The organism is Mycolicibacterium palauense (assembly GCF_002592005.1).
GTDB lineage: Bacteria > Actinomycetota > Actinomycetes > Mycobacteriales > Mycobacteriaceae > Mycobacterium > Mycobacterium palauense.
On sequence record NZ_NVQF01000003.1, the window covers coordinates 1 to 115343 of the forward strand.

Annotated in this window: 96 protein-coding genes, 1 pseudogene and 1 riboswitch (1 of these 98 running past the window's edge); of the genes and pseudogenes, 46 read left to right on the forward strand and 51 right to left on the reverse strand. The window is 70.9% G+C overall.

The window, feature by feature from the left end; translation table 11 throughout:
* Positions 1 to 105 precede the first annotated feature (105 nt).
* A complete protein-coding gene (locus tag CSR00_RS01745) occupies positions 106 to 591 on the forward strand; it encodes a class I SAM-dependent methyltransferase (protein ID WP_099020685.1) in 486 nt (161 codons plus the stop codon).
* A gap of 27 nt (positions 592 to 618) precedes the next feature.
* On the opposite strand, the gene CSR00_RS01750 is transcribed toward CSR00_RS01745, so the two are convergent.
* Positions 619 to 1038: a hypothetical protein gene (locus tag CSR00_RS01750; protein ID WP_141564215.1), complete on the reverse strand. Its 420-nt coding sequence runs from the start codon at positions 1036 to 1038 to the stop codon at positions 619 to 621.
* Positions 1039 to 1179: 141 nt separating this feature from the next.
* Here CSR00_RS01750 and CSR00_RS01755 point away from each other — a divergent pair, with 141 nt between their 5' ends.
* The gene (locus CSR00_RS01755; protein WP_099020799.1) at positions 1180 to 2508 is read left to right on the forward strand and encodes a cytochrome P450; all 1329 of its coding nucleotides are present in this window, start codon (positions 1180 to 1182) and stop codon (positions 2506 to 2508) included.
* A 22-nt stretch (positions 2509 to 2530) separates the two neighbouring features.
* On the opposite strand, the gene CSR00_RS01760 is transcribed toward CSR00_RS01755, so the two are convergent.
* From CSR00_RS01760 to CSR00_RS01770, 3 genes are all read right to left on the reverse strand, one after another.
* Positions 2531 to 3646, reverse strand: a complete 1116-nt coding sequence (locus CSR00_RS01760; protein WP_099020800.1) for a glycosyltransferase — start codon at positions 3644 to 3646, stop codon at positions 2531 to 2533.
* A 91-nt stretch (positions 3647 to 3737) separates the two neighbouring features.
* The gene (locus tag CSR00_RS01765; RefSeq protein ID WP_099020801.1) at positions 3738 to 4559 is read right to left on the reverse strand and encodes an acyl-CoA thioesterase; all 822 of its coding nucleotides are present in this window, start codon (positions 4557 to 4559) and stop codon (positions 3738 to 3740) included.
* A gap of 50 nt (positions 4560 to 4609) precedes the next feature.
* The gene (locus CSR00_RS01770; RefSeq protein ID WP_099020687.1) at positions 4610 to 5545 is read right to left on the reverse strand and encodes a dienelactone hydrolase family protein; all 936 of its coding nucleotides are present in this window, start codon (positions 5543 to 5545) and stop codon (positions 4610 to 4612) included.
* A gap of 164 nt (positions 5546 to 5709) precedes the next feature.
* On the opposite strand from CSR00_RS01770, the gene CSR00_RS01775 reads away from it, so the two are divergent.
* From CSR00_RS01775 to CSR00_RS01785, 3 genes are all read left to right on the forward strand, one after another.
* Complete coding sequence (locus CSR00_RS01775; protein WP_099020688.1) at positions 5710 to 7497, forward strand: N-acyl-D-amino-acid deacylase family protein; 1788 nt, start codon at positions 5710 to 5712, stop codon at positions 7495 to 7497.
* Positions 7498 to 7582: 85 nt separating this feature from the next.
* A complete protein-coding gene (locus CSR00_RS01780) occupies positions 7583 to 7999 on the forward strand; it encodes a nuclear transport factor 2 family protein (RefSeq protein WP_099020802.1) in 417 nt (138 codons plus the stop codon).
* 18 nt (positions 8000 to 8017) lie between these two features.
* Positions 8018 to 9781 (forward strand): N-acyl-D-amino-acid deacylase family protein, encoded by a 1764-nt coding sequence (locus CSR00_RS01785; protein ID WP_099020689.1) that lies wholly within the window; start codon positions 8018 to 8020, stop codon positions 9779 to 9781.
* Between the two features lie 25 nt (positions 9782 to 9806).
* Here CSR00_RS01785 and CSR00_RS01790 read toward each other — a convergent pair whose 3' ends face one another.
* The 6 genes from CSR00_RS01790 to bfr form a co-directional block, all read right to left on the reverse strand.
* Positions 9807 to 10913: an amidohydrolase family protein gene (locus tag CSR00_RS01790; protein ID WP_407662390.1), complete on the reverse strand. Its 1107-nt coding sequence runs from the start codon at positions 10911 to 10913 to the stop codon at positions 9807 to 9809.
* A 5-nt stretch (positions 10914 to 10918) separates the two neighbouring features.
* Positions 10919 to 12271 (reverse strand): type I glutamate--ammonia ligase, encoded by a 1353-nt coding sequence (locus tag CSR00_RS01795; RefSeq protein WP_099020691.1) that lies wholly within the window; start codon positions 12269 to 12271, stop codon positions 10919 to 10921.
* 56 nt (positions 12272 to 12327) lie between these two features.
* Complete coding sequence (locus tag CSR00_RS01800; RefSeq protein WP_099020692.1) at positions 12328 to 12822, reverse strand: carboxymuconolactone decarboxylase family protein; 495 nt, start codon at positions 12820 to 12822, stop codon at positions 12328 to 12330.
* A 62-nt stretch (positions 12823 to 12884) separates the two neighbouring features.
* Positions 12885 to 14969 carry an MDR family MFS transporter gene (locus tag CSR00_RS01805; RefSeq protein WP_099020693.1) on the reverse strand — a complete coding sequence of 695 codons (2085 nt, stop codon included), beginning with the start codon at positions 14967 to 14969 and terminating at the stop codon, positions 12885 to 12887.
* Positions 14970 to 15070: 101 nt separating this feature from the next.
* Positions 15071 to 16513 (reverse strand): xylulokinase, encoded by a 1443-nt coding sequence (gene xylB / locus CSR00_RS01810; RefSeq protein ID WP_099020694.1) that lies wholly within the window; start codon positions 16511 to 16513, stop codon positions 15071 to 15073.
* Positions 16514 to 16536: 23 nt separating this feature from the next.
* Positions 16537 to 17016, reverse strand: coding sequence for a bacterioferritin (gene bfr / locus CSR00_RS01815; RefSeq protein WP_099020695.1), 480 nt, complete (start codon positions 17014 to 17016; stop codon positions 16537 to 16539).
* A gap of 233 nt (positions 17017 to 17249) precedes the next feature.
* Here bfr and CSR00_RS01820 point away from each other — a divergent pair, with 233 nt between their 5' ends.
* Positions 17250 to 17423, forward strand: coding sequence for a (2Fe-2S)-binding protein (locus CSR00_RS01820; protein WP_099020696.1), 174 nt, complete (start codon positions 17250 to 17252; stop codon positions 17421 to 17423).
* A 34-nt stretch (positions 17424 to 17457) separates the two neighbouring features.
* Here the strand turns inward: CSR00_RS01820 and CSR00_RS01825 are convergent, their stop codons facing one another.
* Entirely contained in the window at positions 17458 to 18210 is a 753-nt protein-coding gene (locus CSR00_RS01825) for an enoyl-CoA hydratase/isomerase family protein (RefSeq protein WP_099020697.1), read from the reverse strand.
* A gap of 27 nt (positions 18211 to 18237) precedes the next feature.
* On the reverse strand, positions 18238 to 18942 hold the full coding sequence (locus CSR00_RS01830) for an EthD domain-containing protein (RefSeq protein WP_099020698.1): 705 nt from the start codon (positions 18940 to 18942) through the stop codon (positions 18238 to 18240).
* Between the two features lie 26 nt (positions 18943 to 18968).
* On the opposite strand from CSR00_RS01830, the gene CSR00_RS01835 reads away from it, so the two are divergent.
* From CSR00_RS01835 to CSR00_RS01855, 5 genes are all read left to right on the forward strand, one after another.
* On the forward strand, positions 18969 to 20924 hold the full coding sequence (locus tag CSR00_RS01835) for an FUSC family protein (RefSeq protein ID WP_141564216.1): 1956 nt from the start codon (positions 18969 to 18971) through the stop codon (positions 20922 to 20924).
* A gap of 30 nt (positions 20925 to 20954) precedes the next feature.
* Complete coding sequence (locus CSR00_RS01840; protein ID WP_099020700.1) at positions 20955 to 21602, forward strand: GntR family transcriptional regulator; 648 nt, start codon at positions 20955 to 20957, stop codon at positions 21600 to 21602.
* Positions 21603 to 21712: 110 nt separating this feature from the next.
* A complete protein-coding gene (locus CSR00_RS01845) occupies positions 21713 to 23140 on the forward strand; it encodes an allophanate hydrolase (protein WP_099020701.1) in 1428 nt (475 codons plus the stop codon).
* On the forward strand, positions 23137 to 23838 hold the full coding sequence (locus tag CSR00_RS01850; protein WP_099020702.1) for a cysteine hydrolase family protein: 702 nt from the start codon (positions 23137 to 23139) through the stop codon (positions 23836 to 23838). The genes CSR00_RS01845 and CSR00_RS01850 overlap by 4 nt, the downstream gene beginning before the upstream one ends.
* Before the next feature lie 11 nt (positions 23839 to 23849).
* Positions 23850 to 25445: a SulP family inorganic anion transporter gene (locus tag CSR00_RS01855; protein ID WP_099020703.1), complete on the forward strand. Its 1596-nt coding sequence runs from the start codon at positions 23850 to 23852 to the stop codon at positions 25443 to 25445.
* Between the two features lie 50 nt (positions 25446 to 25495).
* Here CSR00_RS01855 and CSR00_RS01860 read toward each other — a convergent pair whose 3' ends face one another.
* From CSR00_RS01860 to CSR00_RS01870, 3 genes are all read right to left on the reverse strand, one after another.
* Entirely contained in the window at positions 25496 to 26368 is an 873-nt protein-coding gene (locus CSR00_RS01860) for an endonuclease domain-containing protein (protein ID WP_099020704.1), read from the reverse strand.
* A 111-nt stretch (positions 26369 to 26479) separates the two neighbouring features.
* Positions 26480 to 28309 carry an ABC transporter ATP-binding protein gene (locus CSR00_RS01865; protein WP_141564217.1) on the reverse strand — a complete coding sequence of 610 codons (1830 nt, stop codon included), beginning with the start codon at positions 28307 to 28309 and terminating at the stop codon, positions 26480 to 26482.
* Positions 28306 to 30090 carry an ABC transporter ATP-binding protein gene (locus CSR00_RS01870; protein ID WP_099020706.1) on the reverse strand — a complete coding sequence of 595 codons (1785 nt, stop codon included), beginning with the start codon at positions 30088 to 30090 and terminating at the stop codon, positions 28306 to 28308. The genes CSR00_RS01865 and CSR00_RS01870 overlap by 4 nt, the downstream gene beginning before the upstream one ends.
* A 272-nt stretch (positions 30091 to 30362) precedes the next feature.
* Here CSR00_RS01870 and CSR00_RS01875 point away from each other — a divergent pair, with 272 nt between their 5' ends.
* Genes CSR00_RS01875 through CSR00_RS01890 form a run of 4 tightly spaced genes read left to right on the forward strand, consistent with a single transcriptional unit; the run spans position 30363 to position 34519 of the window.
* Positions 30363 to 32045 carry a tetratricopeptide repeat protein gene (locus CSR00_RS01875; protein ID WP_099020707.1) on the forward strand — a complete coding sequence of 561 codons (1683 nt, stop codon included), beginning with the start codon at positions 30363 to 30365 and terminating at the stop codon, positions 32043 to 32045.
* Positions 32033 to 32767 carry a rhomboid-like protein gene (locus tag CSR00_RS01880; protein ID WP_245905780.1) on the forward strand — a complete coding sequence of 245 codons (735 nt, stop codon included), beginning with the start codon at positions 32033 to 32035 and terminating at the stop codon, positions 32765 to 32767. Before CSR00_RS01875 ends, CSR00_RS01880 begins: the two co-directional genes overlap by 13 nt.
* On the forward strand, positions 32691 to 33170 hold the full coding sequence (locus tag CSR00_RS01885; RefSeq protein WP_099020708.1) for a nucleoside deaminase: 480 nt from the start codon (positions 32691 to 32693) through the stop codon (positions 33168 to 33170). The genes CSR00_RS01880 and CSR00_RS01885 overlap by 77 nt, the downstream gene beginning before the upstream one ends.
* Complete coding sequence (locus CSR00_RS01890; RefSeq protein WP_099020709.1) at positions 33167 to 34519, forward strand: alpha-amylase family protein; 1353 nt, start codon at positions 33167 to 33169, stop codon at positions 34517 to 34519. The genes CSR00_RS01885 and CSR00_RS01890 overlap by 4 nt, the downstream gene beginning before the upstream one ends.
* Positions 34520 to 34597: 78 nt before the next feature.
* On the opposite strand, the gene CSR00_RS01895 is transcribed toward CSR00_RS01890, so the two are convergent.
* On the reverse strand, positions 34598 to 35089 hold the full coding sequence (locus CSR00_RS01895) for a DUF1810 domain-containing protein (protein ID WP_099020710.1): 492 nt from the start codon (positions 35087 to 35089) through the stop codon (positions 34598 to 34600).
* A 288-nt stretch (positions 35090 to 35377) separates the two neighbouring features.
* On the opposite strand from CSR00_RS01895, the gene CSR00_RS01900 reads away from it, so the two are divergent.
* From CSR00_RS01900 to CSR00_RS01950, 11 genes are all read left to right on the forward strand, one after another.
* On the forward strand, positions 35378 to 37492 hold the full coding sequence (locus CSR00_RS01900; RefSeq protein WP_099020711.1) for an adenylate/guanylate cyclase domain-containing protein: 2115 nt from the start codon (positions 35378 to 35380) through the stop codon (positions 37490 to 37492).
* Positions 37492 to 38895 carry a mechanosensitive ion channel family protein gene (locus CSR00_RS01905; RefSeq protein ID WP_099020712.1) on the forward strand — a complete coding sequence of 468 codons (1404 nt, stop codon included), beginning with the start codon at positions 37492 to 37494 and terminating at the stop codon, positions 38893 to 38895. Before CSR00_RS01900 ends, CSR00_RS01905 begins: the two co-directional genes overlap by 1 nt.
* A 57-nt stretch (positions 38896 to 38952) precedes the next feature.
* A complete protein-coding gene (gene lon, locus CSR00_RS01910) occupies positions 38953 to 41391 on the forward strand; it encodes an endopeptidase La (RefSeq protein ID WP_099020713.1) in 2439 nt (812 codons plus the stop codon).
* A 129-nt stretch (positions 41392 to 41520) separates the two neighbouring features.
* Entirely contained in the window at positions 41521 to 43761 is a 2241-nt protein-coding gene (locus CSR00_RS01915; protein ID WP_099020714.1) for an adenylate/guanylate cyclase domain-containing protein, read from the forward strand.
* A complete protein-coding gene (locus tag CSR00_RS01920) occupies positions 43758 to 45251 on the forward strand; it encodes a mechanosensitive ion channel domain-containing protein (protein ID WP_099020715.1) in 1494 nt (497 codons plus the stop codon). Before CSR00_RS01915 ends, CSR00_RS01920 begins: the two co-directional genes overlap by 4 nt.
* 86 nt (positions 45252 to 45337) lie before the next feature.
* Positions 45338 to 45727: a nitroreductase/quinone reductase family protein gene (locus CSR00_RS01925; RefSeq protein ID WP_099020716.1), complete on the forward strand. Its 390-nt coding sequence runs from the start codon at positions 45338 to 45340 to the stop codon at positions 45725 to 45727.
* A gap of 6 nt (positions 45728 to 45733) precedes the next feature.
* Positions 45734 to 46084, forward strand: a complete 351-nt coding sequence (locus CSR00_RS01930; protein WP_099020717.1) for a TfoX/Sxy family protein — start codon at positions 45734 to 45736, stop codon at positions 46082 to 46084.
* A 43-nt stretch (positions 46085 to 46127) separates the two neighbouring features.
* A complete protein-coding gene (locus tag CSR00_RS01935; RefSeq protein WP_099020718.1) occupies positions 46128 to 46775 on the forward strand; it encodes an HhH-GDP family DNA glycosylase in 648 nt (215 codons plus the stop codon).
* 273 nt (positions 46776 to 47048) lie between these two features.
* Positions 47049 to 48125 (forward strand): endonuclease domain-containing protein, encoded by a 1077-nt coding sequence (locus CSR00_RS01940; RefSeq protein WP_099020719.1) that lies wholly within the window; start codon positions 47049 to 47051, stop codon positions 48123 to 48125.
* Positions 48122 to 48796: a hypothetical protein gene (locus tag CSR00_RS01945; protein ID WP_099020720.1), complete on the forward strand. Its 675-nt coding sequence runs from the start codon at positions 48122 to 48124 to the stop codon at positions 48794 to 48796. Before CSR00_RS01940 ends, CSR00_RS01945 begins: the two co-directional genes overlap by 4 nt.
* A gap of 11 nt (positions 48797 to 48807) precedes the next feature.
* On the forward strand, positions 48808 to 52023 hold the full coding sequence (locus tag CSR00_RS01950) for a helicase HerA domain-containing protein (RefSeq protein ID WP_099020804.1): 3216 nt from the start codon (positions 48808 to 48810) through the stop codon (positions 52021 to 52023).
* Positions 52024 to 52066: 43 nt separating this feature from the next.
* On the opposite strand, the gene CSR00_RS31510 is transcribed toward CSR00_RS01950, so the two are convergent.
* The 3 genes from CSR00_RS31510 to CSR00_RS01965 form a co-directional block, all read right to left on the reverse strand.
* Positions 52067 to 53893, reverse strand: a complete 1827-nt coding sequence (locus CSR00_RS31510; RefSeq protein ID WP_099020721.1) for an NAD-dependent epimerase/dehydratase family protein — start codon at positions 53891 to 53893, stop codon at positions 52067 to 52069.
* A gap of 122 nt (positions 53894 to 54015) precedes the next feature.
* Entirely contained in the window at positions 54016 to 55503 is a 1488-nt protein-coding gene (locus CSR00_RS01960) for an acetyl-CoA acetyltransferase (RefSeq protein ID WP_099020722.1), read from the reverse strand.
* A gap of 41 nt (positions 55504 to 55544) precedes the next feature.
* Positions 55545 to 58022, reverse strand: a complete 2478-nt coding sequence (locus CSR00_RS01965) for a CaiB/BaiF CoA-transferase family protein (protein WP_099020805.1) — start codon at positions 58020 to 58022, stop codon at positions 55545 to 55547.
* Between the two features lie 139 nt (positions 58023 to 58161).
* On the opposite strand from CSR00_RS01965, the gene CSR00_RS01970 reads away from it, so the two are divergent.
* Both CSR00_RS01970 and CSR00_RS01975 read left to right on the forward strand, forming a co-directional pair.
* Positions 58162 to 60642, forward strand: coding sequence for a phosphoketolase family protein (locus tag CSR00_RS01970; RefSeq protein WP_099020723.1), 2481 nt, complete (start codon positions 58162 to 58164; stop codon positions 60640 to 60642).
* Positions 60643 to 60725: 83 nt separating this feature from the next.
* Complete coding sequence (locus tag CSR00_RS01975) at positions 60726 to 61502, forward strand: CPBP family intramembrane glutamic endopeptidase (RefSeq protein ID WP_099020724.1); 777 nt, start codon at positions 60726 to 60728, stop codon at positions 61500 to 61502.
* A 42-nt stretch (positions 61503 to 61544) separates the two neighbouring features.
* Here CSR00_RS01975 and CSR00_RS01980 read toward each other — a convergent pair whose 3' ends face one another.
* On the reverse strand, positions 61545 to 62138 hold the full coding sequence (locus tag CSR00_RS01980) for a CGNR zinc finger domain-containing protein (RefSeq protein ID WP_245905781.1): 594 nt from the start codon (positions 62136 to 62138) through the stop codon (positions 61545 to 61547).
* A gap of 168 nt (positions 62139 to 62306) precedes the next feature.
* Between CSR00_RS01980 and CSR00_RS01985 the strand changes: the two genes are divergently transcribed.
* The gene (locus tag CSR00_RS01985; protein ID WP_099020725.1) at positions 62307 to 62726 is read left to right on the forward strand and encodes a hypothetical protein; all 420 of its coding nucleotides are present in this window, start codon (positions 62307 to 62309) and stop codon (positions 62724 to 62726) included.
* A gap of 35 nt (positions 62727 to 62761) precedes the next feature.
* Here the strand turns inward: CSR00_RS01985 and CSR00_RS01990 are convergent, their stop codons facing one another.
* Entirely contained in the window at positions 62762 to 63763 is a 1002-nt protein-coding gene (locus CSR00_RS01990) for a zinc-binding alcohol dehydrogenase family protein (RefSeq protein WP_099020807.1), read from the reverse strand.
* Positions 63764 to 63882: 119 nt separating this feature from the next.
* Between CSR00_RS01990 and CSR00_RS01995 the strand changes: the two genes are divergently transcribed.
* Positions 63883 to 64881: an Acg family FMN-binding oxidoreductase gene (locus CSR00_RS01995; protein ID WP_099020726.1), complete on the forward strand. Its 999-nt coding sequence runs from the start codon at positions 63883 to 63885 to the stop codon at positions 64879 to 64881.
* A gap of 57 nt (positions 64882 to 64938) precedes the next feature.
* Here the strand turns inward: CSR00_RS01995 and CSR00_RS02000 are convergent, their stop codons facing one another.
* Together CSR00_RS02000 and CSR00_RS02005 are read right to left on the reverse strand one after the other, a co-directional pair.
* Positions 64939 to 65253 (reverse strand): GlsB/YeaQ/YmgE family stress response membrane protein, encoded by a 315-nt coding sequence (locus tag CSR00_RS02000; RefSeq protein WP_099020727.1) that lies wholly within the window; start codon positions 65251 to 65253, stop codon positions 64939 to 64941.
* Between the two features lie 177 nt (positions 65254 to 65430).
* Complete coding sequence (locus tag CSR00_RS02005; protein WP_099020728.1) at positions 65431 to 66528, reverse strand: APA family fibronectin-binding glycoprotein; 1098 nt, start codon at positions 66526 to 66528, stop codon at positions 65431 to 65433.
* A gap of 324 nt (positions 66529 to 66852) precedes the next feature.
* Here CSR00_RS02005 and CSR00_RS02010 point away from each other — a divergent pair, with 324 nt between their 5' ends.
* From CSR00_RS02010 to CSR00_RS02020, 3 genes are all read left to right on the forward strand, one after another.
* Positions 66853 to 67524: an SDR family oxidoreductase gene (locus tag CSR00_RS02010; RefSeq protein ID WP_099020729.1), complete on the forward strand. Its 672-nt coding sequence runs from the start codon at positions 66853 to 66855 to the stop codon at positions 67522 to 67524.
* A gap of 132 nt (positions 67525 to 67656) precedes the next feature.
* Positions 67657 to 68571 carry an LLM class F420-dependent oxidoreductase gene (locus tag CSR00_RS02015; RefSeq protein WP_099020730.1) on the forward strand — a complete coding sequence of 305 codons (915 nt, stop codon included), beginning with the start codon at positions 67657 to 67659 and terminating at the stop codon, positions 68569 to 68571.
* 238 nt (positions 68572 to 68809) lie between these two features.
* Positions 68810 to 70180 carry a type II NADH:quinone oxidoreductase Ndh gene (locus CSR00_RS02020; RefSeq protein ID WP_099020731.1) on the forward strand — a complete coding sequence of 457 codons (1371 nt, stop codon included), beginning with the start codon at positions 68810 to 68812 and terminating at the stop codon, positions 70178 to 70180.
* Positions 70181 to 70194: 14 nt separating this feature from the next.
* On the opposite strand, the gene CSR00_RS02025 is transcribed toward CSR00_RS02020, so the two are convergent.
* The 8 genes from CSR00_RS02025 to CSR00_RS02060 form a co-directional block, all read right to left on the reverse strand.
* Entirely contained in the window at positions 70195 to 70848 is a 654-nt protein-coding gene (locus tag CSR00_RS02025) for an urease accessory protein UreD (protein WP_099020732.1), read from the reverse strand.
* 10 nt (positions 70849 to 70858) lie between these two features.
* Positions 70859 to 71551 carry an urease accessory protein UreG gene (gene ureG, locus CSR00_RS02030; protein ID WP_099020733.1) on the reverse strand — a complete coding sequence of 231 codons (693 nt, stop codon included), beginning with the start codon at positions 71549 to 71551 and terminating at the stop codon, positions 70859 to 70861.
* A 12-nt stretch (positions 71552 to 71563) separates the two neighbouring features.
* Positions 71564 to 72232: an urease accessory protein UreF gene (locus CSR00_RS02035; RefSeq protein WP_099020734.1), complete on the reverse strand. Its 669-nt coding sequence runs from the start codon at positions 72230 to 72232 to the stop codon at positions 71564 to 71566.
* Between the two features lie 15 nt (positions 72233 to 72247).
* Positions 72248 to 73981 carry an urease subunit alpha gene (locus tag CSR00_RS02040; protein ID WP_099020735.1) on the reverse strand — a complete coding sequence of 578 codons (1734 nt, stop codon included), beginning with the start codon at positions 73979 to 73981 and terminating at the stop codon, positions 72248 to 72250.
* 43 nt (positions 73982 to 74024) lie between these two features.
* Entirely contained in the window at positions 74025 to 74366 is a 342-nt protein-coding gene (locus CSR00_RS02045; protein ID WP_099020736.1) for an urease subunit beta, read from the reverse strand.
* Between the two features lie 10 nt (positions 74367 to 74376).
* The gene (locus CSR00_RS02050; RefSeq protein ID WP_099020737.1) at positions 74377 to 74679 is read right to left on the reverse strand and encodes an urease subunit gamma; all 303 of its coding nucleotides are present in this window, start codon (positions 74677 to 74679) and stop codon (positions 74377 to 74379) included.
* Positions 74680 to 74725: 46 nt separating this feature from the next.
* Complete coding sequence (locus CSR00_RS02055; protein ID WP_099020738.1) at positions 74726 to 75145, reverse strand: PaaI family thioesterase; 420 nt, start codon at positions 75143 to 75145, stop codon at positions 74726 to 74728.
* 157 nt (positions 75146 to 75302) lie between these two features.
* Positions 75303 to 76109 (reverse strand): iron reductase, encoded by an 807-nt coding sequence (locus CSR00_RS02060; RefSeq protein ID WP_245905782.1) that lies wholly within the window; start codon positions 76107 to 76109, stop codon positions 75303 to 75305.
* Positions 76110 to 76457: 348 nt separating this feature from the next.
* On the opposite strand from CSR00_RS02060, the gene CSR00_RS02065 reads away from it, so the two are divergent.
* The 4 genes from CSR00_RS02065 to CSR00_RS02080 all read left to right on the forward strand — a co-directional run bounded on the left by CSR00_RS02065 (position 76458) and on the right by CSR00_RS02080 (position 80857).
* Positions 76458 to 76886 (forward strand): BlaI/MecI/CopY family transcriptional regulator, encoded by a 429-nt coding sequence (locus tag CSR00_RS02065; RefSeq protein ID WP_099020739.1) that lies wholly within the window; start codon positions 76458 to 76460, stop codon positions 76884 to 76886.
* A gap of 14 nt (positions 76887 to 76900) precedes the next feature.
* Positions 76901 to 77848 (forward strand): M56 family metallopeptidase, encoded by a 948-nt coding sequence (locus CSR00_RS02070; RefSeq protein ID WP_099020740.1) that lies wholly within the window; start codon positions 76901 to 76903, stop codon positions 77846 to 77848.
* Positions 77849 to 77924: 76 nt separating this feature from the next.
* Positions 77925 to 79394, forward strand: coding sequence for an NADP-dependent phosphogluconate dehydrogenase (gene gndA / locus CSR00_RS02075; RefSeq protein ID WP_099020741.1), 1470 nt, complete (start codon positions 77925 to 77927; stop codon positions 79392 to 79394).
* Between the two features lie 26 nt (positions 79395 to 79420).
* On the forward strand, positions 79421 to 80857 hold the full coding sequence (locus CSR00_RS02080; protein ID WP_099020742.1) for a GuaB1 family IMP dehydrogenase-related protein: 1437 nt from the start codon (positions 79421 to 79423) through the stop codon (positions 80855 to 80857).
* Here the strand turns inward: CSR00_RS02080 and CSR00_RS02085 are convergent.
* The 3 genes from CSR00_RS02085 to CSR00_RS02095 all read right to left on the reverse strand — a co-directional run bounded on the left by CSR00_RS02085 (position 80840) and on the right by CSR00_RS02095 (position 84553).
* Positions 80840 to 81943, reverse strand: a complete 1104-nt coding sequence (locus CSR00_RS02085) for an ABC transporter ATP-binding protein (protein ID WP_099020743.1) — start codon at positions 81941 to 81943, stop codon at positions 80840 to 80842. The genes CSR00_RS02080 and CSR00_RS02085 overlap by 18 nt on opposite strands.
* Positions 81936 to 83417: an ABC transporter permease gene (locus CSR00_RS02090; protein ID WP_245905783.1), complete on the reverse strand. Its 1482-nt coding sequence runs from the start codon at positions 83415 to 83417 to the stop codon at positions 81936 to 81938. Before CSR00_RS02090 ends, CSR00_RS02085 begins: the two co-directional genes overlap by 8 nt.
* A gap of 74 nt (positions 83418 to 83491) precedes the next feature.
* Positions 83492 to 84553, reverse strand: coding sequence for an iron ABC transporter substrate-binding protein (locus CSR00_RS02095; RefSeq protein ID WP_099020745.1), 1062 nt, complete (start codon positions 84551 to 84553; stop codon positions 83492 to 83494).
* A gap of 318 nt (positions 84554 to 84871) precedes the next feature.
* On the opposite strand from CSR00_RS02095, the gene CSR00_RS02100 reads away from it, so the two are divergent.
* The 5 genes from CSR00_RS02100 to CSR00_RS02120 all read left to right on the forward strand — a co-directional run bounded on the left by CSR00_RS02100 (position 84872) and on the right by CSR00_RS02120 (position 92658).
* Positions 84872 to 86353 carry a hemolysin family protein gene (locus CSR00_RS02100; RefSeq protein ID WP_099020746.1) on the forward strand — a complete coding sequence of 494 codons (1482 nt, stop codon included), beginning with the start codon at positions 84872 to 84874 and terminating at the stop codon, positions 86351 to 86353.
* Complete coding sequence (locus CSR00_RS02105; protein ID WP_099020747.1) at positions 86353 to 87411, forward strand: hemolysin family protein; 1059 nt, start codon at positions 86353 to 86355, stop codon at positions 87409 to 87411. Before CSR00_RS02100 ends, CSR00_RS02105 begins: the two co-directional genes overlap by 1 nt.
* Positions 87404 to 88288 carry a 3-methyladenine DNA glycosylase gene (locus CSR00_RS02110; RefSeq protein ID WP_099020748.1) on the forward strand — a complete coding sequence of 295 codons (885 nt, stop codon included), beginning with the start codon at positions 87404 to 87406 and terminating at the stop codon, positions 88286 to 88288. The genes CSR00_RS02105 and CSR00_RS02110 overlap by 8 nt, the downstream gene beginning before the upstream one ends.
* A gap of 55 nt (positions 88289 to 88343) precedes the next feature.
* Positions 88344 to 90545: a malate synthase G gene (locus CSR00_RS02115; RefSeq protein ID WP_099020749.1), complete on the forward strand. Its 2202-nt coding sequence runs from the start codon at positions 88344 to 88346 to the stop codon at positions 90543 to 90545.
* 64 nt (positions 90546 to 90609) lie between these two features.
* Complete coding sequence (locus CSR00_RS02120) at positions 90610 to 92658, forward strand: substrate-binding domain-containing protein (protein ID WP_099020750.1); 2049 nt, start codon at positions 90610 to 90612, stop codon at positions 92656 to 92658.
* Between the two features lie 121 nt (positions 92659 to 92779).
* Here CSR00_RS02120 and gcvP read toward each other — a convergent pair whose 3' ends face one another.
* The 12 genes and pseudogenes from gcvP to secA2 all read right to left on the reverse strand — a co-directional run bounded on the left by gcvP (position 92780) and on the right by secA2 (position 104609).
* Complete coding sequence (gene gcvP / locus CSR00_RS02125) at positions 92780 to 95644, reverse strand: aminomethyl-transferring glycine dehydrogenase (RefSeq protein WP_099020751.1); 2865 nt, start codon at positions 95642 to 95644, stop codon at positions 92780 to 92782.
* Between the two features lie 177 nt (positions 95645 to 95821).
* Positions 95822 to 95920, reverse strand: a riboswitch (glycine riboswitch).
* A gap of 43 nt (positions 95921 to 95963) precedes the next feature.
* Positions 95964 to 96500 (reverse strand): annotated as a pseudogene (locus CSR00_RS02130) (MerR family transcriptional regulator); the annotation flags it as partial.
* Positions 96501 to 96879: 379 nt separating this feature from the next.
* On the reverse strand, positions 96880 to 97374 hold the full coding sequence (locus tag CSR00_RS02135) for a bifunctional nuclease family protein (protein ID WP_099020753.1): 495 nt from the start codon (positions 97372 to 97374) through the stop codon (positions 96880 to 96882).
* A 106-nt stretch (positions 97375 to 97480) separates the two neighbouring features.
* Positions 97481 to 98272 carry a transcriptional regulator FtsR gene (ftsR, locus tag CSR00_RS02140; protein WP_099020754.1) on the reverse strand — a complete coding sequence of 264 codons (792 nt, stop codon included), beginning with the start codon at positions 98270 to 98272 and terminating at the stop codon, positions 97481 to 97483.
* On the reverse strand, positions 98272 to 98751 hold the full coding sequence (gene garA, locus CSR00_RS02145) for a glycogen accumulation regulator GarA (RefSeq protein WP_099020755.1): 480 nt from the start codon (positions 98749 to 98751) through the stop codon (positions 98272 to 98274). Before garA ends, ftsR begins: the two co-directional genes overlap by 1 nt.
* A 143-nt stretch (positions 98752 to 98894) precedes the next feature.
* Positions 98895 to 99290 carry a glycine cleavage system protein GcvH gene (gcvH, locus tag CSR00_RS02150; RefSeq protein WP_099020756.1) on the reverse strand — a complete coding sequence of 132 codons (396 nt, stop codon included), beginning with the start codon at positions 99288 to 99290 and terminating at the stop codon, positions 98895 to 98897.
* Between the two features lie 38 nt (positions 99291 to 99328).
* Positions 99329 to 100054, reverse strand: a complete 726-nt coding sequence (locus CSR00_RS02155) for a DUF881 domain-containing protein (RefSeq protein WP_099020808.1) — start codon at positions 100052 to 100054, stop codon at positions 99329 to 99331.
* A 60-nt stretch (positions 100055 to 100114) separates the two neighbouring features.
* Entirely contained in the window at positions 100115 to 100447 is a 333-nt protein-coding gene (locus CSR00_RS02160; RefSeq protein ID WP_099020757.1) for a small basic family protein, read from the reverse strand.
* Entirely contained in the window at positions 100444 to 100662 is a 219-nt protein-coding gene (locus tag CSR00_RS02165; protein ID WP_141564218.1) for a hypothetical protein, read from the reverse strand. Before CSR00_RS02165 ends, CSR00_RS02160 begins: the two co-directional genes overlap by 4 nt.
* On the reverse strand, positions 100659 to 101579 hold the full coding sequence (locus CSR00_RS02170; protein ID WP_099020759.1) for a DUF881 domain-containing protein: 921 nt from the start codon (positions 101577 to 101579) through the stop codon (positions 100659 to 100661). The genes CSR00_RS02165 and CSR00_RS02170 overlap by 4 nt, the downstream gene beginning before the upstream one ends.
* Entirely contained in the window at positions 101576 to 102199 is a 624-nt protein-coding gene (locus CSR00_RS02175; RefSeq protein WP_099020760.1) for a CDP-alcohol phosphatidyltransferase family protein, read from the reverse strand. Before CSR00_RS02175 ends, CSR00_RS02170 begins: the two co-directional genes overlap by 4 nt.
* A gap of 52 nt (positions 102200 to 102251) precedes the next feature.
* A complete protein-coding gene (secA2, locus tag CSR00_RS02180; RefSeq protein ID WP_099020761.1) occupies positions 102252 to 104609 on the reverse strand; it encodes an accessory Sec system translocase SecA2 in 2358 nt (785 codons plus the stop codon).
* Between the two features lie 172 nt (positions 104610 to 104781).
* Between secA2 and CSR00_RS02185 the strand changes: the two genes are divergently transcribed.
* Both CSR00_RS02185 and CSR00_RS02190 read left to right on the forward strand, forming a co-directional pair.
* Positions 104782 to 106692: an ABC transporter ATP-binding protein/permease gene (locus CSR00_RS02185; protein ID WP_099020762.1), complete on the forward strand. Its 1911-nt coding sequence runs from the start codon at positions 104782 to 104784 to the stop codon at positions 106690 to 106692.
* 121 nt (positions 106693 to 106813) lie between these two features.
* Positions 106814 to 108694, forward strand: coding sequence for an ABC transporter ATP-binding protein/permease (locus CSR00_RS02190; RefSeq protein WP_176561865.1), 1881 nt, complete (start codon positions 106814 to 106816; stop codon positions 108692 to 108694).
* Positions 108695 to 108722: 28 nt separating this feature from the next.
* On the opposite strand, the gene CSR00_RS02195 is transcribed toward CSR00_RS02190, so the two are convergent.
* Positions 108723 to 110237: an FAD-binding protein gene (locus tag CSR00_RS02195; RefSeq protein WP_099020764.1), complete on the reverse strand. Its 1515-nt coding sequence runs from the start codon at positions 110235 to 110237 to the stop codon at positions 108723 to 108725.
* A 213-nt stretch (positions 110238 to 110450) separates the two neighbouring features.
* Positions 110451 to 111128 carry a TetR/AcrR family transcriptional regulator gene (locus tag CSR00_RS02200; RefSeq protein ID WP_099020765.1) on the reverse strand — a complete coding sequence of 226 codons (678 nt, stop codon included), beginning with the start codon at positions 111126 to 111128 and terminating at the stop codon, positions 110451 to 110453.
* 123 nt (positions 111129 to 111251) lie between these two features.
* On the opposite strand from CSR00_RS02200, the gene CSR00_RS02205 reads away from it, so the two are divergent.
* Complete coding sequence (locus tag CSR00_RS02205) at positions 111252 to 111695, forward strand: nitroreductase family deazaflavin-dependent oxidoreductase (protein WP_099020766.1); 444 nt, start codon at positions 111252 to 111254, stop codon at positions 111693 to 111695.
* Between the two features lie 14 nt (positions 111696 to 111709).
* Here the strand turns inward: CSR00_RS02205 and CSR00_RS02210 are convergent, their stop codons facing one another.
* Positions 111710 to 112435 (reverse strand): Rv1815 family serine proteinase, encoded by a 726-nt coding sequence (locus CSR00_RS02210; protein WP_099020809.1) that lies wholly within the window; start codon positions 112433 to 112435, stop codon positions 111710 to 111712.
* A gap of 218 nt (positions 112436 to 112653) precedes the next feature.
* On the opposite strand from CSR00_RS02210, the gene CSR00_RS02215 reads away from it, so the two are divergent.
* Entirely contained in the window at positions 112654 to 113841 is a 1188-nt protein-coding gene (locus tag CSR00_RS02215; protein ID WP_245905784.1) for an RtcB family protein, read from the forward strand.
* 45 nt (positions 113842 to 113886) lie between these two features.
* Here the strand turns inward: CSR00_RS02215 and CSR00_RS02220 are convergent, their stop codons facing one another.
* Positions 113887 to 115302 carry an NAD(P)/FAD-dependent oxidoreductase gene (locus CSR00_RS02220; protein ID WP_099020767.1) on the reverse strand — a complete coding sequence of 472 codons (1416 nt, stop codon included), beginning with the start codon at positions 115300 to 115302 and terminating at the stop codon, positions 113887 to 113889.
* Positions 115286 to 115343, reverse strand: the 3' end of a protein-coding gene (locus CSR00_RS02225) for a cation:proton antiporter (RefSeq protein ID WP_099020768.1). The gene runs 1142 nt beyond the window's last position; the window shows 58 of its 1200 coding nt (coding positions 1143-1200); its start codon lies beyond the right edge, outside the window — the gene reads right to left on this strand; it ends in the stop codon at positions 115286 to 115288. The genes CSR00_RS02220 and CSR00_RS02225 overlap by 17 nt, the downstream gene beginning before the upstream one ends.

Below are 115343 nucleotides of genomic sequence, written 5' to 3' on the forward strand. Positions count from 1 at the left end.
TTGGTGTTATGGATACAGCGACTACGGGGTTGTAGGGTAGGAGGGCCGTGGGGGGGGTAAAAGGGGTATAAGGGGCAGGGCGCGGGGGGCGCGGGGGGCTACGACATGGTGGTGTCCCGGTTCGGCGTGATGTTCTTCGACGACCCGGTCGCGGCGTTCGCGAACCTGCGTGCTGCGACGCGCTCGGGGGGCAGGCTGGCCTTCGTGTGCTGGCGCGACCCGGCGAGCAACCCCTTCATGGGCGTCGCCGAACGCGCGGCAGGGCCGTTGCTGCCCGACCTCGAGCCGGCACAGCCGGCGGCGTCCGGACCGTTCGCCTTCGCCGACCCCGACCGCCTGCGCGCCATCCTGGACGCCGGTGGCTGGGGCTCCGTCACCATCACACCGGTGGACGTCCCCTGCGCCCTGGCACGCGACGCCCTGAAGCCCTATCTGACCCGGATGGGGCCGATCGCCCGGGTGTTGCCAACCCTCGACGACCAGACCCGCACGCGGGTCGTCGCGGCGATCCTGGAGGCCGCCGAGGAATACGTCGTCGACGACGAGGCCCGCTACACCGCCGCCTGCTGGATGGTGAACGCACGGGCATGACCCTCGCGCCGAGCCCCGCCGGCAGGCTCAGAGCACCGCGCTGACGGGCCCCAACGAGGTGCACACTGGGGCCGAGGGGGCCTTGGGCGCGGCGCACCCGCGACCCTTGACCACGTAGTTCGTGCCCGGCACATACGGGGAGTAGAAGACCTGCGCGTAGCTGTAGCCGGGTTCGTGCTGGCAGCGTCCGACGTCGGAGGCGGTGGCGACACAGGCGGTCGAATCCATCGCCAGGGCCTGGCCCGTGCACTCCCCGGGGGTGACCATGGCCGTCACCATCGTGGTGCCGGAGACGTCGACCAGAGACGGGCCGGTCAGTTTCCAGTCGCACGCCGCAGCCTCGGCGCCGGGCTCGGCCGTGGCGATGCCGGCGCCGGCCGCCATCGTCAGGGCGGCCGCCACCGCGGCTCCGATGGCCCCGTGGACCGATATCGCTCGCCGAACCATGGGCGAAGCCTATGCGATCGCGCGTTGGGCCAGGCTCGACTCGGCGGAAAACTGGCACTGGCGCGTCGGCCGCAGGCCTCGTAGCCTTGGCCTTATAAGACACAAGTGCAATAACCGACGCGGATGGCGGAGGAGGCGGCGGTGAGGGAACGTCTGCATTGGCTGGTGATGCACGGCACGGTACGGGGATTCGCGGCCCGCGCCGCCCGACGGGGGGATCCCCAGGCCAGGATGATCGCCGATCCCGCGGTGCGCGCCGATCCCCTGGCCTTCTTCGAGGAACTGCGGGCCCGTGGCGAACCGGTGATCCGCTGCGGCCTGAGCTATCTGACCGTGGACCATGCCGTGGCTCACGAGGTGCTGCGCTCCGACGACTTCCGGGTGATCTCGCTGGGATCCAATCTGCCCGCCCCGCTGGTGCGGCTGGCGCACTGGAGCCGCGACAAGGAGGTGCTGCATCCGCTGCAGCCGCCGTCGTTGCTGGCCGTCGAGCCGCCCGAGCACACCCGCTACCGCAAGACGGTGTCCTCGGTGTTCACCGGCCGTGCGGTCAACAGCCTGCGTGAAGGCGTCGAACGCACCGCCGCCGAATTGCTGGGCGACCTGGCCGCGGGCCGTCCCGACGGCTCCCCCGACGGGGTGGTGGATGTGGTCGACACGTACTGCTCGCAGTTGCCGGTGTCGGTGATCAGCGACATCCTCGGCGTTCCCCCCTCCGAACGCGCCCGGGTGCTCCAGTTCGGCGAGCTGGCCGCCCCCAGCCTCGACGTCGGTCTGAGCTGGTCGCAGTACCGCCGGGTGAATCGCGGGCTGGTCGGGTTCAACGCCTGGCTGGCCGAACACCTGTCCGGGCTGCGCGCCGCCACCGGCGACGACCTGATGAGCCAGCTGATCCGGGCCTCCGACGGCGGCACCCATCTGAGTGACCTCGAACTACGGGCGATCGCCGGGCTGGTGCTGGCCGCCGGTTTCGAGACCACCGTCAACCTGCTCGGTAACGGCATCCGGATGCTGATCGACCACCCCGATCAGCTGGAACGGCTCCAGGGCGACCCCGGGCTGTGGCCCAACGCCGTCGAGGAGATGCTGCGGCTGGACTCGCCGGTGCAACTCAGCGCGCGCACGGCGCGCACCGACACCGAGTTGGCCGGCCGCACCATCAGGGCGGGCGAGACGGTGGTGGTCTACCTGGCTGCGGCCAACCGCGACCCGGCGGTGTTCGCCGATCCCGACGTCTTCGACGTCGGCAGGGACAACGCCGCACGGCATCTTGCCTTCTCCGGTGGCCGGCACTTCTGTCTGGGTGCGGCGCTGGCCCGCGCCGAGGGCGAGGCCGGACTGCGGATGTTCTTCGAGCGTTTCCCCGACGTGCGAAGCGCCGGCGTCGGGACCCGCCGCGACACCCGGGTGCTGCGGGGATGGTCGAGGCTGCCGGTGCAGCTCGGGCCGGCGCGGTCTCTGGTTTCCTGAGCCACGCCAGAAGCCGCGCCGCTCAGGCGGTTCGCTGACTTCCCAGTGCGGTGAGCATCTGCTGCGCCGCGGACGGCCAGGTGAAACCCTCGGCACGACGGCGCGCGTCGTGACGGCGCTGGCGCTCGGGCCGGTCCAGCACCGATGTCACCGCCGCGGCCAGGGCCTGCGGGTCGTTGTCCGCGCAGGCGCCCGATTCGGCGGTGAGAATCTCGGTCAGCGCCGACGTGCGGGACACGACCGCCGGTGTGCCGCAGGCCAGCGCCTCCAACGCGGCCAGGCCGAAGGTCTCGTGCGGCCCCGGAGCCAGGGCCACGTCGGCGGAGGCCAGCAGCGCGGCCACCACCTCGCGGCGCGACACGAATCCGGTGAAATGCACGGGCAGGCCGACGGCCTGGCGTTGCAGGCGATTTCGCAGCGGCCCCTCCCCCACGACGAGCAGCCGTGCGTCGACACCCGAATCGCGCAGCGCGGCGATCGTGTCGATGCTGCGGTCGGGGCGTTTCTCCACCGACAGTCGCCCGCAGTGCACCAGCAGGAGTTGCCCGGGCTGCACCCACCGCTGCCGCAGCCGGGGCGAGTACCGCCGGGGGTGGAACACCTCCAGATCCACACCCAGCGGCACCGTGATCACGTTGGCGGCCCCGATTCGGTCGAACTCCTCGCGGGCGAAGCGCGTCGTGCACATCACCGTGTCGTACTGGGTGGCGGTGCGCTGGTTGGCGTAGTCGGCCACCGCAGCGGCCATCCGCTGCGGAAGCACCTGCCCCGTCAGGCGGTCCAGGCGCTCGTGGGAGATCATCACGGTGGTGACACCACGGCGGTTTCCCCACCGGCCCAGTGCCCGCAATGTGAACCTGTCGGACACCTCCAGGGCGTCGGGTTCGAGCCGCTCGAGCAGCCGGGTGACCCGCCCCTTGGTGACGGCGCGGTAGCCGCCGGTGAACGGGATCTGGGCGGCGGGCACCGAGATCCGGACCACCCCCGATGCCATCACGGTGCGCTCCGGACGCGGCCCGGGAACGATGAGGAATACCTCGTGACCTGCAGCGCAGTACTCGGCGCCCAGCCGGTCCACGGCGGTGCGCAGTCCGCCGGACCGGGGACCGTAGAAGTTGGCCACCTGTACCACCCGCATCATGAGAGCATCAGAACCGGCAGGTGTGTGCGGTCAACCACGGGACCCCCAGCTGGGTGTGAACGGTCGGTGAACTTGACCTCTGCCGCACTCAGCGCGTGCCGCGGCGCAGGAAATACAGCTCCTGTTTGACCGTGCAGACCAGGTCACCGTCGCGGTTGAACATCGTCCCGCCGGCCAGGGCGCGGCCGGCCACACTGCTGGGTGCCGACTGGTCGAACAGCAGCCAGTCCGCCGGCCGGGCCGGGCGGTGGAACCACAGCGCGTGATCGCGCAGCAGCGACGGGGCGAAGTGTGGTCGCGCGGCGTGTGCCGGTTCGGTCAGGGTCACCGCCGAGAGGTAGGTGACCAGGCATGCCGTGGTCAGGGCGTCGTCGGGGGTCTGGCCGTCGGGGCGCCACCAGATCCGTGAGCGGGCCGGCGGGAGGTCGGCGGCATCGACGATGCGGCGCTCGTACCAGCGCAGGCTCGCCCACTGCCCCGCACCGGTTCGGTCGGCCTCGGCGAAGTGCGGGGCGACCCGCGCCAGGGTCTCGGGTTCGGGCACGGCGGGCATCGGTGGCTGGTACTCGACGTCGTCGGCCGACAGCGAGAAGGAGGCCATCGCCTCCATCAACGTGCGCCCGTCCTGGCGGGCCGTCACGCGGCGGGCCGAGAAGGTGCGGCCCTCCTGCAGCTCGGTGACCTCGAAGTCGACGGGACGGCCGGCGTCACCCGGACGCAGGAAGTACGTGTGCATGCTGTGCGGAGGCCGTCCCGGGGCCGTCAGTCCGGCCGCCATCAGCGCCTGCGCCGCGATGTGGCCGCCCAGGATGTGGTTGTCGGGGGCCGGCAGCTGCTCACCGACGAAGAACGCCGCGTTGACGCGCTCCAGGCGCAGGCTGGCCAGAACGAGGCCGAGTGAGGATGCCATCACCGGGAATCATGCCCGAACCCGCGGCGGTGAGGGAATCGGGCAGCGAATCAGGACAGATACCGGCCGAACCAGTCCCGCAGTCGATTCCACGCGTCCTCGGCGGCCGCGGCGTTGTAGCGCGCGCCGGTGTCGTTGAAGAAGGCATGCTCGGCGTTGGGCTCGATCACGAGGTCGTTGACCATCCCGGCCGCCTCCAGCGCCTCCTTGGCCGCCCCCTCCGATGCCGTCACCCGGGTGTCGAGTGCCCCGTAGAAGCCGAGCACGGCGGCCTGTCTGGACCCGGAGAAGTCGGGATCGTCGGGCAGCGGCCCGTAGAAGGGCACCGCGGCCGACAGCCGGGGCTCGCCGCTGGCCAGCAGCCGCCAGGTCATGCCGCCGCCGAAGCAGAAGCCGACCACCGCGAGCCTCTGCCCGGGTTCGCGCCGCTGCAGTTCGTCCAGGCCGGACTTGAGGTCGGCGACGAAGCGGGCGGGGTCGATCCGGCCCAGCGCGGCGGTGGCTTCGGCGGGATCGGCGAAGGTGGCGGTGCCGCCCTCCTCGGAGAGCAGGTCGATGGCCAGCGCCGAGTAGCCGGTGCCGGCCAGCCGGCCGGCCACCGAGCGCACCCAGTCGTTGAGGCCCTTGTTCTCGTGAATCACCAGTACCGCTCCGCGCGGCGAGGCGGCTTCGGCCCAAGCCCCCTGCAGGTCCCCGTTCGGTCCGGTCCAGGTGACCGCGGTGGTGGGCAGGGCGTCGGCCATCCCGGGCGGTGCGGGGGTCGTGGACCTCGACCCGGTGGGACCGCCGGTGCCCGACACCGTCGGCGTGGCGCCGCCCGGCGGCTCCGGTTGCCGGTTGTCGCCGCAGGCCGCGATGAGCGCCGAGGCGCCCGCCGCGGAGAGCCCGAGCAGGCCCAGCCGGCGCATGGCCTCCCGACGGGACAACAGCCCGTCGACGTGGTCGGTGGCGATCTCCTCGGCGATGTAGCGCTGCAGCGGCGTCACCTGCCCAGTATGCGCCGCCCAGCATGTGCAGCCCAGGGTTTCGCCGAGGCGCAGCCGACGGCCCAGACGGCGTCAACGCGCAGCTCAACCGGCCAGTGAACAGATAGCAGAAAGTGTGCACTTTGGCGTTGACTCCGCAGACTGGAACAGGTTCTATTGACGCTGTGACCTACGACACGATCATCCGCAACGGACGCTGGTTCGACGGGACCGGGGCCGCCTCGGCCATCCGCCACATCGGCATCCGGACCGGTCGCATCGCGGCCGTCAGCCCCGAGGAACTCGACACCGACGGATGCCCCGAGGTCATCGATGCGACGGGCCGCTGGGTGCTGCCCGGCATGCTCGACATCCACACCCACTACGACGTGGAGGTGCTCGGCGGCCCGGCACTCGCGGAGTCACTGCGCCACGGTGTCACCACCGTCATGCTCGGTTCGTGTTCGCTGTCGACCATCCACGTCGGCGCCGTCGACGCCGGGGACCTGTTCGGCCGGGTGGAGGCCATCCCCCGCGAGCACGTGATCGACGCGGTGGCCGCGAACAAGACCTGGTCGTGCCCCGAGGAGTACATTGCCGCTCTGGAGGCACGTCCCCTGGGGCCCAACGTGGCCGCGTTCATCGGCCACTCCGACATGCGCGCGGCCACCATGGGACTCGACCGTGCCACCCGCGGATCGGAGCGCCCCACACCGGCCGAGCAGACCGCGATGGAGCGGATGCTGGCGGCGGCCATCGAGGCCGGCTTCGTCGGAATGTCCTCCCAGCAACTGCTTTTCGACAAGATCGACGGCGAGACCTGCCGGTCGCGCACCCTGCCCTCCACCTACGCCAAGCCGCGCGAACTGCGGCGACTGAAGAACCTGTTGCGCCGCAGCGGTCGGATCCTGCAGTCCGGCCCCGATATCCAGAACCCGTTGAACCTGGTCTCCCAGTTGGCGCAGTCGGTGGGACTGTTCCGGAGACGACTCAAGACCAGCCTGCTCTCGGCGGCCGACGTCAAGGCCAACCCGTACGCGATCCGCATCATGGGCCCCTCGGCACGGCTGGTCCGCCGGTTCGGCGGCGACTTTCGCTGGCAGCACCTGCCGGTGCCGTTCGAGGTCTACGCCGACGGCATCGACCTGGTCATCTTCGAGGAGTTCGGCGCCGGTGCGGCGGCGCTTCACCTGCGCGACGAGGTTGAACGCAACGAGCTGATGCGCGACGAGTCCTACCGGCGGCGCTTCCGCAAGGACTACGACAGCCGGTTCGGGGTGCGGGTCTGGCACCGCGACTTCTTCGACGCCGAGATCGTGGACTGTCCCGACGCGGGGGTGATCGGCAAGTCCTTCGGCCAGGTGGGACGCGAGCGCGGCGGGCTGCATCCGGTCGACGCCTTCCTGGATCTCGTCCTCGAGCACGGGCGTGCGCTGCGCTGGCGGACCACCATCTCCAACCACCGTCGCGAGGTGCTGCGCCTGATGGCCGCCGAACCGGGCATCCAGATGGGCTTCTCCGACGCCGGGGCCCATCTGCGCAACATGGCCTTCTACAACATGGGACTGCGGCTGCTGCGCCACGTCCGCGACGCCGACCGGGCCGGCCGCCCCTTCATGACCGTCGAGCAGGCGGTGCACCGGCTCACCGGGGAACTGGCCGACTGGTACGACCTCGACGCCGGTCACCTGCGCGTCGGTGACCGCGCCGACGTCGTGGTCATCGACCCGGACAAACTCGACGACGACCTGGACGCCTACGCCGAGGCTCCCGTCGAGCAGTACGGCGGCATGTCGCGGATGGTCAACCGCAACGACGCCACGGTGGCCGCGGTGCTCGTGGGCGGCCGCACGGTCTTCCGCGGCGGCACACCCACCGCCGTGCTCGGCGCCCGGAGAACCGGCAGCTTCCTGCGGGCGGGCCGGCCCACCCCGGCCCCGAACACCGACGCGGAGCTGACCGATGTCCATTGAGAATGACGTTGAGAATGACGTTGCGAATGACACCGAGAGCGGCACCGCGAATGACACCGAGCACATCGTGGGTGTGGTGCACGGGATGTGGGAGGCGCTCTCGGCGCGGGACTGGGATGCGCTGAAGACCTTTCTGGCCGAGGACTGCATCTACCTGGACATGCCGGTGGGGCCGACCGCGGCCGCCCGCGGTCCCGACGACATCGTCAAGCGCCTCAAGATCGGCCTGCAACCGCTGGCCTCCTACCAGAACTTCCCCGGCCTCATGGTCGACAACGGTACCGACGTGATGTACGAGCATCACGAGGAATGGCACTGGGAGACAGGCGAATCCGCAGTCCTGCAGTTCGTTTCCGTGCATCGCGTCCGGGGCGGGAAGATCACCCTGTGGAAGGACTACTGGGACATGGGCGCGCTGGCCAACCACGCCCCACCGACCTGGCTGGCCGATTTCGCCGACGCCGACACGTCCTGGGTCTTCGACGCCACCGGCCTGGTCTGAGGCAAGCGAGGAGCTGACATGTACGACCTGACGATCACCGGAGGCACCGTCGTCGACGGGACCGGGGCGCAGCGTTACCACGCCGACATCGCCGTCAAGGACGGGCGGATCGCCGAGATCCGCCGGCGCGGCGGGCAGGATCCCGCGCTGCAGACCGAAGCGGCCCACACCATCGATGCCACGAGCCGTTTCGTCACGCCCGGCTTCGTCGACGTACACACCCACTACGACGGGCAGGTCAGCTGGGACGAACTGCTGGAGCCGTCCGGCCTGCACGGGGTGACCACCGTGGTCAGCGGCAACTGCGGGGTGGGGTTCGCCCCGGTGCGCCCGGGGCGCGAGCAGTGGCTGATCGAGCTGATGGAGGGTGTCGAGGACATCCCCGGCACGGCTCTGGCCGAGGGCATCACCTGGCAGTGGCAGAGCTTTCCCGAGTACCTCGACGCGATCGAGAAACGCAGCCTCGCGGTCGACTTCGGTACCCAGATCGCCCACGGTGCCGTGCGCGGCTACGCCATGGGCGAGCGCGGCGCCCGCAACGAGGAGGCCACCGCCGAGGACATCGAGGCGATGGCGCGGATCGTGCGCGAGGCGGTCGAGGCCGGCGCGCTGGGGTTCTCGACGTCACGCACCGAGGCTCATCGGGCCATCGACGGTCAGGCGGTACCGGGCACCTATGCCGCCGAGGCCGAACTGTTCGGTCTGGGCCGGGCGATGGCCGCCGGCGGGCGGGCGGTCTTCGAGGTGGCCCCGCAGGGCACCGTCGGGGAGAGCCCGGCCGAGGCCTGCATGCGGGAAATGGACTGGATGACCACGCTTTCCGCCGAGATCGAACGCCCGGTGTCGTTCACCATGGTCCAGACCTCGCACGCCCCCGACCTGTGGCGACAGCAATTGGAGCGGGCCGGCAAGGCACTGGAGAACGGCACCGAGGTCTACGCGCAGTTCGCCGCGCGGCCCTTCGGCATGCTGTTCGGCTTCCCCGGCTACCACGCGTTCACCCACCGCCCCACCTACCGCCGGCTCAGTGCCGAGCTGGGACGTGAGGAACTGGCGGCGCGCCTGGCCGATCCGGCGGTCCGGGCGGCGATCCTGTCCGAGGACGACCTGCCGCCGCAGCCGACCCCGCTGTTCGACGGCCTGTTCGCGTTGATCCAGCACAGCGCCGACAAGATCTTTCCGATCGGTGATCCCCCGGACTACGAACCAACCGCGGAGCAGACCGTCGCGGCCATCGCGGCACGCCGGGGCGCCGACCCACTGGCGACGATGTACGACCTGATGCTGGAATCCGGCGCCTCGGCGATGCTGATGCTGCCCTTCTTCAACTACGCCGAGGGCAATCACGACGCGATCCACGACATGATGACCCATCCGGCCGCGGTGTCGGGTCTGTCCGACGGCGGTGCGCACTGCGGTCTGATCTGCGACGCCTCCTACCCCACCTACCTGTTGACCCACTGGGCGCGAGATCGCCACCGCGGCCCGCGGTTCCCGCTGGAGTACGTGGTGCGCAAGCAGACCCGCGACACCGCGGCACTGTTCGGACTGTCCGATCGCGGGGTCATCGAGGTGGGCAAGAAGGCCGACCTCAACGTGATCGACATGGACGCACTGTCCCTCGAGGTCCCCCGGATGGTCTACGACCTGCCCGCCGGTGGCCGCCGGCTCGTGCAGGGTGCCCGCGGCTACGACGCCACCATCGTCGGCGGTGTGGTCACCCGCCGGCACGGCGCCGACACCGGGGCACGTCCGGGCCGGCTGGTGCGAGGGGTGCGCTGAGCTCCTCGTCGGCCCTGCGGGTGCCTCAGTCCAGCGTGTAGATGCGCCGGGCGTTGCCGAAGGAGATCAGGTCGACCACGCGCGCGGCGTCGGCCCGGCTCCACTCCCCGGCCGTGATGAACCCGTCGAGGGCGCGCCGCATGCCGGTACGCCACAGACGGGCACCAAGGTAGTGCAATTCGGCCGGCCCGAACGCGTCCGAGGAATACAGGATCTTGCGGAACGGCGCGAGCTCGAGCAGTCGGGCGATGAACGCCGCCGAACGGGCTCCCAGGTAGTTGATCGACAGGCCGCCGTCGAGATAGACGTTGTTGAACGCCTGGGCGAGGTATCCGGCCTCCCGCTCGTAGGGGTAGCAGTGCAACAGGGTGATCGGTGTCGCTCCGGATCCGCGCAGAAAGTCCAGCAGCAGCAGCGGATTGGTGCGGTGCAGGTCGGCGTCGCGGTCGCCGAGGCCGACGTGGATCTGCATCGGCTTGCCCACCCGCAGCCCCTCGTGCAGGCCGAACCTCAGGAGCACCCGGTCGGTGAGGCGGCGGCCCCCGCCGTCGCGCCAGCGCGCGGCCGCCTCGGCGACGTCGGCCGGCGAGGGCTCGGAGAGATCGCCGTCGAACCCGCCCCGGTAGGCCAGGATCGTCTTGGTGCCCACCGCGGTCGCCGCGCGGGTGTGCAGGATCTCACGGAAGGCCGCCGCGTAGTCGCCGGAACGCTCGGCGGCCTGCTCGGCGACCTGCTCCAGCCGGACCACCTCGTGGGCACGGCCGCCGGCGGAGGCGGCCAGTTCCGTGACGCCGGTGACTCCGGCGGCGAAGCCGGTGTCGACGATCCAGTCGCTGACCCCCGCGGCGGGCAGAAACGTGCGCGCCAGGTCCGATTCGTCCAGCGTGGCGCGCCGCGACCAGTACTCGTCGGGCCCGGCGTGGGCGGGCAGTCCCAGAAGCGGCGCACAGTGGGCCCGCACCGCGAAGCCGAGCTGAGTGTCGAAACCCGAGTCGAAGTCGGACAGCGGCTCGGTGTTGGCCTCGTTGATGCCGTTCTCGAAGCGTGCCCGGTCACCGGCGCCGGTCCAGCAGCCGTGCACATGGTGGTCGACCAGGCGCACCGACTCCAGATGCTCGGCCAGCTCGCACACCGGTGTCACAGGCTCCAGGCCAGCCGGAACCTGGCGGCCAGCTCCGCGGGCGTGAGTGCATGGTGCTGTTCCTGCTCGAGGCGGCGCACGGCCAGCGACACCGCCACGGCCGGATCGCCCAGGATCTCGCGCATGAGTGAGGAACCATCAAGGGCGGCAAGGATGTCTGGTTGGGCATCGGGAAGCCGGACGGTGCCCGCCGCGGCGCGGTCCGCCTCGCTGAGGGTGTCCGGGTCGACCGTGGTCTCCGGCGGCAGCGGTGCGTCGCGCCGGATGCCGTCGAGGGCCAGTCCCAGGATCGCCGCCGAGGCGTAATAGGGGTTGGCCGACGGGTCGACGATCTTGACCTCGACATTGGCCCCGTGCGGGTTGGCGGCCCCACCGGTCAGGAAGCGCACGGCGGCCTCCCGGTTCTCCGCGCCCCAACACACGTAGGCGCCGGACCAGTGGCCCGGCTGCATGCGCAGCCCCGAGAGGATGGAGCCGGACAGGATGGCCTGCGCCTGCGGCAGCCCGGCCAGCAGTCCACCGATCGCCGCGGCGCCCTCGGCGGTCATCCCGTGCGGGCCGGTGCCCCCGGAGAACAGCGGAACTTCGGCGCGGGTGAGTGAAAAATGCTGGTGGGCACCGGATCCGACGGCGCCGGCGAACGGCACCGGTGACAGGCTGACCCGCATCCCGTGCCGGCGCGCCACGCGCCCGAGGATCACGCGGGTCAGCACCAGATGGTCGGCGGCGGCCACCGGGGTGCGTGGGCGCAGCGAGAGCTCGAACTGGTTCTTGCCGTACTCGGGGTGGAACTGCTCGATGCTCACACCGGCCGAGGCGGCCGCGGCGGTGACGTCGCGGATGAATTCCTCGTGTTCGAGCACACCGGCCAGGCCGTACTGCGCCCACAGGTCGGCCGGCAGGGCGGCGCCGTCGGGGCCGACCAGGACGAACTCGATCTCGTGGCCGATCATCGCGGCCAGCCCCGCCTCGGCCAGCCGGGCCTCGACCCTGGCCAGGGTGCCACGGCTGCACGCGGCCACCGGCTCACCGTTCTGATCATAGAAATTACCGGGGGCCCAGGCGATTCCGTCATTGAGGACGCGCAGCGCCGACAGGTCGATGCGGATCCGCTCATCGCCGACCACGCCGATGTCCTTGGTGAAGGCGATGCCGGTCTGGTCGATGGCGAAGCCGTGCCAGACCGGACTGGCGCCCAGGCCCGGTTCGGCGAAGGCGTTGACCCGGTGGATCGGCACGGTCTTGGCGTGGGTGAGCCCGGCGGGGTTGACGACGGTGCCGACGACCGTGACGACCTCGTTGGCCTCGAGCTGGGCGATGGACGCGGCCGGGGCTCCTGTGGCAGTCATGCCAGCCATCATGCCCTGCCCGCAGGCCCGGCGCGACGGTCTCCCGGGACGGTCTCTCAGCTCCTGCTGGGCAGGGTCAGGGCGCAGGATTGACCGATGTCGAGGGTGCGCAGCACCCGGCCCATTCCCACCCACATCGCACACGACAATGCCAGGTCGGCGAGCAGTTCGTCGGAGAAATGCCGGCCCGCCCGCGCCCAGAAGTCCTCGTCGTCACGCAGTTTGGTGTGCTCGGTGGCGAAGCGGTGGGCGAACTCGGCGGCGATGCGCTCCTGGTCGGTGTAGCCGGGCCAGCTGCGCCAGTCCGGTGCGTGTTCGTAGAGTTCCTCGTCCACGCCGGCGGCCGGGCCGCCGGCGTCGCGGGTGTTGACGCACACCGTGCACTCGTTGTCGTGGGCGATGACCACGCGGGCGATCTCGCGGACCCGCATCGGCAGCCGGTTGGCGTTGTAGACGGCGTGGGAGAAGCCGGCCAGCGCGCCGCCGATGTCGGGCGACGTCGCCATCCAGCCCGCGATGTCGTCGTCGGGGAAATCTCCGATTCGGCTCATGGGCGTGATGCTACGCCCGCAACCCCGAAAAATGGAACACGTTCTAGTTCGTCACCCGTGTCTCAGGTGCCGGCCAGGGCCCGTTCGCCGCTCCAATCCCGCTGCACCAGCATCCGATGGGCGATGCGCTCCAGGGCGGCCTCCACCGCCAGCCGGTCCGGGCGGCCCTCGTAGGTCGGGGACTGCTCGAGCTTGTGCACCATGCGCCCGACGATCGCCGCCGACACGGCGTCGACCTGCCCGACGCCGGCCTGGGTGAGCCAGAGCTGGTCGCCGGTGCGCAGCGCGTACCCACCCTCGACCAGGGCGGCGAAGGTGGGATCGAGGACCTCCTCGGGAACCCGTAGCCGCCGGGCGATCTCGGTGAGCCGGGCCGCGCCGAACACCTGGCTCTGCCGGTAGATCTGCAACAGCGCCCACAACCGGGCGACGTCGAGTTCGCACCCCGGGCGGCCGGCGAAACTCCGCAGCCGGATGTCGGGGGAATCGCGGAACATCCGCCCGACGGCGACCTCGAGGATCTTGTCCGGGGAGTCGCTGCCGGGCATGCCGAACCCCTCGCCGAGGTCACCAGCCGAGACGGCGTCGACATCGCGCAGCGGCACCTCCTTGAGGAACAGCGAGACCACGAATCCGACGAAGGCCACCGGGGCGGCGAACAGGAACACCTTGCCCAACGAGTCGGCGTAGGCCGTCACGATCGGCGCCGCCATCCCGGCCGGCAGTTGATGCAACACCTGCGGTGACTCGGCGGCCGCGGCCGGCGCGCCGCTGGCCTGCAGCGCCGGGCCGATGCGGTCGGCGAGGAAGTTGGCGAACAGTGAGCCGAAGATGGCCGCACCGAAGGAGCTGCCGATGGTGCGGAAGAAAGTCACCCCGGAGGTCGCCACCCCCAGATCGTCGAAGCTCGCGGTGTTCTGGACGGTCAGCACCAGCGTCTGCATGCACAGGCCGATCCCGGTGCCCAGGACGAACAGGTACACCGACTGCAGCCAGACCGAGGTCGCGGCGTTCATCTGCGACAGCAGCAGGAACCCGACCGTCATCACCGCGGTACCCACCACCGGGAAGATCTTGTAGCGTCCGGTCCGCCCGACGAGCGCGCCGCTGCTGACCGAGGTGAGCAGCAGGCCGACCACCATCGGCAGGGTTCGCAGCCCGGAGGCGGTCGCCGACACCCCGTCGACGAACTGCATGAAGGTGGGCAGGAACGTCAGGGCGCCCAGCATCGCGAAGCCGACGATGAACGCGAGCACGCAGCACACTGAGAACACCGGGCTGGCGAACAGCCGGATCGGCAGGATCGGTTCGGCGGCCCTGGTCTGGACCCAGACGAAGATCGCCAGGGCGGTCGCGGACCCGGCGAACAGGCCCACGATCACCGGTGAGCCCCACGGGTATTCGCCGCCGCCCCAGCTGGTGGCCAGGGTCAACCCGGAGGCGCCCAGGCCCACGAACAGGATGCCCAGGTAGTCGATGGTGGGCCGGGTGCTGCGGGCCAGCGCGGGGATGGCCGCCGCGCCCACCGCGATCACCACCACGGCGACCGGAATGTTGATCCAGAACGCCCAGCGCCAGCTCAGGTGGTCGGTGAAGAAGCCGCCGAGCAGGGGCCCGACCACGGTGGTGACGCCGAAGACCGCCCCGAGCGCGCCCTGGTAGCGGCCGCGTTCGCGCAGCGGGATCACCTCGCCGATGACCGCCATGGCGGTCACCATGATCGCGCCGCCGCCGATGCCCTGCAGTGCGCGGGAGGCCACCAGCATGCCCATCGAGCCGGCCAGCCCGCACAGCACGGAGCCGACCAGGAAGAACACCACCGCCGTCTGGAAGACCGCCTTGCGGCCGAACAGGTCGCCGAGCTTGCCCACGACGGCGGTGACGATGGTCGAGGCCAGCAGGTAGCTGGTGACGACCCACGCCTGGTGCCCGGCGCCGCCGAGGTCGGCGACCACGGTCGGCAGGGCGGTGGCCACGATCGTCTGGTCCAGGGCCGCCAGCAGCATGCCCAGCAGCACCGCCAGGAAGATCAGGTTGCGCCGGCCGCCGCCGAGCAGCGCGGCGCCGGACTCCGGGTCGGGTCGGCTCACTTCGGTAGCGGGCCCGGTCGGGGGTCCGGCAGCGGGTCCGGAAAGGGGTTCGGTCATGCCTGCCTCTCGCTCGACTGACCGTGTATCGCCGCCGCCGCCAGGTTTGTTAGCTCAGCTATTCAGTTGCGTCGGCCACACCGGTGTCCGGTGCGGTCGCGTCAGACCAGAACGACCTTCGAGGACTGCCCCAGCGTGAGTCGCGCCGCCTCGCGGTACTGCTGGTAGACCTGCGGGGTCGGGTCGGCGGTGAAGGTCTCGGTGTCACCCAGCGGCCACGCCGGTGGCGCTGGGGACCGGGCGAGCACCCAGGCGGCCTGCCGGGCCGCACCGCGGGCCACGTACTCCCCCGGTGTGGGAACGTCCACCGGCCGGCCCAACACCGCCGGTGCCAGCCGACGCACCGCCGCCGACCGCGCCCCACCGCCGATCAACAGCACCCGGTCGACCTCCACGCCCTGTTCGGCGATCTTGTCCAGGCAGTAGAGCATCGAGCAGAGCAGGCCCTCCACGGCGGCGCGGGCGACGTTGGCCGGGGTGAGATTGCTCGAGGTGGCCCCCTGCAGGGCGCCGCGGGCATCCGGCAGCAGCGGGGACCGTTCCCCGTCGAAGTAGGGCACCCACACCAGGCCGCCGGATCCCGCCGGCGCGGACATCGCCAGATCGGCGAACCGGTCGAAGTCGACGCCGAGCATCCCGGCGACCGCGGAGAGCACCGGGGCTCCGTTGAGGGTGCACACCAGGGGCAGCTGGCGGCCCGTCGCGTCGGCGAAGCCGGCCACGATGCCGTCGGGGTCGTGCGCGGCGGTCTCACCGACGGCGCTGATCACACCGGATGTGCCCAGTGACATGACCGCGTCCCCGGCGCCGGCGCCCAGGCCCAGCGCGGCGGCGGCATTGTCACCGGCACCCGGACCCAGCACGGCGCCACCGGCCGCCGAGCCTGCCGCCGAACCCCTCACCGAGCCTGCACTGTCGTGCGGGCCCAGCACCGCGGGCAGGGCCGGGCTGCGTCCCCGCAGCGCCATCGTCAGCAGATCGTGGTGGTAGGTGTCGGTGGCCGCGGAGAAGTAGCCGGTACCGCTGGCGTCGCTGCGGTCGGTGCGCAGGTCGTCGAGGCTCCGCGCGCCGCCCAGGCGCCAGGTCAGCCAGTCGTGGGGCAGGCAGACCGCCGCGGTCCGATCGGCGTTGCCGGGCTCGTTGTCGGCCAGCCAGCGCAGTTTGGTCACCGTGAACGACGCGACCGGCACGATCCCGACCCGGTCGGCCCAGCGGACCGGGCCGCCGAGCTCGTCGATGAGTTCCCGCGCGGTCCCCGCGGAACGGTTGTCGTTCCACAGCAGGGCGTCGCGCACCACCTCGCCGGCGGAATCCAGGCACACCATCCCGTGCTGCTGGGCACCCACCGACACCGCGGCCACGTCGTCCAGGCCGCCGGCGCCGTCGAGCGCGGAGGACAACGCCTGCCACCAGTGTTCCGGGTGCACCTCGGTGCCGCCGGGATGCGGGGCCGAGGCCGACCGCACGACGGTGCCGTCGTCCGCATCGCAGACGACGACCTTGCAGGACTGGGTGGAGGAATCGATACCGGCGACGAGTGTCACCGTGCCGATCCTAGTTCGGCCCCCTACTTCGGCGGTCTGGACACGCACTGGGCGGAGTAGAGCTCCTCGCCCAGCTTGTCCATCAGCTCCAGCTGCGTCTCCAGGTAGTCGATGTGCGACTCCTCGTCGGCGATGATGCCTTCGAGCAGGAACGCGCTGGTGCTGTCCTGCTTCTCGCGGCACATGATGACGCCCGGCTTGAGCCGCTGCACGACCTCGTATTCGATGGCCAGGTCGGCCTCGAACTGCTCGCGCAGCGTCTGGCCGACGCGCAGCGAGAACAACCGTTGGTAGTTGGGCAGGCCGTCGAGAAGCAGGATGCGGTCGGTGATCGCCTCGGCGTGGCGCATCTCGTCGAACGACTCCTCGCGGGTATGGGCGGCCAGCTCGGTGAACCCCCAGTTGTCCTGCATCTTCGAGTGCAGGAAGTACTGGTTGATGGCGGTCAGTTCGCTGGTGAGCTGCTCGTTGAGCAGTTTGAGGACATCGGGATCGCCTTGCACGTTCGCTCCTCGGGCTGACTGGTTGACCTGTCCGGTTCGGCACACCGGACGCGCAGAAAATACGGCGCCGACGGCGTGTTGGTTCGAACTTAGTGCACGAACCGGGCGTTGACGCGGCGAATTGCCGGTTGCCGCAAGGCTATTCCGGTGCAATTCCGGACAGGTCACCCTAAGCTAAGTGGCGGTGTCTTAGGTTAGACTCGGCTTATGATCGCGGGAAGTGGGCGGCGCTGATGTTCGTCTGCCTGTGCACCGGAGCCACCAGCCACGTCGTGGCCGACGTGGTGGCCCGCGGCGCCTGCACCTCCCGCGAGGTCGCGGCGGCCTGCGGGGCCGGCACCGACTGCGGGCGCTGCCGCGCCACCGTGCGCCGCATCATCGCCGAATCGGCCGCGGTCCCCAGCTAGCGGTACTCGGCGGGGAGGCGGGCCGGCCGCTCCCTCAGCTCTTCCGGTTGAAGTCGGCCAGTGCGGCCGCGTTGGCCGCGGCGCCCATCAGTTCGGCGAAGAACGCGTTCTCCCGGGAGCGGGCGGCCTCGATCTCGGCCCGCAGCGGCGCCGTCATCGTGGCCTTGACCGCCATCAGGCTGGAGATCGGCCGCGAGGCCAGCACCTCGGCGTGCCGATACACCTCGGGCATCAGCTCCTCGGGCTCGCACACCCGGAACACCAGTCCCATGCGAGCGGCCTCGGTGGCGCCCACCCACTCCGAGGACATCAGCAGCCATGCCGCGTTCTGACGTCCCATCAGCTGCGGGAGCAGGTAGCTCGACGCCGCCTCCGGGGCCACCCCGAGGCTGGTGAACGGGCACTTCAGCTTGGCGGTGGTGGACATGAACGCCAGGTCGGCGAACCCCAGGATGGTCGCGCCGATGCCCAGCCCCACGCCGTTGACGGCGCAGATCAGTGGTTTCGGGAACGCGGTCAGTGCGTCGACGAGCCCCAGGAATCCGTGTTCGCCCGGGGTGAAGTCCGGGTCGGTGATCCGGGCCTGCATCTCGGCCAGATCGGTGCCCGCGCTGAACGCCCGCCCGGCCCCGGTCACCACCACCACGGCCACCTGTGGGTCCTCCGCGGCGCTGCGCAACGCGACGGTGGTCGCGTCGTAGAGCGCCTCGTTGAACGCGTTGAGTGCCTGGGGGCGGTCCAGGGTCAGTGTGCGCACCCCGTTGTGGTCGGCGATGGAAAGCGTCACGTCGGCAGCCTAAATCACCGGTCGCGATCACCGGTTGCCGGCGAACGGCGAGCGCAGGACGTAGCGACTGGTCGGCACGGTGTCGATGTTCTCGTTGGCGCCGAAGGCCGCCGTGCTGGCCACCATCGCGGCCATCCGCTCCCCCAGGTCCTCGTCGTCGACGGCCCCGAAGAACGCCCGCAGACTGCCCACCGCCTCGATCGGGAACAGCTCCTCGACGATCGCGTCCAGCGCCGGGGCGTCGGCGGTCAGGGGGCGCACCACCGCGTTCTGGACGTAGCCGAAGGTCGCCTGGGTGGCGATCGCCACCGGGGTGTGGTCGCGGTGCCAGCGGGTGCGCCAGGTCTCGGCGTCCAGCCCGGGCGGGCGGCGCAGCAGGGCGACATTGGCCAGCCCGCGCGTGCGTTGCCCGGGCTCGGTCCACGGCGGTGCCAGCGGAACCGACTCGGTCACCAGATAGCCCGACACGTCACGGCAGACGCCGCGCAGGCGGTCGATCGCCGCCGCCACGGCGGGCCCGTAGCACTGCTCGGTCCAGATGGTGACCAAGCCGGTCACCGGTGGGGCCAGGGTCGTCAGGGTCATCAGCGAGGCGCGCACCGCGTCGTCCTTGACGTTGACGGTCAGCCCGGGCAGATCCAGGTCGAGCAGCTCGGCGGCCACCGGGCCGCGCACCCGCGCACACCAGTCGTCGTCCTCGTCGCCACGCAGGGCCAGGATCACCTTCTCCATCCGCTGCAACCTACATAATGGCTGCCATGATGAGGGGTATCGCCCTGCGACCCTCGTGGCCCTATGTCTCCGAGGTGGCGCGCAGTCTGCTGGGGATTCTGCTCGCGGTGGCCGTCGCGCTGGAGTTCGGTTCCGGTGGCATGGCCGCGGCCGCCGGCGGAAGCGCGGCCATCTGCGGGGCCGTCGCGCTGCAGGACAGTCCGCGCCGCCGCCTGGCGGCCGTCAGCGGCGCCGCGGTGGTGCTGGCCGGGGCGGTGCTGCTCGGTGTCGTCGCGGGGGCCTATGCGCCGGCGCTGATCGTCGTGGTGGTGCTCTGGTGCGTGGCCGCCGGAATGGTCTGGGCGGTCAGCTCCAATGCCGGGCTGGTCGCCGCGGCCGGCGGGGCGCTGCTGGTGACCTGCGCGGCGGGACCGATCCCGGTGACCGAAGGGGCCTGGGCGGCGCTGCTGGCCCTGGGGGGCGGTCTGACCCAGCTGGTGTTCGTGGCGGCCTGGCCCCGTCAGGTCTGGCGTTCCCAGCGCGAGTCGTTGTCGCAGGGTTTCGCGCTGGTGGCCGCCGACGCGCGTGACCTGGCCGGCGATCCGGCTGCCTCCCCGAACCTGGGTCCGCTGATGGCGCTGCGGGACAAGCTGGCGCCCACCGAGCGGCAGGCCCGGCGCAGGCCGCCGGCACATCGTGGGCTCTACGCCCTGCCCGAACGAATCGCCATGACGCTGGATGCCCTGGGACCCGGCGCCGGCGACCCCCGCGTCCGCGAGTTGCTGGAGTCGGTCACGGTGGCCCTGGACGCGGTGGCCAGCGGCGATCGGGCCACCCGCGGGGCGGCCGACGCCGAACTGGACCGGGCCGGCGAGCTGCTGCCGGAGGTGCCCCCGGCGGCCGTCGAGCCCGCCGCCCGGCTGGTGGCTCAGGTCCGCGAGGCGGCCGCGCTGCGGTTCGCCGAGACCGTGCCGCCGGTGGGCTCGCTGCGTGCCGGGGCGGCCGCGGTGGCCGCGCAGCTGGCGTGGAGTTCGCCGATCATGCGCCACGCTTTGCGCCTGGGGCTGGCCGCCGGCACCGGCGTGGCGATCTCCGCGGTGGCGGGCCTGCAGCAGGGCTACTGGATCGTGCTCACCGTCATGATGGTGCTGCGGCCGGAGACCGCGCACACCTACACCCGGTGCGTCATCCGCGTTCTCGGCGGTGCCGCCGGGGTGACCGCGGCCACCGCGATCACCGTCCTGCTGCACCCCAGCGGCCTGGTCTCGGGACTGCTGGCCGCCCTGGCGGTCGCCGGAGCCTATGCGGTCTCCGGGCTCGGCTACGTGCCGTTGGCCGGTGCGCTGGCCGCGGCGATCGTCTTCCTGGTCGACATCGAGGGGGCGGCCCCCGCGGCCGCGCTACGGGAACGGCTGATCGCCGTCCTGCTCGGGGGCGCGCTGGCGGTGGCCGGACACGTGGTGTTGCCCGACCGCTCGCTGGTGCGGCTGCGGCAACGCGCCGGGGAGCTACTCAAAGCGGAAATCGACTATGCCGCAACGGTTGTCAAGGGTTTCGTACACCGGATCGACGATCCCGACGCCACCCTGACAGCGGCCTGGCAGCGCGCGATCCGCGCCCGGTCGGCGTTCGAGGCCGCCAGCGGCGGGCTGCGGACCGAGACCCCGCAGGTGCGCCACTGGCTCACCTCCTACCGGGCCGGGCTCAACGCCGTCACGGGGGCGTGTGCGTCGTTGGAGGCGCAGCTGCCAGAGGTCCGCCAGGAACACCTCGACCAGCGGTTCGTGGTGGCCGTCGACGACTACATCGACGCGCTGCGCGGTGCCCCGCCCTGCCCCGGGCAGGCCTGGAGCCTGGACACCGCCCATCTGACCGAGGCCGAGCAGCAGTTGCGCGACTCGGCGTCGCTGCTGGGCAAGCAGGACACCCCGCAGCGGGTGCTGGTCTCCGAGGTCGAGACCATCACCCGCCACCTGCTCTCGGTAGCTGCACAGACGCCCTGACACCGTGCGCTGGGCATAAGATGTGCCGCAATGTCAGCGCCCAGGGAACACGACCTTCCGGCGACGCTCGTCGAGCTCGCCGCGACCCGGTTGCGCGATGCGATCCTCAGTGGCGCACTGAAACCCGGCGAGAAGATCGTCGAGGAACAGTTGTGCGCGGATTTCGGCATCAGCCGGGCGCCCCTGCGTGAGGCGCTGCGCCTGCTGGCCCAGCAGGGCCTCGTCGAGCACCTGCCCCGCCGCGGTTCGCGCGTCGCGGAGTGGTCACCGCGCGACATTCTGCAGCTGTTCGAGCTGCGTTCGGTGCTCGAGCGTCACGCCATCGAGACGGCCCTGCCCCTGCACGACCCGCAGACCGCGCTGGCTCCGGTGCGCCGGGCGCTGGAGCGGATGCGCTCCGCCCGGGGCGACCTGGCGCGCGACGACGCCCACCGGGCCTTCCACGCGACCGTGGTGGCGCTGGCCGACAACCGGCAACTCGACATCGCCCTGGAGCCGATCCTGTTGAAACTGCAGCTGCCGATGGCGGTCAACCTGCGCCGGGAGGCGCGCGAACACCACGGCAGCGACGGCATCGACCGGCACCGGGCGATTCTGGCGGCGCTGGAGTCCAACGACGCCGAGGCCGTGATCGCGGCCATGCACCACCACGGTCAGTTCACCTATCTGCCCCTGTAACTAGGGGCCCGGCGATGTCGCCCGGGTGACCGGTGCCGACGGGGCACTGCTAACACAAACGACACACAACCGACCCGCGGGCGCCATTATTCTGTCGACAATCGACAGACATGGCATTGTTCGAGCAGTCCGGTTCCGGGCCCACCCCGGGCCCCTCGGTGGCCGAGATCCTGGCATCCCACGCCGCCGGTACCGGGTCCCCGACCAAGACCGCCGCCCGGGTGGCCGACGCGGTCGCCGCACGCGGTGACGACGGTACGTGGTTGTCGACGGTGCCGCGGGCCGATCTGCTGGCCGCGGCCCGCGAGATCGAGAACCGGCCCGGCGCACGCGCACTGCCGCTGTACGGGGTGCCGTTCGGGGTCAAGGACAGCATCGATGTCGCGGGCGTGCCGACCACCCTGTCGTGTCCCGACTACACCTACGTCGCCGAGCGGACCGCGACGGTGGTGCAGCGCCTGCTCGACGCCGGTGCGTTGTACGTCGGCAAGACGAACCTCGACCAGTTCGCGACCGGCCTGAACGGAACCAGGACGCCCTACACCGTGCCGCGCAGTGTATTCGGCGGCGGCCTCATCTCGGGCGGGTCGAGCTCCGGATCGGCGCTGGCGGTCGCCCTGGGGCAGGTGCCCTTCGCGGTGGCCACCGACACCGCGGGGTCGGGCCGGGTGCCGGCGGCGCTCAACGGGGTCGTCGGGTTCAAACCGTCGAGGGGGCTGGCCAGCACCGCCGGACTGGTACCGGCGTGCAAATCGCTGGACTGCATCTCGCTGATGGCCAGTTGTGTCGACGACGTCGACCGCGTCTTCGAGATCATCGCCGGACGCGACGACGCCGACCCCTGGTCACGCGACCGCGGACCGCGCCACGACGGCGCCGGCATTCGCGTCGGTCTGCCGCCGGCCGGCGACCTGGAGTTCTTCGGCGATGAGCCGATGCGGGCCGCGCACATGGGATTCCGGCGCCGACTGGAGTCCGCGCGGACGACCACCGAGGTCTCGCTGGCGCCCTTCCTGGCCGCCGGTGAGCTGCTCTACCAGGGCCCCTGGGTGGCCGAACGGCTCGTCGTCTTCGGTGACTTCCTGGCCGAGCACCCGGAATCCATCCACCCGGTGGTCCGCGACATTCTGCGCGGCGGCCTGAGGTACACCGCGGTCGACACCTTCGCCGCCCTGCAGCGCCTGCAGGAACTGCGCGCCGAGGTGAGCCGGCTGTGGGCCGAGGTCGACGTGCTGGTGGTGCCGACGATCGGCACCACGTTCACCGTCGAGGAGGTGCTGGAACGGCCCATCGAGTGCAACACGATGCTGGGCCACTACACCCACTTCGGCAACCTGCTCGACCTGCTCGGGGTGGCGGTGCCGCTGGGCACCACCACCGACGGCCGGCCCTTCGGCGCCACGGTGCTGGCCCCGGCCCTGTCCGACGACACCGCGCTGCAGCTGGCGGCCGCCATCCTCGACGAGCCGCGCGGGAGTGCGGCCGGGGCGAATGCCCAGACCCCCCCGGTGTCGGCAACCACGAAGGAGAACGCGTGACATCCACCGAGATCCCCGCCCGCCCGTCGCCGTTCACCCTCACCGCCGGGCGGACGGCCCTGATCGTCATCGACATGCAGCGAGATTTCCTGCTGCCCGGTGGATTCGGGGAGAGCCTGGGCAACGACGTCGGCCAGTTGCAGAAGGTGGTGGCCCCGCTGGCGTCGCTCATCGCGGCCGCACGCGAGGCCGGGCTGATGGTGATCCACACCCGGGAGGGCCACCAGGCCGACCTGTCGGACTGCCCGCCGGCCAAACTCAACCGGGGCGCACCCTCCCACCGCATCGGGGACCCCGGTGCCTTCGGGCGGATCCTGATCCGTGGCGAATACGGCCACGACATCGTCGACGAGCTCGCCCCGGTCGACGGCGAGGTGGTCATCGACAAACCGGGCAAGGGCGCCTTCTACGCCACCGGGTTGCAGGACATCCTCGACGGAGCCGGCATCACCCAGCTGCTGGTCACCGGCGTCACCACCGAGGTCTGCGTCCACACCACCACCCGGGAGGCCAACGACCGCGGTTACGAGTGCCTGGTCGTCTCCGATTGCGTCGGTTCCTACTTCCCCGAGTTCCAGCGCGTCGGCCTGGAGATGATCGCCGCCCAGGGCGGGATCTTCGGGTGGGTCGCCGACACCGCCGCCGTCATTCCCGCACTCGCCGAACTCGGCGCCGACACCCCCCTGCCCCGGGCCTGAGAGGAATACCCATGAGCACAGACGTCTCCGATCCCCCCGCCGGCCCTGAGGCCCGCGGCTCCGCGGCGGGGATCCCGTGGTGGACCCGCGGTGACCTGAACGCGTTCTTCGGCCTCGGGTTCAACATCCTGGTCAACGTGCTGACCCTGACGGCGCTGATGATCGGCGTCGTGGCGGTGCCGGCCGGCGACGTGCTCGGCACCGTGCTGCCCGCCCTGGGGGTCGCGCTGATCCTGGGCAACCTCTACTACACCTGGCTGGCACGGCGGCTGGCCAGACGCGAGAACCGCACCGACGTCACCGCGCTGCCCTACGGCCCGAGCGTGCCGCACATGTTCATCGTGGTGTTCGTCGTGATGCTGCCGGTGTATCTGACCACCCGGGATCCCCTGCAGGCGTGGTCCTCCGGTCTGGCGTGGGCCTTCATGATCGGCGTGATCGTGATGATCGGCGCGTTCGTCGGGCCTTACATCCGCAGGCTCACCCCCCGCGCGGCGATGCTGGGCACCCTGGCCGGGATCTCGATCACGTTCATCTCCATGCGCCCGGCCGCCCAGATGTGGGAGGCCGCCTGGATCGGCCTGCCCGTGCTCGCGATCATCCTGATCGGCTTCTTCACCGACGTGAAGCTGCCGTTCGGGATCCCGGTGGGCCTGGCCGCGCTGCTGGTGGGCACCGCGATCGGCTGGATCGGCGGTTTCATGTCGGCCCCGGACGTCGGCCAGGCCGTCTCCGACATCGCCATCGGGATTCCCGATCTGCGGCTGGATCTGCTGATCTCCGGGCTTTCGAACCTGGCCCCGCTGCTGGGCACCGCGATCCCGCTGGGCGTCTACAACTTCACCGAGGCGATGAGCAACGTGGAGAGCGCCGCGGCCGCCGGCGACAACTACAACCTGCGCAGCGTCCTGCTGGCCGACGGTGCCGGTGCGGTGATCGGCTCGGCGTTCGGATCCCCGTTCCCGCCCGCGGTCTACATCGGCCACCCCGGCTGGAAGGACGCCGGGGGTCGCGCCGGGTACTCGCTGGCCAGCGGCGCGGTCATCGGATTGTTCTGCTTCCTCGGGCTTTTCGGCGTGCTCGACGCGCTGCTGCCGGTTCCCGCGATCGTGCCGATTCTGCTCTACATCGGTCTGCTGATCGGCGCCCAGGCGTTCCAGGCGGTCCCCCGCCTGCACGCCGTCGCCGTGGTGGCCGCCCTGCTGCCCAACCTGGCCCAATGGGCCTCGGGGATGATCGACAACGCGCTCAACGCCGCGGGAACCTCGGCCGCCGACGTCGGGCTGGACGCGCTGAACGGGGCCGGGGTGGTCTACGAGGGCCTGCAGACCCTCGGCGAGGGAGCCGTGCTCGTCGGCCTGATCCTGGGCACCATGGTGACCTTCATCCTGGAGAAGAAGTTCCTCTACGCCGCACTCGCGTCGGCGGTTGGTGCGGTGCTGTCGTTCATCGGGCTGATCCACGCCCCGGAGGTGACCTGGGCGGCCAACCCGACGGTGGCGCTGGGTTACCTGCTGTTCGGCGCGGTCTGCGCGCTGTACTGGTTCCTGCCCGGGGCCAAGGACCCCGTCGTCGTCAACGAGGCCGACATCGTCGCCGGCCACTAGGAGCCCAGCCTGTAGTTGGCGCGCAGAACTGCGAGTACCCGCCTCGGCACCTACAGCCTCGGCGACGGGACACCGACACCGCCCCAGCCACGGGCGGTCAGGGCGCGAACCACCTGCTCCACGGTGTGCTCGTCGCGGTCCTCCTTGACCACGCGGATCACGGTCCAGCCCAGACTCGCCAGGACGGGCAGTACCCGCCGGTCCTTGAGGTACTGCGCACGGTTGGTCTGATGCTGTTCTCCGTCGTACTCGGCCGCGACCCGGTATTCCTCCCAACCCATGTCGAGGGTGCGCACCACTCGGCCCCGCCCGTCAAGGGCCGGGACCTGGGTCCTGGGCCGCGGGAGGCCGGCGTCGATGAACAGCAGCCGCAGCCGCGTCTCCTGCGGCGACTCGGCGCCACGGTCGACCAGCGGCAACACCTCTCGGAGCCGACGCAGCCCCCGGGCTCCGCGGTAGCGCTCCATCAGCATGGTGACCTCGTCGGGCCGAAATGCCGTGGCGCGTACCAACGCGTCCAACCGCGCCAGCGCCTCCCCGCGGGGAAGGTGGCGCCCGAGGTCGAAGGCGGTGCGCGCGGCCGTGGTCACCGAGATGCACGATCTCCTGGTGATCTCGTCGGCGCCGATGCGCTCGTCGCGGGCGATGATTCCCGCCGGCGGGCGGGTGTTGTTCCAGATCAGCTCGACATCGATACGGTCGTCGATCCAGTGCGAACCGTGCAGCGCCGCCGCAGCGAGGCCCGCGACGACGCCCCTGCGCCCGGAACGCATCCACGCCCCGTCGATATGGTCGACGCGCGTGACGGCCGTTCCCTTGGGTACGTAGACGTCGCGGTGCAGGCGGCGGTAGCCGACCCGGAGTTGGTGTTCGGTCAACGCCCCGGTGGCGAGGGCCTGACTGCCCACGATCAGGTTCCGCATCCGCGCATGCTGACAGGGCCCACCGACACGTCATCGAACCTGTCGTTGGCGCGGAGAAGTGCGAGTACCCGCCTCGACAACGACAGGTTCGGCGACGGTCCCGCGTGCGGATCAGGTGCTGACGAACCGCTGGGCCAGCTCGGCGGGATCGTCGCCGGGGCCCTTGCCCTTGAACTGGCTCATGTACAGCGCGTAGTAGAAGCCCTTGGCAGCCATCAGTTCCTCATGGCTGGCCATCTCGACGATCTCACCGCCGTTGAGCACCATGATGCGGCTGGAGTTGCGGATGGTGGCCAGCCGGTGCGCGATGGAGAAGCTGGTCTTGTTCTCCATGAGCCGGCGCATGCCGTCCTGGATCAGCTTCTCGGTGCGGGTGTCGACGTTGGAGGTGGCCTCGTCGAGGATCATCATCTTCGGGTTGGCCACCATCGCCCGGGCGATGGTGATCATCTGCCGCTGGCCCTGGCTGAGATTGGCGCCGCGTTCGGTCAGCATGGTGTCGTAGCCGTTGGGCAGGCCGAGGATGAAATCGTGGGCGTTGGCCTTCTTGGCCGCCTCGATCGCATCCTCTTCGGTGGCGTCCTCGCTGGCGTAGCGCAGGTTGTTCATCACGGTGTCGGTGAACAGGAACGCCTCCTGCAGCACGACGCCGATCTGCTTGCGCAGGCTGGCCTGGGTCAGCTTGGCCAGGTCCTGCCCGTCGATGAGGATCCGGCCCGAGTTGATCTCGTAGTACCGGGTCAGGATGTTGATCAGCGTGCTCTTGCCCGCGCCGGTCGGCCCGCAGATACCGATGTTCTCACCGGGGGCGACGTCGAAGGTGTTGTCGCGCAGCACCAGACTGTGCGGTACGTAGCCGAAGTCGACGTGCTCGAACTCGACTCGCCCGCCCTTGAACTCGTAGTCCTGAGCGTCCGGGGCATCGGCGATCTCGGGACGCTCGTCGATGAGCCGGAAGACCCGGTCGCCGCCGGCGGAGGCGTTCAGCGAGGTGGTGATCAGGTTGGCCATCTCGGCCAGCGGCGCCGAGAGCAGGGCGGCGTATCCGGCGAACGCGAGCACCGTGCCCAGGGTGGTGGTGCCCTCGATCACCAGGAAGGTACCGGCGACGAGCACCAGCACGGTCTGGATGAAGCTGACCGCCTGCGTGACGGGGAACTGCATCAGCGAGGCCATGAAGGCGCGCCGGCCGACGGTGTACACCCCGCCGACCTGCTGCTCGTTGCGCTGCCCCGCCCACGCGCCGCGGTTGTTGCTGATGATGACCTTGTAGCCGGACAGCGTCTCCTCCTGGAACGCGCTGACCTCCCCCAGGGTCTCCTGCAGCTTGTTGAACGCGGGCCCGGAGATCTGCGCGATCACGTAGGCGACGCCGAGCAGCAGCGGAATCGCCAGGATCGCGACGACGGCGAGCTGCCAGTTGAGCGCGAACATCACCACGACGATCATCAGGACCTGGATGTTGGCCCGCAGGATCTGGCTGAGCGCGGTGGTGTAGAAGAGCGAGATGACCTCGGCGTCGTTGGTGACGTTGCTGGACAGCTCGCCCGGGGTGTTCTTGAAGAAGAACCCCATCGACAGGGTCTGCACGTTGTCGAACAGGTCGGTCTGCACGCCGTAGAGCGCCCTGGCGGCCAGCCGGGAGAACATCCGGTCGGCGATGAAGCTGAACAGCAGATACACCGCGCCGCCGACCAGGCCGACGACCACCCAGTAGCCCAGCTCGTCGCGGCTGCCGCCGGAGGCGATGACGTTCATGCCCCGGCCGGTGGCGTAGGGAATGACGATCAGCCCGACCATCCCGATCACCATGCACCCGGCGGCCAGGGCGGTCTGCCACCGGTGCTGGCCGCCGACCATGCGGGCGATCAGCCGCACCAGGGCGGCGGGCTTGGGGACCGGCATCGGGGCAGCTGCGGGGTCTCTCGCCTCGGTGCTCACGATGTCCCCTCCAGGTCGAGGCCGGCGGTGACGCCGCCGCCGAGTTGGGATTCGTAGATCTCCCGGTACAGCTCGCTGGAGGCCAGCAGCTCGTCGTGGGTACCCTCGGCGACGATCTGGCCGTGCTCGAGCAGATAGATGTGGTCGAGGTCGATCAGGGCGCTGATCCGCTGGGCGACGTAGATGACCGTGGCACCCTGCATGAACTCGGGGATGGCCGCCTGGACCCGCCCCTCGGTGGAGACGTCCAGGGCGCTGGTGCTGTCGTCGAGGATCAACACCTGCGGCCGTGGTGTCAGCGCCCGTGCGATGCCGAGGCGCTGGCGTTGGCCGCCGGAGAAGTTGTAGCCGCGCCGGGCCACCTCGGCGTCCCACGTGTCGGGCAGGTTCGAGACGAAACCGTATGCGTCGGCCGCCTTGGCGGCGGCGAACATGAGGTCGTCCTCGGCGTCGGGGGCGCCGAACTTGAGATTGGCCCGCAGTTCGTCCTTGAACAGCACCGTCTCCTGCAACGCGATCCCGACGATCCGGCGCAGGTCGTCGAGGGGAATGTCGCGGACGTCGCGGCCGTCGATGGTGATCGCCCCCTCGGTGACGTCGTAGAACCGCGGGATCAGATTCACCAGGGCCGTCTTGCCGGCCCCGGTCGCGCCGAGGAAACCGATCTGCTGACCGGGCTCGATCGTGAGGTTGATGTTCTTCAGCGCCGGTGGGTCGAGGGTGCCGTCGGGCCGGCGGAAGGCGAAGGTGACGTCGTCGAACACCACCCTGCCGCGGGCCTGCTCGCGATCGGCCGGTTCCGCGGCATCGCGGTCGGTGATGGTGGGTTCGGTCAGGTAGGCCTCGATGATCCGGCCCGCGGAGACGTCGCCGCGCATCACCAGCGGCATCACCTGGGCCAGTAGCGCCAGCGGCGTGATGATCAGGCCCATGTACTGGGTGAAGGTGCTCACCTCGCCGACCGAGAGCCCCGCGTTGGCGAGCACGTTCTCCCCGCCGAACCACATCGCCAGCACGATCGCGAACTGGCCCAGGCCCGTCAGCAGCGGCGCCATGAACGCCACCCGCCACGCCGCCTGGTACTCGGGGCCGCGCAGGGCCTGCGCGCGCTGTTCGAACTTGGCCATCTCGTGGCGCTCCCGCACGAACGCCTTGACCACGCTCATCCCCGTGAGGTTCTCCTGGAACGTGTTGTTCAGCGCGTCGAGGGCGTGCTGGCGTTTCTGGTAGGCGCGGTCGATCGCCGGCACCAGGACCGCCATCACCGCGATCACCGCGACGATCACCACCACCACGATCCACACCAGATTGGGGGTGTTGATCACCGCCATCGCGATGGTGAGCAGCAGCAGGAACGGCGCCAGCGAGCCGAGCAGGATCGTGTAGAGCACGGCGTTCTGCACGTTGACCACGTCGGCGTTGAGACGCACCATCAGGGCGCTGGTCGGGCGGTGATCGAAATTCTCGAACGAGTACCTCTGAATCTTGGTGAACAGTTCCCGCCGCAGGTAGTAGGCCACGCCCTGGGAGAAGAACACCGCCTGTGACCCGGCGACGGCCATCGCCACGCCCATGGCCACGGTGAGCACGAGCATCCAGATCCCGACGTTGAGCGCGGCCTCGGCGTTACGGGCCACCATGCCCTGGTCGACGAGTTGCTTGATCAACGAGGCGTAGGCGACGATGCAGATCGCGGCCACCAGCATGGCGAGCTGCGAGATCGCGAATCGCAACTTGTAGTCGCGGACCAGGCCGAAAATCTTGAAGATCGATGTCGGCATGGATTCGCCTCACCCCTGTCTGCTCTGCACCCCGGACGAAAAGACAGGCTAACCGGAAAACGCGCAATTGACGCGCCGGTTAGCTGATTCGGCTCCGCACGTTCGCACACGCGCGGCGCGACCGCCGATGGCCGGCAACGGACCGGTCGCGAAATCGCCACGCAGACTTCACCGCGCCGTTGCCGGGGCTGCGCGCTCCGGGACCGCTCGGGTGCCGCCGATGCCTCCCGCGGGATCTGCCGGTCGGGGTCCGGGTGGATTATTGTGCCTACATGGCGGTCGTACTCGATTCCACCGAACCGTATTTCGACCTCGGCAGCTACCGCCGGCCGGTGGAAACCCCGTCACCACAGGCACAGTCGTGGTTCGACCGCGGGCTCGTCTGGGCCTACGCCTTCAACCATGGGGAGGCGATCCGCTGTTTCGAGCGGGCACTGGAACTCGACCCCGAACTCGGCATCGCGCGCTGGGGCATCGCCTACGCGGTCGGCCCCAACTACAACAAGGCGTGGGACGCCTTCGATCCGGTGGACCTGGCCGCCTCGCTGGCGCGTGCCCGAATGGAACTCGGCCTGGCCGCGCAGTCCCGCGCCACCCCGGTGGAGCAGGGGCTGATCGCCGCGCTGACCGCCCGCTTCCCCACCGACGATCCCGACGACGCCGACGCGCTGGCCGCCGGGCACGACGCCTACGCCGATGCCATGGTCGAATTGGCGCGCGCGCACCCCGACGACGTCGACGTGCAGACGTTGGCCGCCGATGCGCTGGTCAACGTCACCGCCTGGGCGCTGTGGGACACCCGTACCGGTGAACCCGCACCCGGGTCGCGGGTGCTGGAGGCCAAGGAGATCCTGGATTCGGCGCTGGCCACCCCCGCGGGCCGAGCGCATCCGGGCCTGCTGCACATCTACATCCACACCATGGAGATGTCGGCGCATCCCGAGCGGGCGCTGCCCGCCGCGGACCTGCTGCGCGGGCTGGTCCCCGACGCCGGGCACCTGCAGCACATGCCGACCCACATCGATGTGCTCTGCGGCGACTACCGCAGCTCGGTGCAATCCAATCGTGCTGCCGTGCAAGCCGACCGGAAGTTCGTCGACGCCGAGGGGCCGCTGAATTTCTATTCGCTCTACCGCGCCCACGATCTGCACTTCGTCGTCTACTCCGCGATGTTCTCCGGTCAGTCCGCGGTCGCGCTGCACGCCGCCGACGAGCTCGCCGCCCAGCTCAGCGCCGAGCTGTTGTCGATCGAGTCGCCGCCGATGGCCGATTGGCTGGAGGCGTTCGTGCCGTTGCGGATCCACGTGCTGATCCGATTCGGCCGGTGGGACGAGCTGATCGCGGAACCCGTGCCGGCCGACCCGGTGCTCTACTGCACCACCGCCGCCACCGTGCACTACGGCCGCGGGGTGGCGCACGCGGCGAAAGGCAATATCGCCCAAGCCAACACGGAGCGCGAAGCGTTCCGCGCGGCCTACCGGGCGATCCCGGAGTCGCGATACCTGTTCAACAACACCAGCCGGGACATCCTGGCGGTCGGTGAAGCGATGCTCGACGGCGAGATCGCCTACCGGGAGGGCCGCATCGAGGAGGCGTTCGCCTCCCTGCGGGAGGCCATCGCCCGCGACGACGCGCTGCCCTACGACGAGCCGTGGGGCTGGATGCAGCCCACCCGCCACGCCTACGGCGCGCTGCTGCTGGAGCAGGGCCGCGTCGAGGAGGCCGCCCGGGTGTACGAGGCCGACCTCGGTCTGGACCCGACGCTGAGCCGGCCCTGCCAGCACCCGAACAACCTGTGGAGCCTGCACGGATACCGGGAGTGCCTGCAGCGCCTCGGGCGCGCCCCGGAGGCCACCATCATCGGCCGGCAGCTCGAGCTCGCCGCGGCGCGCGCCGACGTGCCCGTGGCCGCGTCGTGCGCCTGCCGGCTCGACGCGGCGCCGTGCTGCGACTGAGCGCTCTGCGCGGGGTCGCCGACCGGGCGGGTCGGTTCGTCACCGGAGCGCCCCTGACCTTCGGCTGGCTGGGGTTGTTGCTGGTGACCACGTTGATCCAGCACACGCTGACCGGACGGCAGCGCAGCGAGGTGCTCTGGCGTCAGTCGACGAACCTGCACCATCTGGCCGGCGACCCGCTGCGCGTTCTGCTCGACAGTCTGCTCTGGATCGACGGCTACTACTGGTGGCCCTACGCGCTGTTGTTCTGTGTGTTCCTGGCGCCGGCCGAGCACTGGCTGGGTGCCTGGCGCTGGCTGACGGTGGGGCTGTCGGCACACGTGATCGCCACCTATGTCGGGGAAGGCTTCCTGTACTGGCGGATCCAGCAGGCGTCGGCCTCGCCGGAGCTGTTCAACGCCCGCGACATCGGGGTCAGTTATTTCCTCGCGGGTATCGCCGGGGTGTTGACCTACGGGATCGTCGCGCCGTGGCGGTGGGTGTACCTGGGCCTGGCGTCGACGGCGGTGGTGGTCCCACTGCTCACGGACCCGGGCTTCACCCCGGTCGGTCACTGCTGTGCGTTACTGGTGGGGCTGGCGTGGTATCCGCTGACCCGGCGTCGACCCGCTCCGGGGTGGGACCCGGTGCGTAGACTCACCAGGCGTGGCGCTGACCGAGGAGGATCGCGATCGCCTGGCGCGGTGCGTCGCGCTGGCGAGGGAGGCCCTCGACGCCGGTGACGAGCCGTTCGGCTCGGTGCTCGTCGACGCCGACGGGCGGGTGCTCTTCGAAGACCGCAACCGGGTCGCCGGCGGCGATCACACCCGACACCCCGAGTTCGCGATCGCGCGGTGGGCGGCCGCCAACATGGCTCCGGTGCGCCGGGTCCGGGCCACCGTGTACACCTCCGGGGAACACTGTCCGATGTGTGCGGCGGCCCACGCCTGGGTGGGCCTGGGCCGGATCGCGTACGCCACCTCGGCGCAACAACTCTCCCGCTGGCTCGACGAATGGGGTGCACCGCCGGCCCCGGTGGCGGCCCTGCCCGTCACCACGGTCGCGCCCCGCGTCGTGACCGACGGTCCCGCACCGGAATTCGAGGCCGAGATGAAGTCGCTCTACGAGGCAAGGTTTCGCCCATGACCGAACCTGCCTGGGTGCGGCACGCCATCTGGTGGCACGTGTATCCGCTCGGATTCGTCGGCGCCTTCCCCGAGGCGGTGTCCTCGGTGCCGTCCGTGCCGCCGGGTCCCGGCGAGCACCGGTTGCGGCGCGTCACCGAGTGGCTGGATCACGCGCAGACGCTGGGTGCCTCGGGCCTGGCGCTGGGCCCGGTGTTCGCCTCCCGGACCCACGGATACGACACCACCGACCACTACCGGCTCGACCCGCGGCTGGGTGAGGACGGCGATTTCGACGATCTCGTCGCCGAGGCGCACCGGCGGGGGCTCAGAGTGCTCCTCGACGGCGTGTTCAACCATGTGGGCACCGACTTCCCCCGCTACCGGGCGGCCCTGGACGGGGACGCCGAGGCCGCGCACTGGTTCGTGCGTTCCGGCCGGACGCCGGGCGGGTTCCGCACCTTCGAGGGGCACGGCGAGCTGATCACGCTCAACCACCGCAATCCCGAGGTGGTCGACTACGTGGCCGCCGTGATGAGCCACTGGCTCGACCGGGGTGCCGACGGGTGGCGGCTGGACGCGGCTTACGCGGTGCCGGACCGGTTCTGGGCCGAGGTCCTGCCGAGCGTGCGCCGCGACCACCCCGACGCCTGGTTCGTCGGCGAGGTCATCCACGGCGACTACCCGGCCATGGTGGCCGCTTCCGGATACGACGCGGTCACCCAGTACGAGCTGTGGAAGGCGATCTGGAGCAGCATCAACGACGGCAACTTCCACGAACTGGACTGGGCGCTGCAACGCCACAACGGCTTCCTGGACAGCTTCGTTCCTCAGACGTTCATCGGTAACCACGACGTCACCCGCATCGCCAGCCGCCTCGATGATCACCGCCACGTCGCCCACGCGCTGGTGATCCTGCTGACCACCGGAGGGGTCCCCACGGTCTACGCCGGCGACGAGTTCGGCTTCACCGGTGTCAAGGAGGATCGCGCCGGCGGTGACGACGCGGTGCGCCCCGAATTCGGTGCTCCCCCGCTGCCCGTCGACGAGACGGGCGCGCAGATGTTCGCACTGCACCAGCACCTGATCGGGCTGCGTCGCCGCCACCCGTGGCTGCACACCGCGCGCACCGCGGCCCGCCGGCTGGAGAACCGGGGCTACGTGTACGAGGTCACCGAGCATCCCGCGGGGCCCGGGGCCGGCGCGCTGCTGGTGGCCCTCAACCTCGAGGACGACCCCATGCAGCTGGGGCCCGCGGACCTCGGGCACCGGCGTGCCCGGGTGCTGGCCGGGGCCGGCGCCCCGCCCGAGGACGTCGTCACCGGCACGGCGGTGCCCGCCCACGGGTGGCTGGTCCTGCAGCCGGAGTGAGCTCACCGGGCCGCCCGGTTTCGTTCGGTTTCGAGCCGTTCGGTGTCGAGCCGTTCGGTATCGGCGGTTCGGCATCTACTACGCGTCGAGCAGCCCGAGCGTGCGGGGGTCCTGCGGGCCGTCGGGCAGGTCGCCGTAGAACTTCTCCAGCACCGCGACGAACACGCGATCGTCACCGTCGCTCGCCCGGGCGGCGCGGGCGAACAAGGTCATCGAACTGCGAACCTTGAGCACGTCGGGCCACCCGAAGATGTCCTCGGCCGAGCGGCCCTCGATGGCGGCCACCGCCTGGGCGCATTCCCGCAGCCGGGGGCCCAGCACCGGGTGCCGCAGATACGCGCGGGCCTCCGCGAGGCCCGAGATCGCGTAGTACCGGGCGGTGGGGCTGCTGCCCAGGCCGGCCAGTTGCGGGAACACGTACCAGATCCAGTGGCTGCGTTTGCGGCCCGCCCGCAGCTCACCCAGGGCCGTGTCGTAGGTCCCGCTCTGGGCCTCGACGAAGCGACGCAGCCCATCCTCATGTTCACCGTGATGTCCACCGTGGTCCGGGGTGTCAGCCAAACCCGCCATCCCAGCACCATGACACACGCCGGTAGGCTGGCGCGGGCGCGTGCGGGTTGCCGGGCTGCACCCCCTCCGCGGGCGCGGGCCAGGCCGCCGACGGAAGGGATACCCCGTGCCGGACATCCGGGAGTGGGTCAGCACAGGGCTTCGGGTGCCGGTTCCGGTGTGGGTCGCGGGGCCGGCGCCGTGGTGAACGCCGGGGGCTCTGCCGGCGACGGGACCGGCGCACCGGGTTCTGCCCCTGTTCGGCGACGTCGGTTCCGGCGGATCAGTATCCAATCCAAGCTGCTGCTGATGTTGCTGTTGACCAGCGTGTTGTCGGTGGCGGTGGTCGGCGCGATCGGGTTCCAGTCCGGTCGCGAGTCCCTGCGGGAATCGGTGTTCGACCGGCTCACCCTGATCCGCGGGGCCCAGTCGCGGATGCTGGAGAAGTCGCTGCGCGACCTGACCAATTCGATGGTCGTCTACACCCGCGGTGCCACCGCCGAGCAGGCCATTCACGAATTCACCGCCGGCTTCAACGATCTGCGTGACGCCGAGGTCACCCCGGAACAGCAGCAGGCCATCGTCAACTACTACGAGCAGAATTACAGCAACACCGACGACGGTGGCGCGGGCGCCGACACCGACTCCGACGCCGTGCAGGCCAAGGTGGAAGCGATTCTTCCCCGGTCGACCCCCCAACGCTATCTGCAGGCCAACTACACGGTGCGCACCGACTCGGGCGAGGAGGGAATCAACCTCGACGACGCCGGGGACGGCAGCGCGTGGACGGCGGCCAACGCCCGGTACAACGAGTTCTTCCGGCAGCTGGTCAAACGCCTGCACTCGTCCGATGTGATGCTCATCGACGGCCGCGGCGACGTCGTCTACAGCGTCGGCAAGGGCGTCGACCTGGGCACCAACGTGCTCTCCGGGCCCTACCGCGGCAGCAATCTGGCCGAGGCGTTCAAGGACGCCATGAACTCCAATTCCCTCGACTACGTCGCGATCAGTGATTTCGCCGAATACCAGCCGTCCGGGCGACCCACCGCCTGGATGGTCTCGCCGGTCGGGCCACCGGGCGGCGTACAGGGCGTGATGGCCCTCAAGCTGCCCGTGGACAACCTCAATCTCGGGATGACCTTCGGTGGGGACTGGGAGGGTGCCGGTCTGGGCAAGACCGGTGAGACGATCCTGGTGGGGTCCGATCTGTTGATGCGCTCGGATTCCCGGCTGTTCCTGCAGGACCCGGAGGCCTACAAGCGCGCCGTCGTGGCCGCGGGCACCCCCGTCGAGGTGGCCGACGAGGCGCTGCGGCAGGGCAGCACGATCCTGGTGCAGCCGATCGACACCGACGCGGTCAAGCGGGCGCTGCAGGGCGAGACCGGCACCGTGATCGCCACCGACTACGAGGGACGCCGGACGCTGCAGGCCTACGCGCCGGTCCGGGCCGCGGGACTGAACTGGGTCCTGATCGCCAAGATCGACGTCTCCGAGGCGTTCGCCCCGGTGGCGTCGTTCACCCGCACCCTGGTGATCTCCACGGTGGTGATCATTCTGGTGGTCTGCATCGCCGCGCTGCTGCTGGCGCGGGTGTTCGTCCGCCCGATCCGGCGGCTGGAGGCCGGCGCGGAGCGGATCGGCGCCGGCGACTACGACGTGGCGCTGAAGGTGACCTCGCGCGACGAGTTCGGCGACCTGACCCGGGCGTTCAACGAGATGAGCAGCAGCCTGCGCACCAAGGAGGACCAGCTCAACGAGCAGCGTCAGGAGAACGACCGGCTGCTGTTGTCGCTGATGCCCGAGCCGGTCGTCGAGCGCTACCGGGAGGGCGAGGAGAACATCGTCCAGGAGCACCGCGACGTGACGGTGCTGTTCGCCAACGTCGACGGCCTGGACCAGCTGGCCGAGTCGCTGTCGGCGCAGGAGTCGCTGTCGGTGGTCAATCAGCTGGTCCGGCAGTTCGACGCGGCCGCGGAGAACCTCGGGGTCGAGCGCGTCCGGACCCTGCACGACGGCTACCTGGCCAGTTGTGGGCTCACCGTGCCCCGGCTGGACAACGCGCGCCGCACCGTCGACTTCGCCATCGAGATGAACAACATCATCGAGCGCTTCAACGGTGAGACCGGCCACCGGCTGCGGCTGCGGGCGGGCATCAACACCGGCGTCGTGACCAGCGGCCTGCTCGGCCGGTCCAACCTCGTCTACGACATCTGGGGATCGGCGGTCAACATCGCCTACCGCCTGCACCGGGAGCCGTCCGAGGCCGGCATCTACGTCACCGAGCCCGTCTACGAGGCGATGCGCGACCTTCGCGACTTCACCGCCGAGAGCGAGATCGTGGTCAACGAGCGGGTCGAACAGACCTGGCGCCTGAGCGGGGGCGCCACGGGCACCCCGAACAGGACCCCGAACAGGAACCGGTGATGAGCGACATCTTCTCGGCCCCGTGGTTCTGGTGGGCGCTGGCGATCGCGGTGGCGCTGCCGGTGTCCCTGGTGGTGCTGACCGAGGTGCACAACGCGCTCCTGCGCCGGCGCAGCTACCTGGCACGGCCGGTCAGCCTGGTCCGCAACTACGTCCTGCCGCTCGCGGCGCTGCTGCTTCTGCTGCTCAAGGCCACCGAGGTGCGCCCGGAGGCCACGTCGGTGCGGGTGGTGGCCACCGTGCTCGGGTTCGTGGTGCTGGTGCTGCTGCTGTCCGGACTCAACGCCACGGTGTTCCAGAGCGCCCCGGAGGGCAGCTGGCGCAAGCGGGTGCCGTCGATCTTCCTCGACGTCGCCCGGTTCGTGCTGATCACCGTCGGGGTCGCCCTGATCTTCGCCTTCGTGTGGGGCGCCAACATCGGTGGCCTGTTCACCGCCCTGGGCATCGGCTCGATCGTGCTGGGCCTGACCCTGCAGAACTCCGTCGGGCAGGTCATCTCGGGGCTGTTGGTGCTCTTCGAGCAACCGTTCAAGATCGGCGACTGGGTCGCGACCCGCTGGATCGACGGCGGCCGGGTGGTCGAGGTCAACTGGCGGGCCACCCACCTGGACTCCGGGAACGGTGTCTATGTGCTGCCCAACTCCCTGCTGGCCACCGAGTGGTTCATCAATCTGAGTCTGCCCCGCGACGACCACTCGATCGACGTCGTCACCGCCTTCTCCCCCGGCGACGCCCCCGACGCGGTGTGCCGGATGCTGACGGGGGTGGCCCGGCAGCTGCCTCAGCTGCGACCGGACACCGAACCGGTGGCCCGCACCGGTGCCACCGGCGAGTACACCACCACGATCCCGGTGGGCTCCCCGGCCGATGACGTCGACGCCCGGGCCACCTTCCTGCGGTGGGTCTGGTACGCCGCGCGCCGCGAGGAACTCAAACTCGACGACATCGTCGACGACTTCCCGCTCCCGCTGCTCTTCGACGAGGCGATGGGCGTGGTCGGCCGCAGCCTGCACCTGGGGCGCACCGACCAGGAGCTGCTGCGCGAGCACCTGCGCGTCGTGCGGTACGGCGACGGGGAGACCGTGCAGCAGCGCGGACAGATCCCGGCCCGGATGATGTTCATCGTGCGGGGACGGATCCGGCTGGAACTGGACTCCGAGGCGGGCACGCTGATCGGCCTGCGCACGCTGGAACGCGGCGAGTTCCTCGGGCAGACGACGTTGACCCGGGAGCCGGTGCGGGCGCTGGCGCACGCGCTCGGCGAGGTCACGGTGGCGCAGATCGACCGTGAGCAGATCGAGAAGCTGGTGCTGCGCCGCCCGCTGCTGATGCAGGAGATCGGCCGGGTCATCGAGGAACGGCGCGACAGCGTGCGGCGGGTGCTGGCCAGCAGCAGCGATTAGGGGAACAAACAAACCGGAACCAAGGTTGAGCCTCTCAGAGTCAACTTTGGAGGTTTGATGCCAGAAAACACTGCTGCCCCGCAGGTGCTGCCGGTGCTGTTCGTGGCCGAGCCGATCGTGCTGCCCGGAATGGTGGTGCCGATCGAACTCGACGACGCCGCCCAGGCCGCCGTGCAGGCCGCGCAGTCCGCCGCAACCGACGGCGAATCCGGAACGCTGCTCATCGCACCGCGACTGGAGGACCGCTACCCGTCCCACGGTGTGATCGCGACCGTCCTGCAGGTCGGCCGGATCCCCGGCGGCGAGGGAACCGCCGCGGTGGTGCGCGGACAGAAGCGCGCCCACATCGGTGCCGGCGCCTCGGGTCCGGGTCCCGCCCTGTGGGTCACCGTGACCGAGGTCGACGAGACCCCGAGCCCGGAGTCCGGCGAGGACGTCAAGGCGCTGGCCGCCGAGTACAAGAAGCTGCTGCTGGCCATGCTGCAGCGGCGCGAGGCGTGGCAGATCATCGACTACGTCAACCGGATCACCGATCCGTCGGCCCTGGCCGACACGTCGGGGTACGCGTCCTACCTGACCGCCGAACAGAAGCGCCGGCTGCTGGAGACCGCCGACGTCGGCGAACGGCTGCGGGTCCTGATCGCCTGGATCAACGAGCACCTGGCCGAGGTCGAGGTCAACGACAAGATCGCCGAGGACGTGCGCGCCGGGATGGACAAGCAGCAGAAGGAGTTCCTGCTGCGCCAGCAACTGGCGGCCATCCGCAAGGAGCTCGGCGAGGGGCCGGACGGCGAGGGCGGCACCGACGACTACCGTGCCCGCATCGAGGCCGCCGATCTGCCCGAGAAGGTGCGCGAGGCCGCGCTGCGCGAGGTCGGCAAGCTGGAACGCTCCAACGAACAGAGCCCCGAGGGCGGCTGGATCCGCACCTGGCTGGACACCGTGCTGGAGCTGCCGTGGAACGTCACCACCGAGGACTCGGCCGACCTGAAGGCGGCCCGGGAGATCCTCGACGCCGACCACCACGGTCTGGATGACGTCAAGGAACGCATCGTGGAGTACCTGGCGGTGCGCGCCCGCCGCGCCCGGCGCGGCCTGGCCGTCGTCGGCGGCCGCGGGTCGGGTGCGGTGATGGTGCTGGCCGGTCCCCCGGGGGTGGGCAAGACCTCCCTGGGCGAATCGGTCGCGCGCGCCCTGGGCCGCAAGTTCGTTCGGGTGGCGCTCGGCGGCGTGCGCGACGAGGCCGAGATCCGCGGACACCGGCGCACCTATGTCGGCGCGCTGCCGGGCCGGATCGTGCGGGCCATCGGCGAGGCCGGGTCGATGAACCCGGTGGTGCTGCTCGACGAGATCGACAAGGTGGGCTCGGACTACCGCGGTGATCCCGCGGCCGCCCTGCTGGAGGTTCTCGACCCCGCGCAGAACCACACGTTCCGCGACCACTACCTGGACCTGGACCTCGACCTGAGCGACGTGGTGTTCCTGGCCACGGCCAATGTCGTCGAGAACATCCCGTCGGCACTGCTGGACCGCATGGAGCTGGTCACCATCGACGGATACACCGAGGACGACAAGGTGGCCATCGCCCGGGACTTCCTGTTGCCGCGGCAGGCCGAACGCGCGGCGCTGACCGACGACGAGGTCGGCGTCACCGACGCGGCGCTGCGCAGGATCGCGGCCGACTACACCCGCGAGCCGGGGGTGCGGCAGTTCGAGCGGCTGCTGGCCAAGGCGCTGCGCAAGGCGGCCACCAGGCTGGCCGAATCGAGCGAACCGATCACCATCGACGAGCCCGATCTCGTGGACTACCTGGGCCGCCCGCGGTTCATGCCGGAGTCGGCCGAACGCACGGCGGTGCCGGGCGTGGCCACGGGCCTGGCCGTCACCGGCCTGGGCGGCGATGTGCTCTACATCGAGGCCGGCTCGACCGGGTCGACCTCCCCTGGTGACGGGTCGCTGCAGCTGACGGGTCAGCTCGGCGACGTGATGAAGGAGTCCGCGCAGATCGCGCTGTCGTATGTGCGCGCCCATGCCGAGCAACTCGGCGTGGATCCCGCGGTGCTGGACCGCAAGATCCACGTGCACGTGCCCGCGGGCGCGGTGCCCAAGGACGGGCCCTCGGCGGGGGTGACCATGGTGACCGCACTGGTGTCCATGGCGACCGGGCGGCAGGTCCGCTCCGATGTCGGGATGACCGGCGAGGTCACCCTGAACGGCCGGGTGCTGCCGATCGGCGGCGTCAAGCAGAAGCTGCTGGCCGCCCAGCGTGCCGGGCTGACGACGGTGTTCATTCCGCAACGCAACGAGGCGGATCTGGACGACGTGCCGGCCGAGGTGCTGGAGGCCCTCGACGTCCGGCCGATGACCGACGTCGCCGAGATCGTCGCGCAGGCGCTGTACAGCGACGACAACACCGGTCATGACACCGGCGACGACACCGGCGACGACACCGGCGACAATGTCATCGACGTCGGGCCGGTCCGCCGCGCATCGTGAATGCCCGGGGCCGCGGGGGCGGCTGCGGCACGCGTCGGCCCCGCCCCCCGGCCACCTGCGACGACACCTGAGGGCGGAAATCACGGGCTGGGACGCCACCGGCGATTAGTCTCAGCCCGTGATGACTCGATGACTGCCGGCGCGGGGCCGGCAGCCGACGCCCACGCCGACGTCGACGAGTCCCCGGATACGGGTGGGACGGGGTCGAGCGCCCTGCCGGGCAAGCGGCGTCGCGGCCGCCGGCGTCCCCGGGCGCTCATGGGCCGGGTGAGCATCCAGTCCAAGATCCTGATCATGCTGCTGTTCACCAGCGTGCTCTCGGCCGCGATCGTCGGTGCGATCGGATTTCAGTCCGGCCGAAACGGGCTGCGGTCGGCGGTTTTCGATCAGTTGACGGAGCTGCGCGAGGCCCAGACCCGCCGACTGGAGGCGCTCTACGTCGAGATGACGAACTCGCTGGTGGTCTACTCGGGCGTCGAGACGACCACCAGCGCCATGACCGCGTTCCGCGCGGGGTTCGCCGAACTGTCCGACGCCACGATCACTCCCGAGCAGCAGCAGCGCCTCACCGACTTCTACGCCACCCAGTTCGCCCCCGAGGTGGAGAAGGAGTCCGGCCAGCGGCTCGATCTGGCCGCGGTGTTGCCCGCCTCGAACGCGCAGAGGTATCTGCAGGCGATCTACACCGCCCCGTACACCACCGACACCTCGGCTCTGAACGTCGACGATCCCGGTGACGGCAGCGCATGGAGTGCGGCCAATGCGCGCTACACCAAGTTCTTCCGGGAGATCGTCCGGCGCTTCGGGTTCCGGGACGCCCTGCTCATCGACCCGCAGGGCACCGTGGTCTACAGCGCCTACAAACAGGAGGAACTCGGCACCAATCTGCTGACCGGGCCCTACGCCACAGCGACGTTCACCGACGCGTTCAACAAGACGGTGAACGGCCGGGCACTGGAGAAGGTCGAGGTCACCGACTTCACCAACTATCTGCCGAACTACAACGAGCCCACCGCGTGGCTGATGTCGCCGGTCGGGACGGCCAGCCAGACCGACGGCGTGCTGGCCCTGGAGTTCCCGATCGAGAAGATCAACAACCTGATGACCTACAGCCAGGACTGGCGGGCCGTGGGCATGGGCAGTACCGGCGAGACCTACCTGGCCGGCCCCGACAACCTGATGCGCTCGGATTCGCGGCTGTTCCTGGAGGATCCGCAGAAATACAAGCAGGAGGTCGTCGCCGCGGGCACACCGCCCGACGTCGCCGAGAGCGCGATCCGGCTGCACGGTACGACGCTGGTCCAGCCCGTCGGCAACGACGCGCTGTCCCGCGCGCAGCGGGGCCAGTTCGGAACGCTGATCACCGAGGACTATCTCGGGAACCGCACGTTGCAGGCCTACGGCCCGGTGAACCTTCCGGGACTCAACTGGTCGCTGATCGCCAAGATCAACACCGACGAGGCCTTCACCCCGGTGCTGAACTTCACCCGCAAACTCGTCTGGTCGACCGTGCTGATCATCTTCCTGGTGTGCATCGCCTCGATGTTCCTGGCGCGGTTGTTCGTCCGCCCGATCAAGCGTCTGGAGGCGGGCGCCGAACGCATCGGCGCCGGTAACTTCGACACCACGCTGCCGGTGCTGTCCCGCGACGAATTCGGTGATCTGACCATGGTGTTCAACGAGATGAGTCGCGGCCTCAAGACCCATCAGGACCTGCTCGCCGAGCAGCAGCGGGAGAACCGCCGTCTGCTGCTGTCCTTGATGCCGGAGGCGGTGGCGGACCGCCACCGCGGCGGTGAGGACACCGTCGCCGAGGATCACCGGGACGTGTCGGTGATCTTCGCCGACATCGTCGGACTCGACGAACTGGCCACCCAGTTGCCCGCCGAGGAGCTGCTCAGGGTGGTCAACCACATCGTGCGGCAATTCGACGCCGCCGCAGAGGAACTCGGTGTCGAGCGGGTCCGCACGATGCGCAGCGGCTACCTGGCCAGTTGCGGTCTGAACACGCCGTGGCTGGACAACGTGCGGCGCACCGTCGACTTCGCGGTCGAGATCGACAGCATCATCGAGCGGTTCAACAACGAGACCGGACACCACCTGGCGCTGCGGATCGGTATCGACACCGGCACCGTCACCACGGGTCTGGTCGGGCGCACCACCGTCGTCTACGACATGTGGGGTGCGGCGGTCAATCTCGCGCACCGGGCCCAGAGTGGTCCCGCCGAGCCGGGTATCTATGTCTCCACGGCGGTCTACGACGCGATGCGCGATGTGCGGCAGTTCGCCCCGGCCGGGGAGGTCGCCGTCGCCGGCGCACCGGGCGCGGCCACCGAGCAGATCTGGAAGCTCGTGGAGCCGCCGGCATGACCCCGCTGTGGGAGTCCTCCTGGTTCTCCTGGTCGGTCGCGGTCGCGATCGGCCTGCCGGTGGGCCTGGTGGCCTTGACGGAGCTGCATCAGACGCTGGTGCGCAGGGGCTCGGTGCTGGCCCGGCCGGTGGCGGTGACGCGCACCTATCTGCTGCCCCTGGTCGCGCTGCTGATCCTGATGCTCAAGGCACGCGACATGCCCTGGCACGACACCTGGGTTCGCGTGGTGGCCACCGCGGTGGGCTTCGTGGTGCTGGTCCTGGCGCTCTCGGGGCTGAAGGCGACGCTGTTCCACGGCGCGCCGGAAGGCAGCTGGCGCAAGCGAATGCCCTCGATCTTCCTCGACGTGGCCCGGTTCGTGCTCATCGCGGTCGGGGTGGCGCTGATCCTGGCCTACGTGTGGGGCGCCAAGGTCGGCGGTGTGTTCACCGCGCTGGGCATCTCCTCGATCGTCCTGGGCCTGATCCTGCAGAACTCGGTCGGCCAGATCATCTCCGGTCTGTTGATGCTGTTCGAGCAGCCGTTCCGGCTCGGCGACTGGTTGAAGACGCCGACCGCCGACGGCCGGGTGGTCGAAGTCAACTGGCGCTCGGTGCACATCGACACCGGAATGGGCCTGCAGATCACACCCAATTCGGTGCTCGCCGCGGCCTCGTTCACCAACCTCAGCAGGCCCGCCGGCGCCCACCGGATCGTCGTGGCGACGTCGTTCGACACCGCCGACCCGCCGGAGCAGGTGTGCGCGCTGCTGACCCGGGTCGCCGAGGACCTGCCCCATCTGAGCCCCGGCGCCGGGCCGTCGGCCGAACCGCTCGGCGGCACCGGCTTCCAGGTGTCGATCCCCCTGCGCAGCCCCGCCGACGAGGAGCCCGCTCGAGCGGTCTACCTGCGCAGGTTGTGGTACGCCTCGCGGCGCGCCGGGCTGCATCTCGAGGGCGCCACCGACGACTACTCCAGCAGCACCCGCCGGGTTCAGGCGCTGGCCGCCGTGGCCCGCACCCTGCGCCTGACCCCGGCCGACCAGCGTGCTCTGGTGGACGATGTCCGGCTGGTCCGCTACGCCGACGACGAGACGATCCAGTACCTCGGTTCGGTGGCGGACTCCATGAAATTCGTGCTGGGCGGGGCGGTCCGGCTGCTCGTCCCCGGCCAGGACGGGGGCATGGTCGAGGTGCGCGTGCTCAAGGTCGGCGACTTTATCGGGGCCACCACCCTGACGCGGGAGCCCCTGCTCTCGGCGGCCACGGCCATCGGCGAGGTGACGTTGCTGGAGGTTCCCCGCTCCGAGATCGCCGACCTCGTCGCCCGGAAACCGACGCTGCTGCGCGACATCGGCCGCGCGATCGAGGACCGCCGCCGGGAGATCCGGGAGGGCCGGCAGGGCACGGGTACTCACGACACGGCCACTCACGACACGGGCTCCGGCGCCGCGTCGCCGAACGAGGCCACCGGCACCGACCCCGGTCGGCAGGCCCTCGGCAGGCGCTGAGCATTCCCGGGTCCTCCCCCGCCCCGGGCCGGTGATGGCGGACAAACCCTTGCGGTCCCGCGGCACCCGGGACAGATAATGGGGTCATGCCGGACCCGAACACACTCAAACGCGATGTCGTGCACGCCGTGCAGCGCTATCTGATCAATCCGGTCGGCCGGCGGCTGCCCACCACGATGATCGAGACGGTCGGGCGCACGTCGAAGAAGCCGCGGCGCACCAACGTCGGCGGCACCCTTGACGGCGACACGTTCTGGATCGTCGCCGAGCACGGCGAACACGCCGACTACGTCAAGAACATCAAGGCCGACCCGGCGGTGCGGCTGCGTCTGCGCGGGCGCTGGCGGACCGGTACGGCGCACCTGCTGCCCGATGACGACCCGATGCAGCGGCTACGTGACCAGCCGACCTCCAACAGCGCGGTCGTGCGGGCATTGGGCACCGAGCTGCTCACCGTCCGCGTCGATCTGGACTGAGCTGCGATGGCCTACGACGAGGTGCTGGCCAACCGGCTGCGCGACGTGCTCAGCTCGCGGCGCGGGATCGACGAGAAGGCCATGTTCGGCGGGCTGGGGTTCCTCGTCGGCGGCCATCTGGTGGTCGCGGCCAGCCGCGACGGTGGGCTTCTGGTGCGCGTGCCGCCGTCGGAGACCGAGACGCTGCTGGACGCGGCGGGCGGGCGCGGTCACGTCACCCCCATGGTGATGGCCGGCCGGCCCAGACGCGGGTGGCTCCACGTCGCCGCGGAGGGCCTGAACACCCGGCGCCAGCTCACGAGCTGGGTCGGCCGGGCACTGGACTACGTCGACACCCTGCCGGCCAAACCCGGCTGACCGACCGGGTTCACCCCGCCGTGGCACGGGTATTCCCGCACTGATGTCCGCACCCGATTCCCGCACGGAGCTGACCCGGCGCCTGCTCGACGAGGCCGGAACCACCTACGCGCAGCAGGCCGGTATCCACCTGACGAACACGCCGATGCCGTTGTTCCAGCTGCTTGTGCTGGCGATGTTGGCGGCCAAGCCGATTCACGCCGACACCGCCACCGCCGCGGCCCGGGAGCTCTGGGGAGCCGGGCTGCGCACGCCCGGCGCGGTGCTCGGCGGTGACCGCGCGAGGATGATCGAGGCGTTCGGGCGTGCCGGCTACGCCCGCTACGACGAGAGCTCGGCGACCCGGTTGACCGACATGGCCACCATGGTGCGCGACGACTACCACGGCGACCTGCGCGGGCTCGCCGAGCGGGCCGGCGGCGACACCGGCGAGGCGGCCCGCCTGCTCACGCGCTTCAAGGGGATCGGGGCCACCGGCGCCGCGATCTTCCTGCGCGAGGTCCAGGACGCGTGGCCCTGGGTGCGGCCCTACTTCGACGAGCGGGCTCGGCAGGCCGCCGGGCAGCTCGGCCTGCCCACCGATCCCGACCGGTTGGGCGCCCTGGCCTGCGGGGACAACGCGCGCCTGGCCGCGGCCCTGGAACGGGTCTCGCGCGACGAGAGGCTCATGGGCGAACTGACCGGTTCGTGACCGGTCCCGGAGCGGTCCCGGAGCGGTCCAGGACGCCGTGACGACAGGCGCGACGACAGGAAGGCGCCGATCCGCTCCCGGGAGGCCGTGGACCCCGACGCACCGGCCGATCCGAACCGCCAGCTCAGCACGCTCGCCCCAACGGGCCCCGCGGGTGACTGACCCTCCCGCCGTCCGGTAGGCGACAATGACAGGACGGACAGCACGGCGGACAGGGCACGAGGGACAGGGCACGACGGACAGGGCCGGAGGGGGCGTTTGGTAGGGGCGCAGATGCCATCGGAGCCCGCGGCCGCCGGTCTGGACGTGTCCGCCCTGCCGGCCGATCGGGTGGTCGGTGTGCTCGGGCCGGATCCCGAGCAGTTCAGCGTCGGTCTGGACCCGTTGCCGGCGGATGCGCCGGTGGTCATCGGTTACCAGGTGACCGCCGAAGGTGAACCGACCCCGGCCGGTTCACGTTCGGTGGTCAGCGAGGTGCTCGCGGTGCTGGAGTCGGCGGTACGCGACCTCTTCCCCGCCTGGCTACCGGGTGCGCCGGCCGGGTCCGGCAGCGACTTCGATCGGCGCACCGCACGCCGGCTGGGGCGGATCGCGGGTTCGCGGAGCCCCCACTTCGGCCCGCTGCTGGCCGACCTGGCCGACGCGGCGTTGGCCGGCAGGCCCCTGCGCGGGGGTTACGACCCTGCGCATCTGGGTCGTGGGCTGGCGGCACTGCTCGCCGAGACCTATGGCCGCGACGGCGTGGTCATCGCGCTGCATCGCCAGCACGTCGGCGCCGGTGCCGACCGGGAAGCCGACCGGGACGTCGTCGCCACGGCCGCGGAATGGTTGGCCAACCACGTGGGCGTGGGTGTCTGGCTGCTGGGCGATCTGGCCCGGGATTCCGATCGGATCCCGCTGGTGAGCGTTCTCGTGCCCGACTACCTGCGCACCCTGCAGCGGCCGCGGGCCGGCGCGGGCGCAGGCCTCGCCACGGTGCCCGCGCTGGTCGGGCGCCCCCACCCGGGCAGCGCGGTGGAGCAGGCCGTGGAGGCGGCGCTGGGCCGCTGCGCCTGGGCGCACGGGCGCACCTGGAATCAGACCCACTGGGGAGGGCGACGCTTCTTGCCGCCGCTGCGGGTGGATCTGATGTGGCCGCGCGAGCGGGTCGTCGTCGAACTCGACGGCCCCGACCACCGTGGCGCACTGAAATACGCCGACGACCGCCGCCGCGACAACACGCTGGTTCTGGCGGGTTTCGCCGTGCTGCGGTTCACCAACGACGAAGTCAGCGCGGACCTGTCACGCACACTTGCCATGATCGAAGAGTTGCTGGCGGCCCGACGGAGCGACGAAGGGATGCATACGTGAACGTGAGGCCCGAGGACCTGACGGGAGCCGAGCAGGCGGTGCTTCTGGTACTGATGGCTGAGGTGCGGCCCGTTCCCAACCCCGAGCTGGCACAGTTGGGGCCCGAACTGACCAAGCCGAGCCGGGAGAAGCTCAACCGGCTCGGTCTGATCGAATCGACCCAGGAGGGCAGACGCTTCGTGCACGAGCTCACCGACCGCGGTTGGGCGACCTGCCGCAGCCTTCTCGGCGCTGCGGTCCCGCCGGGCGCCAAGGGCCAGGCCAAGGCGTTCTACACCGTCCTGCGCGGGCTCGGGACCTATCTGGAGCGCGAGGACGTGCCGCTGGCGGAGGTGTTCCGCACCTCCCGCCCGGTCGCACGTTCCGGGGCAACCGTTGCTGTCGGGGCGGCCGGGGCGGCGCCGACCGGCGAATCGGCAGAGACGCTGATCCGCTCCTCCTACGGCCGTCTTGCCGGCGCCCCGGGCGGCTGGGTCGGGCTGGCCCGGCTGCGCGCCGCCGTCGGCGGGGTCGCCCGGACCGACCTCGACGCCGAACTGAGACGGATGTACCGGATTCCGGGCGTGCACTTGATCCCCGAGGAGAACCAGAAGGTGTTGACCGCCGAGGACCGCGCCGCCGCCGTCGAGATCGGCGGCCAGGCCAAACACGTCATCGCGATCGAGGCCTGATGGGTGACCCGATGAACTCCGAAGAGCGCGAGGCACTGTCGGCCCTGCGGCTGACGTGGGCCCCCACCTCCGACGACCTGTGGCGCCCACAGACCGAGCTGCACGTCGCCGGCCTCAACGACAACGTGCTCGCCGAGGTGATGGCCGCCGTCGACGACGCCGCCGTCGACCCCGACGGCAGCCCGCTGGGCGTGGTGCTTCGGGGCCAGGCCGGCTCCGGCAAGACCCACATGCTCGGCCAGGTCCGGGAACGCGTCCAGGCCGCCGGCGGGTTCTTCTTCGTCGTGGAACTGCTCGACGCCACCAGCTTCTGGCAGTCGGCCCGGGCGGGCATCCTGGAGAGCCTCGGGCGGCCCGGCGCCCGGCGCGAGACGCAGCTCAAGGACCTGTTGTGGGAGCTGGCCTCGATCGCGCACGTCTCCCGGGCCGCCCGCCGCGCCATCGCCGGCGACGACGAGCTGAGCCCGGACATCCTCGACGAGTTCGTCACCGCCCTGCACAAGGTCCACCGTGAGACCGTCCGGCAGTGCCGGCACGTGTTGCGGGCGCTGGTTCTGGTGGGCTCGTCGGACTTCGGACTGCAGGACATCGGCGAGGCGTACCTGAGCTCGCACGAGGACGCCGGCGGCGATCGCGGCGGCTGGGGGCTGCCGGCGTCGACGGCCACGCCGCAGGAGACCGTGCGCGACATCGCGCGGATCGTGGCGCTGGCCGGCCCCGCCGTGCTCGCCGTCGACCAGATCGACACCCTGCTGGCCCAGTCCACCGAACGCATCGACACCGCCGCCGCACCGACCGACAACCGCGACCTCGAACACGTCGCGCACGGCCTGATGTCGATCCGCCAGACGATGCGCCGCACCGTCGGCGTGGTCGCCTGCCTGCCCGCCGCGTGGGAGAGCATCCAGCACCGGGCCACCGCCACCGTCGCCGACCGGTTCCGGGTGACCTCCCCGCTGCAGGGGCTGCCCACCCCGGAACTGGGCCGCGCCATCCTGGAACGCCGGTTCGCCGCCGGGTACGCCGCCGTCGGCTTCACTCCGCCCTACCCGAGCTGGCCGATCCGGGCCGACGCCTTCGCCGACGCCCCGAACTACACGCCACGCCAGCTGCTCAAACGCGCCGACGCCCACATCCGCGGCTGTCTGAGCAGCGACGAGGTCGTCGAGCTGGCCTCGCTGGCCGACGGCCGCGGCGCCGAGGCTCCCGGCGCCGGAAGCGCCGGCACGGACTCCGGACGGTCGCCCGCGTCCGAGGCGCATGCCGGCGACCAGTACGGCGGACTCGATGCCCGCTTCGCCGAGTTCCGCCGCCGGGCGGTCACCGTGGCCGCACTGGACCCCGAGGGCGAGGACACCACCATGCCCGAACTGCTGCACGCCGCCCTGCGGGCCTGGATCGAGGAGGACGGCGACGGCGGGGACCTCGGGGACTTCCGCGTGGATCCACCGCCCGGGGCGCGGGTACCGCTGCACGCACGCCTGCGCCGCAGCCTGGACCCCGCCACCGACGACGAACGGCACTGGGCATTTCGCGCGATCGCCGCCGGCCATCCGGTGGCCGTCCAGAATCGGATCCGAAGTGCCTGCCAGGCAACGGGTTTCGGCAACAACCTGGATCGGCGCAAGTTGTTCCTGCTGCGCAACAGCCCCTGGCCCAGCGGCAAGAAGACGACCGCGATGATCGAGGACTTCACCGCGGCGGGCGGACGTACCCTGCACGTCTCCGACGCCGACCTGCGCACCATGACCGCACTGCGCGACCTGGTCGAGGAGGACGCCCGCGAGTTGCCGCAGTGGTTGCGTGCCCGGATGCCCGCCCACACGATCACGCTGCTGCGCGAGGCCCTCGGCGAGGAGGCCGGTCCGCTGCCCCCGCCCGGGCCGCAGCCCGGGGACACCGACGAGCCGGCGGCCGCGGAGGCCGAGCAGGAGGCGGGAGGCGAGGCCGAGCGGCGGCCGGAAACACCCGCCGAGGAGACGCCGCGCTCTCCGACCGCGATCCCGCTGGGCTTCGACGAGGTCGACGGTGCCCGCCGCGACGTCGACCTGGCCGCGCTGCGCAAGCACACCGTGATCTTCGCCGGGTCGGGCTCGGGCAAGACCGTGCTGATCCGCCGGATGGTCGAGGAGTGCGCGCTGCGGGGCGTGTCCTCGATCGTGCTGGACCCCAACAACGACCTGTCCCGGCTGGGCTCGGCGTGGCCACAGCAACCACCGGGCTGGAACCCGGACGACACCGCGCGCGCGGCACAGTTCCTGGCCGAGACCGACGTGGTGGTGTGGACACCGAACCGCAAGGCCGGCCGGCCGCTGTCGTTTCAGCCGTTGCCGGACTTCTCCGCGGTGGCCGAGGACCCCGACGAGTTCGCCGCGGCGGTGGACTCCGCGGTGGCCGCCCTGGAGCCGCGGGCGCTGATCACCGGCCGCACCGCCAAGGCCAACCTGCGCCGGGCGGTGCTCCGTCAGGTCCTGGGCTGGTACGGCCAGCGCGGCGGCAGCTCGCTGGCCGAGTTCGTCGACCTGCTCGGGGAGCTGCCCGACGGGGTCAGCAGCCTGGGCAACGCCGCCGCCCTGGCCGCCGAGCTCGGGCAGAACCTGCAGGCCGCCATGATCAACGACGCGATGTTCGGCGGCGCCGGCACCCCGGCCGACCCGGGCACGCTGCTCACGCCGGCGCCGGGGTACCGGGCGCGGGTCTCGGTGATCAGCATGGTGGGCCTGGCCGGTGAGGCCCAGCGCGAGGGTTTCGTCAACCAGCTGCAGATGGCGCTGTTCGCCTGGCTGCGGCGCCACCCCGCCGGGGAGCGTCCGCTCGGTGGGCTGCTGGTGATGGACGAGGCGCAGAACTTCGCCCCGGCCCGCGGGACGACCGCCTGCCTGCGCAGCACGCTGGCCCTGTCCTCGCAGGCGCGCAAGTACGGTCTGGGCCTGGTGTATGCCACACAGTCGCCGAAGGGCCTGCACAACACGATTCCGGGAAACGCGGCAACGCAGTTCTACGGACTGCTGAACTCACCCACCCAGATCGACACCGCCCAGGAGATCGCCCGGGCCAAGGGCGGGCTGGTGCCCGAGATCAGCCGGCTGCGCGCGGGCAACTTCTACCTGGCTCTCGAGGGTGAGCCGTTCCACCGGATCCGGGCCCCGTGGTGCCTGTCGCACCACCCGCCGAGCCCGCCGACCGTCGAGGACGTGTTGCGGCTGGCCCGCGACGGCGAGGACTGACACCCGGCGCCGGTCCCGCCGGGACCCCGGGGCGGGGAACCGATCAGGCGGGCACCCAGTCGATCTCGAACGTCTCCGGCATCTGCAGGGTCTGCAACCGTTCGTTCTCGGCGCGTCGGCACTTGGCCCGCAGCCGCAGATCGATCGGCGCGGTGAGGACCTCGTCGCAGGTCAGGTAGAAGATGTCGGAGGGCTCCCCCAGCATGCGCTGTCCGGCCAGCCGGGTTCCCCGCTCGAGCAGCGCCGTCCGCAACTGCCACAGGTACTGCGCGGTCACCTCCCAGCAGCGGCGGCGGGCGGTGCCGGCGGCGTCGGCGAGCCGGACGGCCCACCGCGGCTTGACGTCGGCGGTCGCGGCGGGATCGGTGTCGGCCGCATGCTCGGGGTCGGGGGTGCGCTCCTCGACGGGGTCGTCGCTCAGGACGGCGGCCGCCGCGGCGAGCTCGCCGGAGGTGGCGGCAAGCTGGAACACCTCACTGGGCCGTCGCTGCCCGCCGGCCAGGCCGCGCAGGGCGTCCTCGAGTACCCGGCCGAGCGCCGCCAGCCGGAATCCCTGCTGAATTCTGCTGCGCAACAAACCGATCCGCGCCTCCAGCGCGGCGTCGCTGAGCCCGGCGCAGGCCGTCTCGTCGGACCGTTCGGCGTCGAGGGCCGCGGCGAACTCGGCGGCGCGCTCACCGAACCGGCGCGCCGGTGAAAGCATACGGCGCGCGTTCCGGTACCGGTGGGTGCGGGACTGCCCCTCCCCGGCGGCGTCGGCCACCGAGAGCCCCGAATACAGGTGGTGGCCGAACACCGCGACCGCGCGGGCCTGCCACTCCGCGGCCACCGAACCGCGCAGGCCCAGCGCACGCGAGGTGGTGTCCTGCGCCACCCGCAGCGCACCCAGCACCACGTCCAGCGACACCGGCGTCAGCGGCCCCGCCCCGTAGCCGTCCCGGCTGAACACCGGGAACCGGCGATCGATCAGGCTGTCGAACTCACCGGAGACACCGTTGGGTGCCGGGTCGTGCAGCACGATCGCCGCGCTGCGCGCCGGTGTCACGGTGCCCGAACCGCGGGGCGATTCCATCGGCAGCGCCGACCACCACTCGGTGTCGCGGGCGCCGGCCGCGGTGACCCGGCGCCCGGCCAGCCCCCGGGCGGTGTCGGCGACGGCATCGGCGGCACTCCATCCGCACTCGAAATCCCATTGCCGGTGCAGCGGAACGAGCTTGTAGCCCGGATCGTGGTCGGTCCAGGCCACCCCGCCGCGCCCGCCGGCACCCGCGCGCAGCAGCAGCCGGCGGGCCGTCACCAGGGTGACCGCGTCGGTGGTGGCCAGGTCGACCACCCCGGTGCGGTGCGATCCGACCGCACGGATCAGGAACCGGCGCAGGTCGTCGTGGTGCAGCACCCGCATCGTCGCCGGGCCGTGCGAGTTCACGATCGTCCGTACCGTGCGGGCCACCATCCAGTCGATCTGGCGTCCGACCGCCGGGGCGACGCGGATCACCAGGCTGGGCCCCCACGCCGAGGACACCAGGGTCTCGGCCTCGCGGTAGAGCGCCGGGTCGCCGCAGGCCTGGGAGACGAAGACCAGCCGGGCGCCGGCCTGGGCGGCGGCGTCGGCGACGTGGACGACGCCGCCCAGGCCGGCGCTCTCGGGGGCCGCGGCCTCGACCGGGGCCAGGTGGATCACCGTGTCGGCGCCGTCGGCCAGATAGCGCGGCAGCCCGGCCTGCAACCGGCCCAGCGTCAGCTCCACCCGGGGATCGAGATCGGGGTGAGCGCGCAGCGCGACACCGCTCACCTCGTGTCCGGCGGCCAGCAGGTCGGCCGCCACCGCGCGACCCAGCCTGCTGGTGACGCCGGTCAACAAGATCCGCATGCGATCCCCGTCCCCCGATCGGTACCGCACAGCGTAGTCGGCTGCTCTGCCGCGTGGGGCGGGTTTTGCCGGGGCATCGCCGACAGTCGGGGCAGGTCGGGGCGGCCGGTAGGGGCGGGCGGTCAGGGAAGCGTGGCCGTCCCGTCGGCTCGCACGCTCACCTTCGAGCCGGTGAGTTCGTCCAGGTCACCGGCCAGCGCCGCGCCCGCCGCATCCTGGTCGGGCACCACCGCCAGGGTGCGGGCGTCATCGGGAGTGCGCACCGCCAGGAACACCCGGGCGGGGCCGCCGTCGCGGTCGAACGGTGCCGTCCAGGACTCGACGGTGCCGACCCCTTCCCACTCGGTGTGGGCCCGCCGGACGGGTTCGCGGTCGACCTCGTCCTGCACATCGGCCCAGCGGAAGGCGGCCGGCGGCGGGGTGGCGCTGTACACGCCGAACGCGTGCTTGGTCAGGTAACCGCCGTTGGCGGTGATCAGTCCGCGCCGGCCCGGCTCGGCGGCCAGGCGCTGGGCCATGGTCGCGATCGCGTGCATGACGTAGTTGTTCCACGGCCCGCCGGCGAAGGTCAGGCCGCCCGTGACCGTCAGGGGGCGCGCATCGTCGGTGGTCGACAGCCCCAGCTCGTCGGCGGCGACCTGGACCGCCGACGGGAAGCACGAGTACACGTCCACCAGGTCCACCTCGTCGATCCCCAGGCCGGCCAGCTCCAGGGCGCGCCGCCCGGCGAACCGGATCGCCGGGGACCGGTGGTAGTCGGCGCGGGTACTGATCGCGTAGGTGTCGTGCGAATCCGTGCCCGCCCACGGGAAGACCCACCGCTCCCGCGGAACCCGCAGGTAGGTCGCCTGCTCGACGGAGGTCAGGATGAGCGCCGCGCCCTGGTCCACCATGTTGTTGGAGTTCAGCAGCTTGGTGTAGGGCCAGCTGATCATCCGGTTGTCCGGGCCGGGGGTCACGATCTGCTCGGCGGTGTAGGACGTCGAGGACCAGGCGTGCGGGTTGGTGGTGGCCACGGCGTTGAACCGCTGCCACAACGCGCCCAGGCGCTCCCGGTGGCGGTGCTGGGACTCGCCGCGGTGGGCCCGCAGCGCCTCCTCGAACAGCGGATAGACGTGCGACGGCGCGGCCAGGCCGATGCGCTGCTGCTCGGGCATCACCATGTCGAACTCGTCCTCGGCGCCCGGCGGCACCGGCACCGATTCGTCCTGGGTGGTCCACTGCGGCCGGATGCCCTGGGCCTTCTGTCGCTTGCGCGAACGCCACGTCTCCGCGCCGGCCAGCAGCACCACCCGGTCGCGGCCGGCGAGGATGTCCAGGCAGGCCTGGTTGACCAGGGACTGCGGCACGTTGCCACCGATCGCGGAGTACCGGGTGGCCGGGTTGTCGGCCCCGATGCGCTGTCCCAGCTCCAGGCCCGGGTCGCGGTAGCGCCACGACAGCAGGTTCACGACCCGGATGGCGTCGACCGCCTGCAGCACCCGGGGGTCGGCGGCCTCCCGGGCCGCGGCGGCCATCAGGGCGACCGGCTCCTGTGCGTCCTCGGCCGGAACATGCTGATTGACCTGGCCGTAGCCGATGAGCACGGGAGTCCTGGGGTCGAGGGCCATGGCTGCACGCTATCAGCGCGCGACACGGACGTTGACAGGTGTCAAACATCCTCCGCTGTGCCCGGACCGGTGAACAGCACGCCCTCGGCGAGCAGCCGGTCGATCTGCGCGTCGCCCAGTCCCAGCACCCGGCGGCACACCTGCCGGGTGTGCTGGCCCGGCAGCGGGGCCGGGCGCAGCGGCGCCGGCGGAAGGTAGCGGAACCGGGCCGGCCGCGTCTCGGTCGGCAGCGGATGGTCGATGAGGGGATGCCGCATCTCGGTCAGCAGCGGCGCGGGGCCCCGCTGGACCTCCTCGAAGACGTCGTCGGCGCGGTTCATGGCCGCCGCCGGCACCCCGGCGCGCTGCAACAGCGCGGCGACCTCGTGCGGTGCGCGGGTCCGGGTGTATGCCGCCAGTTCGGCGACGAGCACCGCCCGGTTGTCCGCGCGGGCGGCCGCGGTGCGCCAGCGGGGATCCGCGGCCAGGGCCGGCGCACCGAGGGCGGCGGCCAGCGCCTGCCAGTCGCCGTCGTGGCGGATCGAGATCACACACCACTGGTCGTCCCCGGCGCACTCGCACACCGCGTCCACGGCCGGATCCGCCACGAACTGCCCGGGCCTTTCCCGCCGCGCCGCCTCGCCGACGTAGACGGTGTCGAGCTGGTTGAGCACCACCTCGGCCTGCGAGACGTGGATCCGGGCGCCCCGGGCGTTGCGGCCGTCCCGGGCCGCCCGGATCAGGGCCGCCAGCGCGCCGATGGCGCCGACCCGGGCGGCCACGTGGTCGGGAAAGATGGAGGTGGCGTCGAAGAACCCCTCGTGCAACGGGAGCCGGCCGCTGTCGGCCGGCGCCTGCGGCGAGGTCCACAGCCCGGTCAGCCCGGTCGCCGCGCGCACCAGCGGGCCGTAGCCCATCCGGGTGCTCCACGGGCCGTGTTCGCCGTAGGCGCTGCTCTCGGCGACCACCAGGCGCGGGTTGAGCTCGCGCAGCCTGTCGTGGGTGAAGCCCAGCGAGGCCAACGTGCCGGGTTTGAAGTTCGCGAACAACGCGTCGGCGCCGCGCACCAGTTCGCCCAGCAGCTCGGCGCCGGCGCGGCTGCGCAGCTCCAGGCCCAGACTCTCGCTGTTGCGGTGCGCCCACGCGAACGAGTCGCTGAGCGCCTGACCGGGCCGGGTCTGGCGCAGGCCGTCGGGAAAGGCGGCGCTTTCCACCTTGATCACCTCGGCGCCCAGATCGGCGAACAGCCGGCTGAGCTCCCCGCCGGCGACGATCACCCCGAGATCGACGATGCGGACCCCGGTCAGCGGTGGTGCCCCGGCAGGCAGGGCGGCGTCCCCTGGAGCGCCGTGCCCTGGAGCGCTGTGCCCTGGAGCGCCGTCCCCCGCCGCGCCCCAGCGGGCGGCGTCGTCACCCACCGCGGGGGCCGGTCGCCGGTATCCGCGCCGGTCGCCGTCGACGACGTAGTAGCCCGACGGTGCCACCACCTCCACCCCGGCGGTCACCCCGATGTCGGTGACCGCACCGACGGCGCTGAAATGCTTGCAGCGCAGGGCGTCCGACGCCGGCAGGACCTCGGCGAGGGGGACTCCGTGCGCCTGGCCGGCGGCCACCAGGTCGGCCATCGTCTGGTCGGCGAACAGCTCGGCCACCACCCGTCCGATGTCGGTCCAGGCGGCATACCGCGCGGCGATGGTGTCGAACCGCGCGTCCTGGAACTCCGCGGGCTCGCCCAGCCAGGCCCGCAGGCCCCGCCACTGGCGCGGCGAGAGCAGGCACATGCGGACATGGCCGTCGCGGCAGGCGAAGATCGGGTACGGGTTCTGGTTGCGTGGACGCCCCCGCCAGCGGCCGGGATCCCGGCGGGCCACCGCCGCCTGGCCCTGGGTGCCGAACGCCGGGTCCAGGGTCGTCACCACCGCCTCGAAGCGCGAGAAGTCGATGAAATCGCCTTGCCCGCAACGTAACCGGTTGTAGTACGCGACCAGCGCGGCCCAGGCCGCCTGCACCGCAGCGGTGGCCGACGCGATCCCGGTGGGAGGCAGCACCGGTGTGCCCACCGTCGGCCCCGACCGCGACAGCGCGCCGGACAGGGCGTACAGCACGGCGTCGGTGGCCTGCCAGTGCGCCCGCGGGCCACCGCGGCCGAAGTCGGTGACCGACAGGGCCACCAGGTGGTCGAAGCGGTCGGCCAGTTCGGTGATCGGCGCCCCGTAGGCCGCGGCGCGACCGGGTAGCCCGCTGTCGACGACGATGTCGGCGGCGCCGGCCAGTTCCACCAGGCGCTCGCGGTCGCCCGCGACGGTGGGATCCAGAACCGTGGCGCGTTTGTTGGCGTTGTGCAGCGCGAACGCGATGCCGGTTCCGGCGAGTGTCGGCGGCGTCGACCGGGCCGCCGAACCGCCCGGCGGTTCGACCTTGAGCACGTCGGCACCCAGGTCGGCCAGGATCCGCGACACCGGATCGGCGACGGCCCCGCCCAGATCGAGCACCCGCAGCCCGGCCAGGAGGTCGCCGGCCGGGGATTCGCTGCCGGGCATGCCGTCACCCACTCCCGTCGCCGGCGTCAAGGACAGCCCACGATAGCCGCGCTACCGAAGTCGCCGGTCAGGCGGCCGGTACGTGAACATTCAGCGATCAGTCAGCACCTCATCCGGTGAAGAAGCGTTACATGGAGACATGACGCCGATTTCTGCGACATCCCGGCCATGGCAGCCGAGCAAGCGCACACCGCTGACCGAGGACATGCTGGCCAGACTCAACGGCTGGTGGCGGGCGGCCAACTACCTGTCGGTGGGCCAGATCTATCTGCTGGACAATCCGCTTCTGAGAACCCCGCTGGCCGCGGAGAACGTCAAACCCCGGCTGCTCGGGCACTGGGGCACCACCCCGGGGCTGAACTTCCTCTACGCGCACCTCAACCGGGCGATCGGCGAGCGGCAACAGTCGACGATCTTCCTCACCGGCCCCGGCCACGGCGGCCCCGGGTTGGTGGCCAGCGCCTACCTGGACGGCACCTACACCGAGATCTACCCCGACATCACCCGGGACACCGAGGGCCTGCGTCGGCTGTGCCGCCAGTTCTCGTTCCCCGGCGGGATCCCCTCGCACGTGGCCCCGGAGACCCCCGGCTCGATCCACGAGGGCGGTGAGCTGGGCTATGTCCTGTCGCACGCCTACGGGGCCGCCTTCGACAACCCCGATCTGCTGGTGGCCGCGGTGGTCGGCGACGGTGAGTCCGAGACGGGGCCGCTGGCCACCGGCTGGCACTCCAACAAGTTCCTGAACCCGGTCACCGACGGGGTGGTGCTGCCGATCCTGCACCTCAACGGCTACAAGATCGCCAACCCCACGGTGCTGGCCCGCATCCCCGAGGAGGAGCTGCTGAGCCTGATGGCCGGCTACGGCTACCGGCCGTTCGTGTTCGAGGCCACCGAGACCGACGACCACCTCGATGCGCACCGGCGTTTCGCCGCGCTGCTCGACGAGGTTCTCAACGAGATCGCCCGGATCAGGGAAAACGCCGCCGCCGGCGACGACACCAGGCCGCGCTGGCCGATGATCGTCTTCCGGACCCCCAAGGGCTGGACCGGCCCCGCCTACATCGACGGCCACAAGACCACCGGGTCGTGGCGCGCGCACCAGGTGCCGCTGGCCAGCGCCCGCGACACCCCCGAACACCTGCAGGTGCTCGCCGACTGGCTGGCGTCCTACCGCGCCGAGGAACTCTTCGACGGCGACGGCCGCCTCGACCCCGACATCGCCGAGCTCGCTCCGCCGGGCGATCTGCGGATGAGCGCCAACCCGCACGCCAACGGCGGGATCCTGCTCAAGGACCTGCGGATGCCGGACTTTCGCGCCTTCGCCGTCGACGTGCCCGCCCCCGGCGGTGCGGTCGCCGAGGCCACCCGCGTCCTGGGCGAGTGGCTCACCGAGGTGGTGCGGCTCAACCCGCACAACTTCCGGATCTTCGGGCCCGACGAAACTGCCTCCAACCGCCTGCAGGCGGTCTACGCGGCCACCGACAAGCAGTGGGACGCACAGTATCTGAGCCCCGAGGTCGACGAGCACCTGGCCCGGGCGGGTCGGGTGATGGAGATGCTCTCCGAGCACCAGTGCCAGGGCTGGCTCGAGGGCTATCTGCTGACCGGGCGCCACGGCCTGTTCAACTGCTACGAGGCCTTCATCCACATCATCGACTCGATGTTCAACCAGCACGCCAAGTGGTTGAAGGTCACCGACCACATCCCGTGGCGGCGCCCGGTGGCCAGCCTGAACTACCTGCTGTCCAGCCACGTCTGGCGCCAGGACCACAACGGGTTCAGCCACCAGGATCCCGGCTTCATCGACCACGTGGTCAACAAGAAGGCCGAAGTGGTACGCGTGTACCTGCCGCCGGACGCCAACACGTTGCTGTCGACCTACGACCACTGCCTGCGGTCGCGCCAGTACGTCAACGTCGTGGTCGCCGGGAAGCAGCCCCACCCCAACTGGCTCACCATGGAGCAGGCCATCGCACACTGCACCCGCGGGCTGGGGATCTGGGAATGGGCCGGCACCGAGGAGCTGGGCAGCGAACCCGACGTGGTGATCGCCGCGGCCGGCGACGTGCCGACCCTGGAGGCGCTGGCCGCCGTGGACCTGCTGCGCAGGCACCTCCCCGAGCTGAGGATCCGGTTCATCAACGTGGTGGACCTGATGCGGCTGCAGGACGACAGCGAGCATCCGCACGGTCTGTCCGGCCGGGAGTTCGACATGCTGTTCACCACCGACAAGCCGATCCTGTTCGCCTACCACGGCTACCCCTGGCTGATCCACCGGCTCACCTACCGCCGCACCGGGCACGCCAACCTGCACGTGCGCGGCTACAAGGAGGAGGGCACCACCACCACGCCGTTCGACATGGTGATGCTCAACGACCTGGACCGCTACCACCTGGTCATCGACGTGATCGACCGGGTGCCGTCGCTGGGTTCGCGGTGCGCCACGCTGCGCCAGGAGATGGTCGACAAGCGGCTGGCGGCCCGCGAGTACACCCGCGCCTACGGTGACGACATCCCCGAGGTCCGCGACTGGGTGTGGCCGGCGGCGCGGGGCACCCTCAGCGCCGCCGAGGCCGACGCGGCCGCCTCCACCACCGGTGGCGACAACGAACAATGAACGCAGGGGTCAGTTAGCTCATCGAACAAGTCCTGAGCGCGCTGACCTGCGCCGACACCAGCACCGGGTACGATGAAGGGAACATGTCTGACGCCGCCACCGCCACCGCCACCGCCCCGGCGCCCGCGCACCCCGCGCTGGGCCATCTCGCGGCGCTGCACCACTTCCGGATCTATGTCGACATCGCCGTCGTCGTCGTGGTTCTCGCGCTGACCAACCTGATCGCACACTTCACCACTCCCCTGGCCAACGTGGCCACGGTCCCCGTCGCGGCGCTCGCGCTGCTGCTGCTGATCCGCTCCCGCGGGCTGGGCTGGGCCGAACTCGGCCTCGGCCGCGACCACTGGCGCTCCGGTGTGGGCTACGCCCTGGCCGCGTTCGCGTTGGTGGGTGCGGTGATCGCCGTCGGCGCCCTGATGCCGTGGACGCGGCCGATGTTCCTGAACAACCACTACGCGACGGTGTCGGGAGCGCTGATCGCCTCGATGGTGATCATCCCGCTGCAGACGGTGATTCCCGAGGAGATCGCGTTCCGCGGCGTGCTGCACGGCGCACTCGACCGTGCCTGGGGATTCCGGGGCGTCGCGGCGGCGGGGTCGCTGCTGTTCGGACTGTGGCACGTCGCCAGCTCCCTGGGGCTGACCAGTGGCAACGTCGGACTGACCCGGTTGTTCGGCGGCGGCGTGCTGGGCATGGTGATCGGTGTGGTCGCGGCGGTGATCGCGACCGGCGCGGCCGGTTTCGTGTTCACCTGGCTGCGCCGACGCAGTGGCAGCCTGATCGCGCCGATCGCCCTGCACTGGTCGCTCAACGGGCTCGGTGCCCTGGCCGCGGCGCTGGTCTGGCACCTGACCGCCTGAGCGCCCCGCCCGGCCCGATGGCGTGTGGTCGCGCTCCGGTGCTCAGGTGACCCGTCGCCGGGCCCGGAACTCGCGGTTCTTGGCCTGGTTTCCGCAGGTCGCCATCTCGCACCAGGCGCCGGCGTGATTGCGTGAGCGGTCGTAGAACACCCAGCGGCACTCCTCGTTGGCGCAGGCCTTCAGGTGGCGCCAGCTGCCATCGTGCTGGGCGTCGCGGATGTCGAGCAGCATCTGGAGCAGCCGCGCCGGCACCGCCTCCCCGAGCGGGGCCAGCCGCACCTCCCCGTCCCCGGTGACCTCGACGCGCGCGCCGACCGACGCGCCGATCCGTTCGCAGACCGCCGGGTCCCGGGCGCGGCCGTGCCCTTGCGGGGATCGGTCCACCATGTCGCGCAGCGCCTCGCGAAAGTCGACGACCAGTTCCAGGTCCTCGCGGCTCAGCGGGTCCTCGGGTCCCAGCAGTCCGTTGGCGACGAGCCACGGGCGGGCGTGCGCGGCATCGGCCAGGCGGTCCTGGCCGGTCTCGAGGTCGAGGGTGTTGATCAAAGCCTGGACCCGGCGCAACCGTCCGGGCGCCGGTTTGGCTTCCCGGTCCCCCGTCCACTGCGGCTCGGTGGCCATGGGCTCGGTGGTCATGGACCCAGCCTACCCGCGGTGACCATCAAAATCAGTTGACTAGTCATGCATGACCGCTATAGCCTTTTTGAAGGTCATGTCGTGAGAGGGGTCCAACCCGTGTCGCCGCACAGAATCGCCCCGCAACCGGGTGCAGCGCGTCCGTCCCGCCGTTCGGTTCCGCGTCCGGTGCGCCCGGCCGGTCCGGTCCGTCCGGGCCGGCGGGTGCGGGTGCTGGCCCGCTGGCACGCCGCACGCTGGGATCGCATGGTGGAGGCCGGTGCCGCGGCCGCACCGGGCACCCCGTTGGCCTGGCATGCGGCCCGGCTGACCGGGGACGCCGAGCGCCGCCGCCTGGCGCGGATCCTGGCCGCCGGGTTGGGCCGGGCCCGGGTCCGCCATCCGTCGGGGCGTGCCGCCGATGCCGCGATCCTGGCCGCCGCGCCGCACGTCGACGAGCTGCTCGATCGGCTACGCGACGGTGGACCGCTGCGTCCGCGCGGTGTCGCGCGGTTGCGGCTGCTGCTGGCCGATCAGTGCGGGCCGATGTACCGGCCCGGCCGGGGCAGTCTCACGGCCGCGCTACGGGGTGTGCTGGCCGCCCTGTGACGGAGCGGTGCACCGCCCTGTGATGGAGCCCCGGGTCAGAGCCGAAGCACCGCCGCTCCGGCGATGCGGCCCTCGGCCAGATCGGTCAGCGCCCGATCGGCGGCCGACAGGGGATACTCCGGTGTGGTCACCGCGATGCGGTGCTGTGCGGCGAAGTCCAGGAAGGCCCGCGCATCGGCGCGGGTGTTCGAGGTCACCGACCGCATCTGGCGCTCCTGGAACAGGTGGCGCTGGTAGTTCAGCGGGGGAATGTCGCTGAGATGAATCCCGGCGATCGACAGGGTGCCCCCGCGGTCCAACGCCTCCATGGCCGGCAGCACCAGCTCCCCGACCGGGGCGAACAGGATCGCCGCATCGAGCTTGACCGGCGGCGGGTCGGCGGCGCCCTGCGCCGAGGCCGCGCCGAGGGCCAGGGCCAGCTCGCGCGCCTGGGCGCCCCGGGTCATCACGTGCACCTCGGCGCCCTGGGCCAGCGCGACCTGCGCGGTGATGTGGGCGCTGCCGCCGAAGCCGTAGAGGCCCAGCCGGCCACCGGCGGGCAGGTCGGCGCGCAGCAGGGACCGGTATCCGATGATGCCCGCGCACAACAGCGGCGCCAGTTCGGCGTCGGAGTAACCCGGGGGCAGCGGGTGTGCGAAAGCGGCGGGCACCGTGGCGAATTCGGCGTAGCCGCCGTCGGCGTCCCAGCCGGTGTAGCGAGACTGCGCGCACAGGTTCTCGCGGCCGGATGTGCAGAACCGGCAGCGGCCGCAGGTGTGGCGCAGCCAGGCGATACCGACGCGGTCGCCGACTCCGAACTCCGGCCCGGCCTCGGCACCCACCTCGACGACCTCGGCGACCACCTCGTGCCCGGGGATGACGTGCGGACGGTGGACGGCGAGGTCCCCCTCGGCGACGTGCAGATCCGTGCGGCACACGCCGCAGGCCCGCACGGCCACCAGCAGCTCGTCGGGGCCGGGCCGCGGAATCGGGGCCGAGACGAATTCGAGGGGCTCCGATCGCATCGGGCCGGGGCGGCGTACTCGCCAGGCGTTCATCGGCATTGCTCCATCCTGCCCCCCGCCGCCACGGGGCGTGGTCAACAAGGGACCAAGGGCCTGCGATCGGGGCCCTTATCCGCTCCTGATGGCCCGGCGCCGGTGCCACAGTGTTAGCCATGAGTACTGGACGCCCTGACCAAGAAACGATTCTTGCGGCGCTGGCCCTGGCGGTCAGGGCGCCGTCGATCCACAATTCGCAGCCGTGGCTGTGGCGGGTGGGCGAGGACAGCGTGCAGCTCTACGCCGACACCGAGCGCCATCTGCCGCACACCGATCCGGCCCGTCGCGACCTGATCCTCAGTTGCGGTGTGGCACTGCAGCACTTCACCGTCGCGTTGGCGGCGCTGGGCTGGCAGGCCGTCGTGCACCGGTTGCCCAATTCGGCCGAACCCGACCACCTGGCCAGCATCGAGATCGGTGGGCGCACCGGTAGTGAGCAGGACATCGCGCTGGCCGCAGCCATCCCCCGCCGCCGCACGGACCGCCGCTGGTACAGCTCGTGGCCGGTGCCGGCCGGGGACATCGCGTTGATGGCCTCGCGGGCGGCGCGCTGCGGGGTGATGCTGCGACGTGTGGCGCCGGCCGAGCTGAAAACCGCAGTCGCCGAGGCGGTCCGTGCGCACACCGCCGACGCGGACTATCTGGCCGAACTGTCGATGTGGAGCGGGCGCTACGGCGCGGTTGCCGGGGTGCCCGCCCGCAACACCCCGGCGCCCGAAGCCGACGGCGGCATCCCGGGGCGGGTGTTCGCCAGCCCGGCGCTGCCCCAGCCCGCCGGCGCCGAACCGGCCGGCGACGCCGGGGTGCTGCTGGCGATGGGCACCGCCACCGACGACCCGATGGCGGTGCTGCGCGCCGGCGAGGCCACCGGCGTGGTCCTGCTGACCGCGACGGCGTTGGGGCTGTCGAGCTGCCCGCTGACCGAGCCGCTGGAGATCGCCGACACCCGCGAGGAGGTGCGCCGCACGGCCCTCGGTGGTGACGGGTTCCCGCAGATGCTGCTGCGGGTGGGATGGGCCCCGCTGAACGCCGACCCGCTGCCGGCCACTCCCCGGCGTGCGCTGGACGAGGTCGTCAAGCGCCTCGACGGCGAGCCGGTCCGCGCCACCGGCTAGCGTTCCCGGCCAGGCCGGTCACCGGCTCGTCTCCGGTGCGGCCGGCCGGGGCGCGGGTCAGTTCTTCCGCTGGACCAGTCCGACGACCCAGAGCAGCAGCACCGAGCCGAGAATGGCGGTGAACAGGGTGAACCACCACCCGCCGCCGGCGGTGTCGAGGAAGAAGCTGAGCAGGAAGCCGCCGATGAGCGCCCCGGCGATGCCGATCACGATGTTCATCAGGATGCCCGCACCGCCGCCGGAGACGATCTTGCCGGCGATCCAGCCGGCGATCGCGCCGATGATGATGTAGCCGATCCAGCCGACGCTGGTCAGGGTCGTCGACCGGGCCAGGAATTCAGTGGTTGCCTCGGCAACGAGGGTTGCGGTCATGGCGGCCTCCTCGGTACTGCCGCGGAGCCGGGCGCTCGGCGGCGCGTGTCTCAGATATACCGCCGCCGGGTAACGAATGGGCGCGGATTACGGACACGATCGGCCACCCGCCGGTGACGACGAATGCGCGCCCGACCGCGGGGCGGTCGGGCGCGCATTCGTGCGGTTCGCCGGGCCTCAGGCCGGTGGCGGCATCATCTCCGGCACCGGAGTGGTCACCGGGACCGGGACGCCGACCGGAGCGGGCGTGGCCGGCGGCGGCGCGTTCGGATCCGGCGGCGGCGCGTTGGGATCCGGCGGCGGCGCGTTCGGATCCGGCGGTGCGTTGGGGTCGGGCGGCGGTGGCGGAGGCGGAGGCGGCGGCGGGGCCCAGGGCCGGATAGAATTCGCCAGGGCGGCGGCGGCCGCCTTGTCGACCGGGTCCTTGGCGGTGCCCAGCCACACCACGAACCAGCGCTCGTTGCGCTGCCCGCGCGGTGCGTTGACCCCCGCGTTGCCCACGACCCCGGCCCAGATCTGGCCGTCGGGTTTGGTGGTGTCGGTGAACTTCACCTCGTAGTAGGAGGCGCTTCCGGTTAGCCCGTCGGCGTCGAGGGGAATGCTCTCCTGATTGATCCGGGTCCCCGGGTAGGGCATGAAGAACTCGCCCATGTCCGAGGCCAGCCGGACGGCGGCCTTGGCATTGTCGGGTTCGGCCCCGGCGAACAGCTTCAGGTCCAGGCGGCCCAGCAGGATGCTGGTGTCGGTGGCCGTCGGGGCCGGTTGCCCGTTGACGGCCGGGCCGGTCTCCTTGACCAGCAACGCCTGGCCGTAGTTGAGGCGGCTGGCGTCACCCTCCACCCAGCCGTTCGGGATGACGAAGCTGAAGTTGCCCGCCGCGTTGTCGATTCGGCCCGGTTCGGGAGGTGGCGGTGCGTTGGGGTCGGCCGGCGGTGGTGGCGGTGCGTTGGGGTCGGCCGGCGGTGGTGGCGGTGCGTTGGGGTCGGCCGGCGGAGGTGGCGGCGCGTTGGGGTCGGCCGGCGGAGGTGGCGGCGCGTTGGGGTCGAGCGGCGGAGGTGGCGGCGCGTTGGGGTCGAGCGGCGGTGGTGGCGGCGCGTTCGGGTCGGGCGGCGGCGCGGCCGTCGTCGGGCTGGGCGGGGCCGGTTCGACCGGATCCGCGTTAGCCAGCGCCGTCGGCAGCACCAGGGCAACCGCGCTGACACCGGCAACCGCGGCAACCGCCAGCGACGTCCGAAGTCCCTTGCGTGGTGTCAGGGGCGAGTCCGGGTGGTCCATGGCGACGAAAATACCGTGTTACAGCCGTGACGCAAGTGTGTGATGCTCACCATGTGCCGCCCGGTCGGACTGTTGCATTCTCACAACCCGCTCACAACCCGGCAAACTGCCGCCGCGATCGTGAGGCCGGGTGTCCGAATCGATTCCGAATCGTTCCCGCGCCGGTTTTCGCCAACCTAGCTACTGTCCAGTAACATCGTCGTAGATCCACGCCACGACGCGAGGAAATCCCAGGTACTGGCCCGCCGGTGTGCCACGATTGCACGGCGGATGGCGATAGGGGTTCAGCACCGGGTTCAGCGTTGAACACAAGGAGGTCATGCGATGGAGGTCCTGGTCACCGGCGGTGATACCGAACTCGGCCGCGCCGTTGCCGAAGGATTCCGCGACGCCGGGCACAGGGTGGTGATCTGCGGCGCCAGCCGCAGCGACCTGGAGGTCGCCGCCAAGGAACTCGACGTCGACGCCATCGTCTGTGACACCACCGACGCCGCCAGCATGGCCGAGGCCCGGAGCCTGTTCCCCCGCCACCTGGACACCATCGTCAACGTGCCCGGGCCGCGCTGGGCCGAGGGCGACCCGCGCACTCTCACGCCCGCCGAGGCCGCCTCGTCGTGGCACCGGGCCCTCGACGAGATGGTCGTGGCCCCGATGCTGGCCCTGCAGACCGTCGGTGACCATCTGCGCTCCGGTGGGGCGATCATCAGCGTGGTGCCCGCGCCCCCCAAGGACGGCAGCGCCCAGGCCGCGGTCAAGGCCGCACTGTCGGCATGGACCGCGGGGCAGGCCGCCTACTACGGCACCCGCGGGATCACCGTCAACGTCGTCGCGGCCGGTCAGAGCGCCGAGCCGGGCTACGCCGGGCTCAGCTCCACCGAGCCGTCGGTCGCCGCCGAGATCACCCGCAAGGCGCTGTTCCTGACCACCCCCGGCGCCCGCCACATCACCGGTCAGACGCTGCACGTCAGCAGCGGCGCGCTGGCACATTTCGGCTGACCGCCCCGTTGCCGGGCGGCTGACCGCCGGGTCAACGTCCGCTGCTGTTCGGCGGCGGCCGGGATTTATTCCGCGATTCGCGCCCGGTGAAACGCCCTTCCGGCCCGCTGCGGGGCGTTCTAGGGTCGATCCGTGACCATCAAACTTGGCTACCAGATCCCGAACTTCTCCTACGGCACCGGCGTCGAACAGCTCTTCCCCACCGTGGTCGCACAGGCCCAGGAGGCCGACCAGGCCGGTTTCGACGCCGTCTTCGTGATGGACCACTTCTACCAGCTGCCCATGCTGGGCTCCCCCGACCAGCCGATGCTGGAGGCCTACACCGCGCTGGGCGGGTTGGCCACCGCGACCGAACGGGTGCAGCTGGGCACCCTGGTCACCGGCAACACCTACCGCAACCCGACGCTGCTGGCCAAGGCGATCACCACCCTCGATGTGATCAGCCAGGGACGGGCCATCCTGGGTATCGGGACGGGGTGGTTCGAGCTCGAGCATGATCAGCTCGGGTTCGACTTCGGCACCTTCACCGAGCGGTTCGACAAGCTCGGCGAGGCCCTGCAGATCATCCTGCCGATGCTCGCCGGGGAGCGGCCGACCTTCTCGGGCACGTACTACCGTGTCGAGCAGGCCCTGGCCAATCCGCGCTTCCGCGACCATATTCCGCTGATGATCGGCGGCAGCGGCGAGAAGAAGACCATCCCGTTGGCCGCCCGCCACTTCGACCACCTCAACCTCATCGCCGGCTTCGACGAGCTGCCGGGCAAGGTCCGCGTCGCGCGTGAGCAGTGCGAGAAGATCGGCCGGGATCCGGCCACATTGGAGACCAGCACGCTGATCACCGTCATGATCGACGACAACGCCTCCGCCGAGCAGATTCCCGCCGAGATGGCACCGCGCATGGTGGTGGGAAGCGCCGAGTCGGTGGCCGAGCAGATCAAGACCAGGGTGTTCGACGCCGGTGTCGGCGGTGTGATCATGAACATGCCCGTCTACACCCCCGGCGTGGTGGCCGCGGTCGGCGAGGCGCTGCGGCCGCTGCTGCCCTGAGCAGCCGCCCTGAGCGGCCAAGAAGCCCTCGCCGCCGGGGATGGCACCGGCGCGTCAGGTCCGGTTCGCGGTGATTTCGCCGGCGCTGCACCCGGTCGGCGCGCCGCACGGATGAGGGGCGACTACCGTATGTGCCGTACAGGTTGTAAGAGGTTGTAGTTGTAAGAGGTTGTAGGACGCAGGAACAGACGCGACACCGGGCGTCTGCGCCGCCGTGTTCGCCGTATGAGGAGCCGTCGTGACCCATCCCGGAGCCACCGCATCCGACAAGCACAAGGTCGTCATCATCGGGTCGGGTTTCGGCGGCCTGACGGCCGCGCAGAAGCTCAAGCATGCCGATGTCGACATCAAGCTGATCGCCAAGACGACCCACCACCTGTTCCAGCCGCTGCTCTACCAGGTGGCCACCGGCATCATCTCCGAGGGTGAGATCGCCCCGCCGACGCGGCTGATCCTGCGCAAGCAGAAGAACGCGCAGGTGCTCCTCGGTGAGGTGACCCACATCGACATGACCAACAAGACCGTGGACTCGATCCTGTTGGGGCACACCTACCGCACCCCCTACGACACGCTGATCGTCGCGGCCGGGGCCGGCCAGTCCTACTTCGGCAACGATCACTTCGCCGAGTTCGCGCCGGGGATGAAGACCATCGACGACGCCCTCGAGCTGCGCGGCCGGATTCTCGGGGCCTTCGAGCAGGCCGAACGATCCAGCGACCCGGTGCGCCGCTCCAAACTGCTGACCTTCGTGGTGGTGGGCGCCGGGCCGACCGGCGTGGAGATGGCCGGCCAGATCGCCGAGTTGGCCGACGACACGCTGCGCGGCGCGTTCCGGCACATCGACCCGACCGAGGCGCACGTCATCCTGCTCGACGCGGCGCCGTCGGTGCTTCCGCCGATGGGCGAGAAGCTGGGCAACAAGGCGCAGGCACGCCTGGAGAAGATGGGTGTCGAGGTCAAACTCAACGCCATGGTCACCGACGTCGACCGCAACGGACTGACCGTCAAGCACAAGGACGGCTCGACCACCCGCATCGAGTCCGCCTGCAAGGTGTGGTCGGCCGGGGTGTCGGCCAGCCCCCTGGGCAAGGTCATCGCCGATCAGTCCGAGGCCGAGATCGACCGTGCCGGGCGGGTCAAGGTCACTCCCGACCTCAGCGTGCCGGGTCACCCGGACGTCTTCGTGATCGGGGACATGGCCGCCGTGGACGGGGTGCCCGGGATGGCCCAGGGCGCCCTGCAGGGCGCCAAGTACGTCGCCAACGTCGTCAAGGCCGAACTCAAGGGTGCCGAGCCCACGACCAGGCAGCCGTTCAAGTACTTCGACAAGGGCTCGATGGCCACGGTGTCGAAGAACTCGGCGGTGGCCAAGGTCGGCAAGCTGGAGTTCGGCGGCTACATCGCCTGGTTGGCGTGGCTGTTCCTGCACCTGATCTACCTGGTCGGGTTCCGGACGAAGCTCGCCACCCTGTTCTCGTGGGCCAACACGTTCCTGGCCCGGCAGCGGGGTCAGCTCACCATCACCGAGCAGCAGGCGTACGCGCGCACCCGTATCGAGCAACTGGAGGAGATCGCGGCCAGCGTCGAGGACGAGAAGGCGGCCTCCTGACCCCAGCCCGATGGTCAGCCCGCCGGTAGTCGTTCGCCCTGCCAGGTGCTCAGCTCTCCCCCGGCGGCCAGGGGCAGCACGCACGTTCCTGCCGGCAGTGCCGAGGGTCCGCCGGGTTGGTCTGCGGGATAGCGTATTTCGCTGATGCTCGCCCGCGGTGCGGCGATGTCGTCGTCGGCCACCGAGCCCGCGCCGAGTTCGACGCGGTGACGCAGCAGCGGTGACCCCTTCAGGTCGGCCCGCACGGTTCCGCTCCAGAACCCGTGCCGCTCACCGGATCTGCCGATCTGCACCCGTTCGCGCCAGCGCAGGGTGCCGGCCTCCTCCAGGGTGGCGACCACCGCGGTGTGGTGCCGTGCGCCGCCTGCGACGACCGTGGGCTCCAGGTCGATGTCCAGATCGCCGGCGATGTGCAGTTCCATGAGCGACTCCGACTCGGTGGTGGTCCGGCCGGGCAGCACCACCGTGGCGGCGGCGCTGCGCAGCCGCAGCCGTGCCCCCGGCTCCACGACCACCCGCACCCTGATCGAGTCCCCGCCGAGCGGGGTGGCCGCCGCCGAGACCAGGTGCACGGTGTCGGCCAGGGTCCGCCGTGCGGCCAGCGCTCCCCGAGCCTCCAGCCGTGGCAGCCGGCCGGCCGTGGCCACGATCAGCAGCTCGGAACGCATCGCGATGTGTCTACACCGACTGCGCGACGCGCAGCTGATCGCGCACCCAGCCCAGCACCTCGGAGGCGGCCGGGTCGACGGTCAGGCTGATCAGCGCGGTGGGCCGCCCCTCGCGCACTCGGGCCGCGTCGCGGCGCATCACCTCCAGGTCGGCGCCGACCAGCGGGGCCAGGTCGGTCTTGTTGACCACGAGGAGATCGGAGAACGTCACCCCGGGCCCGCCCTTGCGGGGCACCTTGTCGCCGCCGGCAACGTCGATCACGAAGATCTGGACGTCGACCAGCCCGGAGGAGAAGGTCGCGGTGAGGTTGTCCCCACCGGATTCGACGAGGATCAGGTCGAGGTGCTCATCGGGCCCGGAGTGGGCGGCGATCAGGTCATCGATCGCGTCGAGGTTGGCGGTGATGTCGTCGCGGATCGCGGTGTGCGGGCAGCCGCCGGTCTGCACCGCCGCGATCCGGTCGTCGGGCAGCACCGCGTGCCGGCGCAGGAAGTCGGCGTCCTCGGTGGTGTAGATGTCGTTGGTGAGCACCGCCAGGGACAGCTCGTCGCGCAGCTGCCGACACAGGGCGGCCACCAGCGCGGTCTTGCCCGACCCCACCGGTCCCCCGACACCGATGCGCAGGGGTTCATCCGGCCGGCGGATCCGCTTGGGCCGCTCGGCATGGGTGTGCGGCGCTCCGTCGAGAAAATGTGGCGGCATGGGCGGGTCCTTTCAGGAGGCGAACAGGGGGCGCTCGCGGCCGGCGTGGCGTTGCGCCAACACGTCGAGCAGCGGGTCGGACAGGTCGGCGGGGCCCCGGGCGGCCTCGGCGGCGGTGTGCTCGCACAGGTCGGCCAGTGCGAAGGTCAGGGCGGCGACGTCGGCCGGGTCCAGCGCCAGCAGGCGCTGCGCGGCGGTGGCCGAGCCCGTCATCGTCGTGTAGACCAGCGACAACGCGGTGTGCTCGGGCGCCAGGCCCCCGGCCAGCCCGACCAGACCCGCGACCGGCGCCAGGTGGGGCGTCGGCCCCAGCGGCGTCCAGTCCCGGCCGGCCCACACCCGCCGGGCCAGCCGCAGCAGGCCGCGTCCCTGGCTGCGTGACGCCTGCCGCGCCGCCGGTGCCGGGGTGCGGGCGTCGGTCTCACGGTCGGCCTCCTGCGGCGCCAGCGTGCCGGCATGCACGGCCGCGGCGATGGACGCGGTGACCAGGCCGCCGGTGCGGATGCGCCGGCGCAGAAACGCCTCAAGGGTGGCCAGGTCGGCGACCAGCCCGCTGGTGACGGCCTCCTCGATTCCGCCGGAGTGCACGTGCCCGCCGGTCGGTAGCCGCGAATCGGCCAGTGTCAGCAGTGTGCTCAGGCTGGTCGTCGGCGGGGTCGGCGGGGTCGGTGGGGACGGCATGGCGGTCGGCGAGGCTCAGAACAGGAAGTACCGCTGGGCCATCGGCAGTTCGGCGGCGGGCTGCTCCTGCCACACCTCTCCGTCGATGCGGACGGTGAAGGTGTCGGCGTCGACCTCGATGGCCGGGGTGGCGTCGTTGAGCGGCATGTCGGCCTTGCCCACCGCGCGCACATTCCGCACGGCCACCAGATCGCGCCGAACGTCGATGCGCTCGGCGAGACCGTCCTCGAGCGCCTGCGGGGCCACGAAGTGCACCGAGGTGGCCGCCGCGGCGGCCGGTGCCGCGCCGAACATGGGCCTGGGCAGCACCGGTTGCGGGGTGGGAATGGACGCGTTGGCGTCACCCATCGCGGCCCAGGCGATCATCCCGCCCTTGAGCACCGCATGAGGACGCACCCCGAAGAACGCGGGATCCCACAACACCAGGTCGGCCAGCTTGCCCACCTCGACCGAACCGACCTCGTGGTCGATGCCGGTCGTCACCGCCGGGCAGATCGTGTACTTGGCGACGTAGCGCCGGGCGCGGTTGTTGTCGTTGCCGCCGGCGCCGCCGGGATCTCCCTGGAGCGCGCCGCGGCGCTTCTTCATCACGTGCGCGGTCTGCCACGTGCGCATCACCACTTCGCCGATGCGGCCCATCGCCTGGGCGTCGCTGCCGATCATCGAGATCGCGCCGATGTCGTGCAGCAGATCCTCGGCGGCGATGGTCGAGGGCCGGATCCGGCTCTCGGCGAAGGCCAGATCCTCGGGCACACCGGGGTTGAGGTGGTGGCACACCATGAGCATGTCCAGGTGCTCGTCGAGGGTGTTGACGGTGTGCGGCCGGGTCGGGTTGGTGGAACTGGGCAGCACATTGGGCCGGGACGCGACGGTGATGATGTCGGGTGCGTGCCCACCGCCGGCGCCCTCGGTGTGATAGGCGTGAATCGAACGGCCCTTGATCGCCGCCAGGGTGTCCTCGACGAAACCGGCCTCGTTGAGGGTGTCGGTGTGGATGTTGACCTGCACACCGCTGGCCTCGGCCACCGTCAGGCAGGCGTCGATGGCCGCCGGGGTGGTCCCCCAGTCCTCGTGCAGCTTGAATCCCGCGGCGCCGCCGCGCAGCTGCTCCCACATCGCCTCGGCGGAGACGGTGTTGCCCTTGCCGAGCAGCGCGATGTTCAGTGGCCAGGAATCCAGCGACTCCAGCATGCGGGCCAGGTGCCAGGCGCCGGGGGTGACCGTGGTGGCCTTGCTGCCCTCCGCGGGCCCTGTCCCGCCGGCGACGATCGTCGTGATGCCCCCGCCGAGGGCTTCCTCCATGATCTGCGGGCAGATCAGGTGGACGTGGCAGTCCAGGGCACCCGCGGTCACGATGCGCCCGTTGCCGGCGATGACCTCGGTGGTGGGCCCCACCACCAGGGCGGGGTCCACCCCCGACATGATGTCGGGGTTGCCGGCCTTGCCGATTCCGACGATGCGGCCGTCGCGAATGCCGATGTCGGCCTTGATCACACCCCAGTAATCGAGAATGACCGCGCCGGTGATGACGGTGTCGGGGGCGCCGTCGGCGCGGGTGACCCGCCCCTGGCCCATGGACTCGCGCAGCACCTTGCCGCCGCCGAAGACGGCTTCGTTGCCGGCCAGGCCCGGCCCGCCGCTGCGGTCCTCGGTGATCTGGATGAGCAGATCGGTGTCGGCGAGGCGGATCCGGTCCCCGGTGGTGGGGCCGAACAGGGCGGCGTAACGGTCACGGGGCAGTGCGCTCATCGGTCTCCTCGGGCGCTCATGGGTCTCCTCGGCTGGCGTCCCGTCACTGGTCCAACTTCCCCGGCGGGTTCAGGCTCAGACCATGGATCTCGCGGCTGCCGCCCAGCGGCACCAGGCGAACCCGCTGGGGCACACCCGGTTCGAAGCGGACCGCGGTGCCGGCCGGGATGTCGAACCGGTAGCCGTGCGCGGCGGAGCGGTCGAAGGACAGTGCGGCGTTGGCCTGCGGCAGATGGACATGGCTGCCGACCTGCACGGGCCGGTCGCCGCTGTTGACGATCTCCATCTCCAGGCGCTCGGCGCCCGGGTTCAACTCGACGGGATCCTCGGCGTAGAGGACCTCCCCGGGAACGAGGGCGGACCCTCCGGTGGGCTTGTCACTCACGAGCGCCTCCTCAGGAGATCGGGTGGTGCACGGTGACCAGCTTGGTCCCGTCGGGGAACGTGGCCTCCACCTGGACGTCGTCGAGCATCTCGGGCACCCCGTCCATCACGTCCGCGCGGGCGAGCACCTGCCGGCCGCTGTCCATGAGCTCGGCGACGGTCCGGCCGTCGCGGGCGCCCTCGAGCAGGTGATCGGTGATGATCGCGACCGCCTCGGGGTGATTGAGCTTCAGGCCGCGGGCCTGCCGGCGGCGCGCGAGGTCAGCGGCGTAGCTGACGAGCAGCCGATCCTGTTCATGCGGTGTCAGGCGCATATCGAGCGATCCTGCCACGGCGCGAGCCGATCAGCAGGGCGGGACCTCAGCCCTGCTCGGGTTCCAGATTCTGCAGGCGCACCTGGCCCCGGGCCACCACGCGGTCGCGGTCGTCACGCAGGGTGACCAGCCACAGCTGCTGGCGCCGGCCCCGGTGCACCGGCTCGGCGACACCGGAGACGGTGCCCGCGGAGATGGCGCGCAGGAAGTCGGTGTTGTTGTTGACTCCCACGACGTTTCCGCCGCCGTGCTCGCTGAGCCACAGGTAGGCCGCGGTGCTTGCCATGCTCTCGATCACCGAGCAGTACACCCCGCCGTGCACGATGCCCATGGGCTGCTGCAGCTCGGGTGTGACCTCGAGCTGGGCCCGCACGCCGTCGGGGCCCAGTTCGGTGAAGACCAGGCCCAGCCTGTTGTCGAAGGGTGAGTCGAAACCCTCGGGCAGGCCTTGTGGTGTTGCTTGCATTGTCATGTGTCTACACGCCGGTGGCGCGTCGGGGTGGCGGCGGGGGTGGCGGCACAAGCGACGAGCCCCGCGTCAGCGACGCGGGGCTCGTCTTTCGAGCGGACCGGGGGTCTCTGCAGCCCTCAGGACTCCGGCGCGGTCCGTTGGCTCGACACCATCAATATAGGCAAGGCTGACCTAATTTGACAAGACCTTCGCCCCGATTGCCGCGCAGCGGCCGCCGCCCCGTGTGCGGCGGCGCCGACGGTCCCCGGACCGGCAGCCCGAAACCCACCAGTGCGTCGAGCACCGCCTGACCGCGGCGCATGCCGACGATCTCGCTGGACCCGGCCAGCAGTGGCACCTGGGTGGCCGCCACCACCACCGCCGTGCCCGCGATATGCCACATCGAGGCGATGCTGATCGCGCCCCGGCTGACCTCGTGCAGCCGGGCGAACAGCGGCGCCAGCGCGCGGTGGCACCGGTGGGCGACCCACGTCGCCAGCGCGGCCTCGCTGGGCAGCCGAACCATCCCGTCGGCCGGGTCGCCGGTGGCACCGCCCGGGTCGTCGGGCAGTCCGCGCACCGTGGGGTCGGTGACCCCGAGCCAGTCGATGGCCCCCTCGCTGTCCACATGCACCCACAGGTTCTCCAGCCCGGTGTCCCAGGCCCGGCCCTCCATGACCACCAGGGCGACCACCCGTCCGATCACCGAGTGGGCCAGCGTGGTGGCCAACTGCTGGGCGGCGGCGCGGGGGTCGATGTCGGCGGCGGTGGCGTCGTACATCTGCTGCAGCCGGTCGGTGGTGACCGCGGACTCCAGCGGCCACCAGCGACGCCGCGACACGTCGGCCATGACCGCCACGCCGTAGACGCGGGGGCACTCCGGGTACAGGGTGCGCAACCGCCGGCTGGACTCGTGGAGTGGCAGCACGCGGCTGATCGCCATGCCGGCGATCAGCGGGTCGTCGACCACTACTGTCATGACACCTCCTCGAACGACAGTTAAGATAGGTAAGCCTAACCATAGAAGTTGGTCGGAGCGGTAATCGATCTGTTGTGACGGCTTTCACAGCCGGATCCGCCACGGCCCCGCGTGGGACGGCGGCAGTTCATCGTGCAGGAGGAAGGTGGCGGGTATGTGCACTGGCCCAACGGTTTACGCGGGGTTCCGGTGACCCGGGGCGGCGGCGCCGGCCCGGGCACCCGGGAACGCGGTGAGGCTCCCCGGAACAGCCGGCGGCGGACGGGTGTTGCGCAGGGCGAGCTGTATACGACACTCGGTAGTAATCGCGGGTACGCTGGCCCCAACGCATTCGGAGATGAACGGATCATGGCCAAACAGGCTCGTCTTGGGGAATTAGAGCAAGCGGTGATGGACCACCTGTGGTCCGCACCCGAACCGCAGACGGTGCGGCAGGTGCACGAGGCGCTCTCCGCGCACCGCGACCTGGCGTACACCACCGTCATGACGGTGTTGCAGCGGCTGGCCAAGAAGCATCTGGTGGTGCAGCACCGCGACGACCGCGCGCACCGCTACGCCCCCACCCACGGCCGCGACGAACTCGTCGCCGGGCTCATGGTCGACGCCCTGGACCAGGCCGCCGACTCCGGCAGCAGGCGGGCCGCCCTGGTGCACTTCGTCGAGCGGGTGGGAGTCGACGAAGCCGACGCACTGCGCCGGGCACTGGCCGACCTGGAGGCCAAGCACGGTCCGGATCCCGGGCCGGCAGGGTCGGCTGGCGATCCGGGGACCGACTAAGGGACACTGGCAGCGTGTCCGCGCTGGCCTTCATCCTTCTCGCGCTGCTGTTGGTCGGCCCCGTGCCGGCGTTGCTGGCCCGCGCGAAGTGGCCGCTGCGCGCCCCGCGCGCCGCCGTGGTGCTGTGGCAGGCGATCGCCGTCGCGGCGGTGCTGTCGGCGTTCTCCGCCGGCATCGCGATCGCGAGCAGGCTCTTCGTCCCCGGCCCGGACGGACGCCCCACCACCATCACCGGTGAGTTGGCGGTTCTGGGCCTTCCGCTGTGGGCACTGCACGTCACCGTGCTGGCGCTGACACTGCTGGTGGGCGCGCGGCTCATCGTGGCCGGAATCCGCGTTGCCGTGGCGACCCGCCGGCGCCGCTCCCGGCACCGGATGCTGGTCGACCTCGTCAGTGTGGCCCCCTCCGCCGACACCGCCCCCGCCTGCGCGCACTCGCACGAGATCCGGGTGCTGGAGGCCAACGAGCCGCTGGCCTACTGCCTGCCGGGTGTCCGCAGCCGCGTCGTGGTCACCAAGGGCACGCTGAGCCGCCTGTCCGACGGTGAGCTGACCGCCATCCTCAGCCATGAGCGGGCGCACCTGCGCGCCCGCCACGACCTGGTGCTGGAGGCGTTCACCGCGGTGCACGCGGCCTTCCCGCGCTTCGTCCGCAGCGGCAGCGCGCTGTACGCGGTGCGGTTGTTGATCGAACTCCTGGCCGACGACGCCGCCCTGCGCTCGGCCGGCCCGGCGCCGCTGGCCCGGGCCCTGGTGACCTGCGCATCCGGCCGGGCGCCGGCGGGGGCGCTGGCCGCCGGCGGGCCCACGACGGTGGTGCGGGTGCGCCGGCTGGCGGGCCGGCCCAACAGCGCGCTGCTGGCCGCCACCGCCTATCTGGCCGCGGCGGCGGTGCTCGTGCTGCCCACCATCGCCGTCGCGCTGCCCTGGCTCACCGAGCTGCGCCGGCTCTTCGGCGTGTAGGAGCCCCCGACCCGACAGTGCACCAGACACTCGTAGCCGACAAGCGCGTGCCACCACGAAACCGAAAGGGCGTCACATGAGTTCCGCTGCACCAGAGTCGAAGGCCACCGACGGCACCGCACAGATCGGCGTCACCGGCCTGGCCGTCATGGGGTCGAACATCGCCCGCAACTTCGCCCGCCACGGCTACACCGTCGCCCTGCACAACCGGTCGATCGCCAAGACCGACGCGCTGCTGAACGAACACGGATCCGACGGTGAGTTCGTGCGCACCGAGACCATGGCCGAGTTCGCCGCCGCGCTGCAGCGACCCCGGCGCGCCCTGATCATGGTCAAGGCCGGAGCGCCCACCGACGCCGTCATCGAGGAACTCGCCGAGGTGTTCGAGGACGGCGACATCATCATCGACGGCGGCAACGCGCTGTACACCGACACCATCCGCCGGGAGAAGGCGATGGCCGAGCGCGGCCTGCACTTCGTCGGTGCCGGTATCTCCGGCGGCGAGGAGGGCGCGCTCAACGGACCCTCGATCATGCCCGGCGGCCCGGCGGAGTCCTACAAGTCGCTGGGACCGCTGCTGGAGGAGATCTCCGCACACGTCGACGGCGTGCCCTGCTGCACCCACATCGGCCCCGACGGTGCCGGCCACTTCGTGAAGATGGTCCACAACGGCATCGAGTACTCCGACATGCAGCTCATCGGCGAGGCCTACCAGCTGCTGCGCGACGGCCTGGGCATGAGCGCCGGCGAGATCGCCGAGGTGTTCACCGAGTGGAACACCGGCGATCTGGACAGCTTCCTGGTGGAGATCACCGCCGAGGTGCTCCAGCAGACCGACGCCAAGACCGGCCGGCCGCTCGTCGACGTCATCCTCGACGAGGCCGAGCAGAAGGGCACCGGCCGCTGGACGGTCAAGTCCGCCCTGGATCTCGGGGTGCCGGTGACCGGCATCGCCGAGGCGGTGTTCGCCCGGGCGCTGTCGGGGTCGGTACCCCAGCGCAAGGCCACCACGGGGCTGGCCTCGGGCGAACTCGGTGAACGCCCCGCCGACCGCGACACCTTCACCGAGGACGTCCGCCGCGCCCTGTACGCGTCGAAGATCATCGCCTACGCGCAGGGCTTCAACCAGATCCAGGCCGGATCGGCCGAATACGGCTGGAACGTCACCCCCGGCGACCTGGCCACCATCTGGCGCGGCGGCTGCATCATCCGCGCGAAGTTCCTCAACCGCATCAAGGATGCCTTCGACGAGGACCCCGACCTGCCGACGCTGATCGTCGCGCCCTACTTCCGCAGCGCCATCGAGGAGTCGATCGACAGCTGGCGCCGGGTCGTGGTGACGGCCACCCGGCTGGGCATCCCGATTCCCGGGTTCTCCTCGGCACTGTCCTATTTCGACGCGCTGCGCACCGAACGGCTGCCCGCCGCACTGACCCAGGGTCTGCGGGACTTCTTCGGGGCGCACACCTACGGTCGCATCGACGCCGACCCGGCCGCACGCTTCCACACCCTGTGGAGTGGGGACCACAGCGAGGTCGAGGCCTGAGCGGCGGCGGCCGTAGGCTGGGCGGCGTGCAGTTTCTCGACGGCCACACGCCGCCCTACGACCTGACCTACGACGACGTCTTCATCGTCCCCAACCGCAGCGACGTCGCCTCCCGGTTCGACGTGGACCTGGCGACCAGCGACGGTTCGGGCACCACGATCCCGGTGGTCGTGGCCAACATGACCGCGGTGGCCGGGCGCCGGATGGCCGAGACCGTCGCCCGCCGCGGCGGCCTGGTCGTGCTGCCGCAGGACCTGCCGATCACCGCGGTCAAGCAGACCGTCGACTTCGTCAAGAGCCGCGACCTGGTGGCCGATACCCCGGTGGTGCTCGGCCCCGACGACTCGGTGTCCGATGCCACCGCGCTGATCCCCAAGCGGGCCCACGGTGCGGCGGTGGTCGTCTTCGAGGGCCGGCCCATCGGGCTGGTGACCGAGGCCGTGTGCGCCGGGGTGGACCGGTTCGCCCGGGTCCGCGACATCGCGATCGCCGATTTCGTCACCGCGCCGGTGGGGGCCGACCCGCGCTCGGTGTTCGAGCGCCTCGAACACGAGCACATCGACCTGGCCGTGATCATCGAACGCGACGGCACGCTGGCCGGGGTGCTCACCCGTACCGGCGCGATCCGGGCCGGTATCTACACCCCGGCGGTCGACGCGGCCGGCCGGCTGCGCATCGCCGCGGCCATGGGGATCAACGGCGACGTCGCCGCCAAGGCCCGCGAACTCGTCGAGTCCGGGGTGGACCTCCTGGTGGTCGACACCGCCCACGGGCACCAGCTCAAGATGCTCGATGCAATCAAGGCGGTGTCCTCGCTGGATCTGGGCGTCCCGCTGGCCGCCGGCAACGTGGTCTCGGCCGAGGGCACCCGCGACCTGATCAGCGCCGGCGCGTCGATCGTGAAGGTCGGGGTGGGGCCGGGCGCCATGTGCACCACCCGGATGATGACCGGCGTCGGGCGTCCGCAGTTCTCGGCCGTCGTCGAATGCGCCAGGGCGGCACGAGATCTCGGAGGTCACGTGTGGGCCGACGGCGGTGTGCGGCACCCCCGGGACGTGGCGCTGGCACTGGCCGCCGGCGCCTCGAACGTGATGATCGGCTCCTGGTTCGCCGGAACCTACGAGTCCCCCGGCGACCTGCTGCGCGACCGCGACGGGCTGCCCTACAAGGAGAGCTACGGGATGGCCTCCAAGCGGGCGGTGGCGGCGCGCACCTCGGCGGACAGCACCTTCGATCAGGCCCGTAAGGCACTGTTCGAGGAGGGCATCTCCTCGTCGAGAATGGCGCTGGATCCGCTGCGCGGCGGTGTGGAGGATCTGCTGGACCACATCACCTCCGGGGTCCGCAGCACGTGCACCTACGTCGGTGCGGCCACGCTGGCCGGGCTCCACGACAAGGCCGTGCTGGGCGTGCAGTCGGCCGCCGGGTTCGCCGAGGGGCACCCGCTACCCGCCGGATGGTGAGGGGCCGGGCGCGGAAGCTCCGGATGGCGACGGGTAGGCCAGCACCGGCCCGGCGATCGTCACACTGACCCGGTCTCCGGGCATCGGGCCGTCCGGCCGCCCGGTGCGGGCCACCATCGGCGTGCTCTCCCCCACCGTGCCCTCCCCCAGGACGAGTTCGACCGCGGACTCGGCGCCGTAGAAGTGCCGGGCGATCACCAGCGCCGGGACTCCGGCCTCGCCCGGGCCCCCGATGCCGACCTGTTCGGGGCGGATGGCGACGATCACCGTTCCGTCGCGGACCGGAAGCCGGCTCGGGTGTCGTCCCAGCACGGTGTCGACCCGGCCGCCGTGCGCCCGGCCGGACAATTCGACGGTCGAACCGACGAATCGGGCCGCCGCCAGGGTGGCGGGTTGCTGGTAGAGCTCGGCGGGAGCCTGATGGGCCGCGATCGTGCCGTCCATCAGCAGCGCGACCGAATCGGCCAGCGACAGCGCCTCGGCCTGGTCGTGGGTGACCAACAGCGCGGTGGTTCCCGCTTCGCGCAGGATCGCGGCGATGTCTTCGCGTACCCGGGTGCGTAACGCGGTGTCCAGCGCCGCGAACGGTTCGTCGAGCAGCACCACGCTGGGTTCGGCGGCCAGCGCCCGCGCCAGCGCGACCCGCTGTTGTTGGCCACCGGAGAGTTCGGCGGGCCGGGCCCGGGCCAGGCCGTCGAGGCCGACCACCGACAGCCACCGCCGGACCACCCGCGCGGACGCCGCGGATCGGCGTCGCCGCAGCCCGAAGGCGATGTTGCCGGCCACGTCCAGATGCGGGAACAGCGCCCCCTCCTGGGGCATCAGCCCGACACGGCGCCGGTGGGCGGGCACGTCGAGTCCCTCGCCGTCGGCCACCGCGCGACCACCGATGCGGACGACTCCGGTGTCGGGGCCCTCGAAGCCGGCCAGAATCCGCAGCAGCGTCGTCTTGCCGCATCCCGAGGGCCCCAAGACGGCGGTGATGGTGCCCGCCGCGACGCCGAGGGTGACGTCGTGCAGCACCGGACCGGCGCCGAAGCTCTTCGCGACCCCGCGGATGTCGACGTCGGCGATGCGCTCAGTCACCGCGGACTCCGGCGAGGTTGGCGCTCCAGACACCCAGCAGCGCGGTCGGGACCGCCGCGAAGACCACCAGCGCCGCGGCGTACGGCGCCGCCGCGGCGTAGTCGCTGACCAGGGTGTGCGACCACAACCTGGTCGCCAGGGTGTGGGTGCCGGTCGGGTGCAGCAGCAACGTGACCGGAAGCTCCTTCATGCACGTCACGAGGACCAGGGCCGCCCCGGCAACGATGCCCGGGGCGGCGCGGCGGGCGGTCACCGACACGAAGGCGCGCAGCGGCGCGCGCCCCAGCGATCGGGCCACCTCCTCGAGCCGCACGGGCGCGGCTTCGACCGCGGCGCGCACCGACCCGGTCGCCACCGGGACGAACAGCACCGCGTAGGCCAGGATCAGCAGGGGCTCACGCTGGTACAGCGGACGCAGCAGCGTCACTCCCACCGAGACCATGGCGATGGCCACCACGATCGAGGGCAGGCCGTGGGCGATGAAGCTGGAGCCCTCCAACAGTCGGGTCGCCCGGCTTCGATGACGCGCCGCCAGGACACCCAACGGCATCGCCGCGACGGTGCACACCACCGCGGCCGCCAGGGACAGCCACAGCGTGGCGGCGAGTGCGGCACCCCACTGGCCCGCGTTCCAGCGCAGCCCGCCGGCGGCCAGCCAGCCGGCCAACGCCACGGCGGGGACGATCAACGCCGCCGCCAACACGGCCGCGCCCGGCAGCAGTGCCACCAGCCGCCAGCGCCCCAGCGCGATTGCCGGCGCCGGGCGGGGGGTTCCGGTACCGACGCGGGCCGCTGCCCGGCCACGCATCCGCTGCTCGGCGATCACCAGCGCAACGGCGAAGGCCACCAGCACCAGCGCCAGCACCGCGGCGCGGGCCGGATTGAACCCCGACCGGTACGCCCCGTAGATCACCCAGGTGAAGGCCTCGTAGCGCATCGCGGCAACCGCGCCGAAGTCGCCGAGGACGTACAGCGCGACCAGCAGGGCACCGGCCGCGATGGCCGCCCTGACCTGCCGCAGGGTGACCCGGAACAGGACTTCGACTCCCCGCAGGCCCAGTGACCGGGCCACTTCCTCCTGCGCCGGATCCACCCCGGCCAGCGCGGCCAGCGTCGTCAACAACACCAGGGGGTAGCTCACCAGGGTCAACACCAGGCAAGCGCCCCAGAATCCGGCAACCTGCGGCACCGTCGAGACCCACAGATAGCCGACCAGATAACTGGGTAGCGCAAGCGGCAGGGTCAGGGCGACGGTCAAGGCCCGCCGCGCGGGGACGTCGGTGCGCGTCACCAGCACGGCCAGACCCACGCCCAGGACGACGCAGGCCGCGGTGACCACACCGACCAGCGCCGCCGAGCGTGCGACGAGCGCTGCCGTGCGGGGCTGGAGCAGCTCGTGGCCGATGAATGCCGAGCCCCGTGCGCCCGCTCGCTCTCCGAGGTAGACCAGCGGCAACAACGTCGCGGCGGCCACCAGTGTCGCCGCCGCGACCAGGAGCCCGGGCGCGCCGCCCCGGCGGCGCCGGACACACCGGGTTCGCGGTTGGTTCAGTTGGTCAACAACCCGGTCTCGACCAGCATCTCCTGCGTCGCCTCCAGGTCATCGAGCCGGGAGAGGTCGATGGCGGGCGGCTGCAGCTCGCTCAGCTCGGGCATCTCGCCGCTGACGGCGACGCCCTCGATGAGCGGGTACTCCGAGGTTTCGGCCGCGAAGTACTCCTGGGCCGGGGTGTCGACGAGGTAGCTGGCGAATGCCTGTGCCGCCGCGGGGTCGGGGGCGGACGCGAGGATGCCGACACCGGCGACGTTGACAAGCCCACCTGGGTCGCCGGGGGCCATGAACTGATTGCGTGCCACCACGGAGTCCTCCCCGACGCTGTTGATCAGCTCGTAGAGGTAGTAGTGATTGGTCAGGCCCATGCCGACCTCGCCGGCGTTGATGGCGTCACGCATGGGGCCGTTGCCCTCGAAGGGCTGCGGATTCTGCGCGCCGAAGGCCGTCAGCCACTCGCGCGCCGCGTCGTCGCCGCGGGCCACCCGCAGCCCGGTGACGAAGGACTGCCAGGACGCGTTGCTCGGCGCATAACCGATCTGGCCCCGGTACTCCGGTGCCAGCAGGCCGTCGATGGTCTCCGGTGGGTCGGCGACCAGATCGGGGTTGTAGGTGATCACCCGGGCGCGGCCGGAGACCCCCAGCCAGGATCCGTCAGAGGCCGAGTAGGCCGCGGGTACCGCCGCCAGAGTGCTCGGGTCGATCGGCGCGAACAGGCCGGCGGCCGAGACGGCGCCCAGAGCCCCGGCGTCCTGGGACAGGAAGACATCGGCCGGGGAGTTGTCCCCCTCGGTGATCAACTGGGCGGCCAGCTCGCCCGAACCCGCGTACCGTACTTCGGTTTCGATTCCGGTGCTGGCGGTGAACCTCTCGATCAGCGGTCCTACCAGCTCCTCGCTGCGTCCGGAATAGATCACCACCTTCTGCGGGGTGTCGGCGGCCGAGGGGGTCGGACCCGCCTCCGAGGTGGATCCGGAGTCGGATCCACACGCGCCGAGCGCCAGGGCGGCGCTGACCACGCCGATCGCCGCCACCGCCCGAGAGATGACCTTTGCCATGAGCCTTTGTGCCTCGCCTTCCGCCGCCCGACCGCTGACTGTGAACTCGCTGTGAGCGTATCAAAGGATAAGGTTAGCCTTACTAAAAGAGCGGTTGGCGGGATTGTCGGCGGCAAACCGTTACCATGGACGCCGACGTGCGGACAGTGCCGCGCGGGAGCCGAGGGAAAGGGATCACGTGCCGCAGGCACCCATCGAGGCCGCCTGCCCCGAGCGGGCCGCCGAGGCCGAGCGGCCGTCGCCCGGCGGCGCCGATCCCGACGATCCCTCCTCTAGTTCGCCGGGCCACGCGCCCGGCCGCCCCCCGAGGGGTACGCGGTGAACCCGTGGTTCACCGCGCTGAGCATCCTGGCGATCCTGGTCCTGACCGCCGGAACCGCGCTGTTCGTGGCCGCGGAGTTCTCCCTGACCGCGCTGGAGCGTTCGACGGTCGACGCCAACGCCAAGACCGGTGACCGGCGCGACCTGTTCGTCCAGCGGGCCCACCGCACGCTGTCCTTCCAGCTGTCCGGCGCCCAGCTCGGCATCTCGATCACCACGCTGGCCACGGGTTATCTGGCCGAGCCGGTGGTGGCCCGGCTGATCGAACCCGTGCTGCTGGCCGTCGGGGTGCCGGCGCGCTCCACGACCGGGGTGGCACTGGCGTTGTCGCTGCTGATCGCGACGTCGTTGTCGATGGTCTTCGGCGAACTGGTGCCCAAGAACCTGGCGGTGGCCCGCCCGGTGCCCACGGCCCGGTTCTCGGCGGGGCCGCAGCTGTTCTTCTCGACGATCTTCACCCTGGCGATCCGGGCGACCAACGGGACCGCGAACTGGATCCTGCGCCGTGTCGGGATCGAACCGGCCGACGAGCTGGCCTCCGCACGCACCCCGCAGGAGCTGGTCTCGCTGGTGCGCAACTCGGCGCGCAGCGGGTCCCTGGACGCGATGACCGCCCTGCTGGTGGACCGGTCACTGCAGTTCGGCTACCGCACCGCCGAGGAGCTGATGACCCCGCGCTCGAAGATCGTGGCGCTGGAGGCCGACGACACCGTCGCCGACCTGGTGGCCACCGCCGTCGAGTCCGGCCACTCCCGGTTCCCCATCATCGAGGGTGACCTCGACGAGACGATCGGCATCGTGCACGTCAAGCAGGTCTTCGAGGTCCCCCTGGTGGAGCGGCCCACCACGGTGCTCTCGGCGCTGGCCCAGCCCGTGGCCGTGGTGCCCTCGACCCTCGACGGTGACGCCCTGATGGGGCAGATCCGGGCCAACGGCCTGCAGACCGCCCTGGTGGTCGACGAGTACGGCGGCACCGCCGGCATGGTGACGGTGGAGGACCTCATCGAGGAGATCGTCGGCGACGTGCGCGACGAACACGACGACGCCACCCCGGACGTGGTGCCCGCCGGGGACGGCTGGCAGGTCTCGGGGCTGCTGCGCACCGACGAGGTGGCCGACGCCACCGGGTACCGCGCCCCGGAAGGCGAATACGAGACCATCGGCGGACTGGTGCTGCAGGAACTCGGGCACATCCCGGTTGCCGGGGAGTCGGTGGAGCTGCGCGCGTTCGACGCCGACAGCCCGGTCGACGATCCGGTGCGGTGGCGGGCCACCGTGGTGGCCATGGACGGCCGGCGCATCGACCAGCTCGCCCTGATCGAGCTGGGCCGTCGCCAGGACGGCGAGGACACCGACGACGAGGACACCGACGACGAGGACACCGACGACGATGGCGGCGACGACGACGATGGTGCGGACGGCGGGGGCGGTGAGGACGGCGACACCGCCGGAGCCCGCGGCGCAGGGGGTGCGCGCTGATGGGCGCTGACATTCTCGGCGTGCTGCTGACCGTCGTGCTGCTGGGCGCCAACGCGTTCTTCGTCGGCTCGGAGTTCGCGCTGATCTCGGCGCGGCGGGACCGGCTGGAGGCGCTGGCCGAACAGGGCAAGAAGAGCGCGGTCACGGTGATCCGGGCCGGTGAGCGGTTGTCGCTGATGCTCGCCGGCGCCCAACTGGGGATCACGGTGTGTTCAATCCTGCTCGGCCGCGTCGGCGAGCCGGCCGTGGCGCACCTGCTGGAGAAACCGTTCGACCTGTTGGGAATCCCGGACGCCCTGCTGCACACGGTGTCCTTCGTGATCGCACTGGCGGTGGTGGTCACCCTGCACGTGCTGCTCGGGGAGATGGTGCCCAAGAACATCGCCATCGCCGGGCCGGAGCGAACGGCCATGCTGCTGGTGCCGGTCTACCTCGTCTACATCCGCGCCGCGCGCCCGTTCATCGCGTTCTACAACTGGTGCGCCAACATCACGCTGCGCGCCATGCGGGTCGAACCCAAGGACGAGCTCGACATCACCGTCTCGACCGTGGAACTCTCGGAGATGATCGCCGAATCGGTGTCGGAGGGACTGCTCGACCGCGAGGAGCACACCCGCCTGACCCGCGCGCTGCAGATCCGGAACCGGGTGGTCGCCGACGTGGCCGTGCCGCTGGCCGACATCCGCGCCGTCCCGGTCGCCGGTCCCGACAGCGGACCCTCGGTGGCCGAGGTCGAACGGGCCCTGGCCGAGACGGGGTACTCGCGGTTTCCGGTGGCCGGCCCCGACGGCACCTTCATCGGCTACCTGCACATCAAGGATCTGCTGGTCCTCGGCGACGACCCCGAGGTCATCGTGGACCGGACGCTGGTGCGGCCGCTGCCGCTGGTCCGCGATTCCATGGCACTGCCGGACGCGCTGTCGAGCCTGCGGCGCAACAACAGCCATCTGGCGTTGGTGACCAGCGGCGCCACCGGGGCGGTGGTGGCCATGGTGGCGCTGGAGGACCTGGTCGAGGATCTGGTCGGCACGGTGCGCGACGGGACGCACCGTGTCTGAGCCGGTCGTCGAAACCCGGCTGTCCGAGGCGGAGTGGACGCGTCGGGCCGCCGAGCACCGTGAGCGGGCGGGCCGGTTCGTCGAGCCCCACCGCCGGCGGGCCGCCGCCGGGCAGGCCCACCCGGTGTGGGACTTCCTGTTCACCTACTACAGCCTGCGGCCCCGCCAGCTGCTGCGTTGGCACCCCGGCTACGGCACCGTGCTCACGGGCGCCGGCGCCGAGCGGGCCTACCGCGGTGCCGGGGGCTACCGGCGCCACGGCGACGGGGTCACCGTCGGCCCGGAGTATCTGCGGGGCCGTCTGGACACCGTGCGGTTCGTCGCCGCGCTGCTGGCGGCCACGGCGCGCCGGCCGGCGCAGCTGAACTGCTTCGGTCTGCACGAATGGGCGATGGTCTACCGCAGCGACGAGGTCCGCCACCCTTCGGTGCCCCTGCGGCTGGGCGCCCCCGGCACCGACCGGGTGCTGGAGTCGATGCCGCTGCGGTGCAGCCACTTCGACGCCTACCGGTTCTTCACCGACGACGCGGCCGGGCGCAACGCGGTGCCGCTGACCCGCGCGGACCAGGTCGATCGTGAACAACCCGGCTGCGTTCATGCGACGATGGACCTGTACAAGTGGTGCTACAAGCTGGGGCCGTTGGTGCATTCCGCGCTTCTGTTGGACTGCCTGGAACTGGCGGCCGCCGCCCGCGAGCTGGACATGCGGGCCAGCCCCTACGATCTGACCGCCTACGGGTTCGCCCCGGTGCGGGTGGAGCAGGCGGCGGGGCGTGCCGAATACGTCCGTTGCCAGACCGAACTGGCGCAACGTGCGGCTCCGCTGCGTCAGGAACTGATCCGGCAGTGTGACCTGCTGCTGGAGGCCGCCGCGTGATCGAGCCGAGGTTACCGGTGGGTAGGATGGATGGGATTGCCGGTGAGGAGGAACCATGACTGAGCGTGTGACCGTGGGAAGCCTGCGGGTCGACAAGGTGCTGCACGATTTCATCACCAACGAGGCGCTGCCGGGCACCGATATCGACCCCGACACCTTCTGGTCCGGTGTCGACAAGGTGGTCGCCGACCTGACCCCGCAGAACCAGGATCTGCTGGCCCGCCGCGACGAGCTGCAGGCGCAGATCGACAAGTGGCACCGCCACCGCGTCATCGAGCCGCACGATGCCGACGCCTACAAGTCCTTCCTCGCCGAAATCGGTTATCTGCAGCCCGAACCCGAGGACTTCACCATCACCACCTCCGGGGTGGATCCCGAGATCACCTCGACCGCGGGCCCGCAGTTGGTGGTGCCGGTGCTCAACGCCCGCTTCGCCCTCAACGCCGCCAACGCGCGGTGGGGTTCGCTCTACGACGCGCTCTACGGCACCGACGTGATCCCCGAGGACGACGGCGCGGAGAAGGGCAGCGGCTACAACAAGGTGCGCGGCGACAAGGTCATCGCCTATGCGCGCAGGTTCCTCGACGAATCCGTGCCGCTGGAGACCGGCTCGTGGGCCGACGCCACCGCGATCACCGCCGCCGACGGCGCGGTCAGCGTCGCCCTCGGCGGCGACACCCCGACGGCCCTGGCCAATCCGGAACAGTTCGCCGGCTACCTCGGCGAGCCCGACAGCCCCACCGCGGTGCTGCTGGTCCACCACGGTCTGCACATCGAGATCCTCGTCGACCCCGACTCCCCCATCGGCTCCACCGACAAGGCCGGCATCAAGGACGTCGTGCTGGAGTCGGCGGTGACCACCATCATGGACTTCGAGGACTCGGTGACCGCCGTCGACGCCGAGGACAAGGTGCTGGGCTACCGCAACTGGCTGGGACTCAACCGCGGCGACCTCGCCGAGGAGGTCGCCAAGGGCGACAAGACGTTCACCCGGGTGCTCAACGGTGACCGCACCTACACCGGCCCCGGCGGCGAGGAGTTCACCCTGCCGGGCCGCAGCCTGATGTTCGTGCGCAACGTCGGGCATCTGATGACCAACGACGCGATCGTGTTCGACGCCGGCGGCCAGGACGGCGCAGAGGTGCCCGAGGGCATTCAGGACGCCCTGTTCACCAGCCTGATTGCCATGCACGGACTCAAGGAGAATGACGGCAACGGGCCGCTGTGCAACAGCCGCACCGGGTCGATCTACATCGTGAAACCCAAGATGCACGGGCCCGACGAGGTCACCTTCACCTGCGAGCTGTTCAGCCGGGTCGAGGACGTCCTGGGTCTGCCGCAGAACACCATCAAGGTCGGCATCATGGACGAGGAGCGCCGCACCTCGGTCAACCTCAAGGCCTGCATCAAGGCGGCCGCCGACCGTGTGGTGTTCATCAACACCGGCTTCCTGGACCGCACCGGCGACGAGATCCACACCTCGATGGAGGCCGGTCCGATGATCCGCAAGGGCGCGATGAAATCGCAGCCCTGGATCCTGGCCTACGAGGACGCCAACGTCGACGCGGGCCTGGCGGCGGGCTTCACCGGCAAGGCCCAGATCGGCAAGGGCATGTGGGCGATGACCGAGCTGATGGCCGACATGGTGGAGCAGAAGATCGGCCAGCCGCGGGCGGGCGCGAGCACCGCCTGGGTGCCGTCGCCGACCGCCGCCACCCTGCACGCGATGCACTACCACCAGGTGGACGTGTTCGCCGTGCAGAAGGAGCTGGCCGGGCAGACCCGCACCACGCTGGATCAGCTGCTGACGATTCCGCTGGCCGACGCGTCGCTGACCTGGTCGCCGGAGGAGATCCACGAAGAGGTCAACAACAACTGCCAGTCGATCCTGGGCTACGTCGTCCGCTGGATCGAGGAGGGCGTGGGCTGTTCGAAGGTGCCCGACATCCACGACGTCGCCCTGATGGAGGACCGCGCCACGCTGCGGATCTCCAGCCAGCTGCTGGCCAACTGGCTGCGCCACGGGGTGATCACCGCCGAGGACGTGCGGGCCGCGCTGGAGCGGATGGCCCCCGTGGTCGACCGGCAGAACGAGGGTGACCCCGGGTACCGGCCGATGGCTCCGGACTTCGACTCCAGCATCGCGTTCAAGGCCGCCGAGGAACTCATCCTGTCGGGTGCCGCGCAGCCCAACGGCTACACCGAGCCGATCCTGCATCGCCGCCGTCGGGAGTTCAAAGCCAGCGTCGGGCAGTGATTACACTCGGCAGGCGGTAGACGGAGCGATGCGAACGAGGACATGGGTACGGGAGTGATCAGGCGTGGGTAGGCACAGCATGCCCGGCCCCGACGACCCCAACGATCCCAACGACCCCAACAACGGCAGCGACGGCGGCCCCTCCGAGGACCGGACCGAGCAGTTCCGCCGCCCCGACGACGAGTACGACGGCGATTATGACGACCGGTATGACGACCGGTACGACGGCGACTACGACGACCAGTACGACGACCAGTACGACGGCCAGTACGACGGCCAGTACGACGGCGACTACGACGATGAGACCCACGGCGGCACCGGGCACGGCGCCGACTTCGAGGATCGATCCGGCCCGCCGCCCAGCCGCCCGGTCTCCGGCGGTCACCGCAACGAAGGGGAATGGACCGGCAGCCACCGGGTGGCCACACCCGGGCGGCGCGGCGTCAGCGTCGGCGTGATCGTCGCGCTGGTCAGCGTCGTGGTGATCGTGGCGGCCGTCATCCTGTGGCGCTTCTTCGGCGAGGCGTTGTCCAACCGTTCCGACGTCGCCGCGGGGCGCTGCCTGGAGGGCGACCTGCCCGTCGCCGTGCTCGCGGACCCGGCCGTGGCCGAGCCCCTGCAGCAGGCCGCCCAGCGCTTCAACGAGACCGCCGACCCGGTGGGTGACCACTGCGTGGTCATCACCGTCAAGTCCGCCGACTCCGGCGCGGTCGTCGACGGTCTGCTCGGGACCTGGCCCGCCGAGCTCGGCGACAAGCCCGCGCTGTGGATCCCGGCCAGCACGCTGTCCACGGCCCGGCTGCAGACCGCCGCCCCCACCGAGATGATCGACGGCGACCCCCGGTCGCTGGTCACCTCCCCGGTGGTCCTCGCGGTCAGCCCCGAGCTCAAGCAGGCGCTGGGGCCGCAGGACTGGGCCGCGCTGCCCGGACTTCAGAGCGATCCCGCGGCGCTGGACCAGATGAATCTCCCCGGCTGGGGATCGCTGAGGCTGGCCCTGCCCACCAGCGGTGACAGCGACGCGTCGTTCCTGGCCAGCGAGGCCGTCGCGACGGCCTCCGCGCCGCCCGGGGCCCCCGCCACCGCCGGTGTGGGCGCGGTCAATCTGCTCGTGGCCGGTCAGCCCGAACTGGCCAACCGCAGCCTCGACGAGGCGATGACGGCGCTGACGGGCGGCGCCGATCCCGCCGCGGCGCCCGTCCACGCCGTCGTGACCACCGAACAACAGGTGATCCAGCGGCGCGGCGCGAACCCCGACAGCAAGGACTCCCTGACCGCCTGGTTGCCCGCGGGCGCGGTGGCCATCGCCGACTTCCCGGCCGTCCTGCTCGGCGGCGACTGGGTCTCCACGGACCAGCAGAGCGCCGCCAGCGAGTTCGAGCGGTTCGTGCGCAAGCCCGAACAGATCGAGGCGCTGGCTAAAGCCGGTTTCCGCACCGAGCCCTCCACCGAGCCGGACGGCGCCGGAATCGACCTGGGTCCGCTGCCGCCGCCGGTGTCCTTCGGCGATCCCGGGGTGCGCGCGACGCTGGCCAACACCCTGACTGCCCCGGCCAACGGCGGTGCGACGTCGATCATGCTGGACCGCTCGTTGAACCTGCCGGCCGTGGTCGGTGCGCTCAACGCCCGGATCGGGGCGCTGCCGGCGACCGCGGCCGTCGGCCTGACCACGTTCGACGGATCGTCGAGCACCACCCAGGTGAACCTGGGCGCGCTCGGCGACGATGTCGGCGGGCAGCCCCGCAGCCAGGTGCTGACCTCCACGCTGAGCGGGCTGAGCTCGTCCGGCGGCGGTGCGGTGTCGTTCACCACGCTGCGCAACGTCTACGGCGAGGCGCTGGCCAACTTCCGTCCCGGGCAGAACAACTCGGTACTGGTGATCACCTCCGGCCCGCACACCGACCAGACGTTGGGAGCCCAGGGGCTGCAGGACCTGATCCGGCAGAGCGCCGACCCGGCCCGCCCGGTGGCGGTGAACATCATCGACGTCGGCGACGACTCGGACCGGCCGACCTGGGAGTCGGTGGCCCAGATCAGCGGGGGCACCTATCAGAACGTGCCCGCCTCCGATTCGCCGGAGATGACCGCCGCGATCACGCAGCTGCTCAGCTAGCCGCTGGCCCGACCCGCCGGCCGTACCGCCCACGCCGCACCGATCGATTCGGTACCCAGATCCACTGCGTGGCCGTTTTCTGGATCTGGCTACCGAATCGATGGCAGCGGGCAGGCGTACCTCAGGCGAACGCCTCCACCGGCGGGCACGAGCACACCAGGTTGCGGTCGCCGTAGGCGCCGTCGATCCGGCGCACCGGCGGCCACACCTTGGGCCGGTAGTTCTTGCCCAGCGGGTAGGCGGCCTGCTCCCGGGTGTAGGGGTGGGTCCACTCATCGGTGAGCAGACATTCGGCGGTGTGCGGTGCGGCCCGCAGCGGGTTGTCTTCGGCGGGCCACTCCCCCGATCCGACCTTGTCGATCTCGGCGCGGATGGCGATCATCGCCTCGCAGAAGGCGTCCACCTCGGCCAGGCTCTCGCTCTCGGTGGGCTCCACCATCAGCGTGCCCGCCACCGGGAAACTCATGGTCGGGGCGTGGAAACCGAAGTCGGCCAGCCGTTTGGCGACGTCGTCGACGGTCACGCCGGTCGCCTTGGTGATCGCCCGCAGATCCAGGATGCACTCGTGGGCGACCATGCCGTTCTTGCCCGTGTACAGCACCGGGTAGTACTCGTCGAGGCGCCGGGCGATGTAGTTGGCCGACGCGATCGCGGTCAGCGTCGCCGCGCGCAGCCCGTCGGCACCCATCATCCGGATGTAGGCCCAGGTGATCGGCAGGATCGACGCCGAACCGTACGGGGCCGAGGACACCGGATGCCCCCCGGGCAGCTCCGGGGCCAGCGGGTGGCCGGGCAGGTAGGGCGCCAGGTGTGCGCGCACCGCCACCGGGCCCACCCCGGGCCCGCCGCCGCCGTGCGGAATGCAGAACGTCTTGTGCAGATTCAGGTGGCTGACGTCGCCGCCGAACTTGCCCGGCCGGGCCAGCCCCACCAGGGCGTTGAGGTTGGCGCCGTCGACATAGACCTGCCCGCCCGCGTCGTGCACCGCGGCGCAGATCTCGGCGATGTCGTGCTCGTAGACCCCGTGGGTGGACGGGTAGGTGATCATCAGCGCCGCCAGCTTGTCGGCGTGTTCGCTGATCTTGGCGCGCAGATCGTCGAGATCCACGTCGCCGTTCTCGCGGCAGGCCACCACCACCACCCGCATCCCGGCCAGCGCCGCCGAGGCGGCGTTGGTGCCGTGCGCGCTGGAGGGGATCAGGCAGATGTCGCGATGCGCCTCCCCGCGTCCGGCGTGGTAGTCGGCGATCGCCAGCAGGCCCGCGTACTCGCCCTGTGAACCGGCGTTGGGCTGCAGCGAGACCGCGTCGTAGCCGGTCAGCGCCGTCAGCCAGGACTGCAGATCCGAGATCAGCCTGCGCAGGCCCGGGGCGTCGGACACCGGCGCGAACGGGTGCTGACGGGCGAACTCCGGCCAGGTGATGGGCTCCATCTCGGCGGCGGCGTTGAGCTTCATGGTGCACGAGCCCAGCGGGATCATGCTGCGGTCCAGGGCGATGTCCTTGTCGGCCAGCGCCCGCAGGTAACGCATCATCGAGGTCTCGGTGCGGTAGTCGGTGAACGCCGGATGGGTCAGGAACTCCGAGGTCCGGGTGGCGATCTCGGGGCGGGCCGGTGCGGCGGCGGCCAGCCCGAATGCCTCGAGCACCGCCGCCACGTGCGCCTCGGTGGTCGCCTCGTCACAGGACACCGACACGTGGTCGCCGTCGACGCGCCACAGGTTGATCCCCCGCTCCTTCGCCGCGGCCACCACCTCGTCGGCGCGACCCGGCACCCGGGCCAGCACGGTGTCGAAGAAGCGGTCGTGGACCAGCGCGTCGCCCAACGCCCCGGCCAGCGTCGCGGCGTGCCCGTGCACCCGGCGCGCGATCGCGGTCAGTCCCTCGGCGCCGTGGTAGCTGGCATACATCGCGGCCATCACCGCCAGCAGCACCTGCGCGGTGCAGATATTCGACGTCGCCTTGTCACGGCGGATGTGCTGTTCGCGGGTCTGCAGCGACAACCGGTAGGCCGGGGCGCCATCGGCGTCCACGGACACCCCGACCAGGCGGCCGGGCAGCTGGCGGGCGTGCTTGGCGTGCACCGCCATGAATCCCGCGTGCGGACCGCCGAACCCCATCGGCACCCCGAACCGCTGGGCGCTGCCGAAGGCGACGTCGGCGCCGAGCTCCCCCGGCGGGGTGAGCAGCGTCGAGGCCAGCAGGTCGGCGCCGACGGCCACCAGGGCGCCGCGCTCGTGGGCCTGCTCGACCAGAGCGGACCAGTCGGTGATCCGGCCGCCGGCTCCCGGCAGCTGGACGATCACGCCGAAGAAGTCGCCCTCGGGCAGGCCGTCGCGCAGATCGGCGGTGACGATCTCGATGCCCAGCGGCTTCGCGCGGGTCGCCAGGATCGCCGCGGTCTGGGCGAACACGTCGGTGTCCACGGCCAGCCGCCGCGACGGGCCGCGCACCGCCCGGTGCATCAACGTCATCGCCTCGGCGGCCGCGGTCCCCTCGTCCAGCATCGAGGCGTTGGCGATCTCCAGTCCGGTCAGCTCGGCGATCATGGTCTGGAAGTTGAGCAGCGCCTCCAGCCGGCCCTGGCTGATCTCGGGCTGATACGGCGTGTAGGCGGTGTACCAGGCCGGGTTCTCCAGGATGTTGCGCAGCAGCACCGGCGGGGTCAGCGTGTCGTAGTAGCCCTGCCCGATCATCGACACGGCCGCGGTGTTGCTGTCGGCCAGGGCGCGCAACTCGGCGAGTGCCTCGTGCTCGTTGGCCGCCGGGGGCAGGGTGTCGAGCCCGGGCGCCGAGCCGGTCGGGGTCAGCGCGTCGAGGATCCCCGCCGGCAACGCCTTGGCGGCCAGCTCGTCGAGGGAGTCGACTCCGATGACGGCCAGCATCGCCGTCACCGCGTCGGCGTCGGGGCCGATGTGCCGGTCGGCGAAGACCGACCCGAAGACGGGCCCGGTGACTGACGAATCGTGCCGCGAGGTGGGGACCATGGGACTCCTAGAGGGCGAAGCTGGGCACACCGAAGAACTCGGTGGTCCTCCCCCTCTGTCGTCGACCCGAGCCGGGCGCCTGAGAGATTCGGTCCACCCCACCGGGCCGGCGGAGACGGGCCTTTCCCCATGGGCGGGCGGACCGGGGAACCGGGCCACCGCTTTCCAGAGGCATCGTGGCCCGGCGCGGTCCGGGGTGCCTGAGAGGTTGACGGAGAGGTGTTGCTCCTTCGGCGCCTGTGGCTGGCGGCCACAGAACTCTCCCGCGCTGGGGCGATGCGCCGTCCAGCTTACCCGGGCGGGGTGTCGGCGGCGTGCCTCAGCCGATCTTGCGGTCGCGGTGCTTGCGGCGGGAGGCGAGCTCGTCCTCCGGGGCGGCGATGGACTCGCCGCCGTCGGCCCGCTCGCCGGGGAAGTCGGCGATCGCGCCGGTCAGTTCGCGCATCGCTCCGCTGACGGCGATGCCGAACACGCCCTGACCGCCCTGCAGCAGGTCGACCACCTCTTCGGCCGAGGTGCACTCGTAGACGGTGGTGCCGTCGGAGAACAGCGTGATGTTGGCCAGATCCTGGACGCCGCGCTGGCGCAGGTGGTCGACGGCGACGCGGATGTTGTGCAGCGAGATGCCGGTGTCCAGGAGCCGCTTGACGATCTTGAGGACCAGGATGTCCTTGAACGAGTACAGCCGTTGGCTCCCCGACCCGGCCGCGCTGCGGATCGACGGCACCACCAGCGACGTCCTGGCCCAGTAGTCGAGTTGGCGGTAGGTGATGCCCGCGATCTGGCAGGCGCTGGGGCCGCGGTAGCCGACCAGCTCGTCGGGGACGGAATCGTCGGGGAACAGCCCGCCCTGCACGCCGGGCTCGACGGTGTCGGCGACCTCGGCCGTCTCGGCCGGCAGCGACTGCGCATCCTCCGGCGTCCGTTGGGCCGCGGCGTCCAGATCCAACTCTTCCTGCCGTGGCTGATCGCCCACCGTAGAATCCTCTCGCCGATCGGTCTCGTCGTCCACGGCCGTCCGTCAGCCGCATCTGTCGCGCCCGAGTGTCCCGAGCATACGCTTGCCGACAGGTCCCTGTTGGCGACCCGGACCTGTTTTTCGCTTCCTCAGTATGAGCGGTCGGGGGGTCGCGTCCCAGCCTCGTTCGGGCGTGTCGGGACGCACACCCCCAGATGAGACGAATCCGTGATAAACGCCGCGCCGGCCCCGGTGCCGCTGTCCCCGCGTGTTTCCCTCAGGTGGCCTTGAAGTCGTCGGGTGACACGCTGTCGAGGAATTCCTTGAACTTCTCCACCTCGTCCTCGCGGACCGGGCCGCTGGCCTCCTCGTCGCCCTCGTCGGGGATCAGCAGGCCGGCCTCGGCCAGCACCGCCTCCTCGACGTAGATCGGCACGCCGACGCGCAGCGCGATCGCCACGGAGTCCGACGGTCGCGCCGACACCGTGATCCCGCGGTCAAAGACCAGGTCGGCGTAGAAGGTGCCTTCCCGGAGATCGACGATCCGCACCTCTTTGAGCGAATGGCCAAGCGCGGCAATGACATCACGAATCAGGTCGTGGGTCATCGGGCGCTTGGACTCCAGCCCCTGCTGCTCCAGCGCGATCGCGGCCGCCTCCGGCTGCCCGATCCAGATGGGGAGGTATCGGTCACCGTTGGCCTCCCGCAGCAACAGCACCGGTTGGTTCTGCGGCTGCTCGACGCGAATGCCGACCACTCGAACTTCACCCATCAGTGTCTGCCCTCCGCACGCATCAAAGCTGCTGGAAAAAGGCGGTGGCAGTGGATCGGTCCGTGACCGAAACCCGAACACCAACCCGTGCGATCGAGTCTAGTCCTCAACGGTGCAGTACGTCTCGCACGGCGGATTTCACCAGCGACGTGTGCAGGGTGATGGCCAGCGCGGCGACCTCCCGTGCGAGGTCGTCGGCGCGGTCGCGGGCCCCGGTCTTGTCGGTCTTGACCAGCGGGCCGGCGATCTGGGCGATCAGATCGGACTGACGGTCGGCGGCCGACCGGAAGGCGCGCAGATGTCGTGGCTCCACTCCGTACTCGCTCAGCGCCAGCGCGCACTGCAGGATCACCACCGAATGCTCGTCGAAGAAGCCCCCAGGCCCGGTCGTGATGACCCCGGCCTTCGTCAGGGCGGTCAGCAGTTCGGCGGCCTCGGCGGTGCCGGCGCCCGACCGCTCGAGCAGGTCCTCGCGGCTCAGTCGCACCTTGGCGGGACCCACCGCCGAGCCGGGCAGCGGCGCGGCGGTGGCGTCCCGTCCGGCATCCGATTCAGTGCCCGGTTCGGTATCCGATCCGGCGGGGCGCACCAGCCGCGGCACGCCGTAGGGCGAGCCGCTCTGGGGCAGTTCCCCGTCGGCCTGGGCGTCGAGCTGTGCCTTGATGACCTTCAGCGGCAGGTACTGGTCCCGCTGGGCAGTGAGGATGAACCGCAACCGCGCACAGTCGTACGCGGTGAATCTCCGATACCCCGAGGCGGTGCGCTGCGGCGTGACCAACCCCTCGGCCTCCAAGAAGCGGATCTTGGAGATCGTGACATCCGGGAAATCGGGTCGCAGCAGGTCCAGCACCGCGCCGATCGACATCCCGTTGAGCGCGGGAGTATCGGGTGCGGTCACTAGCCCTCGGATCCCCCATCGTCGGTCTTGGGGCCCGTCAGGAAGACCAGCCGGAACTTGCCGATCTGGACCTCGTCCCCGTTGGACAGCACCGCCGAGTCGACGGGCTCGCGGTTGACGTAGGTGCCGTTGAGGCTGCCGACGTCGACAACCTGGAACTCGCCGTTCTCCAGCCGGAATTCCGCGTGGCGCCGGCTGACGGTGACGTCGTCGAGGAAGATGTCGCTGTCGGGATGACGGCCCGCCGAGGTGCTGGGCTGATCCAGCAGGAATCGGGATCCGGCGTTCGGGCCGCGCTTGACGACCAGCAACGCCGATCCGACCGGGAGGCCCTCGACCCCCGACACCGTGCCCGAGCCGCTGGTGGCCGCCGGGGCGTCCAGTTCGTTGAGGAAGTCCGCGCGGAAGACCGACGTGGTCTCCACGGTGACTTCGTCAGAGGCCTGGTCGGCTCCCGAGTTGCTGTCCTTGTCCGTCACACGCTGCTCCTCACAGGCTGCTTGTGGCGATATCGCCGGTGAACCGTGCCGCCTTACCGTCGTGCATCGACGTTACCGCGCGTCGGGCTCAATTATGCCCGCCACGGCGCGAAAGGCGGTTCGCTCCGAACCCTAACAACACTTCACTCGGTCAGCGTGGAGCGGTAGGCCTCCGGGTCGAGCAATCCGGCGAGGCCGTCGTCGAGGGAGCCCGCGTCCACCTGAAGGTCGACCAGCCAACCCGCGCCGTAGGGATCGGAGTTCACCAGATCGGGGCTGCCCTCCAGGGCGGCGTTGACGGCCGCCACCTTGCCCGACAGCGGCGCGTAGAGGTCAGAGACCGATTTGGTCGATTCCACCTCGCCGAAGGCGTCGCCGGCGCTGAGATCGGATCCCTCGTCGGGCAGTTGGACGAACACGACGTCACCGAGTGCCGACTGCGCGTAGTCGGTGATGCCGACTCGCACGGTGTCCGGACCGGTGCGGCGCACCCACTCGTGCTCGGCGGTGTAGTGCAGATCGCCTGGGATCTCCGTCACTGCGTCTCTCGCTCCCTCTAGATTTCGCTTGGCTGCCGTCACTTGACTGGCTGAGCGTATTGGGGCGGTTTCGGTTGCCGCAAGGTGGTGATGTCCACGCGTTCGGCCTGCTCGACGCTCATCGAACCGCCGACGCGCTCCACGCTGTCGACGGCACCGCCGGGAATGTTCATCGCGGCCGCCAGCGTGGGCGGATCGCCGATCGCCAGAACCGTGTACGGCGGCGTCAGCGTGTCGCCGTCGACGGCGAGTCCGCCGGGTCGGCCGGCCACCCAGGTGTCCACACCCACCCGCACGCCCTGATCGCCCGCGGTGATCTCGATCGCCTCGGCGCCGGCGGCCCGCAGCTCGTTGATCACGTCGAGCATCGTCTCCGGCGCCACCCCCCGGCGCGGGTCGGCGATGGTGATCGTCACCCCCGGGCCGGTGGCCCCGACGGTGCCGACGAGGATCGACAGCGCCGCCAGCCGGGCCTTGGCGTTGTCGATCGCCGCCTGATCCGAGCTGCCCGACGCCTGCAGTGCGGCCAGGGTGCGCTGCAGCTCGGCGACCTCACCGTTGAGCGCGGCCTCACGTTGCTGCAACGAATCCAGCAGCACAAGCAGATCGGCGGGCCGCGCCGCGTCGAGGGCGTCGCCGGACTCGGTCTGGCGCACCTGGGTGGCGATCGCGATGCCCAGCGCCAGGCACAGCAGCACCGCCAGCGTGCCGAACACCAACTGCGAACGCGCGCGTCCCGCCCGCAGAGTCTTCTCAGGCGGCATCTCGTGGCGTCCGTGCTCGGCCGCCACGGGTGCGCTCCGGTCGTCGTGGTCGGCCACGGCTCAGGCCCCGAACAGCCGGCGGCGAAGGGCGGCGGCGTTGCCGAAGATCCGGATCCCGAGCACCACGATGATGGCGGTGGATAGCTGGGTGCCGACACCGAGCTGATCGCCGAGATAGACGATCAGCGCCGCGACCAGCACGTTGAACACGAACGACACCACGAAGACCTTGGCGTCGAAGATGTGCTCCAGGTAGGCGCGCAGCCCGCCGAACACCGCGTCCAGCGCGGCCACCACCGCGATGGGCAGATAGGGCTGCACCACTTCGGGCACGCTGGGGTGGAAGACCAGCCCCAGCACGATGCCCACCACCAGGGCTGCGATACCGATCATCGAATCTTCCCCTCCGGTCCGGTGCTCAGATCGACGGTGCCGACGGCCTCCACCTCCGCATCAATGGTCGGTTCCACCTCTGTGTCCATGGTCGGTTCCACCTCGGTGTTTATGGTCGGTTCCACCTCCGTACCCATGGTCGGTTCCACCTCGGTGTTTATGGTCGGTTCCACCTCGGTGTTTATGGTCGGTTCCACCTCCGTACCCACGCTCACGGCCCCATCTGTTCGGCGAACCTGACGTCTCGGGTGGTCCCCGCCGGCACGGTCAGCCCGTCGGCGGTGCTGACGGACACTCCGACACCGTAGGACGTCTCCAGCAGCCGCAGGCGGGTCAATCCCGCGCTGCGTTCGAAGGTGTCCCGCAGGCCGTGCGGTGCGCCGATCGCCACGACGGTGTAGGGGCTGCTGATGGGGTGATTGTCGACCAGGATCGCCCCGCCCGCCTGCCGGATGGTCACGTTGGGGCCGATCCGGATCCCGCCGACCGCGACCGCCTCGGCGCCGCTGGCCCACAGCGAATTGACCACCAGCTGCAGGTCGCGATCCAGGATCACCTGCCGGCTGCCCTGCACCCGCTGCTTGGACACATCGGTGAGGTCCGTCAGATTGCGGTCGGCGGCCGGCTCGGTCACCGTCACGCTCAGCCCCGGGCCGATCAGCGGGGTGCTCGCGTCGGCGAGGCTCAGCGCGTCGAGGCGGTCCAGCAGCTGCCGGCCCTCGGTGCCGTCCTGGAGCCGGCGACGCTGCTCGTCGTCGACGGCGGCCGCCAGCTCGTCGCGGCGCTGCGCGAGTTCGTCGTTGGATCCCTCGGCGGTCTGTACGCCGGTCACCAGCCCGCGCTGCACCTCGCTGAGCCCCGGTGCGGTCGAGCGGGCCTGCGCGACTGCCGCGGCGAACACCGCGGCGATCAGCAGCGCGCCCACCAACTGCCACAGCCAGGGGTGCCGGGTGCGGTCATGACTGGCCGCCGCCGCCGCGTAGCCGGGGTCGAGGTGTTCGGAGAGCAGCGAACGCAGCAGCGAGGGCACCGGGAGCTTGCGCACCTGCGCGGCGCGGCCGGCGCTCAGACCCGCCGACGGGTCGTAGCCGCCCAGCGCCCTGTCCCGGTCGGTCTCGTCCCGGTCGGTCACGGCCGGTGCTCTCCCGCGGGTGCGGCGGCTCCGTTCACCCGGGGCAGTCGCCGCACCACCATCGTGAACTGGATGGCGTAGAGCACGAAGGACCACACGTACATGCCCAGTCCCCAGATCAGGAAGCCCCAGCCGATGTCGCCGACCACCCGGCTGGCCAGGGTGTCGAACTGGCCGAGCAGGATCAGGGGGAACCCCGACATCAGCGCGAAGGTCGCCGCCTTGCCGATATAAGTCACCGGCAGCGCCGAGAGCCCCCGGCTGCGCAGCACCGGCAGCATGGCCGCCAGCAGCCCGTCACGGATCAACAGGATGGCGATCACCCACCACGGCACCAGCCCGGCCACCGCGAACGTCACCGGTACGACCACCATGAACAGCCGGTCGACAGCCGGGTCCAGCAGCTCCCCCAGCCGCGAGGACTGGTCGAGGACGCGGGCCAGCTTGCCGTCGAGCCAGTCGGAGGCGCCGGTGAACATCAGCACGCCCACCGCCCACCCGTAGGACTGGGTGAACAGCAGCAGCCACACGAAGACCGGGATCAGAACCAGGCGCAACACGCTCAGCGCGTTGGGCACGGTCAACACCCGGTCACGTGTGCCCCCCGGTGCGGGCGTCATGCCGCCAAACCCTAGTTGATGACCACGCCGTTGATGACCACGCCGGGCCGCCCTACCGGAACACCCCGGGCAGGCTCAGCGCCGACAGCGTGTCGTCCTGCAGCGGGTTGTCGTGCACCATGTAGGTCCACGTCGAGGTCGGGCGGGCCAGCTTGGACAGGTCGAGCCCCGGCTCGTCGGTGAGCACATCGGCGGTTTCGAAGGTCTGCTGGGCGGCCTCCACGGCATCGGCGGCCAGCGAGGCGAACGCGTCGACGGCCATCCGGTGGAACTCGTCGAGCGGATTCTGCCGGCCCAGCGCGCGCAGGTGGATGCTCTCCCGGATGTCGGCCAGGAAGGCCAGATGATCGGCCCAGCCGCGGTCGAGGTGGTACAGCATGATCAGCCGGCAGATCCGCTCCAGTTCCTCCTCGGAGACCGTCTCGGCCAGCTGCTCATAGCGCTCCGGCGCCAGCTCCTTGAGCTCGTCGCGGGCCGTCGCGGTGGACAGCAACGTGTTGCGCCGGTCGACGATGATCGCGCGCTGCTGGGCGATCAGCTGGTTGTAGCGCCAGGTGTTGGCGTGCACGTCGAGCAGCCGCCCCTCGGCGACGCGCTGGGCGTGATCGAGCAGGGAGGCCGCCTTCGGGCTGACGATCCGGCCGTCCTCGTCGGTCTCGTTGGGCAGCTTGCCCGGGTCCAGATGCGAGACGACGACCTCGTCCTCCCAGCTGGCGAAGAACACCGAGGACCCCGGGTCGCCCTGGCGTCCGGCGCGGCCCCGCAGCTGGTTGTCCAGGCGCTCGGTGTTGTGCCGCCCGGTGCCCACCACGTGCAGCCCACCGAGTTCGGCGACCTTCGCGTGATCGGCGGAGTGGTCGTCCGCGTCGGAGCCGCCCAGCCGGATGTCGGTGCCGCGGCCGGCCATCTGGGTGGAGACCGTGACCGTGCGCAGGGCGCCGGCCTCGGCGATCACCTCGGCCTCCTCGGCGTCGTTCTTGGCGTTGAGCACCACCGCGGGCACCCCGCGCTTGAGCAGCCGCTCGTGCAGCTCCTCGGACTCGGCGACGTCGTGGGTGCCGACCAGGACGGGGCGGCCGGTCTCGTGCACCTCGGCGATGTGTTCGATGATCGCGTCCATCTTCGAGGCGGCGGTGATGTAGACCCGATCCACCTCGTCCTCGCGGATGTTGGGGGTGTTCGGCGCGATCGGCGAGACGCCCAGCTTGTAGAACTGACGCAGCTGCTCACCGGCGGCCATGGCGGTCCCCGTCATCCCGCATACCCTCGGGTAGCGGTCGATCAGGGCCTGCACCGTGATGGTGTCGAGCACCTCGCCGGTCTCGGTGGTTTCGATGCCCTCCTTGGCCTCCACGGCGGCCTGCAGCCCGTCGGGCCAGCGCTGCAACTGCGCGATCCGTCCCCGGGAGGCGTTGATCAGATGCACCGCCCCGTCGCGGACGATGTAGTGCACGTCGCGTTGCAGCAGCGCGTGGGCGTGCAGGGCCACGTTGACCTCGGTCAGCGTGGTCGCGACGTGCTCCTCGGAGTACAGGTCGATGCCGCCGAGCGCCTTCTCCACCTTCTGCGCACCGGCCTCGGTGAGGTGGATGTTGCGCCGGTCGGTGTCGGAGGCGTAGTCGACCCCGGGCGTCAGGTCGCCGACGAGCGAGACGATCTCCAGCCGCGGTGTCTCGCGGTGGGTGGTGCCGGCGAGAACCAGGGGCACCAGGGCCTCGTCGACGAGCACCGAGTCCGCCTCGTCGATGAGGGCGACGTCGGGGTTGGGTGAGACCAGGTCGTCGGCGTCGGTGACCAGCTGGTCGCGCAGCACGTCGAAGCCGATCTCGTTGACCGAGGCGTAGGTGACATCACACTGGTAGGCGGCGCGGCGCTGCTCGGCGCTCGATTCGCCGGTGATCCAGCCGACGGTCAGCCCGAGCGCGGTCAGCAGCGGGCCCATCCACTCGGCGTCGCGGCGGGCCAGATAGTCGTTGACCGAGATGACGTGCACGTGGCGCCCGCCCAGCGCGTACCCTGCGGCGGCGATCGCGCCGGACAGCGTCTTGCCCTCACCGGTGGCCATCTCCACCACGTCGCCGGCCAGCATCCGCAGGGCGCCCTGCAGCTGCACGTCGAAGGGGCGCAGCCCGGTGGCGCGCTCGGCGGCCTCCCGGGCGATGGCCAGGAACTGCGGGATGTCGGCGGAGTCGGCGAGGTCCTCGAGGTTGAGCAGCTGGGCGGCCTTGCGCAGCCGCTCGTCGTCGAGTTCGGCGGCCTTGTCCGCGAATTCGGCGGCCGCGCGCACCTCGCTCATCGAGCGGTTCTGGTTCTTCTCGGTGCTGGCGCCCAGCAGCTTCCAGAACCGGCCGGACACCCGCCCCTGCTTGGCGGCGCCGGGCTTGGTGGACGTCTTGGAGGTCTTGCTCACACGACAACGGTACGCGGGCGCCGGTCCGGCTCCGTGCGGGCGGGCGGGACGGCGCGGGACCCGCGCGCCTTCGGGTGCGCCCGGCCTCGTGCGTCATCTGCATCCGACGTCCGGCGCCGCGCGGTAGCTTGCCCCCAGAGCGGCCGCGCGGCAGCCGCGGAGGGGGTGCTCGATGGACCGGCAGGTGCTCACACCGTCGATCGACTGGGGCCACGAGCTGGGACATTCGACGCTGTGGGTGCTGGCCACCTTCGGTGTGACCGCCCCACTGCTGATCGCCGCGCTGCTGGCGGTGGGCCGGCTCACGGTGTGGGGGCGCCAGTTCCGCGAGGTCACCGGCGGCTACTTCACCGGACGCGACAGCCTGCCGGTGTGGGCGATGCTGGCCGCCCTGCTGCTGTCGACGATCGTCGCGGTGCGGATCAGCGTGCTGCTCAGCTACTACGCCAACGACCTGTTCTCGGCGCTGCAGATCGCGTTTCAGGGCAGCGGTTCCGCCGATCCGGGGCTCAAAGAGCAAGGCATCCACGGGTTCTGGATGGCGATGGTGGTGTTCGCGGTGCTCGCGGCACTGTCCATCGTGCGGTTCCTGGCCGATCTCTACCTGGCGCAGCGCTTCATGATGCGCTGGCGGGTGTGGCTGAGCCGGCGGTTGATCGGCGACTGGCTCGATGGCTACGCCTACTTCCGCGGGCAGTTGGCCACCCACCCGATCGACAACCCGGACCAGCGGATCCAGCAGGACATCGACGTGGTCACCGCCGGGGTCGGTGGTCAGCAGAACGTCCCGGCCTACTCCTCGGGCAGCACACTGCTGTTCGGTGCGGTCGAGTCGCTGCTGACCGTGGTGTTCTTCGGGGCCATTCTGTGGCAGCTGTCGGGGCCGCTGGTGGTGGGTTCCGTGACCGTCCCGCGGGCGCTGTTCTGGATCGTCATCGTCTACGTGCTGGCCGCGACGGTCGTCGCGTTCTGGATCGGCCACCCGCTGATCCGGCTGAGCTTCGTCAACGAACTGCGCAACGCGGGATTCCGCTACGCCCTGACCAGGGTGAAGGACTCCGCGGGCGCGGTCGGCTTCTACCGCGGCGAGAACGTCGAACGCGATCTGCTCGACCGGCGGCTGTCCTCGCTGATCGGCAACTACCGGCACTGGCTCAACCGGATGGTGATGTTCCTGGGCTGGAACGCCTCGGTCAGTCAGGCGATCAACCCCCTGCCGTATCTGGTGCAGGCCCAGCGGCTCTTCGCCCAGGAGATCTCCTTCGGCGACGTGATGCAGTCGGCGACGGCCTTTCACGCCATCCACGATTCGCTGTCGTTCTTCCGCAACGCCTACGACTCGTTCGCCGGCTACCGGGCGGCCGTGCTGCGTCTGCACGGGCTGATCGACGCCAACCGCCGGGCCCGGGCGATGCCCCGCCTCGATCCGGTCGACCGTCCCGACGGGGCGGTCCGGTTGTCGGGGATCGACGTCCGCCGGCCCGACGGCCGATCGCTGGTGCGGTCACTGGATCTGAGCCTGGACCACGGCGACACGGTGATGATCAAGGGTCCCTCGGGCAGCGGCAAGACGGTGCTGCTGGAGAGCCTGGCCGGGCTGTGGCCCTACGCGTCGGGGCGGGTGGGCTATCCCCGCCGCGACCGGGAGGTGATGTTCGTCTCGCAGACCCCCTATGTGCCGCTGGGAGACCTGCGCGCGGTGGTCAGCTACCCGCTGCCGGAGGGCTGCGTCGCCGATGCGGACATCCAGCGCACCCTGGTCAAGGTGGCCCTGCCGCACCTGATGCTGCGACTGGGCGAGGTCAAGGACTGGGCCAGGGAGCTCTCCCCGGGCGAGCAGCAGCGCATCGCCTTTGCCCGGGTGCTGCTGAACCGGCCGAAGGTGGTGTTCCTCGACGAGTCGACCTCCGCGCTGGACGGCGGCACGGAGCTGATGCTCTACCGCCTGCTGCGCGCCGAGCTGCCCGACACCATCGTGGTCAGCGTGAGCCACCGCAGCACCGTCGAACAGTTCCACGACCGGCGGCTGGAACTCCTCGGCGACGGCGGTTGGCGGCTGGCCGAGCCCACCGCGCCGCGCTGAACCGGCGCGGTGAGCGCACCCGGCGACTTACAGCGCTCGGTCAGGGTCTGCAAGGTACCTTGCCGGGGTGGAATTGTTCGCACCCTCGCTGGACTGGGGTCACGAGCTCGTCCCGTCGCTGATGTGGATCGTGCGGGCCTGGGCGATCGCCGCGGTCTGCACCCTGATCGTGCTGGTGCCGATAGGCCGGTTCACGACCTGGGGCCGGCAGTTCTGGCGCATCACCGGCGACTACTTCACCGGCCGGTCGAGCCTGCGGGTGTGGCTGTGGCTGGGCGTGCTGCTGCTGTCGGTGATCGTCGGGGTGCGCATCGACGTGCTGCTCAGCTTCCAGGGAAACGACCTGTACTCGGCGGCGCAGGTCGCGGTGCAGGGCATGGCCGCCGACGCCCCGGAGGTCAAACAGTCCGGTATCGACGGATTCTGGACGTCGTTGCTGGTCTTCGCCGTCCTGGCGACCATCCACGTCGGCCGGGTGATGCTGGACCTGTTCATGATGCAGCGCTTCATGCTGGCGTGGCGGGCCTGGCTGACCGACCGGCTCACCGGCGACTGGCTCGACGGCCACGCCTACTACCGCAGCCGGTTCATCGACACCGGCATCGACAACCCCGACCAGCGCATCCAGGCCGACATCGACATCTTCACCGCCAGCACCGGCCCCATGCCCAACACCCCGAACAACACCACCACCTCCACGCTGTTGTTCGGCGCCGTCGAGGCCATCACGTCGGTCATCTCGTTCACGGTGATCCTGTGGAACCTGTCCGGGGACCTGACGTTCCTCGGGTTCACCATGCCGCGCGCGATGTTCTGGATCGGCCTGGGCTACGTGGTGATCGCCACCTTCTTCGCGTTCTGGATCGGCCGGCCGATCATCCGGCTCAGCTTCGACAACGAGCGCTTCAACGCGGCGTTCCGCTACGCCCTGGTGCGGTTGCGCGACGCCTCCGAGGCGGTGGCGTTCTACCGCGGCGAGGCCGCCGAGCGGCTGCAGCTGCACGAGCGCTTCGCCCCGGTGGTGACCAACTACAAGCGCTACATCAACCGGATGATGGGTTTCTACGGCTGGAACCTGTCGATCAGCCAGATCATCGTGCCGCTGCCCTGGATCCTGCAGGCGCCGCGGATGTTCGCCGGCGACATCAAGCTCGGTGACGTCACCCAGACCGCCTCGGCGTTCAGCAGCATCCAGAACGGTCTGTCGTTCTTCCGCAACGCCTACGACCAGTTCGCCGGCTGGCGGGCCTCGATCATCCGGCTCTACGGCCTGGTGACCGCCAACGAGGCGGGCCGCGCGCTGCCGTCGCTGACCGTGGCGGCCAGCAGGGGCGCGCTGGTCGAACTCGACGAGGTCGAGGTGCGCACCCCCGACGGGCAGACCCTGATCGACCCGCTCGACCTGCGGCTCGACGCCGGGGACACCCTGATGATCACCGGCAGGTCCGGCACCGGCAAGACCACCCTGCTGCGCAGCCTGGCGCAGCTGTGGCCGTTCGCCTCCGGGACGTTGCGCTGCCCGCCGGGCGAGAACGAGACGATGTTCCTGTCGCAGATGCCCTACGTCCCCCTGGGTGATCTGCGTGCCGTGGTGTCCTACCCGGCCAAGCCCGGCGAGATCTCCGACGACGAGCTGATCCGGGTGCTCAACAAGGTGGCGCTGCCGCAGTGCGCGGGCAAGCTCTCCGAGGTCGCCGACTGGGCCAAGCGGCTGTCGCCGGGCGAGCAGCAGCGCATCGCGTTCGCCCGGGTGCTGCTGACCAAGCCCAAGGTGGCGTTCTTCGACGAGGCGACCTCCGCCTGCGACGAGGGCCTGGAGCTCACGCTCTACCAGCTGGTGCGCGACGAGTTGCCCGAGACCGTGCTGGTCAGCGTCACTCACCGCAGCACCGTCGCACGCCATCACATCCAGCAGCTCGAGCTGCTCGGGGGCGGCGAATGGCGGCTGAGCAGGGCCGGCGGCGCCGCAGACGGCGGCGGGGCGGTGCCCGAACCGGTCTGATCCCGGCTCCGGGTGGGTTTCCGGGGGGTCAGCGGTGTGCGCGGGCGGCCGCGTGCGCACCGGCGCGGCGACCGAAGAACGACCCCTCGCCCAGCTGCGTCCCACTGGCGTAGCCCCGGCCGTCCTGGGCGATGTTGGCCGCGCAGGCCCCGGCCGCGTACAGCCCGTCGATGACGCTGCCGTCCTCGCGCAGCACCTCCCCGTCCACGGTGGTGGCCAGGCCGCCCATCGTGAAGCCGGAGTACATCGCCCGGCCCAGCGACAGATCGAACACCGCCCACGGGGCCCGGTCCTGGGCCGCGAGGTAGTCCGGCTGTTTGTGGAAGTCGGGATCCTCACCGCGGGCGGCGTTGTCGTTGTAGCGCGCCAGGGTGGCGGCCAGATTCCCCTCGGGAATGCCCAGCGCCGACTCCATCTCGGCGATGGTCTCGTAGCCGTCGAGGAAACGGATCAGCGGCATCTCCGGCATCTGCATGTGTGCCTCGTCGACGATGAGATAGGCCGTCTGGTCGGGTTGCTCCAGCACGAACGCGGAGGTGCGGGAGTGATACGAGTCCTCGGCGACGAAACGCTGACCGTTCTTGTTCACCATCACGCCGGTCAGCAGGATCTCCGGCGGGTAGGCGGCCGCGGTGATGAACACCTCGTCCATGTTCTTGGTGGCCGCGCCCGCCGAGATCCCCATCCGGATGCCCAGACCGTCGTCGTTGGGATTGCCCAGGATGTAGGGCGCGACCAGGCCGTGGTGCTTGGTGCGCCGCGGCTGGCCCAGCGCCGGGGTGTGTTCGGCCACCATCTCGGGGTTCATCGCGAAACCGCCGGCGGCGACGATGACCGCACCCGCCCGGATCGCCCCGGTCTCGGTGAAGTGTTTCCACCGCACGCCGACGACTGAGTGGACGACGGAGCCGGCGTCGTCGGCGGCGCCGTCCACGACGAGATTGGTCACGCCGGTCTCGTAGCGGAACTGCACGCCGAGCTCGTCGGCACGCTTGAGCAGCAGGTCGATCACCATCGCCGCACCGCCCAGCTCGCCGGGAACCGGCACCGAATGGCCGCGCGGGGCGGGCCGGGCCTGCTCACAGAACGGCCAGACCTTCTCGTTTCCGGTGTAGGACAGCCCCTCGGTGCCCGGCGGCACCACCACCTTGCCCGGGTAGAAGCTGCGTTCGAACTGGAACCCGAGGTCCTCGAGCCAGTTGAAGTGTTCGACACTGCCCTCGCAGTAGGCGCGGATCTTGTCCTTCTCGGGGTCGCGGGACTGCGAGACCAGGTACTTGTACATCTCTTCGGGGCTGTCCTGGTGGCCGGTGGCCGTCTGCACGGCGGTGCCGCCGCCGAGGTAGAAATGCCCCCCGGCCATCGAGGTGGTGCCGCCCGCGGCGGCGGCCTTCTCCAGTACCAGTACCCGGGCCCCGGTGGCGGCGGCGGTGACCGCCGCGCACCCTCCGGCGATGCCGAAACCGATGACGAGCACGTCGACCTCGTCGGTCCAGGACGCGATCTCGGCGGCGTCGACGGTGGCGGGGATCTCGGTGCTCATCGCTGCTCCTGTGCTCGGTGGCGCGGCGCCGGCCGGGCTGTGGGCCGGACACCGGTCTGGACACGAATATGCATCGTGTCGCAGGATAGCCCAGGGGCCTACGGATCCGAAGCGCCGCTGTTCGACAGGGCTGAACGAGGACCGGGCGCCGCGGTGAACACGTTCTAGATCCGCGTCCGTCGGCGGCCGGACGCCGTCGCGCAGGTCAGCATCTCAGCGGTCCAGCACGTCCAGCACCGTCCGCACCTGGAGATCGAACAGGGCGCCGGGGTCGGTGAGGGTGTCTTCGCCGTACTGGCCGAAGACCTCCAGGCTTATCGCGCCGATCAGCGTCGCCCACAGCGTGAAGCATCGACCCAGCGTCACGTCGGTGCCCGCGAAGCCGAATTCCTCGCGTAGGGCTGCGAAGTCGTCCCGCAGCGGGGCCGGCGGCGGGTCGCCGTCCCCGGCGACCTCTCCCGAGGCGATCCCCCGCGACACCGCGGTCAGCAGGGCGCCGATCACCCGGGTGCCGGGGCCCACGGTGCGCTCGGCCGGGGCGTGGTAGCCCGGCACCGGGCTGCCGTAGAGCAGTGCCCAGCCCGCCGGATGGGCCAGCGCCCAGCCGCGGGCGGCGCGGGCCATCGCCGAGATGTCGGCGCGCCAGTCGCCGTCGGCGCCCCGGGCCGCCTCGACGGCGTCGGCCAGCTCGGTGTATCCGTCGATCACCAGCAGGGTCAGCAACTCGTCGCGGTTGGCCACGTAGCGGTACACCGCCGAGGAGACCATGCCCAGGTCGCGGGCGATCGCCCGCAGCGACAGCCCGGCCGCGCCGTGCGTGGCGAGTTGGCGGCGGCCCAGCTCGACGATCCGGTTCTCGACCTGCATGCGCGCGTCGCGGCGTTTGCCCATGGCCCCAGTCTCACACAGAAAGAGAGCAGTGCTCTTGATTTCTCCCGGCCCGCGTGGCACTCTCAAATTAGAGAGCACTGCTCTCTGATTTGGGTCCAACGAGTAGGGGATGCGATGAGGGACATGAGGGAAGAGCGCTACGACGAACCGGGCGCCGCCGCGCGCCTGGGCACCGCGCTGATCCGCCGGCTGGCCGAGGTCGGGGTCAGCATCGCCGGCACCCGGGCCCTGCGGGTGCGGGGCCGGCACACCGGCCGGGTGCGTTCGGTGGTGGTCAACGTGCTGACCGTCGGTGGAGTCGACTATCTGGTGTCGCCGCGGGGGCAGACCCAGTGGGCCCGCAACGTCGGCGCGGCCGGGGAGGTCGAGCTGGGGCCCCGCTGGGCACGGCGGCGCCGCCGGGTGGCCGCGGTCGCCGACGAGGACAAGACCCCGCTGCTACGCCACTATCTGGACCGGTGGCACTGGGAGGTGAAGGGTCACTTCGGCGGGCTGACGCTGGATTCCGGGGACGAGCAGATTCGGCGGGTGGCTCCGTCGATCCCGGTCTTCGTCCTGGCCCCCTGAGCGCCGGGCCGGGTTCAGTGCGTCTGCAGGAACTGCGACCACACCACGTTCTTCGCGGTGGGATTGGGGCTGACGTTGATGTCCTCCCGGATCTGGTCGCCGGCGGCCTGCCAGGAGACCGCCGCCGGGTAGGTGCCCCAGGTGCTGTTGAACAGTCCGATGATCACCGCGCTGGTCCCGTCGATCACGTACACCGGCCCACCGGAGTCGCCCTTCTGGCTGACGACGCCGTTGGCCATGGTGAACCACCCGTTGTTGACCCGGTCCACGGTGCCGCAGCTCTCCTTGGTGATGATGCCGAAGTGGCACACCGGTTCACCGGCGGCGGCGATGCGCCCGGGGCGGGACTCCAGCGGCAGACCGCTGGGCAGCACGTTGTTCACCGCGACGTCGTCGGTCAGCAGGATCGCCTCGTAGTCGGCGATCACCTGATCGGTGGTGACCGTCGTACCGTTGGGGGTGTTGTTGCGGAACACCGACACCGTCCCGATCGGACGGCCCGCGGCATCGGTGACCGGCCCGTCCGCCCGGCAGTGCCCGGCGGTGAACGCCACCCGCAGCGCGGGGTCGACGTAGCCCAGTGTGCAGATGTTGGCGCCCTGTCGGATCTCCATGCCGGGATGAACCAGCACGCCCGGGTCCGCGCCGGCCGAGGCCACCGGGTTCACCGAGCCCAGTGCGACGCCGATGACGGCGGCGACCAGCGCGACGAACAGCGATCGGACGCTCAAACGGCGCATGGGCGGCTCCGCTCGGTCAGTGGCCGTCTCGATCTCGGCCGGATCACGTTTCACTGACATATCGGCGTGGCAGATCACGATTGTTACCAATTTCCGTTATATGCGGGTGACAAACCGGTGACTTCGCACACACGAGGCGCGCACACGAGCGGCAGGGCGGGGCGCCGAACGGCCCCTCGCGACGCAAAACCGCTCGACGGCACCGGGAGGATGGATCCGTGACCGCACAACGGATCGAGGGGGCCAAGCTCGTCAACTTCGCGTCGGTGATCGACGACGCGACCGTCGCGCAGGCCAGGCAGACGGCGTCGATGCCGTTCGTCCACCCCCACGTGGCGCTGATGCCCGATGCCCACCTCGGCAAGGGTTCGGCGGTGGGCACCGTGATCCCCACCGTGGACGCGGTGATTCCGGCCGCCGTCGGCGTGGACATCGGCTGCGGGATGGTCGCCGCACGGACACGGTTCACCGAGGACGACCTGACCGGCCGCGACCTGCCGGCGCTGCGCGCGGCGATCGAGGGCGCGATCCCGCTCTCGCCGGGCCACTACAACAGCGACACCCGCCGGTTCGGTTTCACCGCCGACCGGATCGCCATCCTCGACGATCTGGCCCGCGCCGAGAAGGTCGACCTCTCGCACTCCCCCACCTGGCCACGGCAACTCGGCTCACTCGGGGGCGGGAACCACTTCATCGAGCTGTGTGTGGACGACCGCGCCGGGGTGTGGCTGTTCCTGCATTCGGGTTCGCGCGGCGTCGGGAACAAGATCGCCCAGAAGCACATCCGGATCGCCCGGCAGCTGATGCGGCAACGCCGGGTCGCCCTGCCCAACCCGGACCTGGCCTATCTGCCCGGTGACACCCCGGAGTTCGCCGACTACATCAGGGAGCTGAACTGGGCGCAGAGGTTCGCCTACGAGAACCGGGCCGAGATGATGGACCGGTTCCGGCAGGTCTTCGCCGACTGGATGGGGGTGCAGGCCCAACGCGTCGAGACCGAGCGGGTCAACTCCCACCACAACTACACCCGCCTGGAGGAGCACGCGGGCAGGCAGGTGTGGCTGACCCGCAAGGGGGCGGTCGACGCCGGCATCGGGGTGCGCTCGGTCATTCCCGGCTCGATGGGCACACGGTCGTATGTGGTGCGCGGCAAGGGCAACGCGGCCGCGCTGTGCTCGGCGCCGCACGGCGCCGGACGCCGGTTCTCCCGCAGCGAGGCCCGCAGGCGGTTCACCGCCGAGGACCTGGCGGCCCGCATGGCCGGCATCGAGTACCGCCACGGCGAGGCGTGGGTGGACGAGATCCCCGACGCCTACAAGGACATCGACCAGGTGATGGCCGATGCCGCGGAGCTGGTGGACATCGAATACGCGCTGCGCCAGATCCTCAACGTCAAGGGCACCTGACACGCCCGGCCCGCGGCCGGTCTGCAAGGCACCGCCCCGCACCGTCTAGGAGTCGAAGCCCAGGCCCAGCCGGTCCAGGCTCCGCAGCAGCACGTTGCGCTGCCCGGCGTCGTGGTCGGCGCGGTCCAGCGACCACCGGGTCGCCTGGATGCCGGCGCTGGCCAGCGGTTCGGGTGGGAACGGCAGCGGCTTGTTGCGCACCATCTCCAGGCGGGTGCGCGGTGTGGACGAGCCGTCCAGCAGATCCAGGCAGACATCGGCGGCGAAGCGGGCGGCGCCGACACCGAGCCCGGTGAAGCCGTTCACGTAGGCCACCCGGCCGCGGTGCGCCAGACCCCAGTGCGCGCAGAACCGGGTGTTGGTGTCGATCGCGCCGGCCCAGCGGTGACTGAACCGCACGTCGGACAGCTGCGGGAAGGTCAGGAAGAAATGCGCGGCCAGTTTCCGGTAGGTCTCGGGACGGTTCTCGTAGCGTTCGTCGACGCGGCGCCCGTAGTGGTAGATCGCGTCATAGCCACCCCACACGATCCGGTTGTCGGCCGACAGCCGGTAGTAGTGGAACTGGTTGGCCGTGTCGCCCACACCCTGGCGCCCCTGCCAGCCGATCCGTGCGAGCTGCTCGTCGGTGAGCGGTTCGGTGGCCAGCACGTAGTCGTAGACCGGAACCGTGTAGAGCCGGTTGCGTTTGACCAGGCTGGGAAAGACGTTGGTGGCCAGCACCATCCGGTCGGCGCTGATGGTTCCGCCGGGCGTGGTGACCCGCACCCCGGCGGGGCCGGATTCCAGCGCGCCGGCCGGGGTGTGCTCGAAGATCTCGACGCCGGCGGCGCGGCAGGCCCGGGACAGTTCGACGGCCAGTTTCCCGGGATGCACTATGGCGCAGGTCTGTGCGCTGAACAGGCCGGCCAGGTACGTCGGCGAGGCGACCTCGGCGCGCACCGTGGCGGTGTCGAGGAAGCGGCCCTCGCCGGCCTCGGCGGCATCGTGCAGCCAGGTCACCTGGTGGGGTTCGGTGGCCACCGCCAGCATGCCGGTCCGCTCCCAGTCGACGTCGAGACCGAGCCGGGCGATGTCGGCCTGCATCCCGTCGAGGTTCTCCAACCCGAGCTGCTCGAGCCGGTGGAGTTCGTCGGGCCAGCGCGCCCTCCCGTTCTCGGTGCCGTGGGTGAGACTGGCCTCGACGAAGCCGCCGTTGCGGCCCGAGGCGGCCCAGCCCACCCGGTGCGATTCGATCAGCACCACGCGGGCCCCCGGATCACGCTCGGCGGCGTGCAGTGCGCTCCACAGACCCGCATAGCCGGCGCCGACGACGAGCACGTCGGTGTGCAGATCCGACGACAGATGCGGATAGGCGGGCCGGTCGGCGCCCAGGACGTCCAGCCACATCGAACCGAATGTGCTGCCGGCCAGCGACCGGTCGATCAGGCCCGGATCCACCGGACGGTCAAACACTGTCTTCACGACTAGGCAGCGTACGGGCGCGCCGGGAGACCCGCGCCGGT

Bases quoted from the DNA above. Each gene is read 5' to 3' on its own strand.
- CSR00_RS01745 (WP_099020685.1), top strand. From the start codon at position 106: ATGGTGGTGTCCCGGTTCGGCGTGATGTTCTTCGACGACCCGGTCGCG.
- CSR00_RS01750 (WP_141564215.1), bottom strand. From the start codon at position 1,038: ATGGTTCGGCGAGCGATATCGGTCCACGGGGCCATCGGAGCCGCGGTG.
- CSR00_RS01760 (WP_099020800.1), bottom strand. From the start codon at position 3,646: ATGCGGGTGGTACAGGTGGCCAACTTCTACGGTCCCCGGTCCGGCGGA.
- CSR00_RS01765 (WP_099020801.1), bottom strand. From the start codon at position 4,559: ATGGCATCCTCACTCGGCCTCGTTCTGGCCAGCCTGCGCCTGGAGCGC.
- CSR00_RS01780 (WP_099020802.1), top strand. From the start codon at position 7,583: ATGTGGGAGGCGCTCTCGGCGCGGGACTGGGATGCGCTGAAGACCTTT.
- CSR00_RS01785 (WP_099020689.1), top strand. From the start codon at position 8,018: ATGTACGACCTGACGATCACCGGAGGCACCGTCGTCGACGGGACCGGG.
- CSR00_RS01795 (WP_099020691.1), bottom strand. From the start codon at position 12,271: ATGACTGCCACAGGAGCCCCGGCCGCGTCCATCGCCCAGCTCGAGGCC.
- CSR00_RS01800 (WP_099020692.1), bottom strand. From the start codon at position 12,822: ATGAGCCGAATCGGAGATTTCCCCGACGACGACATCGCGGGCTGGATG.
- CSR00_RS01805 (WP_099020693.1), bottom strand. From the start codon at position 14,969: ATGACCGAACCCCTTTCCGGACCCGCTGCCGGACCCCCGACCGGGCCC.
- CSR00_RS01820 (WP_099020696.1), top strand. From the start codon at position 17,250: ATGTTCGTCTGCCTGTGCACCGGAGCCACCAGCCACGTCGTGGCCGAC.
- CSR00_RS01830 (WP_099020698.1), bottom strand. From the start codon at position 18,942: ATGGAGAAGGTGATCCTGGCCCTGCGTGGCGACGAGGACGACGACTGG.
- CSR00_RS01835 (WP_141564216.1), top strand. From the start codon at position 18,969: ATGATGAGGGGTATCGCCCTGCGACCCTCGTGGCCCTATGTCTCCGAG.
- CSR00_RS01840 (WP_099020700.1), top strand. From the start codon at position 20,955: ATGTCAGCGCCCAGGGAACACGACCTTCCGGCGACGCTCGTCGAGCTC.
- CSR00_RS01845 (WP_099020701.1), top strand. From the start codon at position 21,713: ATGGCATTGTTCGAGCAGTCCGGTTCCGGGCCCACCCCGGGCCCCTCG.
- CSR00_RS01855 (WP_099020703.1), top strand. From the start codon at position 23,850: ATGAGCACAGACGTCTCCGATCCCCCCGCCGGCCCTGAGGCCCGCGGC.
- CSR00_RS01860 (WP_099020704.1), bottom strand. From the start codon at position 26,368: ATGCGGAACCTGATCGTGGGCAGTCAGGCCCTCGCCACCGGGGCGTTG.
- CSR00_RS01870 (WP_099020706.1), bottom strand. From the start codon at position 30,090: ATGCCGACATCGATCTTCAAGATTTTCGGCCTGGTCCGCGACTACAAG.
- CSR00_RS01875 (WP_099020707.1), top strand. From the start codon at position 30,363: ATGGCGGTCGTACTCGATTCCACCGAACCGTATTTCGACCTCGGCAGC.
- CSR00_RS01890 (WP_099020709.1), top strand. From the start codon at position 33,167: ATGACCGAACCTGCCTGGGTGCGGCACGCCATCTGGTGGCACGTGTAT.
- CSR00_RS01895 (WP_099020710.1), bottom strand. From the start codon at position 35,089: ATGGCGGGTTTGGCTGACACCCCGGACCACGGTGGACATCACGGTGAA.
- CSR00_RS01900 (WP_099020711.1), top strand. From the start codon at position 35,378: ATGTTGCTGTTGACCAGCGTGTTGTCGGTGGCGGTGGTCGGCGCGATC.
- CSR00_RS01905 (WP_099020712.1), top strand. From the start codon at position 37,492: ATGAGCGACATCTTCTCGGCCCCGTGGTTCTGGTGGGCGCTGGCGATC.
- lon (WP_099020713.1), top strand. From the start codon at position 38,953: ATGCCAGAAAACACTGCTGCCCCGCAGGTGCTGCCGGTGCTGTTCGTG.
- CSR00_RS01915 (WP_099020714.1), top strand. From the start codon at position 41,521: ATGACTGCCGGCGCGGGGCCGGCAGCCGACGCCCACGCCGACGTCGAC.
- CSR00_RS01920 (WP_099020715.1), top strand. From the start codon at position 43,758: ATGACCCCGCTGTGGGAGTCCTCCTGGTTCTCCTGGTCGGTCGCGGTC.
- CSR00_RS01925 (WP_099020716.1), top strand. From the start codon at position 45,338: ATGCCGGACCCGAACACACTCAAACGCGATGTCGTGCACGCCGTGCAG.
- CSR00_RS01930 (WP_099020717.1), top strand. From the start codon at position 45,734: ATGGCCTACGACGAGGTGCTGGCCAACCGGCTGCGCGACGTGCTCAGC.
- CSR00_RS01935 (WP_099020718.1), top strand. From the start codon at position 46,128: ATGTCCGCACCCGATTCCCGCACGGAGCTGACCCGGCGCCTGCTCGAC.
- CSR00_RS01940 (WP_099020719.1), top strand. From the start codon at position 47,049: ATGCCATCGGAGCCCGCGGCCGCCGGTCTGGACGTGTCCGCCCTGCCG.
- CSR00_RS01950 (WP_099020804.1), top strand. From the start codon at position 48,808: ATGAACTCCGAAGAGCGCGAGGCACTGTCGGCCCTGCGGCTGACGTGG.
- CSR00_RS31510 (WP_099020721.1), bottom strand. From the start codon at position 53,893: ATGCGGATCTTGTTGACCGGCGTCACCAGCAGGCTGGGTCGCGCGGTG.
- CSR00_RS01960 (WP_099020722.1), bottom strand. From the start codon at position 55,503: ATGGCCCTCGACCCCAGGACTCCCGTGCTCATCGGCTACGGCCAGGTC.
- CSR00_RS01965 (WP_099020805.1), bottom strand. From the start codon at position 58,022: ATGCCCGGCAGCGAATCCCCGGCCGGCGACCTCCTGGCCGGGCTGCGG.
- CSR00_RS01970 (WP_099020723.1), top strand. From the start codon at position 58,162: ATGACGCCGATTTCTGCGACATCCCGGCCATGGCAGCCGAGCAAGCGC.
- CSR00_RS01975 (WP_099020724.1), top strand. From the start codon at position 60,726: ATGTCTGACGCCGCCACCGCCACCGCCACCGCCCCGGCGCCCGCGCAC.
- CSR00_RS01980 (WP_245905781.1), bottom strand. From the start codon at position 62,138: ATGACCACCGAGCCCATGGCCACCGAGCCGCAGTGGACGGGGGACCGG.
- CSR00_RS01990 (WP_099020807.1), bottom strand. From the start codon at position 63,763: ATGAACGCCTGGCGAGTACGCCGCCCCGGCCCGATGCGATCGGAGCCC.
- CSR00_RS01995 (WP_099020726.1), top strand. From the start codon at position 63,883: ATGAGTACTGGACGCCCTGACCAAGAAACGATTCTTGCGGCGCTGGCC.
- CSR00_RS02000 (WP_099020727.1), bottom strand. From the start codon at position 65,253: ATGACCGCAACCCTCGTTGCCGAGGCAACCACTGAATTCCTGGCCCGG.
- CSR00_RS02005 (WP_099020728.1), bottom strand. From the start codon at position 66,528: ATGGACCACCCGGACTCGCCCCTGACACCACGCAAGGGACTTCGGACG.
- CSR00_RS02010 (WP_099020729.1), top strand. From the start codon at position 66,853: ATGGAGGTCCTGGTCACCGGCGGTGATACCGAACTCGGCCGCGCCGTT.
- CSR00_RS02025 (WP_099020732.1), bottom strand. From the start codon at position 70,848: ATGCGTTCCGAGCTGCTGATCGTGGCCACGGCCGGCCGGCTGCCACGG.
- ureG (WP_099020733.1), bottom strand. From the start codon at position 71,551: ATGCCGCCACATTTTCTCGACGGAGCGCCGCACACCCATGCCGAGCGG.
- CSR00_RS02035 (WP_099020734.1), bottom strand. From the start codon at position 72,232: ATGCCGTCCCCACCGACCCCGCCGACCCCGCCGACGACCAGCCTGAGC.
- CSR00_RS02040 (WP_099020735.1), bottom strand. From the start codon at position 73,981: ATGAGCGCACTGCCCCGTGACCGTTACGCCGCCCTGTTCGGCCCCACC.
- CSR00_RS02050 (WP_099020737.1), bottom strand. From the start codon at position 74,679: ATGCGCCTGACACCGCATGAACAGGATCGGCTGCTCGTCAGCTACGCC.
- CSR00_RS02055 (WP_099020738.1), bottom strand. From the start codon at position 75,145: ATGCAAGCAACACCACAAGGCCTGCCCGAGGGTTTCGACTCACCCTTC.
- CSR00_RS02060 (WP_245905782.1), bottom strand. From the start codon at position 76,109: ATGACAGTAGTGGTCGACGACCCGCTGATCGCCGGCATGGCGATCAGC.
- CSR00_RS02065 (WP_099020739.1), top strand. From the start codon at position 76,458: ATGGCCAAACAGGCTCGTCTTGGGGAATTAGAGCAAGCGGTGATGGAC.
- gndA (WP_099020741.1), top strand. From the start codon at position 77,925: ATGAGTTCCGCTGCACCAGAGTCGAAGGCCACCGACGGCACCGCACAG.
- CSR00_RS02095 (WP_099020745.1), bottom strand. From the start codon at position 84,553: ATGGCAAAGGTCATCTCTCGGGCGGTGGCGGCGATCGGCGTGGTCAGC.
- CSR00_RS02105 (WP_099020747.1), top strand. From the start codon at position 86,353: ATGGGCGCTGACATTCTCGGCGTGCTGCTGACCGTCGTGCTGCTGGGC.
- CSR00_RS02115 (WP_099020749.1), top strand. From the start codon at position 88,344: ATGACTGAGCGTGTGACCGTGGGAAGCCTGCGGGTCGACAAGGTGCTG.
- gcvP (WP_099020751.1), bottom strand. From the start codon at position 95,644: ATGGTCCCCACCTCGCGGCACGATTCGTCAGTCACCGGGCCCGTCTTC.
- CSR00_RS02135 (WP_099020753.1), bottom strand. From the start codon at position 97,374: ATGGGTGAAGTTCGAGTGGTCGGCATTCGCGTCGAGCAGCCGCAGAAC.
- CSR00_RS02155 (WP_099020808.1), bottom strand. From the start codon at position 100,054: ATGCCGCCTGAGAAGACTCTGCGGGCGGGACGCGCGCGTTCGCAGTTG.
- CSR00_RS02160 (WP_099020757.1), bottom strand. From the start codon at position 100,447: ATGATCGGTATCGCAGCCCTGGTGGTGGGCATCGTGCTGGGGCTGGTC.
- CSR00_RS02175 (WP_099020760.1), bottom strand. From the start codon at position 102,199: ATGACGCCCGCACCGGGGGGCACACGTGACCGGGTGTTGACCGTGCCC.
- CSR00_RS02185 (WP_099020762.1), top strand. From the start codon at position 104,782: ATGGACCGGCAGGTGCTCACACCGTCGATCGACTGGGGCCACGAGCTG.
- CSR00_RS02190 (WP_176561865.1), top strand. From the start codon at position 106,814: ATGTGGATCGTGCGGGCCTGGGCGATCGCCGCGGTCTGCACCCTGATC.
- CSR00_RS02195 (WP_099020764.1), bottom strand. From the start codon at position 110,237: ATGAGCACCGAGATCCCCGCCACCGTCGACGCCGCCGAGATCGCGTCC.
- CSR00_RS02200 (WP_099020765.1), bottom strand. From the start codon at position 111,128: ATGGGCAAACGCCGCGACGCGCGCATGCAGGTCGAGAACCGGATCGTC.
- CSR00_RS02205 (WP_099020766.1), top strand. From the start codon at position 111,252: ATGAGGGAAGAGCGCTACGACGAACCGGGCGCCGCCGCGCGCCTGGGC.
- CSR00_RS02210 (WP_099020809.1), bottom strand. From the start codon at position 112,435: ATGCGCCGTTTGAGCGTCCGATCGCTGTTCGTCGCGCTGGTCGCCGCC.